Origin of the sequence: Halobacillus andaensis, from assembly GCF_014636475.1 — a bacterium.
GTDB lineage: Bacteria > Bacillota > Bacilli > Bacillales > Halobacillaceae > Halobacillus_A > Halobacillus_A andaensis.
In genome coordinates, this window is record NZ_BMEL01000004.1 from 403,701 (window position 1) to 519,043 (window position 115,343).

Here is a 115,343-nt window from a genome sequence, read left to right on the forward strand (position 1 = left end):
GTTTGAACAGAGTAACCCGCTAAATGACGCGTTTATTATAGAACCAAATGATCCAGTCGAAGCTTTAGCAATTGCTGATCAAGCTGAATCTATGGATCAAGTAGAAGAAGTAGATTTTGGTGAAGAGATTGTTCAACGGTTGTTTCAGTTTAACGAATATGCAAGATATATAGGTTTAGGCCTAATTGTAGGGTTAGTTTTTACAGCTATTTTCTTAATTTCGAACACGATTAAAATTACGATCATTGCCCGTAAGAAAGAAATTGGAATTATGAAGCTTGTAGGTGCGACAAACGCATTTATTCGCTGGCCGTTCTTTGTTGAAGGATTGTTACTTGGAGTTCTGGGGTCCATCATTCCTATCGCAGCGGTGTTAAGCGGATATTACTACTTGTACTACAACCTTCAAGATAGGATTCAATTTGATTTCATTCAATTGCTTCCGTTCTATCCGTTTGCTTTTCAACTTGCAGGATTGATTTTAGCAATTGGAGCATTCATAGGCGTTTGGGGAAGCGTGATGAGTGTTCGTAAATTCTTAAGAGTTTAACTGAATACAGGGGAGGAACTTGAATAGATGAGAAAGTTTTACACAGCACCATTTACTGCCTTACTCGTAGCCGGCACTCTGTTGACGCCTTTAACAGCGGATGCCAATTCAGAACTAGACGAAGTACGTGAAGAACTAAACGAATTAGAAGAAGAGCAAGGTAATGTCGATGAAAAGAAGAATGAAGTTTCTGATGATAAAAGCAGCACGGAAGATGACATAGCTGAAAACGAAAAAGAGCAAGAAAAAACAAAGAAGCAAATGGAAGAGCTTGATAACAAACTGAGCGAAACGCAAGAAAAGCTTCGTGTAAAAGAAAACGAAATTGCTGAAACAGAAGATGAGATTACTCAGCTGGAAGAAGATATTGCTGAGTTAAAACAAAGAATTGAAGAGCGAGAAGAACTCTTAACTGAGCGTTTACGTGCGCTGCAACAGAGCGGTGGCGATGTTCAGTACTTAGAAGTTTTGATGGGGGCTCAAAGCTTTGGTGATTTCTTAGATCGTGCTTCAGCTGTGACAACCATTATGGATCAGGATAAAGACATCATGGATACGCATATGGAAGAGAAGCAGTTATTGGAAGAGAAGCAGGTTGAATTAGAAGAAAAAATGGAAGAGCTCGAGCAGCAAAAAGCAGATCTTGAGGGCATCAAGGCAGATCTCGATGACCAGCTAGCTGAAAAAGAAAAGCTAATGGAAGAGCTTGAGTTACATGAAGAAGAGCTTCACGATCATAAGATGGAGCTGGAAGAGGAAGAAGAATTACTGCAAAGTCAAGAAGCCTCTATTCGAGAAGCAATGAAGAATGCTGAAAATGAAGAAGCGAATATTCAAGCTGAAATTGAAAGACAGAAAGAACTAGAGAAACAGCGTGAACGCGAGCTTCAAAAGCAGAGAGAAGAAGAAGCTGCTAAGAAAGAAGCAGCGGAGAAAGAAAAGCAAAGCTCCAGCAGCTCTTCAAGCAGTTCAAGTTCAAGCAGCTCAGACAGCTCAAGCAGCTCCGCTAGCAGTTCAGCAGCACCTGTACCTGAGCCAACCTCTAGCGGGAAGTTTATGCGTCCTGCAAGCGGCCCAGTAACGTCAGAAATGGGCGCACGTTGGGGAAGTACGCACTCAGGTATTGATATTGGAGGAAACGGAACTCCAATCGTTGCTGCAGCTTCAGGAGAAGTACTAAGGTCCTATTATTCTAGTACTTATGGAAACGTAGTTTATATCACTCACTATATTGATGGACAAGTGTTTACTACCGTGTATGCACACATGCAAAATCGTGAGGTAAGTTCTGGAGACTCCGTAACGAAAGGCCAGCAGTTAGGCCTTATGGGGAATACGGGACGCTCTACAGGTCCACACCTTCACTTTGAGGTTCATGAAGGCCCGTGGACAGCTGATAAGGGGAACGCTGTAAACCCTAGAAAACACGTAAACTTTTAACCTATTATTAACACGTACTTTGAGTTGATCAAAGTACGTGTTTTTTATATTAAAATGTCAGTGAATTGTAATTCAACGTGATAGTTTACCACTTCATTATTTGATATAAATAAAGTAAGTTTGTTGATCCAATAAATCCAAATGAACGTAATTGTGTAGGACTTATGAATAATGTTGAGAGCGGAAGTAGTACCGCTGTTTTAAAGAATATGTTGTTGATTTTAGGACATGCCTTAAAAAATTGTGGCATAAGTTAATAAAAAGAGTATTGCACATTTACGGTGTGGTGCTTTATTTGCTAGTATAGAATCATCTAGTAGAAATATTTTACACAGAAGGGTGAATGCGATGAATGTAAGGGCACGTTTCGTCGCGATCATAGTGGTGCTTGCTGTTCTTTTAGGAGCCGCCGGGTCGTATGTCGGAATACAATACTTCGGAACAACATCTAATGAAAATTCCGATCAAACTGCCAATGCTGATCAAGATGCGGAAAATTTTGCAGATTTATCAGAAGATGAACAAAAAGAATTTATAGAAGGATTGTCGGGTGGCGCAGACATAGAAAAAGTAGAACAAGCCTTTAGCGTTATACAAGAAAACTCCTTAATTGAAGCGGATGAAAATCAGCTCATTGAAGGCGCTATTGAAGGGATGCTTGATACGTTAGATGACCCTTATAGTACTTATATGGATAAGGAAACAATGGAAGAGTTTGACCAATCGATCGAATCCTCTTTTCAAGGAATTGGTGCAGAAGTCAGTATGGTGAATGAGAAAGTGACAGTAGTGGCACCGATTAAAGGATCGCCTGCAGAAGAAGCGGGACTTAAGCCCAATGATCAAATTCTTGAAGTTGATGGAGAAAGTGTAGAAGGTCTGGATTTATATGATGCGGTATCTAAGATTCGCGGCGAAAAAGGATCAGAGGTCGTCTTAACCATTGAACGCCCTGGTTCAAGTGACCCCTTAACTGTAGAATTAGTAAGAGACGATATTCCGCTAGAAACGGTTTATACAGATACAAAGGAAATCGATGGCAAAAAAGCAGGTGTTATTGAAATCACGTCCTTCTCTGAAAAAACGTCAACTGAATTTGAAGAAGCTTTAAAAGAGCTTGAAGGCGAAGGAATTGAAGGACTCGTGATTGATGTTCGAGGAAATCCAGGAGGACTTTTCACAGACGTCCAAGAGATTCTTGAACAGTTCATTACGGATGATCAACCTTATGTTCAAGTAGAAGATAGTCAAGGAGAAAAATCTGAATACTACTCAGAATTAAAGGAGAGGAAGGATTACCCGATCACTGTCTTACAAGACGAAGGGAGTGCTTCTGCTTCTGAAATTCTAGCAGGTGCTATGAATGAGGCTGGCGGATATGATGTCGTTGGAACGAAAAGCTTTGGAAAAGGTACTGTTCAACAAACCATACCAATGGGTGACGGCAGCACAATTAAACTCACTCTTTACAAGTGGTTAACCCCTGAAGGGAATTGGATTCATGAAGAAGGCGTTGAACCAACTGTAGAGGTTGAACAGCCGGAATATTTCTATACCAACCCCGTGGAGATCGAAGAGACATTGAAGTTCGATGATAATAAAGAGCAAGTGGAAAATGTTCAGGTTATGCTAGAAGGACTCGGTTATGAACCTGGTCGAACGGACGGTTACTTTAGTGAAGCAACAGAAGCTGCGGTTTCAAAGTTTCAGGCTGAAGAAGGCCTTAGTCAGACAGGTGAAGTTGATGAGGAAACCGGAGGGAAACTCCAGGAGCTAATCGTAGAAGAAGTTCGCAGTGGAGAAAATGATCGACAGATGGATAAAGCATTAGAAGTCTTGTTCAATTAAGCAGGAATTGAAAGACTTTTCTCGAATATAATCCGTAGTCCAGGGACTACGGATTTTTTCGAGAGAATGAAGAAGGGAAGAACGTTTGTGGAGATTTGGTTACAGGAAACGTTACAAGGGTTAGCAAGGCTCGGTATACAGCCTCTGCTCTATTGGTCACTATTATTATTATTTGTCATATCTATTCGTCGGATGAAGCAAGAAAGGAAACGTTTTGGCACTCGTGTATATGATATTTTTACAGAAGGGCGTAGCACGTGGAAAATTTCACTGGCTGCGGGATTTTTCTTAACGGTCTTTGCCATTGGAGCTGGGATTGTGCTGCCTTATTACTATCTATTACTAATAGCAGTCATAACGATTGTGTTAAGCCTGCCATTTCATTTAAAACTACTATCCCCAGTATATACGGTAGGTTTGTCCGTTCTATTGCTTTGGCTGCTGCCTCTCATTCCAACAGGTACGTTGCCAGGAGAGATAGTATCTGCTTTGACTTCTGTGTCATTATCAGCTGCAGCTATTTTGATGAGCTTGCTGTTTTTAGTGGAAGGAATTTTCCTAACGAAAACCTCCTCAAGACGAACTTTCCCAGAACGGATCGTCAGTCAACGGGGTAAAAAGATTGGGCAGCATCGAGTGAAGAAGCTAGCAGTCATTCCAATGGTGTCCCTCTTCCCAGCTGGGATGATCGAACCTTTTGCTCCTTGGTGGCCTATATTCAACGTAGGAGATGGTTCGTATGGGGTGGTCTTATTCCCAATATTGCTTGGATATGAATGGATCGCACGGGCTCAGTCTCCAAAGTTAGCTGCTATTACATTAGGAAAGCAAACAAACGGTTTGGCAATGATCTCTTTACTTTTATCTGTTGCCAGTGTCTTTGTACCCGTTCTAGCTATCGCAGCGGTGATCGTCGCTATTTTAGGAAGGTTATTTATCTATACCTTTCATAAAAGCAGAGAGAAAAGCAAACCTTACTTTACCCAAGACCAACGTGGAGTGCGTATCCTAGGTACGATTCCAGGAAGTCCTGCGGATGAGATGGATCTACTTCCGGGTGAACTGATTGTCAGGGTGAATGGTATCCCTGTTGCTTCTGTACATGAATTTTATGAAGCTCTCCAAACGAATCGAACGCTGACTAAGGTTGAAGTTAGAGATTTTAGAGGAGAAAATCGGTATGAACAAAGAGCGATGTATGAAGGCGATCATCATGAGTTAGGATTGTTATTTGTACAAGAAGTATCTTATGAATCAATGGCACAATAAAGGAAGAGGATAGCGATACTCGCTGTCCTTTATTTTTTGAAAATTTAATGAAATAATACTTTTTTTACTGAAAATGATTCTCAAATTCATTGACACAAGTAAAATTACCTTCTAAACTAAAGAGAGTTGAAACTAGACATTCTTACACATAATTGATTCGAATATATATGAAGTTGTACTTACACCAACAGGCAAATGGTTTGTTTGTAAAGGAGAGAGAGCAGATGGAGTCACTATTGGCCAACAATCTGACGTTAGGGTATGGGGATCAAGTAATTATTGACTCATTAGACATACAAATACCTAAAGGTAAAGTAACGGTATTAATTGGCGGTAATGGTTGTGGGAAGTCCACGCTGTTACGCTCACTAGCCCGCTTGCTAAAACCTAAATCCGGTGAAGTGATCCTGGACAGTGCAGACATCTCTAAAATGCGCACAAAAGATGTCGCTAAAAAAATGGCTATCCTTCCGCAAAGTCCGACAACGCCTGAAGGGCTGACGGTTTATCAGCTTGTTAAGCAAGGACGGTATCCTTATCAGAGCTGGGCGAAACGCTGGTCAGTTGAAGATGAAGAAGCGGTTACAAAAGCGTTGCATGATACAAACTTAACAGAGTTAAAAGATCGTTCGGTTGACTCTCTATCTGGTGGTCAGCGTCAGCGTGCCTGGATTGCAATGACACTTGCTCAAAATACAGATTTAATATTGTTAGATGAGCCGACGACTTACCTTGATATGACGCATCAAATTGATATCCTTGACTTGTTGTTTGATTTGAACCAAGACAATGGACGCACGGTGGTTATGGTTCTTCATGATATTAACCTTGCTTGCCGCTATGCGGATCATATCGTGGCTGTCAAAGATAAAGAGGTTTATGCCCAAGGTAAACCTGAAGAAGTCGTGACATGCGACCTGATGCAGCATGTATTCGAAATGAATTGTGACGTACGTCAAGACCCGCTGTTTGGAACACCAATGTGTATTCCACACGGTAAAGGCCGCTGCTTAATTAAGCAAGCACAAGCCGAGGCTCAAAGCCAACAACAAACACAAACAGTTAGCTGATCATAGAAAACCCCTCACTTTGTGAGGGGTTTTTCAGCTTGTAGAGAACCCTTAAAGAGTGTAAAATTCCTTGCGTTAGAGAGTGTAAAGGGTTTGAGGAAACGACTCCCTTTCCACGGGCGAATGGTGTGCCTCCTCGGGCTTTATCAGCCCTCCGGGGTCACACCTTATTCCCATTTCCCGCAGGAGTCTCGCCGTTTCCTCAAACCCTTTTTCAAAATAGATCACTGGCAAACTCATTTACTCATGCTGTGCCCTTATGAAAGCAGCGTTTGCAAAATGGCCTTCACATTACGAAGGTTACTCCTTTCTCCATACTTATATGAAGTACATCTTAGCTTTTTCGACAGTCTGGAAAGAGGCTGGGACTTAAGTAAAGCTTTGATATCACACAGCAAATAATAAAAGCTTGTGTAAGAGCAGAATATTAGCGTAGTCAAAATACGCAGAGTCCTTTGGGAACAGCACGAGCCGAAGATCCCGCAGGAAAGCGTTCTTTGCTTTTCGAGGAAGCTGAGGCCGTGCCCAAGGAAAGCGAAGTATTTTGACGGAGCTATGGTAAAATCCTTTCTTCTTCGGATTATATTATGCGTTATTTAGTTTTGTTCCAGCCTCTTTTTCATTATGCTTACTCAGGAATTTCATTCAGGTCTTTTATTATATAAGAAGGTTTCATTCCTAACTCTGGCCACTTCTGGTTTTGTCGGTTGACCCAAGCCGTGTGAAAGCCGAATTGGGTGGCGCCGGCAATATCCCAGGGGTTACTAGAGAAAAAGAGGATCTCTTCTTTTTCTGTGTTCAGTTGTCTTTGTGCGTACGCATATGCCTCAGGGTGAGGCTTGTACACTTTAGGCTCGTCTGCACTTAACAAAGAAAAAGAATGACTTAGCTGATTATTTTCAAGAAGCGGCTCAAGCATGGACTTTGTCCCGTTTGAAAAGATCGTTAGGGCATGGTGTGGATATTGGTCTTTTAAAGTACGGACTTCCTCGAATGGAGATAATTGTTCATATTGTTTCATTAATAAAGCAATGGTTTCTTCGTTTGGTTCTACATCATTCTTAGAGAGAGCATCATGTAACGCCCATCTCGTTACTTTATCAAAAGGCACATAATCTCCAATTAATTGGCGAACCATAAAATAGTGGATCTGACTGCTGCGCCATACTTCACTGATTTGGTCGCCTTTTTTGGGAAAGTGGTGGTGAATAGCTTCCGCCACAGAGTGAACATCAAATAGAGTGCCATAGGCGTCAAACACAAATGCTTTGTAATTCATCGCTTAAACCTCCTCTAGATCGTAAATTTTCCCTTTGTTCGTAAAAAATAAACCGCTCATTGATGACATCTCACGTAAAGAAGAGTAAACTAGAACATAGTTTTGTTCTTATAAGAACGATATGTTCACAAAAATTTCAGAGGCTAAAGCCTTATGATCCCTCTATTTCGTGATATGATTTGATAGAAAGATTTTTCAGTAATGATTTTAGATATAGGAAGGGTAAGACGATGAAGAAATTCTCAATTCTCACAACGGTCGTCACATTTTTGGCTCTTATCCTTGGGAATCTAGTAGTGGCTACAGATTCCGGGGATGCGTGCGGTACGACTTGGCCCGTTTGTAATGGTCAGATTATTCCTGACCTGACAGATTATCATATAATTATCGAATATTCACACCGCTTAATGGTTCCGTTATTAGCACTTTTAACATTTATTAATGCAGTGGGAGCTATTACAAAGCATAGAGAAAGAAAGGCTGTAGTGGTTCTTGCTATCTTGAGCTTAGGAATGCTTGTATTTCAATCAGCTGTAGGAGGGCTAAATGTTCTTCTTGGAACACCGCCTGGATTTACTACGCTGGATGTTACGTTCAGCCAAGTATTGCTGATTATTTTAGTGCTGCTTAGCTATAGTTTGCACGAAACGAAAATAGAGTTAAACCAGGTGAGCTGGTCAACAGTCAGTATGAGCTATCGAGCATTCGTAATCGGATTTGTTGTTTATATTGCTCAAGTGATCTTAGGGGCTTTCTTTAAGCATAGCCGAGCCAGTAATGTCTTGCTGGAGATACCGGCAGCTGAGTACTTGATCCGAAGCGGATCTATTGCGAATATGGTTTACTCGCTGCATTGGGTTGCAACGGTCGTCATCTTTGTAGCGGCGCTATGGTATGTCATCTATGCCACTAAATTTAAGTATCACAAATTTCTCGCATGGGCGTACCTCATCACGATTTTACTCAATGCGGTAGTCGGTTTCGTTATTGTTATTACAGGAAACGTCGTTCTGGCTTCCTCAATTCACATGATCATTTCTACAATGACGACGGTTATCGGAGGAATGATTCTAGGAGGCTACTGGTTTAAATTGCAGAAAAAATCAATCACAACATAAAAAGAGCAGCCTTTAGGTGTTACATTCCTAAAGGCTGCTTTTCTATTTACTGAAACAATTCACGAATTTCATCTTCACTTAAGGACGTAAGCATGGATTCACCAGGTTGGATGATTTGATCAACGAGGTCACGTTTCTTCTGCTGCAACTGAAAAATTCGTTCCTCTATCGTACCCTCTGAAATCATGCGGATCACCTGAACGACTTTTTCTTGACCAATTCGGTGAGCGCGGCCTGCCGCTTGTTCTTCAATCGCAGGATTCCACCATAAGTCGTACAGTATAACGGTGTCAGCTCCGGTTAAGTTTAAACCAGTGCCCCCAGCTTTTAAGGAGATAAAGAAGGCATCCTTCTCCCCTTTGTTGAAGCGGTCCACCATCTCAACTCGTTCTTCACTTTTTGTACCCCCGTCTAAATAGAAAGCACTCATCCCGCTAGCAGTAATTTCATCGTGGAGAATTTTTAGCATACTGGAAAACTGAGAGAAAATTAATACACGATGCCCGCCCGCTTTTAATTCGCTCGTGAGTTCTTTTAACTGCTCAAGTTTACCCGATTCTCCTTCATAGTTCTCTAAGAAGAGTTTCGGATGGCAGCAAATTTGGCGAAGGCGTGTCAATCCTGCTAAGATTTCCAGCTTCCCTCGCTGTAATCCTTTTGTAGCTATCGTTTCGTTTACTTCAGATTGAATTTTCTCTAAGTAAGCCAAATAGACTTCTTTCTGATTTCGAGTCAATTCTGAATACTGTACGGTTTCAATTTTATCAGGCAGTTCTTCGAGAACTTCTGTTTTCATTCGTCTTAATATAAAGGGTCTCGTCATGCGAGCAATCTTCTCGGGCTTCATCTGTAAAAATTTCTTTTTACTCGTGTAAAAACCAGGCATAATTGTCCGGAATAGAGACCATAGCTCATTTAGCGAATTCTCTATTGGCGTCCCGCTTAATGCAAAGCGGTGCTTAGCCTTTAACGCCCTTACAGCTTGAGATGTTTTTGTTGTCTCATTTTTAATCGCTTGTGCTTCATCTAAAAACATTGCGTGAAACTTCTTTTCTTCATATGAGGCAATATCCTGGCGCAGAAGCGGATAAGACGTAATAAATACATCGACGTTTTCCTGTAATTTCTCTCTACGCGCTATCGGATCTCCTGAGATCACTTGAACGGTGAGAGAAGGTGCGAATTTCTCCATTTCTTTCTTCCAGTTATAAACGAGTGAAGCAGGAGTTACGATGATCGCTGGATGGTCGAGCTGATTATCTTCTTTCTCATATAATAGAAAAGCGATACTTTGAACGGTTTTTCCAAGCCCCATATCATCAGCTAACACCCCGCCAAGTCCGTAAGTGGACAACGTCTTTAACCATCTAAATCCTGTCAGCTGATAGTCGCGTAAATCGGCATCTAACGCTGGTGGAGGCTCTATGTTAAAGGACTGAGGGGATTGCAGACGTTGGACAAGTTTTGTAAAACGTTCGTTCTTCTCTTCTTCCTGTAAGGATAAAGCGTCATTCACTTGTAAGCTGCGTGCTTTTGAGACTTGAAGGCTTGAATGGTCCACATCTGAAGACGCTAAATCAAGTTCATCTGCAAAATTTTGAAAACGTTCGAACGACTCGCTTGTCAGAGAAAGCAAGGCTCCGTCTGATAGTCGATAGTAACGTTTGCGTTCGATCGCCGCACGTAAAGCATTTGTTACGTCTTCTTCTGATATTCCATCAATGCCAAAACGAACATCGAGCCAGCTGCCGTCACTATTTATATCTACGGAAGGAACAAGTTCGCGGTCTTGGTCCAACATGAGTGATTTTACGGAATTTGACGTATACACTTCGGCCAGCTGATTCAGTTCAGGAAGGTGCTTGGTTAAAAAGAGGTGCAAGGCATCATCATCTTCAAGGTAGACAGTTTCACCATCAAACTTAAATTCAGCCTGTTCAATGATGTGTATGATCGCTTGTTCGGTTTTTCGGTCACGCTGAATGATGAATTGCTTTGATTCTTGATTGTCAAAAGGCTGGATGACGTGATCACCGTAAATAAACTTGACATCCATGGTTAATGCCCATTGTTCAAAATCGAGGTATACCTTAGCGTTCAGGTCTTCTTGAATAATTTTCGATTGCGCTTTTTCATCTAACGAGATTTGAGCAATGGATTCCAATTCGGGAAGTACATACGATACGATTCCTTCCATGTCGACCTGGCTGACGGTATGGTTGCCATTTGAATTGTAAGGTAAAAGAGCATGCAAGGTTTGGATGACTTCTTCCTTCTGTGGCGCTATAGGATAAAACGTACCTTCATCATGTAAAAGATGATAGTCTTTTAAATATTCATATTGCTTCAGTTGATTCATATGGAGGTGATAGCGTCCTCGTTCTTCTGAAACGTAAAAATTCAGGTTAGGAAACTCTTCTTTCATCTCTAACTGACCTTTCGATTGGCCGCGTTCGATCACTTCACAAAACTGGGTTTGTAAATCTTTCAATAAATTCGCGGTTAAAGAAGGAGGAAGCGTTAAGATCCGCTGTTCTCCAGCACTCCAATGCCGATCATAAAATAACTCTTGTTCATAGCTGTGGTAAAGGGTATCAATAATTTTTCGATCAGTTTCTTCAAACGAATGTTCAGCGGGATCATACGTGAACTTTTTCGAAATTTGATAGGGTTTTTCTTGATGAATGTGCTGAAGAAGTTCTCTTATGTCTTTAATCACGTATGCATAGCCTTCTCCCAGCTTTATCTCTATGCCAAGGCTTTTGCTCCCAAGCCATGATTGAACATGGACATAGTATTGAACGTTAAGCGTGGCTTTGTGGGAATCGTTATACCTGTTCTCTTGCCGGTCTCTAAACGTCTCAAATAACCGCATAGCAAACACACGGTCAATTTGAGTGTCCATGCTTGGAGCGGGACTGTCGTCTTTTTTCTCTTTGAGCTTAGGGGCCGATTCAATAATCGCTCGTTCTCTAATAGCACAAAGAACAGCTGCAATGTGCTTGCAGCTATAATAAGTTTCATAGGCTGGACATTCACAACGGGCTTCGAGATCTTCGTCTTCAAAAAAGAAAACGCGTACTTCATAATCATGAGTACCCGTCACGACGGCGCGCCAGGAGCGAATGGCGCTATTATGGGTGAGTCCGTAGACTTTACCTTGTTTGAAGTATTGCTCGCCTCGCGTGTAAAAGGCGTGCCCCGTTATTTTTTTTATATCACTTGGTTGTAAAAGGTATGACTGCATAGCTGGCATCCTAACTTCTCTTTTTTTTCATTATAACAGGAGAGCGGTCTATATTTCTTCCTTAATATTTGCTATTTTTCCCTGATCACAAGTAAAGCATACGATAGGGACGAATATGAGCTTTCCTTTATTGATTTTAATGCTGTCTTATGCTAACTTTCAAGTTAGAGAGTTTTTAAATTCGAGTAGCCGCTCGTTTACAGGAGCGGCTTTTGTTATGGAGTGAACATGCCGATGTAAAACGTATATCCTACCCAATATTTGAATCGACTTAATTTATGAACTGGAGGATATGACGATGACGATACAAGAAGAAATGAAAAAGCGCCGGACGTTCGCTATTATTTCCCACCCCGATGCTGGTAAAACAACAATGACAGAAAAGATGCTGCTATTTGGTAACTTGATTCGTTCGGCAGGAACGGTAAAAGGGAAAAAGTCTGGTAAGTTTGCTACTTCAGACTGGATGGAAATTGAAAAACAACGTGGAATTTCCGTAACATCCAGTGTAATGAACTTTCCTTATCAAGGGTACCAAGTGAACATTCTTGATACGCCAGGACACGAGGATTTCAGTGAAGATACTTACCGTACACTGACAGCAGTGGACAGCGTAGTCATGGTCATTGATGGGACGAAAGGCATTGAGGCGCAGACCCTGAAGTTATTTAAGGTTTGTAAAATGCGCGGTATTCCTATTTTTACATTTATAAATAAAATGGACCGCGAAGGACGCGAGCCGCTTGAGCTGATGGAAGAAATCGAATCAACCTTAAATATTGAAACCTATCCGATGACGTGGCCTGTAGGAATGGGAAAACGTTTTATGGGCGTATTCGATCGAGAAAACGATCAATTTGTTCGCTATACAGGGAACGAAGAAGAGACATATATTCCTTTTTCCGAGCTTGATCAACACCCTGATCTAACTGAAGATCCTACGTATCAGGAAGCTGAGGATGAACTAATGCTCGTTGATGAAGCTGGAGACGGCTTTGATCTTGAAAAAGTGATGAAAGGAGAACAAACTCCGGTTTTCTTCGGTAGTGCATTAGCACCGTTTGGAGTAGAGACGTTTTTTAATACGTTTATCCGCTACGCTCCTGAACCGGCCCCGCGTCGTTCAACCGAAGGCGTTGTTTCACCTGAACATGAAGAATTCTCAGGCTTTATTTTTAAGATCCAAGCCAATATGAATCCTCAGCACCGAGATCGAATTGCCTTTGTACGTATTTGTTCCGGGAAGTTTGAACGAGGCATGAATGTTACATTGTCAAGAACTGGTAAAGCGTTCAAGCTTGCTCAGTCCCAGCAATTTGTCGCTTCTTCCCGTGGTACAGTAGAAGAAGGATATGCGGGAGATATCATTGGTATTTATGACCCGAACGTGTACCGAATCGGTGATACCATTGTGACAGGCAAACAGAACTTCGAGTATGATGAACTGCCGCAATTCCCGCCTGAACTTTTCAAAAAAGTAACGGCTAAAAACGTCATGAAGTCGAAACAGTTTAAAAAAGGACTGGAGCAGCTCGTACAAGAAGGTGCGATCCAGCTGTTTAAGCATTATCACTTTGAAGACTATATTATTGGTGCCGTTGGGGAACTTCAATATGAAGTATTCGAATACCGTATGAAAAATGAATATAATGTAGAAATAGAGTTAACATCAATTGGGGAACGTATACCACGCTGGCTTCCCGAAGACCAGGTGGATGAATCGATGTTTGATGACCGAAATATGCTTGTGCTCGACCGCGAACAGAAGCCGTTAGTATTATTTAAAAATGACTTCTCTCTTCGTTGGTTCCAAGATAAGCATGAAGATGTTGAATTAATTGATCTATTTGAAGTGAACAAGTATGATCAATCGTACGAGTAATATGATATCAAGCCTAAGGATCATTCTATCCTTAGGCTTTTTTCTGCGTTAAAAAAGGTTTTATACGTGTTTTTCTACTTCGCTTGTAAAAATTAAAGCTCGGACGTAACTATTTAATTTTTGCGGGAAGCTCTTAAATATCGCTTATAAACCACTCTTTACCGCTTGTAAATCATCATGAAAAACTTTCCAACGCAAATAAACACGAATGTTTGTTCGTTTCATGTTAGAATGATAAAATATTGTGGTAAACTATTGGAGAACTAATGAAGAACGGAGGATTGTGGGATGGACAATCAATTTGAATTAGTTTCTGAATACGAACCCCAAGGCGATCAGCCTAAAGCAATAGAAGAACTCGTAAAAGGGATTGAAAATGGCCAAAAGCACCAAACACTGCTTGGTGCTACAGGTACAGGAAAAACGTTTACGATGTCGAACGTCATTGAGCGCGTCAATAAACCGACGTTGATAATAGCTCATAATAAAACATTAGCAGGACAGTTATATAGTGAATTCAAAGAATTTTTTCCTAACAATGCGGTAGAGTATTTTGTGAGCTTTTATGACTATTATCAGCCTGAAGCTTACGTACCTCAAACCGATACATTTATTGAAAAAGATTCAAATATAAATGACGAGATTGATAAACTCCGTCACTCAGCAACCACCTCTTTATTTGAAAGAAATGATGTCATCATTGTCGCTAGTGTTTCATGTATATATGGTTTAGGTTCACCGGAAGAATATAGCAGCCAAGTCTTATCTCTTCGACCTGGAATGGAAAAGGATCGGGATGAATTGCTGCGCTCCTTAGTTGACATTCAATATGCTCGTAACGACATTGATTTCCAGCGTGGTACGTTTCGCGTGCGCGGGGACTCCGTGGAAATCATTGTTGCTTCAAGAGAAGAACATGCGATTCGTGTAGAGTTTTTTGGAGATGAAATTGATCGGATTCGAGAGATTGATGTGTTAACAGGAGAAATTGTGGGAGAACGTGATCACGTAGCAATTTTCCCAGCTTCTCACTTCGTTACCCGTGAAGCAAAGCTGCAAAAAGCGATTAAAAACATTGAAAAAGAAATGCACGAGCGGGTTAAGGAATTAAAAGATGAGAACAAACTTTTAGAGGCTCAGCGGCTGGAACAGCGTACCAATTATGATTTGGAAATGATGAAGGAGATGGGCTTCTGTTCAGGAATTGAGAACTACTCCCGTCATTTAACATTTAGAGAAAAAGGGGCCACCCCTTATACATTAATGGATTACTTTCCAGATGACTCCTTAATTATGATCGATGAGTCTCACGTAACCTTACCGCAAATCCGCGGGATGTATAACGGAGACCAGGCGAGAAAACAAGTATTGGTGGATCATGGCTTCAGATTACCGTCTGCACTCGATAACCGTCCTTTGCGTTTTGAAGAATTTGAAAAGCATATCGATTTTATCACCTATGTGTCAGCTACCCCTGGTCCTTACGAGCTTGAGCACACTCCGAAAATGACGGAACAAATCATTCGTCCTACTGGTCTGCTTGATCCAGAAATAGAGATTCGCCCCATTCATGGACAAATTGATGACTTAATTGGTGAAATTAACAAACGACAAGAGCGTAATGAACGAGTGCTCGTTACGACATTGACAAAAAAAATGTCAGAAGACCTTACCGATTATTTGAAAGAGATTGGTATTAAAGTAGCGTATCTTCATTCTGAAATTAATACGATGGAACGAATTGAAATCATTCGAGATTTGCGTCTAGGAAAGTATAACGTGCTCATCGGCATTAACTTATTAAGAGAAGGCTTAGATATTCCAGAAGTTTCTCTCGTTACCATTTTAGATGCGGACAAAGAAGGGTTCCTTCGTTCTGACCGCTCCCTTATCCAGACTATAGGGCGAGCTGCTCGTAACGAAAATGGACGAGTCATCATGTATGCTGATAAAACAACAGCCTCTATGCAATATGCCATCGACGAAACGTATCGACGTCGAGAAAAGCAAATTGCGTATAATGAAGAGCATGGAATAACACCAAAAACGATTAAAAAAGAAGTGCGTGATCTTATTCAAGCCACTACCGTGGCAGAAGAAGACGAAGCCTACGGCACTGAGAAAAAGCCTTCAGAAATGACGAAGAAAGAGCGTCTTGAATTAGTCGACAATTTAGAAACGGAAATGAAACAAGCAGCGAAAGACTTAGACTTTGAACGAGCAGCAGAGTTACGTGATGTTATTCTTGAATTAAAAGCGGAAGGATGATGACCTTATGGCCAGTAAGAACATAAGTATTAAAGGCGCAAGGGCGCATAATTTAAAAAATGTCGATATTGATATTCCTAAAAATAAACTAGTCGTGATGACAGGTCTTTCTGGCTCAGGGAAATCTTCTTTAGCCTTTGATACGATTTATGCAGAAGGGCAGCGCCGTTACGTCGAATCACTAAGTGCGTATGCACGTCAATTTCTCGGTCAAATGGACAAGCCCGATGTAGATTCGATTGAAGGGTTGTCGCCAGCGATTTCAATTGATCAGAAGACGACAAGTAAAAACCCGCGCTCGACAGTGGGTACAGTCACAGAGATTTACGACTATTTGCGGCTTCTATACGCACGGGTCGGTCGACCGACTTGTCCAAATCACGGCATCGAAATCAGCTCGCAAACTGTCCAGCAAATGGTGGATCAAATTATAGAATATCCAGAGCGTACGAAAATGCAAATTCTTGCTCCTGTTGTTTCAGGACGTAAAGGGGAGCATGTGAAAGTTTTTGATCAACTTCAAAAAGAAGGATATATCCGTCTCCGAGTAGATGGGGAAATGCGAGAGATTTCCGAGGAAATAAAACTCGAGAAAAATAAGAAGCACTCGATTGAAGTTGTTGTTGACCGTATTGTTGTAAAGGATGGTGTAGAAGGACGTCTTTCTGATTCTTTGGAAACAGCTCTAAACCTGGGTTCAGGTCACGTGCTTGTGGATATTATTGATGGGGAAGAGCTCATGTTTAGTGAGCATCATGCCTGTCCGATTTGTGGTTTTTCCATAGGTGAGCTTGAACCACGTATGTTTTCATTTAACAGTCCTTATGGGGCTTGTAACCGCTGTGATGGCCTTGGTACGCAGCTTGAGGTGGATCTTGACCTTGTCATTCCAGACTGGAACTTATCTTTGAAGGAGCATGCCATTGCCGCATGGGAGCCTACAAGTTCACAGTACTATCCTCAACTTCTTCAAAGCGTAGCTAACCATTACGATATTGATATGAATAAACCGGTAAAAGATCTTCCAAAAGATCAACTGGATCGCGTGTTGTACGGGAGCGGGGACGAGAAGGTTCAATTTCGATATGAAAATGATTTTGGTAAAGTACGCGAAAATGAAATTTTCTTTGAAGGTGTCATTCCTAATATATCAAGACGCTACCGTGAAACAGGCTCTGATTATATTCGTGAACAAATGGAAAAATATATGGCTCAGAAACCTTGTCCGAAATGTAAAGGCAATCGTTTAAATGAAGAAGCATTAGCTGTGTTAGTTGGTGGAAAACATATTGGGGAATCAACGGAAGCTTCTGTAACTGAAGCGAAGGAATTTTTTGAGTCCCTTGAACTGACAGAAAAAGAACAAACGATTGCGAAAATGATTTTAAAAGAGATATGCGAGCGGTTAAGCTTCCTAGCAAACGTAGGACTTGATTATTTAACCTTATCCCGGTCGGCAGGAACGCTGTCTGGCGGGGAAGCGCAGCGAATTCGTCTAGCAACGCAGATTGGTTCAGCTCTAACTGGCGTTCTTTACGTGCTTGATGAGCCCTCGATTGGGCTTCACCAAAGAGATAATGACCGCTTAATTAACACGCTTAAAAGAATGCGTGATTTAGATAACACACTAATTGTCGTGGAACATGACGAAGATACGATGTTAGCGGCGGATTACCTTATTGATATCGGTCCCGGCGCAGGCGCGCATGGAGGAGAAATTGTTACACAAGGTACACCAAAGCAAGTCATGAGAAGCAATAAATCATTAACGGGGCAATATTTATCTGGTAAAAAGTTTATTCCTTTGCCTGCAGAGCGACGCAAAGCTGATGGACGTTATCTCACCATTAAACAAGCGGAAGAAAATAACTTGAAGAAAGTAAATGCTAAGATTCCACTTGGTTTATTTACAGCTGTTACCGGAGTGTCTGGGTCCGGAAAAAGTACGCTCATTAATGATGTTTTGTATAAATCTTTATCTATGAAGCTTCATAATGGGAAACAAAAGCCAGGTAAGCATAAAGAAATCCAAGGCATTCAGCAGTTAGAGAAGGTTATTGATATTGACCAGTCTCCGATTGGACGAACGCCTCGTTCTAATCCAGCTACGTATACAGGCGTTTTTGACGATATTAGAGATGTTTTTGCTCAAACCAATGAAGCGAAGATCCGTGGCTATAAAAAAGGTCGTTTCAGCTTTAACGTAAAAGGCGGACGATGTGAGGCTTGTCGCGGAGACGGCATCATCAAAATTGAAATGCACTTCTTGCCCGATGTTTATGTGCCGTGTGAAGTTTGTGATGGTAAACGTTACAATCGTGAAACGCTGGAAGTAAAGTATAAAGGAAAGAGCATCTCGGACGTTTTAGGCATGACGATTGAGGAAGCACTGGACTTCTTTGCGAACATTCCTAAAATTAAGAGGAAGCTGCAAACAGTAGCTGACGTAGGTCTTGAATATATTAAGCTTGGTCAGCCGGCTACCACCCTCTCTGGTGGTGAAGCGCAGCGTGTGAAGCTGGCGAGTGAGCTGCACCGCCGTTCAAACGGAAAGTCGTTTTACATTTTAGATGAACCAACGACTGGACTCCACGTAGATGATATTTCTCGATTATTAAAGGTGTTGCAGCGGCTTGTAGATAATGGCGATTCCGTTCTCATTATTGAACACAGCCTTGATGTGATTAAAGAGGCAGACCATATCATTGACTTAGGTCCTGAAGGCGGGGAAAAAGGTGGTCAAATTATTGCGACAGGAACACCAGAGGAAGTCGCTGAAGAAAAGAGTTCTTATACAGGGAAGTATTTAAAACCAATCCTTGAGCGTGATCAGAAGCGAATGAATGATAAGGTAAAGTCTAAAGAAAAAGTTTCCAGCAAGTAGATGCTTTGACGCTGTTCAGCGAATTAAGTATCGTTAAACAAGAGACGTTTAACGGGAGGAATTTTTAAGATGAAAGCAATTGAACAATCTGTCGTACAGGAATACATTAATCAGTTCGCGAATAAAGATGTTTATATTCATTTAGAAACGACTAATGGTGCATATGCCAGCCATTTTGATGAGAAAGCTTATAATGTAGGTGCATTTATTCGTAATGCACACGTGAAGTATCAACATGGAAAAATTGTAAGTACAGGTGGATCTTATCGAGTAGGTTTAAAGCTGGACCTCGGCTGGGTTTATGCAGAAGGCGTCAGTGATTTTGAAATCGACGACCTGGGGCGCTTACTCATGGCAGGCCATGACCGAGAAGGCCGTTTGATGGTAGCATTGGAAATTAGCGAGAAACCTTTCACACATGAGGCTGAAGAAGATGAAGACTAAACAAAAACACATCTTAGTCATTTTCCCACATCCTGATGATGAATCGTTCGGTGCTTCAGGGACCATTTCCAAATTTCGCAGTGAAGGAACTCCTGTGACCTATCTCTGTGGAACTCTGGGCGAAATGGGGCGAAACATGGGCAGCCCTGTATTTGCCACTCGTGAGACGCTATACACTTTCCGTCAAAAGGAGCTCCAGGAAGCCGCCAAGCAGCTGGATATCGATGTTGAACTCTTAGGTTATCGCGATAAAACGTTGGAGTTTGAACCAATAAATGAACTGGCCCAACATCTCAAAGACCGTATTGTGGCTCATGGCGCGACGACAATCATAACCCATTACCCAGGTTATGGGGTGCACCCTGATCACGATGCGCTCGGAGCAGCCGTTGTAAAGGCAGTCGAGATGATTGAACCAGGGCACAGGCCGGAAATATGGATGCATGCTATTAGCAATCAGCATGAGGAAGATTTGGGTGAGCCTGATTTCACCTTTGATGTCACCCCTTATTGGGATAAAAAAGAGGCAGCGATTCGTGCTCATTTGTCACAAGCAGATGGGATGATGAAGCTGATCGAGAGTCATGATCAATCATCAGAACAATATCAGCGATTAAAAACGGAACGATTTTACCGCTGGACGTTTCAAACGTAACTTAGGAATGAAGACACCTTGTTGACCAATGCGTATCATCGAGGTGTCTTTTTCTTATAAATCTTTTCAACATATTAGTTTTTATCTGTTTCAGGTAGGGAATAAAATAGGTAAAAGGAGCGATTCGTTTATGAGCGAAGAAAGAATGAAGATACTTAAAATGATTGAGAATGGAACGATATCTGCAGAAGAAGGAGAGAAACTTCTTAAAGCAGTTGAATATTCTAAAGATGAAGAGGGTAAAGCAGCAGGGAAGAAGTATGGGTTTAAAGACTTTGTTGGAGAAGCTTTAGAAAAAATCAAAAATGCTGACTTTGACCTTTCATTTGGGGAAGCCGTTGAATTTCAATATCATCTTGAGACGTCTGGTGAACCCTTTCATGATTTAGACATTTCTATTGCGAACGGTTCCCTGCATTTGGAGCCTTGGTCAGAGAGTTATGCTCAAGCAGAGTGTCACGTGAAAGTGTATCAGGCAGCTGATGAAAAAGAGGCTAAAGAACAATTCTTAGCAGATGGTCAGTTTGATGTCACAAATGGTATTTTACGTTTTGCGAATCCATCAAAGAAAATTAAAACGTTTGTAAAACTGTATCTGCCTCAAAAGCGTTATGAATTTGTCAAAACAAAATTATCCAATGGAACGATTACGTCCCATGACGTTCAATCTGATCACTTTCATTTGAAAACGACAAACGGTTCTTTGCGAGTGAAAAGATCCAACGGGGAATCCTGTAAGCTGGAAACGGGTAATGGCTCCGTAACGATTACAGAAAGCCAGTTCGATTTATGCGAAGCTGATACGATCAACGGATCAGTTAAGCTCGACGGTCAATTTGGCAAAGCCGATGCTTCAGCGGTTACGGGAAGTATTACTGTCAATAATGATGGCGAAGCCGCTCACACCGGTTTCTTTAAAACAACGACGGGTCAAATTAACGTCAGCTTGCCAGAGAATAAGAGTATCGACGGAAAAATCAGTACGTCAATGGGAAGTCTGCATTGTGATATAGAAAACTATAAAATTCTCAGTAATAAAAAAGAAGTGATCAGCAAAGAGCTTGTGTTTGAAGCTCGTGATCATTTTGAACAGGTGTATCATTTTGAAGCAGATACGAAAACGGGATCTGTGACGGTAAAAGATAAGACAATTTGATTTGTTGTAAAAGGAAGGGATTCTGTTGAAAAATTGGTTACTTCATATTTTGGTCAACGCAGTTGCGATTATTTTTGTAAGTTTCGTTTTTGCCTCTGTAGAAATTGATGGATTTGGCGGGGCACTCATTGCTGCCTTAATCTTATCGATTTTAAACGCCATTGTACGACCAATATTAGTGGTTTTAACATTACCGATTACATTGATCACGTTAGGGTTATTTTTACTCGTCGTTAACGCGATTACCTTAGCCATGACGGATGGGTTGTTAGGCTCAATGTTTGAAATTGATGGGTTTGGAATGACCATCTTAGCAGCGTTAGTTATTTCTTTTATTAACCTGCTGTTAAACAAAATGATTAAAGATTAAAGAAATCCTGCAGGTGCTCCATACCCTGCAGGATTTTTTCTATCCAAGATTTTATTAAAACGTGCTACAATAAGGGACAGTGAAGTTACGATTTCGAGGAGGTTTAACCATGAGCAAGGTAAGAACAGAGCATTTATTGGAACGGTTCGAGTTGGAATTAGTAGCAGGTGAAGATGGGGTGCATCGTGAAATACATATGAGCGATATTTCTCGTCCAGGAGTTGAAATGACGGGGTATTTCAAGTTTTATCCTAAAGATCGCTTGCAATTGCTTGGAAAAACAGAACTATCATATTTTAATGAGCTGACTCATGAACAAAGAAAGCATCGAGCAGAACAGTTATGTACGGATATCACACCTGGTATTGTCATTACACGGGGAATGGATATTCCTGAAGAGCTTGCTGTTGCTGCAAAAGAGGCAGCAGTTCCGCTCATGCGCTCTCCTTATAAGACAACACGCGTGATTAGTCGTTTAACAAATTTCTTAGAATCTAAATTTGCTCCTTTCACAGCGATTCATGGAGTGTTAGTAGATATTTATGGTATAGGCGTGCTCATTACTGGGCAAAGCGGCGTGGGTAAAAGTGAAACGGCGTTAGAGCTTGTGAAAAGGGGGCACCGTCTTGTTGCAGATGATAGTGTTGAAATCAGACAAGAAGATTATGATACGTTGATTGGAAATAGTCCTCCACTTATCGAACACTTACTTGAGATCCGGGGACTAGGTATTATCAATGTAATGACCTTGTTTGGCGCAGGAGCGGTGAGAAGTTACAAGCGAATTACTTTAGTGATTAACCTTGAAATATGGGATAAGACGAAACAATACGATCGATTGGGCTTAGAAGAGGAAACGATGAGAATCATGGATGCTGAAATTCCTAAGGCAACAATACCTGTACGTCCAGGGCGTAACTTAGCGGTCATTATAGAAGTAGCAGCAATGAACTTCCGATTGAAACGAATGGGCGTAAATGCTGCTGAAGAGTTTTCAGAACGGTTAACAAAAGTGATCGATGAAGATCAAACAATAGAAGAGTAAGGAGAGAGTTATTTTGGCTTGTACACCTGAATCGCTAGATCGAGTCTTAATACAGCTGGGCCCTCTATCTATCTACTGGTATGGCGTTATTATTGCCACAGGAGCATTTTTAGGCCTGCTGATTGCAACTAGAGAAACAGAGAGACTCGGTCTTAAGAAAGATTACATGGTTGATATCGTCGTGTACGCAATCCCAATCGCTATTTTGTGTGCCAGGCTTTATTATGTCATATTTGAGTGGGATCGTTATGTAGGAGAGCCATGGTGGAAAGCTTTTGCTATATGGGAAGGCGGTATTGCCATTCACGGAGCTTTAATTGGTTCATTTTTAACCGCTTATTTCTATACGAAGCTTAAAGGCCTGTCTTTTTGGATGATTGCTGATATAGCTGCGCCTAGTATTATTCTCGGTCAGGCGATAGGACGATGGGGCAACTTTATGAACCAGGAAGCTCACGGCGGCCCTGTATCTGAATCATTTTACAACAACTATATGCAGTACTTACCCAATTTTATTAACCAGCAAATGTGTATTGACGGTACGGTTTATCACCCGACCTTTTTATATGAATCTTTGTGGAACATTTTAGGGTTTATTTTGTTGCTTGTGCTGCGTCATAAATTCAATCCTCGGCGTGGAGAAGTATTCCTAAGCTATATTATTTGGTATTCGATTGGCCGTTTCTATGTAGAAGGCTTACGAACGGACAGCTTATATTTATTTGGTGAAATACGTACAGCCCAGTTCATTTCCATTTTACTCATCGTATTGGCCGTCGCGGTCATGATTTATCGCAGAAAAGTTGGGTTGGCGAATAAATATTATAACGGCAAAAAAGTTAAGTAAGGAGGGATCAAGTATGCAGTCAGTTTTTATTGAAGGACTGAAAAAGGGGATGCAATTAACTTGGACACTGGGTAAGGTCATCTTCCCAGTTACATTAATTGTAACAATCCTTCAGTTCACTCCCGTATTACCTTGGGTCATGAAACAGCTGGAGCCGGTTATGGGACTGCTTGGTCTTTCCGGTGAGGCAGCTGTTCCTTTAGTACTAGGCAACTTTTTGAACTTGTACGCCGGAATTGCTGCTATTATCTCTTTCGGTTTCACAGTAAAAGAAGTATTTATATTAGCGGTGATGCTTTCGTTTTCTCACAACCTCATTATTGAATCCACAGTTGCTAAAAAAGTTGGAGTAAGCTGGTGGCTTGTCATAGGCGTTCGCCTCGGTTTAGCCTTCATTTCCGCGGTTCTCATTAACTTAGCGTGGAGTGGTGGTCAGGAGCAGGCAAAATATGGGCTTGCTCCGGAACGACAAACCGCACCAGAAGGTTGGGCGGAAATTATATGGCAAGGCTTGCAAACCGCTGCAATGGGAATCGTCCAGCTCGCTTTAATCGTAATTCCGTTGATGGTGGCCATGCAATACCTAAGAGAAAAAGGCTGGCTTGACCGCTTCTCAGAGTGGCTGGCCCCAGCGACGCGTTTTCTCGGGATGGAGCGCAACACTTCCATGACGTTAGCTGCCGGCCTGACCATTGGCCTGGCTTATGGAGCAGGCTTAATGATTCAAGCGGTGGAAGAGGATGGAGTTTCGAAAAAGGATATGTTCCTTGCCATGATCTTCTTAGTTTCTTGTCATGCCGTGGTTGAAGATACATTAATCTTTATTCCATTAGGTATTCCGATTTGGCCATTACTTGCTATTCGGTTACTTACTGCTATTTTACTAACAGCTGCTGTCGGATTCGTTTGGAATAGAGCGCAGCGAGAGAAGAGGAGAAGTTTGAGTCATGAGTATTAAAACAATTTTATTTGACCTGGACGGCACGTTAATTGACACGAATGAACTTATTATTGCTTCCTTCACTCACACAGTGAAGCAATATGCCGACCGTCCATATTCCAGAGAAGAGATTTTAAATTTTATAGGTCCGCCTTTACGTGATAGTTTAGCAAAAGTTAATGCGGGTCAAGTGGAGGCAATGGTAACTACTTACCGGGAGCATAACGTGGCCAACCACGACCGATTTGTCACTGCCTATGATGGAGTAGTGGATACAATTAAAGAACTAAAGTCGAAAGGATACCGATTAGGTATTGTAACGACGAAAATGCGCCATACTGTACAGATGGGCCTGGAGTTAACAGGTCTTGATGGCCTATTTGAGGTGGTCGTCACTCTTGATGATGTTAAGCATGCCAAGCCTAATCCTGAGCCAGTCTTAAAGGCTATGAATCAATTAGATGGACGTCCTGAACAAACACTCATGGTTGGCGATAACACGCACGATATTGAAGGTGGTAAAAATGCAGGCACGCTGACCGCCGGAGTAGCTTGGACGATTAAAGGACGAGAAGTATTAGAAGAACTGGAGCCGGATTTTATGCTGGCTCAAATGAACGACCTGCTTGATATTGTAGGAGGGTAACTAGATGCGGCGTACAAAGCGATACCACGTTCACGGTGCAAATTCTCTCTGGCATATTTATAAAACGGTACCTTTTTTAAAAGTGGTCAAAAATTTCATCGTCATTCAATTGGCGAGGTACACTCCATTTTTACAAGTAAAAAATGAAATGTACCGTCGTTTTTTAGGTATGAGGGTGGGAGATCAAACGGCTTTTGCCCTAATGGTGATGGTGGATATTATGTTCCCTGAAAAAATTTCAGTAGGACGTAATTCTGTGATTGGCTACAACACGACCATTCTTGCTCACGAATATTTAATTCAAGAATACCGTCTAGGTAAAGTAGAGATTGGGGACGAGGTATTAATTGGTGCGAATTCTACTATTTTACCTGGAGTAAAAATAGGGGATGGCGCTGTTGTTTCTGCAGGTACGCTCGTACATAAAGATGTACCAGCCGGTTCCTTCGTTGGAGGAAACCCAATGAATTTAATTTACACAAAAGAAGAAATGGAGCAACGAATGAAGAAGGAGGGGGAAGGTAGTGAGTCTTGATCAAACGGTTCTGCCTGCCGTCAAAAATATGAAAGATTTCGAAAAGCTGCTTCAAACCTCCACAGATTATATTATTATCTTAGAAAGTCGATTAGGTCTGCTTCATAAAGTCGTACGAGCAGGACAAAAGGCTGGAAAAAAAGTATGGGTGCACGTGGATTTAATTCAAGGTTTAAAGGCGGATGACTATGGTATGGAGTTTCTTGGAAGAGTTGTAAAGCCAGATGGAGTCATATCGACGCGTTCCCATGTCATCCAGCAAGCCAAGAAGTATAAGCTTACTACAGTGCAGCGGTTGTTTTTAATAGACAGTCAAGCAGTGGAACATAACGTCGCGATTATAAAAAAAGTAATGCCTGATTACGTTGAAGTTTTGCCTGGAATTGTTCCGGGAATGATAAAAGAGATTAAGGATCAAATCGGAGTTCCAGTTATTGCAGGCGGTTTAATACGAACAGAAAAAGAAGCGAATGCTGCCATACAATCAGGAGCTTCTGCAGTCTCTACATCACGATCAGAGCTTTGGAATTTTTAAAAGTGGCAGAAAGCTAATACGAATCGTTCGTGAGAAGTGCGAAGATCCACACAAATAAAGGTAGCGTTGTGCTATTTTAACTTGTGTGTTTTTTATTGTGCAGGCTAGAAAGGGGATATTTAGACATGACAGAGTTCATGGGTGAGCTAATTGGGACAATGATTCTCATTATCCTCGGCGGCGGTGTTATTGCTGGTGCTAATTTAAAGCACACGAAAGCTGAAGGGAACTGGGTATTAATCACGATCGCCTGGGGACTGGCTGTGGCCATGGGCGTCTATGCTGTAGGAGATGTAACAGGAGCACACATTAATCCAGCTGTTACCCTTGGATTAGCAACAGTTGGAGATTTCGAATGGGCAAAGGTACCTATGTACATTGCCGCACAAATGATTGGAGCGTTCGTGGGCGCGGTAATTGTCTTTTTTCATTACCTTCCCCATTGGGCTGATACGGAGGATCCGATGGCAAAATTGTCTATTTTCTCCACTGACCCGGCCATTGATAGTCCCGTTTCAAATTTAGTAAGTGAAATCGTAGGTACCTTTGTTCTTGTCATGGGCATTTTATTTATTGGTGCTAACGAATTCACAGATGGTCTTAATCCTTTAATTGTTGGGCTGCTCATTGTTGCCATCGGTATGTCCCTTGGTTCAACTACGGGGTATGCGATAAATCCTGCCCGGGATCTGGGGCCTCGAATAGCTCATGCTATTTTACCTATTCCTGGAAAAGGGGATTCCAACTGGGGCTATTCATGGATTCCTGTGTTAGGGCCCGTGGTTGGCGGAGTGTATGGTGGATTATTTTACCAAGCTATTTTCGAAGCAGCTCCAAATCTTCCATTTTGGATCATGACGGTTATTGTCGTCGCTATTTTACTTACTTCACTGAAGGTTGAATTAAATAAAGTACAAAGTGCGTAATAAATGTAGTTGAGGAGGACTTTATTATGGAAAAATACATCTTATCGATTGATCAAGGAACAACGAGCTCTCGAGCAATTCTATTTGATCACGAAGGAGCTATTGTAGAGACAGCTCAGAAAGAATTTGAACAATACTTCCCTAAACCAGGCTGGGTAGAACATGATGCCAATGAGATTTGGACTTCAGTGTTAGGTTGTATCGCCGATGTACTTATGCGTGCTGACGTAGAAGCAGACCAAATCGAAGGAATTGGAATAACGAATCAAAGAGAAACGACCGTCGTTTGGGATCGCCACAGTGGTAAACCTATTTATAAAGCGATCGTTTGGCAATCACGCCAGACTCAATCCATTTGTAATGAGCTTCGCGAACAGGGCTATAACGATACGTTCCGAGATAAAACGGGTCTGTTACTTGATCCTTACTTTGCAGGGACTAAAGTAAAATGGATTCTTGACAATGTAGATGGGGCAAAAGAGAAAGCGGATAAAGGCGATCTCATGTTTGGAACGATCGATACATGGCTTGTTTATAAGTTAACAGGCAAAAAGGAGCATGTCACGGATTATTCTAACGCCTCCCGTACATTAATGTATAACATTTATGATTTAAAATGGGACAAGGAACTGCTTGACATTTTAGGGGTCCCTGAAAGTATGCTGCCAGAAGTGAAGCCCTCTTCTGAAGTTTATGGTCATACCGTTGATTATCATTTCTTCGGAAATCAAATTCCGATTGCAGGGATCGCAGGGGATCAGCAGGCTGCATTGTTCGGGCAGGCTTGTTTTGAAAAAGGAATGGCAAAGAACACTTATGGCACCGGAGGATTTATGCTCATGAATACCGGTGAAGAAGCGGTACGCTCTGATAACGGATTATTGACTACTCTTGCATGGGGAGTTGACGGTAAAGTTGAGTATGCGCTTGAAGGGAGTATCTTTGTGTCTGGTTCAGCGATTCAATGGCTTCGTGATGGATTGAAGATGATTGAGTCTTCCGCTGAAAGTGAAGAAATTGCTAGTCAAGTAGATACAACGGATGGCGTATATGTCGTACCCGCCTTTGTAGGATTAGGCACCCCACATTGGGACAGTGAAGCCCGAGGTGCTGTCTTCGGACTAACAAGAGGGACGAAAAAAGCTCACTTTATTCGAGCGACACTAGAATCTCTCGCTTATCAAGCAAAGGATGTTGTCGATGCTATGGTTGATGATTCAGGTTTAGAATTAAAGAAACTGCGTGTTGATGGCGGCGCGGTTAAGAACAATTTGCTTATGCAGTTCCAAAGTGATTTATTAAATACTTCAGTAGAACGTCCGAAAGTCAATGAAACGACTGCTTTAGGAGCAGCTTACCTCGCAGGCTTAGCCGTTGGTTTTTGGAAAGACCGAGAAGAGATTGCGAAACAGTGGAAATTGGGCAAAGAATTTGATCCTGATATGAAAGAAGAAGAAAGCGACAAGCTTTACAAAGGGTGGCAAAAAGCAGTAGAAGCCACAAAAGTATTCAAAAACGATTCTTAACTATAGATTTTGAAATTATGATTTGATATACTAAAGATAAGTTAATAGATTTAGGTCGGAGATGAGGAGAGACCACGATGCTTTGTAATTTACGTTGCAAAGGTGTTCGTGGTCTCTTTTTTGCGTTTAATGCTCATTCTTACACATAAACAATGATGGAATAGGGAATAAAGGTATCAGACGCCCTAAATTAAACCGATTGAACAAAAGGAGAGGTAACATGAAGACATTTTCTAACTACAACCGGAAAGACCAATTCAATAAGCTCGCCCAAGAAGACTGGGATGTGCTTGTGATCGGTGGCGGAATAACGGGCTCAGGCATTGCTCTTGATGCTGCAAGCCGTGGAATGAAAACAGCTGTCGTTGAAATGCAGGATTATGCGTCAGGTACTTCCAGTCGATCGACGAAGCTGGTCCATGGCGGATTACGATATTTAAAACAATTTGAAGTTAAAATGGTAGCTGAAGTAGGAAAAGAACGTGAAATTGTTTACGAGAATGGACCACACGTTACGACCCCTGAGTATATGATGCTGCCTTTTCACGAAGGAGGTAACTTCGGTCCATTTAGCACGAGTCTTGGACTTAGAGTCTATGATTATTTGGCAGGAGTGAAAAAGAAAGAAAGACGATCGATGCTGAGTGCAAAAGAAACGATCGATCGCGAGCCATTAGTGAAAAAAGAAGGACTGAAAGGCTCAGGAATTTACGTTGAATATAAAACAGACGACGCTCGGTTAACTTTAGAAGTAATGAAAAAAGCCGTAGAACACGGAGCAGCTTCTCTTAATTATGCGAAAGTAAAAGACTTTATTTATAATGATCTAGGAAAAGTTGAAGGAGCCATTGTAGAAGATACAGTCAGTGGTGAAACATATAAAGTTAATGCTAAGCGTGTCGTGAACGCAGGTGGTCCGTGGGTGGATGAACTTCGTGAAATCGACGGATCTAAAAAAGGTAAAACCCTGCAATTAACCAAAGGGGTTCACCTTGTTTTTGACCAGTCCGTATTTCCATTACAACAGGCGGTTTATTTTGATACTCCAGATGGACGAATGATTTTCGCGATTCCTCGTGATGGAAAAACTTACGTGGGAACTACAGATACTCCTTACGAGGAAGAAATTGCTCATCCTACAATGACTACAGCTGATCGTGATTATATTTTAGATGCGATTCACATGATGTTCCCATCTGTAGATGTGACAGCTGAAGATGTTGAATCCAGCTGGGCAGGTGTTCGTCCGCTCATCCATGAAGATGGAAAAGATCCGTCAGAGATTTCTCGTAAAGATGAAATATTCGTATCTGATTCCGGGCTCATTTCCATGGCAGGTGGTAAGCTGACCGGCTATCGTAAAATGTCCCAGACAGCTGTGGATATTGTTCGTGATCAATTGGCTGAAGAGTATGGAATTCGTTATTCAGATTCGGAAACGAAGCACATGCCAATTTCCGGTGGAGAAGTAAATGGTTCTGAAGGCTTCAAAACCTTTAAGGAAGAACGAGTGAAAATTGGAGAATCCTTAGGTTTAACGAATAAAAAAGCGACAGAGCTGGTCGATCTTTATGGGAAGAACGTCGATACTTTTTATCAATTATTTAAAGATCACAAGACGGAAGCTGCAGCATCACTTATTGATCGTGTCGTGTTTGCTCAGCTTAAAATGGGATTAGAATATGAAAATGTGTATAAGCCTGTAGACTTCTTTGTTCGTCGTACAGCCGCTCTTTTCTTCAATATTTCTTACGTGCATGAACACAAACAACCAGTCATTGACTATATGGCTAAAGAATTAAATTGGACAGACTCACAAAAATCAGCGTACACCGAGGAATTGGATGAACTATTGAATGAAGCTGTGGAACCAGTAAAAGTTTAAATAATATGATCTTAAGCGAACTCCTTATTGAGGGGTTCGCTTTTTTACGATACACTAAAAATATCCATAATTTGTTAAGGTGGTTTGAAGATGGTTAGTGTACAGGAACTAATTAGAAGAGATGGTGTGAGACAGGTGATCACAGGAAGCATATTAATATCTGTGATGCTGTTCTTTGTCGGCTCCTTATTCTATATTGGATTTGAAGGTCTTCTATTTAATTCGATTTATAGTATTGCTTTTGGATTAGCAGGTATTGCCGTTTTTAGGAGTGGATGGGAAGATTTAATCCTGGCAAATCGTTCACTTGGCTTTATAAGAGATGAGAATGAAGCTGCTTTTGAAATCTTTCCCGAGCGTATGTATATTGGTCACAAAGCTGCCTCTATATTCCATGCGTGTTTATACGATATGGATGGAGAAGTATATACACAAATTAAACAACACCGCCACTTTGACATGAAAATGTGCCGACCGTTTATTTCTTTTTTTTCTGGTGGTTCACTATTCCCTGCTTCCTATATTCTGAAAGGTGAAGACGGAATGGCCGCCTATAAAATTGTTAAAAAAGGAGGTTTTACGTGGAGAGGCTATGTTCAGCGTCCGGACGGTCCTTACTTAGCGTATACAACCCATGATAAACCTAAAGGTACCGGACGCAGCGTCTTTCAATACATCGAGGGTAATAAAAAACGTTGGAAAGCAGAAGGAGACGCATTTATCGGTCATTTTGAAATTAAAGATGATCACGATCACTTGTGGGCAATTATTAAGCGCGATGCGATTCCAACGGAAGCAGCTGAGCGTTTTGATCACATGCCAGGCTATCTCGTAGATTGGAAAAAGCGTAAAGATGTACCTCACTCATTAATAGCTTTTCTCTTTTTACTGCAAACCAATACTAGTGTTTAGCGACTATGGCTCTTTGGCCATAGTTTTTTTGTGAAAATTGACTTGACCATTACGTTAACGTTAATGGTACGATTTAATTGTTAGAAAATTGAAATAAAAAGGGCGCTCGAAATGGAGAATGATTCAATTTTGCAGCAGGCGTAGGAGGGATTAGATGAACTTTTACAAACAAGACGAAGATTTACAAGCTATTTTACGTGAGCAGTTAGACAGCCCGATGTTTACGTGGGCAGATAAACAGCTTCAAGAATTTGGCAGGATGTGTGGGGAAGAAATTGATCAGCGCGCTGTTCATACGGATCGCGAGGGGCAGCCAAGGCTCATTAAATACAATAAAATGGGAGAAGATATTTCAGAAGTTTGGGTGAATGAAGGCTATCGAAAAACGGTAGAAGAAACGTATCGAGAAGGAATAGTGGGTTATGTGCATAAGACGATTCCCGAATTAAATAGAAAAGGGAATTACCTTTACTCATTTGCTCAAGGTTATCTGCTTTCTCAAGTTGAACCTGGTTTTTACTGTCCAGTTACTTTAACAATGGCTACGGCTTATTTAATTGATCATTACGCAAACGAAGAAATTAAAGAGTCATATCTTCCTCACGTCACAGCTACTGGTGATGTAGAGCTTCATGAGGGCGCCACTTTTTTAACGGAACGGCAGGGGGGATCAGATGTAGGAGCGAACGAAGTAAAGGCTATAGAAGAAAATGGTGCCTATCGTATCTACGGAGAAAAATATTTTGCGAGTAACGCAGGCATGTGCGGCGTGGCAATGGTTCTAGCTCGAATAGAAGGCGCACAGCCAGGTACAAAAGGATTGAGTTTATTTTTAGTGCCTTGGCGTACGGAAGATGGCGAATTAAACAGGGTATCTATTAGAAGATTAAAAGATAAGTTAGGTGTAAGAGCTGTGCCGTCAGCAGAAGTTGAGTTTGAAGGAGCAATGGCTTTTTTAATTGGAGAAGCTGAACGAGGTTTTTATTATATGATGGAAGCCTTGAATCTCTCCAGGGTTTGTAATGCAGTGGCTTCTATCGGAATTATGCGTCGAGCTTATACGGAAACAAAGTCTTATGCACTTGAGCGTGAGGCCTTTGGTCATTCTCTTATTCATTATCCTATGGTTCAAGATACATTAGTTCGCATGCGAGTCAAACAGGAAGTAGAGACGAGTGCCGTATTTAAAATGATCGAAACCTTTGATCGAGTGGCGCGTACGCCTGTAGAAGTAAGTAAGAAAGACCAAGTGTTATCTCGCCTTCTCATTGCAATTTTAAAGAAAGAAACAGCTGATCAATCGATTCATTTTGCCCATGAATCGATTGAAATGCATGGCGGCAATGGGTTTATAGAAGACTTTGTGACCCCAAGGCTATTACGCGACGCTCAAGTGTTAACCGTTTGGGAAGGTACCTCCAACATTTTAGGACTTGAAGTCATTCGTCTGCTTACAAAATATAATGGCCATACGCTGTTCTGGGAGCAGCTCGAAAGTGACCTAGAAAAAATAAATATTTTACCTGAAGAGAAGCAGATCGTGCAAAAATCATTAGATGACACGAAAGCATTTATAGACAAAGTGCTTACTCTTTCACATGAGAAGCAAACTTACTACAGTAAAACAATAGCTAAAAAGCTTGCTGATCTTTATGAAGGGGTGCATGCCTTAGCTAGAGCTTCTGAAAACGAACGAAAAAGAAAAGTAGCGGAAGTTTTTGTTGCCATTACGTTTTCTAATGAAACGAGAATAGATGACCCTGCCACATTAAAATATGTAGAAGATGTGTTAGGTATTTCACTGCCTGAATCTGCAAAAAGCTGATGTGAGTTTTCACATCAGCTTTTCTTATGAAAAAGGATCCGAGAGTTTTTGTTATTATAAATAGGGAAGAATAGTTTTATAACGTTTGACGGTGTAACTTCAACATGTTAGCATATTAGCAGACTAAAGGATTTCGGATGGAAGGGACGGATTTTACCATGGCAAAACGGCTTATGTTTGAAAAACCACTAGGAATGCGCGACACGCTTCCTTTTTTTTATAACCAAAAATCAAAAGCTCGAGAACAACTAAAAAACTCGATCTTATCTTATGGATATTCTTTTATGGATACACCTTTTCTGGAATATCATGAAACCGTTGGAAAAGTAAGTGCTACAAAAGAACAACGCTTGTTTAAATTGCTAGACCAGCAGGGGCACACGCTTGTTCTTCGCCCTGATATGACCGCACCGATTGCCAGGGTTGCAGCTTCCCAGCTGAAGGACGCAGAATATCCTTTACGCTTAGCCTATGATGGGCCAGTCTTTCGAGCTCAGCAAGCTGAAGGAGGAAAGCCGGCTCAGTTTGAACAAGTAGGTACTGAGTTAATAGGTGATCATTCTTCTTATGGCGATGCAGAAGTGATTGCTCTTCTCGTTGACTCTTTAAAACAAACAGGACTAGACGATTTTGTCATTACAATCGGCCACATCGGTTACGTAAAAGCATTCTTTAAAGATTTGCTTGGGGAAGATGAAGAAACAAAAGAGCAGCTTCTTGAATATTTATATCGAAAAAATTATGTAGGGTTTCGTGAAGAAGTGAAACAGCTGTCACTTAATGAGGAGAAACGAAAAGCTTTACTTTCTTTACTAGACCTTCGCGGCGGAGAAGAGGTATTTACAGCCAGTAAATCCTTGGCGCGTAACCAAGTATGTATGCAGGCTGTGAATGAATTGAAACAGCTTTATAAACTCCTTAGTAATTATGGGGTAGAGAAATACATCCGTTTTGATTTAAACCTCATCAGTCACATGAATTACTACACTGGGATTTTATTTGAAGGCTACGCGCCTAATCTTGGAGCACTATTATGTAACGGCGGAAGATATGATAAATTGCTCCCATCCTTCCAGTTGAACGCTTCAGCTACTGGGTTTGCGATTCATTTAGAACGGCTGGTTGAGGCACTGAGTGACCTTTCAAACGGGGAAAATCGAATGGGAATTATTGTCGACGAAGAAACACATGCACAGGGGATAAGACGAGCAAGTGAACTGAGACAGCAGGGCTACCACGTTCTATTGCAGCATGTTGACCAAATTCCTGATATTAAAGCATTTAAAAATCAGTTAAAAGAATTTGAAGATTTCACTACTAAAGGGGGAGAAGGTAATGAGTAAACCTCTAATAATTGCTATGCCTAAAGGACGCATTTATGAAGAAGCTGCTGAATTGATGCAGCAGGCAGGTTACAACCTATCCGCCGACGCAGAGGAATCCAGAAAGCTTATTCTAGAATTTCCAGAGCAGAACATTCAGGTGATGATGGCAAAGCCTATGGATGTGGTTACTTATGTAGAATATGGAGCGGCGGATATTGGAATTGCAGGGAAAGACGTCCTTTTAGAACAAGATCGTGACGTGTATGAAGTCCTTGATTTAAAAATTAGTCCTTGTTACGTAGCGGTGGCAGGATTACCAAACCAGCCACTTAGCCGGATTGCACCTAAGATTGCAACAAAATACCCTAAGATCGCTTCTGATTATTTTCGTGAACAGGGAGAACAAATTGAGATTATTCCCTTAAATGGATCGATTGAACTTGCTCCAATTATCGGACTAACCGATCGAATTGTCGATATTGTCTCTACTGGAAGAACCTTAAAAGAAAACGGACTCGTAGAATATGAAAAGATAACGGACATCACTTCAAGACTTATTGTTAATCCAGTGAGTTACCGTCTTAAAGGTAATGAAATTGACGAGATGGTTGATGGACTTAGTAAAGCTGTGGAGGCAGAAAGCGTATGAAAATCATTCAAAGAAATGAGGTCACCTCTTTAAAACGCAGCGTTGATCAAGGTACTGAGGAACAACGTGAATCAGTTAAAAAAATAATTCAAGAAGTGCGGACTGAGGGAAACACAGCAGTCAAAAGATTCACTGAATTATTTGATGGTGTTTCGCTTGATCAATGGCAGGTTACAGAGGATGAGATTGACGAAGCTTATGAATCCGTAGACGGAGAATTTGTGAAAATATTGAGCGAGGCCGCTGCAAATATCCGGAAATTTCATGAAAAACAGCAATCCAATTCATGGTTTCACACTTCTGAAGACGGCTCAATCTTAGGGCAGAAAATTACCCCTGTAGATGCCGCTGGGATCTACGTACCCGGGGGTACGGCAGCTTATCCTTCCTCTGTATTCATGAATGTTATTCCTGCTCAGGTTGCTGGAGTGGAACGTATTGTAATGGTTACTCCTCCTGGAAAAGACGGAAAAGTGCCGGCTGGTGTTTTAGTTTCTGCAAAACTACTAGGTGTTACAGAAATTTATAAAGTGGGAGGCGCACAGGCCATTGCTGCTCTTGCTTATGGAACAGAATCTCTAACAGCTGTAGATAAAATTACTGGACCAGGTAATGTATTTGTGGCACTGGCTAAACGTGAAGTTTTTGGTGATGTAGATATTGATATGATTGCAGGGCCAAGCGAAATTGCGGTCTTAGCCGATGATACAGCGCGAGGAGAAGAAGTAGCAGCTGATTTACTATCGCAAGCAGAACACGATGCTCGTTCTTCAAGCGTGCTTGTTACAACTAGCGAAAAGCTGGCCAAAGATGTCCAACAGGCCGTCCACAATCAGATGGAAACTTTGCCCCGCTATGAAATCGTTAAGGCCAGCATTGAAGATTATGGTGCAATCGTTATATGCGATAATAAGAAAGAAGCTATTTCTACGATTAATGAAATTGCAGCTGAGCACTTAGAAATTGTAACAGAGAACCCGTTTGAAGATATGGCTAAAGTAAAGCATGCAGGAGCGATCTTTCTAGGACCTTACAGCAGTGAACCAGTAGGAGATTACTTTGCAGGCCCTAACCATGTATTGCCGACAAGCGGAACCGCTCGCTTTTCAAGTCCTTTATCGGTGGATGACTTTGTAAAAAAATCAAGTGTCATCTCTTACAGTGGGCAAGCCCTGAGGGAACACGGTGATAAAATAGCACAGTTTGCAAGACTTGAAGGATTAGAAGCACATGCGAGAGCTATTGAAACTCGGAAAGGAAGATGGGAATGACAAATACCCGTAAGGCGAACATAAGTAGAAAAACGCGAGAAACCGATATAGAACTTGAGTTTTCTATCGATGGTGAAGGAAAAGCAAACCTTGATGTGCAAGTTCCTTTTGTGTCTCATATGCTTGAACTTTTCACAAAGCATGGTCTGTTTGATTTAACAGTTAACGGCAAAGGAGATGTCGAAGTAGATGACCACCACCTCACAGAAGATATCGGCATAGTGCTTGGACAAGCATTAAGAGAAGCATTAGGTGATAAATACGGAATCAAACGCTACGGTTCAATGACTTTGCCAATGGATGAAACTCTTGTTACAGTAGCCGTTGATTTAAGTGATCGTCCACATTTGGAATGGCGGGCTGAGCTTCCTAAAGGTCGAGTAGGTACATTTGATACGGAAAACGTCCATGAATTCTTCTGGAAGCTGGCAGTTGAAGCTCGTATGAACTTACATATTGTGCTTCATCATGGTCATAATACCCACCATATTATTGAAGCTATGTTTAAAGCTTTTGCAAGAGCATTAGATGAAGCGACTCAAGTAGATCCACGAATCAAAGGAGTCCCTAGTACGAAAGGAAGTTTATAAATGATTGGTATCATTGACTATGGAATGGGGAATTTGTTCAGTGTCTCAAAAGCATTGGAGCGGATGGATGTACCATATACCATCGGAGAACGCCCTGAGGAAATCCTGGACTGCGATGGATATATTTTGCCGGGAGTCGGTGCCTTTCCTGATGCAATGAAGGCTCTAAAAGAACATGGATTTATCGACTTTATCAAACAAAAAGTAGAAAACCAAGTTCCGATTTATGGAATCTGTTTAGGCATGCAACTGTTATTTGAACAAAGTGAAGAAGGCGGTTTAACAGATGGGCTCGGTTTATTTCCCGGGAAAATAGTTAGGTTTCCAGGTGAAGATGAAACGGGACAAACTTATAAAGTGCCACACATGGGCTGGAATCAACTGCAGCTGCATGAAAAGAGCCACCCCCTGATGCAGAATGTCGGGGAAGAGTATGTTTATTTTGTACACTCTTATGTAGTAGATACTCATTCGGAAGATATCTTGTTTGCCACCGCAGACTATCATAAAACAGTACCTGCTATTGTTGGTAAGAACAATCTAGTGGCGAGCCAGTTTCACCCTGAGAAAAGCGGACGTGCAGGCATTCAGTTATTAGAAAATTTTTGCAAGAGAATGGTTAAACAGTGAGGAGCATGCAGAATGAGCTTTACAATCTTCCCAGCAATTGATATGAGAAATGGACAATGTGTGAGATTGGAACAAGGAGACTTTAGTAAGGAAACCATATACGGGGATGATCCGTTTGAAGTAGCTAAAGGGTTTGCTGATGCCGGTGCTTCATGGATCCATATGGTGGACTTAGATGGAGCAAAAGAAGGTTCTAAGCAAAATGCCGAACATGTTGTAAAAGTGGCAAAAGAACTCAATGTAAAAGTACAAATCGGCGGTGGTATTCGTTCAGAAGCAGACGTTGAGTATTATTTAAGCCGCGGGATCGATCGCGTCATCATAGGTTCATTAGCTATTCGTGACTTACCTTTGACGAAAGAGCTTCTTAACAAATACAAAGAGCAAATTGTTATTGGTTTAGATGCAAGAGACGGGTTTGTAGCAACTGAAGGCTGGTTAGAGCGTTCAGAAACTACAGCAGTGGATCTTGGTAAGGAACTGGCTGAAGCCGGAGCCCGAACTTTTATTTATACAGATATTGCAAAAGATGGAATGCTTCAAGGCCCGAATGTGGAGGAAATCGTTAGACTCGGAACAGAAACAGGGGTCGATGTCATTGCTTCTGGTGGAATCAAAGGAATTGAAGACTTACAGGAACTTAGAAAATACCAAGCGCAAAACGTCATTGGTTCTATTGTTGGGAAAGCCCTATATACGAATCGAATTCAGCTAACAGAAGCACTGCAAGAGGAGGAAGGATAATGCTGTCAAAACGGATTATACCTTGTCTTGATGTGAAAGAAGGGCGCGTAGTTAAAGGCATACAGTTTGTAGATATCCGAGATGCTGGTGATCCTGTAGAATTAGCAAAGGTGTATGATGAACAAGGAGCCGATGAGCTTGTTTTTCTAGATATCTCTGCTACTCATGAAGGAAAAAAAACAATGATCGATGTCGTTCGTTCTGTTGCTTCAGAGTTAGCTATTCCTTTTACAGTTGGAGGCGGTATTCGCACTCTTGAAGATATGAAAGAAACCCTGCGTAACGGAGCGGATAAAGTATCTTTGAATTCAGCGGCTGTCCAGAGGCCAGAACTGATTAAAGAAGGCGCAGATTATTTCGGTGCCCAATGTATTGTTGTCGCAATTGATGCCCGCTACGATGAGGATGCGGGGACGTGGCGAGTATATACTCACGGCGGACGTACACCAACCGACCGTCTCGTGACTGACTGGGCGCAGGAAGCTGTGCGCTTAGGTGCAGGTGAGATATTATTAACTTCAATGAATCAAGATGGTGAAAAAACAGGTTTTGATTTACCTCTTCTTCAAGCGGTACAAGAAGTGGTTACCGTCCCAGTCATTGCTTCTGGAGGAGCGGGTTCAGCAGAACATTTCACTGAAGTGTTCCAGGAAGTAGACGCAGATGCTGCTTTAGCCGCTTCTATTTTCCATTATAAAGAGACATCGATTGAGAACGTTAAGGACCACTTGCGTTCGAAAGGGGTTATTGTACGATGAATATAGATGAAATTAAATTTGATGAAAAAGGGTTAGTCCCTGCGATTGTCCAGGATGCTCAATCAAGAGCTGTACTAACCCTGGCTTATATGAATAAAGAGTCTTTACAAATGACACTTGATAAAAGAGAAACGGTCTTCTATAGTCGGTCCCGCCAGGAGCTTTGGCACAAAGGTGCTACTTCGGGAAACACTCAAAAAGTAGAGAGCCTTCACTACGATTGTGATCAAGATGCGATTTTAGTACAAGTGACCCCTGCAGGTCCCGCTTGTCATAAAGGCGATTACAGCTGCTTTGGCGAATCCGTTGTCAACGAGAAAACATCTCCAAAAGCAGAGCCTTATGCAATACTAGACCAGCTTCGTGACGTATTGGCTGAACGTAAAGCCACTCTTCCTGAAGGCTCCTACACTTCCCAGCTCTTTCAAGAAGGCGTCGATCGCATCGCTAAAAAAATTGGAGAAGAAGCAGGCGAAGTCATTATCGCTGCTAAAAACAATGATCCAGACGAATTATCCATGGAGTCTGCGGACTTATTATTCCATTTACTTCTTCTGCTGACTGACCGAGGCGTGAGTCTGGAACAAGTTTTAGATGTGTTGGAAAAGCGCCACAACTAAGGAACTTAAGAAATTAGTAAAATCTCCTATTTCAAGATCACTTTCTGTGTTATACTGCATAATTAGTGAGTACGGATATGGAAGTAGGAGGACAGTCATGACGACATCACCGAATCCAACCATTACAGAAAAGCAGTCTAACATTATACCGTTTTTACCCACGGGTAATTTCTATTTTTCATATGGCATTCAAGCCTTTAAAAAAAGAAGGTTTGATTCGGCTGTTAAATGGTTAAAAAAAGCAATTGAATTATCACCTGATGAACCGCTCTATCCTTGCCAGCTTTCGGTTGTTTATACGGAAGTTGGCTCTTATCATGCCGCCAACCAAGTTTTAAGTGATGTGGTGGCGAACTTTGGCGAGGAGTACGTCGATTGTTATTATCTGATGGCTAATAACTATGCACACCTCGGTTTGTTAAGTGATGCTAAAAAATACGCAGAAAAGTATATGGCAAGAGCAAAAGAGGGGGATTTTGAAGAAGCCGCTTCTCAGTTAATTGAAATGCTTGATTCATTAGAAGAGGACGAAGCTGAAAATGACTATGCATTTGAAGATGAAGATGAATTGATCCTTTACCAAGAAACGGCTTTTTATCACCTTGAACATGAGGAATGGGAGGAAGCATTACCTGTTTTACATGAAATGATGCAGCTTTTTCCTGAGTTTACGTTAGCGAAGCATCAATATGCATATGCTCTTTTCAATAGTGGAAATGAAGAGGAAGCGATTGATTTAGAAAGGAAATGGCTTGAAACGGATGATAAGGACATTCATTCTCACGTCAATTTAGCGACTTTTTATTTGCAGAATGACCAGCGTGAAGCCGCTTTTCAACATATTGAGCCGCTTCGTAATGTATTTCCCATGCATGAACATCAGAAGTTAGCTGTAGCTGAAACTTTAACAAGAGCGGGTTATTACGAAGAAGCCGTCGAACGTTTTCGTGGATTGAAAAATAAAATAGTCGTAGGCAGGAGAGGCTATTATAAATGGTTCAGTATCGCTTCTTATCAAACTGGAAAGCCCTCGCGAGCGTTACAGCTGTGGGAGAAGGGCTGTAAACAATTTCCCCATCTTAGCGAAGAAGGCGGACCGTGGATTCATCAGTAAGCACATTAATGGACGATGTTTCGACAATTTATTATGATAAGGAAAGAATAAAGGTAGAGTGAAGTGAGGAGTTGATCATCATGACAGAAGATCGTATTTTTGATGTCATTATTGCAGGAGCCGGCCCAGCAGGGATGACAGCTGCTGTTTATACGTCACGCGCGAACCTGGACACCCTGATGATTGAGCGAGGGGTGCCTGGCGGACAAATGGCTAACACAGAAGATGTAGAGAACTACCCAGGATTTGAAAGTATTCTTGGGCCTGATCTTTCTAATAAAATGTTTGAGCATGCCAAGAAATTTGGTGCTGAGTATGCTTATGGAGATATTAAGGAAATCGTGGATGGGAAAGAATACAAAACAGTAAAAGCTGGGTCAAAAGAATATAAAGCCCGCAGTGTGATTATTACCACTGGTGCTCAATATAAAGAATTAGGTGTCCAAGGTGAAAAAGAATTGGGCGGCCGCGGCGTTTCTTATTGCGCAGTTTGTGACGGAGCTTTCTTCCGCGATAAAGAACTAGTTGTTGTAGGTGGAGGAGACTCTGCTGTTGAAGAAGGCGTCTATTTAACACGCTTTGCAAGTAAAGTTACAATTGTTCACCGCCGTGATGAGCTTCGTGCTCAAAAAATCCTTCAAGATCGAGCGTTTGATAATGATAAAATTAACTTCATTTGGAATACAGAAGTGAAGACGATTAATGAAGAAAACGGCAAAGTTGGCAGTGTTACTCTGCACAACAACAAAACAAATGAAGAATATGACTTTAAAACAAATGGCACGTTCATCTATATTGGAATGAACCCGCTGAGCGGACCATTTGAATCATTGGGAATTAACAATGAGCAAGGTTATATCGAAACGGATGAACGCATGGAAACAAAAGTGCCTGGTGTTTTCGCAGCTGGCGATATCCGCGAAAAAGAACTGCGTCAAATCGTTACAGCAACAGGAGATGGCAGTATTGCTGCACAATCAGCCCAACACTATATTGAAAACCTGTTGGAAGAGTTAAAAGTTGTTAACTAAAAAGTAACTGCTTCTTAACGATTCTGTAACACAAACGAAACATTTCTGGGTTACACTTAAAGTGATTAATTGACCCCCTTTTAATAGATAGATCTCTATTAGGCACAGGTGTTTATCACCTGTGCACTTTTTTTGTGCCCAGATATCATGGCGCATAACATTGTGGCGAATCACGTATTCATTGTATAATAGATAAAGATGTCCTCGAGAGAGATTAATGAGGTGAGTAGATCGTGCAACGTGTTGCGAATTGTATTTTACGAGTAAATAATCAAGTATTAATGCTTAAAAAACCAAGACGAGGATGGTATGTGGTTCCTGGCGGGAAGATGGAAGCCGGGGAAAACATTAAAGACTCCGTGATCCGTGAGTTTAAAGAAGAAACAGGACTAGATATTGTTGATCCTGAATTAAAGGGTTCTTTTACATTTATTATGAAAGAGGACAATGAAACCGTCCAAGAATGGATGATGTTTACTTTTCAAACCACTTCTTTTCAAGGTGAGCTCCTTGAGTTCAGCGAGGAAGGAGAATTAGAGTGGGTGGATGTGAACGAGGTTCTAGATAAGCCGATGGCTGAAGGAGATCGTCACATTTTTAAACATATCTTAAATAGTGAAGATCAAATATACGGAACTTTTGTATATACCACCGATTTTAAATTAATTGATCAAGATATGGATCCTTCTCGACCTAAGTAACCAGGGGGCGAAAAATATGTTGGAAAAAGAGCAAAGCACTCAGTTAGTGATTATTACAGGTATGTCAGGTGCGGGAAAGACAGTAGCCATTCAAAGCTTTGAGGATTTAGGGTACTTTTGTGTAGATAATTTACCACCGGCTTTGCTGCCGAAATTTCTAGAGTTGATGAAAGATTCGACGAATGACATTCGTAATGTAGCTCTAGTAATGGATTTACGTGGCAGGGAATTTTTTGATGCTTTATTTGAATCACTTGATCAAGTCAGTAAAGAAGACTGGCTGGAAGCTCATGTTTTGTTTTTAGATGCTGAAGATCAAGCCCTAGTATCTCGTTATAAAGAAACGAGAAGGTCCCACCCTCTAGCGCAGGAAGGACTGCCGCTTGAAGGTATTCGCCAAGAGCGTAAATTATTAGATGAGCTTCGAGGGCGTGCTCAGACCATTATCCATACGACCAGCTTAAAACCTAGGGAATTAAGAGATCGAATTTTAGATCAATATAAAGCAAAAGAACAACAAGTATTCTCCGTACAAATGGTCTCATTTGGTTTTAAATATGGTGTTCCGATCGATGCTGATTTAGTGTTTGATGTCCGCTTTCTTCCTAACCCACACTATGTTGAACAAATGCGGCCATTGACAGGTTTGAATTCTGAAGTTTCTTCTTATGTACTGAAATGGTCTGATACGCAAAAGTTTCTGGAAAAGCTAACGGATCTATTACAATTCATGCTTCCTCAATACCGGAGAGAAGGTAAAAGTCAATTGGTTATTGCTATTGGGTGCACGGGCGGTCAACACCGCTCTGTTACGTTAGCTGAACATCTTTCTAATTATTTCTCAAAAGATTTCACAACTCATGTAACCCATCGAGATATAGATAAAAGAAAGGGTCTGTAATTCATGAATCGTTCAACGAAGCCACGAGTGGTCGTGATTGGCGGGGGAACGGGGATGCCGGTATTGTTACGAGGACTTAAATATTTTCCTATTGACCTTTCAGCCATTGTTACTGTTGCTGACGATGGTGGAAGCTCTGGAAGACTTCGTAATGAACTTGCTATACCTGCACCAGGGGATATTCGAAACGTTCTTGCTGCTTTATCAGATGCAGAGCCTATGCTTCTGGATTTGTTTCAACATCGCTTTGCAAATGGAAATGGCCTATCTGGGCATTCTATGGGTAACCTGCTGCTGGCAGCTATGACTTCCATGACAGGGGATTTTTATAATGGAATAAAAGAAATATCTAAAGTTCTAAATGTCCGTGGTAATATTTATCCTACAGCCAATCATTCGATGAATCTGCACGCTGAAATGGAAGATGGCACGATCGTTTCAGGGGAATCAAACATTCCTAAGCAAAATAAAAAAATTAAACGGGTATTTGTCAGCCCATTGCCAATCCAGCCTTTGCCTGAAGCCACTATGGCGATTAAAGAAGCTGATTTAGTTGTTATTGCACCGGGAAGCTTATACACAAGTATTATGCCGAATATTATAGTTCCTGAAATTAGAGAAGCATTACAGAAAACAAAAGCAAAGGTGACGTATGTTTGTAATGTGATGACACAACAAGGAGAAACATCGGGGTATTCAGCTGGTGATCATGTGCAGGCGCTGCACGATCATGTGGGTAAAGGAACGATTAACTCCATTATTGTTCATAATCAACCGATTGCTCCTGCTGTAAAGAAAATTTACGCTGAAGAAAATGCAGAACCCGTCATCTATGATATCGATCGTGTGAAGAAGATGGGAATTGAGATTATAGAAGAAGACATTTTAGATCGTAATAAGTCTACGATTCGTCATGATACGAATAAGTTGGCTCATTTACTGTATTCTATGATTTAAAAAAGGTTGGGGGTGAACAGTGATGTCATTTGCTTCAGAGATAAAAAAAGAGTTAACAAATGTAGAGGCGGATGAATGCTGTAATGAATCCGAACTTGCCGCGCTAGTGCGCATGAACGGAACTTTCTCACTATCTAATCAAAGCTATCTATTGGATGTCCAAACGGAAAATGCTGCAATAGCCAGAAGAATTTATACGTTAATTAAAAAGCTTTATCCGTATCCTGTGGAATTGCTTGTTCGAAAAAAAATGAGGCTTAAGAAGAATAATGTGTACATTGTTAGGATGAAAGATAATGCTGAGAAAGTTTTAAATGATCTAGAAATTTTAAAAGGTCCCCTTTCTATAAATCCTAATATTCCGAAGAAGTATTTAAAAACTACCTGTTGTAAAAGAGCTTACTTAAGAGGAGCTTTTCTTGCGGGTGGATCGGTTAATAATCCGGAAACTTCCTCTTATCATTTAGAGATCTATTCCTCAGATCAAGAGCATAATGAAGCGTTGTGCGAGCTGATGAACAGTTTCGGGCTCCATGCGCGTACACTTGAACGGAAAAAAGGGTTTATCACTTATTTGAAAGAAGCTGAAAAAATCACAGAGCTTATTAGTAATATAGGAGCCCATCAAGCCCTGTTTAAATTCGAAGATGTACGAATCGTTAGAGATATGAGAAATTCAGTGAACCGGCTGGTAAATTGCGAAACTGCAAATTTAAATAAAACAATTGGCGCTGCTTTTAGGCAAGTAGAAAATATAAAATTCATTAAAAGCACGGTCGGTTTAGAGGCGTTACCTGATAAATTACAGGAAATTGCCCGTTTACGTTATGACCATCAAGAAGTATCACTCAAAGAATTAGGTGAACTTGTCTCTGGATCCCCCATCAGCAAATCGGGAATTAACCATCGTTTAAGAAAAATTGATGAATTTGCTGATAAAGTTCGACGGGGAGAGATACAAGAAAGTAGTCAAAAGTAATGTCAAAAGCATTGATTCGTGCTATAATGATTTCAATAAAGAACGCACTCTAAAGAGTAGCGTTCTTTATTTCAAATTTATGAATGCGCTTTCTACACTTACTTGCATGTTAGGAAGGAGAAATGATAAATGAAGGAAAAAAATATTACAATTGATTTAACCACAGGACTTCAAGCAAGGCCAGCAGCTCAATTTGTTCAACTCGCAAACCGCTACACTTCAGACGTATTTATTGAAAAAGACAATAAAAGAATTAACGCGAAAAGCATTATGGGGTTAATGAGTCTAGCTGTAGGGCAAGGCGAAGAGATAAAGTTAATTGTGGATGGTTCAGATGAGGAAGTAGTCCTCAAAGAGTTAACAGAATTCGTTAAGCAGTCGTAAGGTTATTTATGTGAAAAAATGAACAGATTAAATAAGGGAACGTTCTCATATACTTAGAAGAACTTCTTCTCAAAAAAACCCCACTGCTTTTAGGCAGCGGGGTTTAAAATTCTCATTATTTTTCGTTTGTTTTTTCCATTACTTTATCAATTAAACCATACTCTACAGCTTCATGGGCAGACATGAAATTGTCACGATCTGTGTCACGTTCAATAACTTCAATTGGCTGACCCGTTCTTTCAGATAGAATTTGGTTCAGTTTTTCACGCATTTTAATAATACGTTTAGCATGAATTTCAATATCAGATGCTTGACCTTGAGTACCGCCTAGAGGCTGGTGAATCATGACTTCACTGTTTGGCAGTGCGTAACGTTTTCCTTTTGTACCTGCGTTTAATAAGAAAGCTCCCATGGAAGCGGCCATTCCTGTGCAGATCGTGGACACATCTGGCTTAATGAATTGCATTGTATCATAAATCGCCATTCCAGATGTTATGGAACCACCTGGTGAGTTAATGTAAAGAGAGATATCTTTGTCTGGATCATCAGCGGCTAAGAAAAGTAGTTGCGCGACAACAGAGTTTGAGATATTGTCGTCAATTGGACTACCTAACATAATAATACGGTCTTTGAGTAGGCGTGAATAGATATCGTAAGCACGCTCTCCTCTGTTCGTTTGTTCAATAACTGTAGGGACTAAATTCATTCTAATTCCTCCTTATTATCATACATTTATGATGGAATGTAATTTTATAATACAGTTAAGGTCAGAAAAGGTCAAACAAAACCCTTTGACATATTTCTTATACCATCTTTCCCTAATTTACCATGGATAAACGTATGAATCTTAGTATGAATAAAAAGAAGTTTAGGCTGTGCGTCTTGCTTTTCTCCCCATTCGTAAGTATAATAGATTTTGCACTTTTTGTTTTGCGCCCGTAGCTCAGTTGGATAGAGCGGTAGATTCCGGTTCTACGTCAGTCGGAGGTTCGAATCCTCTCGGGCGCGCTTAATATAAATGAAATTAGACGCTGGGACAAAACTGAATAAAGGCATAATATAATCCGAACGATTTTATTGAAATCAGTTCGGATTTTTTATGTGCCAAGAAAGGAGTTTACCATCTCTCCGTCAAACCACTTCGATTTCAGTGGGCACGCCTCAGCTTCCTCTTGCGCACCAGGTACCAGGTACCCTTATGCTCCCTCGCTGCAATAGTGTTGCTCCACGGTATTTTGACTGCGCTATTGATCTGAGCTTAAACGATTCAGTTTTTATCGTTCGTTTTTTGACATCAAGGCTTTACTTATGTCCCAGTCTGTTTTTTATTATACTTGTATAATAATATAGGTTTTTCAATCTACGTGATGTACAATTCTTATACACATATATTTGTTTGTTCAATATAATAGTACGGGTTTATTATTTTACCATTCTATGTTACTCTAGAGGGTGTAATAGGAACTGCTGATCGCTTTTAATTAAAAAGGAGTTTTTATGACAAACATTCTTCGATTTAAAATTATGTCGACTGAAAGAGTTTCTGATGATCGTAGAGTACATGTCTTTGATATGATGAATCAACGTAATTTATCTTTCAATTTCGATTCCATGAAACGATCACCTGAAAGACTTGACAGCGAAGAAGAACTATCTCAATTCTTGAATACAAAAAAGTATAAAATTGAACATGGCTTTTATGATAAAAAAGGACACGTCTCTTAACGTGTCCTTATTTTTGTATACATGCTACACTAGAAGCAAATGGTATATATGAGGGGTTTGTATGAATAGAATAATTTTTTATGGCAAACAAAACTGCTGTTTGTGTGATGAAGTGAGAAGTCTAATCGAAATTTTAAAAAGTAATTATGAAATTGATGTTAAAGAAGTCGATATAGAGGGTAATAGAAAACTGGAGCAAAAATATTTGGTGGAAATCCCTGTGCTGGATATAAATGGTGAAGAACTTGAGTACCGTCAAATAGACCTCTCTACAATAAGAGAGCGTTTACATTGATCTTGCGCCATTTTATAACTTGCGCAGGCAATTTCACACTGTTAATATAATAGGTGAATAGAATATTTTTTTGCTCCTAGTGGGACAGAATATGACTGCCTGGGACGCATTTACCCCGGTCTATGTATTTCGCATTTTAAAGGAGCTATTACGATGAGAGCTTTAATTGATCTACAGAAAAGATTATTCCCTGATGTTCTTGAAATCATGCAGCGTCGTTACCAATTGCTTCACTACATACAGCTCATGCAGCCAGTGGGAAGAAGAACATTATCAGAAAACATCGAACTCGCTGAGCGAACGGTTCGTAGTGAAGTGGATTACCTTAATAAGCTGGGAGCTATAGAGATAACTTCTAGAGGAATGCATTTGACCTATGAGGGTCAAAGTATCCTTGAGCAGCTTTCTGAGTTTATTAAAGACGTGACGGGCATAAAGGTTTTAGAAAACCGTTTAAGGGAAAAGTTAAATTTAGATTATGTCGTAGTAGTTCCAGGGGATAGCGATGAGCTGGATTGGGTAAAACATGAAATGGGAAAAGCTTGTGTGACATTTCTTCAAAGTAAATTAAAGCCGAATAACACTGTAGCGATAACGGGTGGAACTACAATGGCAGCTGTGGCGGAAAAAATGACGCCGCTTAACGATGCTGAACATTGTATGTTTGTCCCTGCAAGAGGCGGTTTAGGTGAACGCGTTGAAAATCAAGCGAACACCATTTGTGCTGAAATGGCAAAAAAAGCGAAAGGTGATTATCGTCTTTTATACGTTCCAGACCCTTTAAGTGAGAGTTCCTACCAGACTATAATTGAAGAACCTTCGATTAAAGAAATTCTCAATATGATTCGAAATGCTGACATTGTCATCCATGGTGTTGGTGATGCAGTGACAATGGCAGAACGTAGGAAAACCTCGAAAGGTGAAATGGAAAAAATTCAAGAAAATCATGCAGTAGGCGAGGCGTTTGGCTACTATTTTAATCAACAAGGTGAAATTGTTCATAAAGTGCGAACAGTTGGATTACAGCTTGAAGATTTGAAATATGCAAAAAATATTATCGCCGTGGCTGGTGGTCACACGAAAGCTCAAGCTATTGAATCCTATTTCAAACCAGGACAGAGCAATGTGTTAATCACAGATGAAGGAGCCGCTCAAGAGCTTTTAAGGGATTCGTCCCTTTAAGATAAATTTTTTATTAAATTCAAGGAGGAATTTTGAATGACTGTAAAAGTAGGAATTAACGGTTTCGGCCGTATTGGACGTAATGTTTTCCGCGCATCTTTAAACAACGAAGAGGTAGAAGTAGTAGCTGTTAACGATTTAACAGATGCGAATATGCTGGCTCACTTGCTACAGTATGACACTGTACACGGTAAACTTGATCAAGAAGTTACTGTTAACGGGGACAACCTAGTAGTAGGCGGTAAAGAAATTAAAGTTATTTCTGAAAAAGATCCAGCGCAGCTTGGCTGGGGAGACCTTGGCGTAGAAGTTGTTATCGAATCTACTGGCCGTTTCACACAAGGTGAAGACGCTAGAAAACACCTTGAAGCAGGAGCTAAGAAAGTTGTAATCTCTGCACCAGCTAAAGGTGAAGACTTCACAGTTGTTATGGGTGTTAACGAAAAAGATTACAACAAAGATGAGCATGATGTTATTTCAAACGCTTCTTGTACGACAAACTGTCTAGCACCATACGCTAAAGTTCTTAATGACAAATTTGGTCTTAAGCGCGGTATGATGACTACAGTTCACTCTTACACGAACGATCAGCAAATTCTTGATCTTCCACACAAAGACTACCGTCGTGCTCGTGCGGCTGCTGAAAACATCATTCCAACGACTACAGGTGCTGCGCAGGCAGTAGCAAAAGTTCTTCCTGAATTAGAAGGCCGCCTTACTGGTATGGCAATGCGTGTGCCAACTAAAAACGTATCTATCGTTGACTTAGTAGCTGAACTTGATCAAGACGTTACAGCTGAACAAGTAAACGAAGCTCTTAAAGCTGAAGCTGAAGGTGAACTTAAAGGAATCCTTGGATACAGCGACGAAGCTCTAGTTTCTTCTGACTATAACGGAAGCACTTACTCTTCTGTCATCGATGGACAGTCTACTCTAACTCTTGAAAATAACATGGTTAAAGTCGTTTCTTGGTACGACAATGAGTTTGGTTATTCTAACCGTTGTGTAGATCTAGCTGCATTCCTTAAAAAGCAAGGCCTATAATATAAACACCGTTTATTGGTCATACTAGATAAATCTTTGGTAAAGGAGGGGGTCTCATGTCCTCCTCCTTTACCCATGTTTAAATCAAATTCCTTGTTCATGCGTTTCCATAAACGCTGTTTGTGGAAATGTACATAATGGATAAGGAAAGCAGTTGATTAAAAGAGGAGGTTGTCATTTATGAATAAACAAACCATTCGTGATGTAGAAGTACAAGGTAAAACTGTATTTTGCCGCGTGGATTTTAACGTTCCTATGAGTGGAGGAGAAGTCACAGATGATACTAGAATTAAAGCGGCTCTCCCTACTATTGAGTATTTAACTGGAAATGGCGCTAAAGTCATTCTTTCAAGTCACCTCGGACGACCTAAAGGTGAAGTAGTTGAGGAATTAAGACTTGACCCAGTAGCTAAGCGTTTAAGCGAGCATGTGGGTAAAACAGTTACGAAGACAGATGAGGTTTATGGTGACGAAGTAAACAAAGCCATCTCTGAAATGGAAGACGGAGACATTCTCCTTATAGAGAACGTTCGTTTCCATCCTGGTGAAGAGAAAAACGATGCAGATTTAGCTAAAGCTTTTGCTGATATGGCTGATCTCTACGTAAATGACGCCTTTGGAGCTGCTCACCGTGCACATGCATCTACAGCGGGTGTTGCAGAATATATCCCTGCTGTTGCTGGATTTCTTCTGGAGAAAGAAATCAATGTACTAGGAAAAGCCCTTTCTAATCCTGAACGTCCTTTTACAGCGATTATTGGTGGAGCTAAGGTAAAAGATAAAATTGGCGTAATTGACAATTTGATTGATAAAGTAGATCACTTAATTATCGGTGGAGGACTGGCTTATACATTTGTTAAGGCTCAAGGTCTTGAGATCGGTAAGTCCTTACTAGAAGAGGACAAGATTGATTTAGCTAAAGAATATATGAAAAAAGCAGAAGAAAAAGGTGTCGACTTTGTCATGCCTGAAGACGTAATCGTAGCAGATGATTTTTCTGACTCAGCGAATACGAAAGAAGTAGCCATTGACAGTATTCCGGCCGAATGGGAAGCCCTGGATATTGGTCCGAAAACGCGTGAAAAGTACGCGAAGATCATTAATGATTCCAAGCTAGTGATCTGGAACGGCCCAATGGGAGTGTTCGAGTTAGAAACATTTGCTAACGGAACGAAGGACGTAGCTCAAGCACTTTCTGAAACGCAAGGTTATACTGTAATTGGAGGCGGAGACTCAGCTGCTGCTGTAGAGAAATTTGGCTATGCAGATGCTATGGATCACGTATCCACAGGGGGCGGAGCTTCGCTAGAGTTCATGGAAGGAAAAGAACTTCCAGGCTTGGCGTTACTCAACGATAAATAATAAGGAGAGGTGATGAAATCATGCGTAAACAAGTTATTGCAGGAAACTGGAAAATGAACAAAACGCACACAGAAGCGGAAGATTTTATTCAAACGGCAAAAAACGAGGTTCCATCTTCCGATCAGGTTGAATCTGTAGTTTGTGCTCCATTTCCTTTCTTACAAAAGCTAGTTGAAGAAACAAAAGGAACTTCTCTTGAAATCGGTGCTCAAAACATGCACTTCGAAGAAAGTGGAGCTTTTACTGGAGAAGTGAGTCCAGTGATGCTGAATGAACTAGGTGTTAAGTATGTTGTACTAGGACACTCTGAGCGTCGTGAAATCTTCAAAGAAACAGATGAAGAAGTAAACAAAAAAGTTCATGCTGCTTTCAAGCATGATTTAACTCCTATTGTTTGTGTTGGTGAATCTTTAGCACAGCGTGAAGCAAATCAAACGATGGATCATGTAGAAAATCAAGTAAAACAAGCTTTTGAAGGTTTAACAGATGAACAAGCTTCTAAAGTAATCGTTGCTTACGAACCTATTTGGGCTATTGGCACAGGACGTACAGCAACGTCTGAGCAAGCTAATGAAGTGTGCACGCACATCCGCCGTGTGCTCATCGATTTCTATGGTTCTGAAGTAGCAGATGAAGTACGTATTCAGTATGGCGGTAGTGTTAAACCAGCTAACGTCGATGAACTTCTTTCACAATCTGATATTGATGGAGCGTTAGTAGGCGGAGCGAGCCTTGAAGCTGATTCTTTCTTAAAATTAGTGGAGGCAGGTAAGCATGAGTAAGCAGAACTTAGCCGCTTTAATCATACTTGACGGTTATGCTCTTCGGAACGAAGAGATGGGAAATGCCGTTAAGCAGGCTAATACGCCTAACTTTGATCGATTTTGGAACGAGTATCCTCATTCCCAGCTAGAAGCATGTGGAGAAGCCGTTGGTTTACCTGAAGGACAAATGGGTAACTCTGAAGTAGGTCATTTAAACATTGGGGCGGGTCGAGTGGTTTACCAGAGCTTAACTCGAATTAACCTGTCGATTCGCGAAGAAGAGTTTGCTAAGAATGAAGAACTGGTTAAAGCAGTCCAACATGCTAAAGACAACAATAAAGCCTTTCACATTTTTGGCCTGCTTTCTGATGGAGGCATCCATAGCCATATTAATCATATGTATGCCCTTATTCAGTTGGCAAAAGATTATGGAGTAGATAAGGTTTATGTACATGGCTTTTTAGATGGCCGTGACGTAGACCAGCAATCAGCTAAAAAGTATATTAAAGAAGCCCAAGATAAAATGAGTGAGATCGGGATTGGGGAATTTGCTACCATCGGAGGTCGTTATTTTGCGATGGACCGAGACAATCGCTGGGATCGTGTGAAGAAATCGTACGATGCGATTGCTTATGGCAAAGGCCCTGCTTATACGAATCCACTACAAGCCATTGATGAATCTTACGAAAAAGGAATTTACGATGAATTTGTAGAACCCTTTGTCGTTACTGATAAGAATGGTGAACCGGTTGGTAACATGGAAGATGAAGATGCCATTGTGTTTTACAATTTCCGGCCTGACCGTGCGATTCAACTATCTCGCTCATTCGCTAATGATGATTTTGAAGATTTTGACCGTGGAGAAGAAGCACCAAAAAATCTTTATTTTGTTGGCATGACTCAATATAGTGATGCTGTAAACAGCAAAGTAGCATTTGCACCAAATGATCTAAAAAACACAATTGGTGAAGTTCTATCTAATAATGGATTGAAACAGCTTCGTATTGCTGAAACTGAAAAATATCCACACGTTACATTCTTCATGAGTGGTGGTCGTGAAGAGGAATTCGATGGGGAAGAGCGCATCCTTATCGATTCTCCTAAAGTAGCCACTTATGATCTGCAGCCAGAGATGAGTGCATATGAAGTAACAGATGCTTTGTTAGAAGAACTTGATGCTGACAAGCACAATGCTATCATTTTAAACTTTGCAAACCCGGATATGGTAGGCCATTCAGGAATGCTTGAACCTACGATCAAAGCGATTGAAACCGTTGATGAGTGCTTAGGTAAGATTGTCGATAAGATCCATGAAAAAGGTGGACAGACCATCATTACTGCAGATCACGGAAATTCTGATGAGGTGACGACCTCAGAAGGGAATCCTATGACGGCTCACACGACCAATCCAGTACCGGTCATCATAACAAAAGACGGCATTGAATTACGTGAAGGTGGAATTTTAGGAGATCTTTCTCCTACCCTGTTACAGCTATTAGAAGTTGAACAACCTAAAGAAATGACAGGAAAATCATTAATTAAATAAAGGAGAGAAAAACTATGCCATATATTACTGACGTTTACGCACGCGAAGTATTAGACTCTCGTGGTAACCCAACAGTTGAAGTTGAAGTTTATACAGAATCAGGAGCCTTTGGTAGTGCCCTTGTACCAAGTGGTGCTTCTACAGGTGAATATGAAGCTGTAGAATTACGTGACGGTGACAAAGATCGCTACCTTGGTAAAGGTGTTCAAAAAGCGGTTGATAACGTAAATGAAAAAATTGCTCCCAACCTTTTAGGAATGGATGTTACTCAACAAGTCATTATTGACCAAATGATGATTGAGCTTGATGGTACAGAAAATAAAGGCGAACTAGGAGCTAACGCTATTCTGGGTGTCTCTATGGCCGTAGCACATGCTGCAGCTGATGTACTAGATCTACCACTTTACAAATACCTTGGAGGATTCACAGCATCTACACTGCCAACTCCAATGATGAACATCTTAAACGGAGGAGAGCATGCTGATAATAACGTAGACATTCAAGAGTTTATGATTATGCCAGTTGGCGCTCCTACCTTTAAAGAAGCCGTTCGCATGGGTGCAGAAATTTTCCATGCCTTGAAAAAAGTTCTTAAATCTAAAGGCTACAACACAGGTGTTGGTGACGAAGGTGGATTTGCACCAAACCTTGGTTCAAATGAAGAAGCTCTATCTACTATTATTGAAGCAATTGAAGAAGCTGGATACAAGCCAGATGAAGAAGTTAGACTTGCTATGGACGTAGCCTCTTCTGAAATCTATGAGGATGGCAAGTATAACCTTAAAGGTGAAGGTGTCGTTCGTACTTCTGAAGAAATGGTGGATTGGTACGAAGAACTTGTGAACAAGTATCCAATCGTTTCTATTGAAGATGGCTTAGACGAAAATGACTGGGAAGGTACAAAGCTTCTTACTGACCGCATTGGCGATCGCGTGCAGCTTGTTGGTGATGATTTATTCGTAACTAACACTAAGAAGTTAAGCCGTGCGATTAAAGAGGGAGTGGGTAACTCCATCTTGATTAAAGTGAACCAAATCGGTAGCTTGACTGAAACCTTTGAAGCAATTGAAATGGCTAAACGTGCTGGGTATACGGCAGTTATCTCTCACCGCTCTGGCGAAACTGAAGATGCAACGATTGCCGATATCGCTGTAGCTACAAACGCAGGTCAAATTAAAACTGGTGCTCCATCACGTACAGACCGTGTGGCGAAGTATAACCAGCTTCTGCGTATTGAAGACCAGCTGCTTGGAACAGCAAACTATGCTGGAAATCAAGCGTTCTACAACCTTAATAAGTAATCACGATTTTAAGTCTCTCTCGTACATTCGAGGGAGGCTTTTTTTTGTGTTTTCATGTATGATGAGAAGTAGAAGACTTGTAGGAGAATGACAACATGAAGAAAGTGATACAACTTATTTTAGTGAGTATTGTTATTTATATAGGGTATACAGGATACTCCATTTGGACTTATGGAGAAGATAACTTAGATGCTGAAGCAGACGCGGCTATTGTATTAGGAGCTGCTCAGTGGAATGGCTCGCCTAGTCCAGTATTTGAGGGGCGGCTAAAACAAGGTATTGAGCTTTATAAAAAAGAACAGGTGGAGTATTTGATTGTCACTGGAGGAGCTGGAAATGGTTCAAGTACTTCTGAAGGGGAAGTAGGCAAAAACTATGCAGTTGAACAAGGTGTTCCTGAGGAAGACATCATCGTAGAAGACAAGTCCCTAGTGACTGAAGAAAATTTAAAAAATACGGAAGTCATCATACAAAAACAAAACATCCATTCTGTAATATTAGTTAGCGACACTTATCATTTAAAAAGAGCGGTAGGTTTAGCTGAAGACATAGGTATGGTGGTAGAAGGTGTGGCCACTAGGTATTCGGCTTACCAATCTTTAGAAACAAAACTTCCTTTTTTCTTTGAAGAATGGATGTATTATGTAGCTCACCAATTTATTCAACTTTTCAATGATTAATAGAGGTGTCTTATTTGGAGCTTTATGAAGCAATAACAGCCAGAAGGTCAATTCACGATTTTCAACCAAGTATCATAGCAGAGGAAGAATTAAAAGAGATTTTTCAATTAGCGAGCTGGGCACCGAACCATCGAATGAAACAGCCATGGATGGTGAAAATGTTTCAACAAGAAGGTGCGATTGACTTTGCTGAACAAGTTATTAATAGTTATAAAAGAAGCGGTTTTACCGAAGGTTATTCTAAAGAGAAAGCTTTTAAAATGATGGAGGGGATCAAAAATTTTCTAGTGGAGATTCCTCATCATGCCCTGATATATATGGAGAGGGATCAAGATGTTCACAGATATGAAGAAGACTTTGCTGCGGTATGTGCATATATTCAAAATGTTCAATTAGCAGCTTGGGGAAAAGGGATTGGAGTTTTATGGACATCTAGTCCTTATATCCATGATGAGACGTTTATGGACAGTATAGGACTGGATAAGAAGAAGCATAAAATAATAGGCGTATTACAGATGGGGTATCCTTCTGCAATACCTAGAGCTAAAACTAGAAACCCCGTACCGGTTGAAATTCAAAAAGATCATTTTATGAAAAGAAGCTGAGCCCTTTAATGGTGTTCAGCTTCTTTTGATTTGTTTTCTTCATTTTTATTTGCATCGTCAGGGTGGGGATCAATAGTATGTTTGTAATCATAACCTTTTGATATGGCTGCCCAAAAAGCGCCCGCTATTCCTAGTACAATAGCGATACATACAATCATTACAATGGTGAAAGTCATGCCATTCCTTCTTTCTCGGATGATTTTAAAAGAGAAGGAGGGAATGTCCCTCCTTCTCTTTATATCGTTAGTGTATCACCTTACGCTAACTTTTATTTAAGACTGGTTTGTTTTCTCTTTTACAAATTGAACCACTTCTTCTGATGTACCCATGGAAAGGATTTCATCTTTAAAAGAAGCCAGTTCTTTCTTAGAAAGATCTTTAATCTGTGTACGAGCCGGTAGGATAGATGTCGCACTCATACTAAACTCATCTAAGCCGAGACCTAACAAAATAGGAATTGCAATTTCGTCTCCTGCCATTTCTCCACACATTCCAGCCCACTTACCTTCTGCATGAGCTGCTTCAATGACGTTGTTAACTAAGTTAAGAATCGCTGGGTTATATGGCTGGTACAAATAAGAAACTTGTTCGTTCATACGGTCAGCTGCCATCGTATATTGAATAAGGTCATTTGTACCGATACTAAAGAAGTCAACTTCTTTAGCAAATTGACGAGCAATAACGGCAGTAGCCGGAATTTCAACCATCATTCCTATTTCAAAGGATTCAGCTACGTCTTGTCCTTCCTCAATAAGCTTCTGCTTCTCTTCTTCAAGAATAGCTTTAGCTTCACGGAATTCTTCTAACGTGGCAATCATTGGGAACATGATTTTTAAGTTGCCATGCACACTTGCACGGAGAAGAGCTCGAAGCTGAACACGGAAAATATCATCACGTTCAAGGCATAAACGAATGGCTCGATAGCCTAAGAACGGGTTCATCTCTTTTGGCAAGTCTAAGTAATCTAATTCCTTGTCTCCGCCAATGTCTAAAGTACGTACGACCACAGGCTTGTCTCCCATTTGCTTTAAAACAGAAGAATAAGCGTCGTACTGTTCTTCTTCGGTTGGGAGCTGATTTTTACCCATATAAAGGAACTCTGTACGATAAAGTCCTACGCCTTCGCCTCCATTGTTTAATACACCTTCAACATCTTCAGGAGTACCAATGTTGGCAGCAAGTTCCACGTGTTCGCCTTCAGATGTCACTGTAGCTTCATCTTTCAGCTTAGCCCACTCTTGTTTTTTCTTTTCAAATTCTTGTTGTTTCTGTTCATACTTTGTAATTTCATCGGAAGAAGGGTTAATGATGACGTCACCATCGATTCCGTCTACGATAATCATGACATCTTTATCTGCTTGACTTGTCACTTCTTTTGTACCAACAACAGCTGGAATTTCTAAGGAGCGAGCCATAATAGCAGAGTGGGAGGTACGTCCACCGATGTCGGTCGTAAATCCTTTAACATACTGCTTGTTAAGTTGTGCAGTATCAGAAGGAGTTAAATCGTCTGCCACGATAACGACTTCCTCGTTGATGAGAGCAGGATCTGGGAAAGTAACATTAAGCAAGTGAGCCATTACGCGTTTCGTTACATCCTGAATATCAGCCGCACGCTCACGCATGTACTCATTGTCCATCCCTTTAAACATATCGATAAACATATTTGCAGTCTCGTCTAACGCAGCCTCTGCGTTTACGTTATCTGTTTTTATTTTGTCTTCAATTGGTTTAATAAGCTCTGGATCACTTAAGACGAGTAAGTGAGCAGAGAAAATTTCTGCGTGCTCATCACCTAAAGAGGCCTTTGTATGCTCTTTGATTTTTTCTAATTCTTGTTTAGAAATTTCAAGAGCATCATGCAATCTTTTAACTTCTTGTTCCGGCTGTTCTACGTCTGTCTTGCTGTAAGAAAGGTCTGGCGCTTCCAGACGATAGACTTTTGCAATCGCAATACCGCTGGAAGCTGCAATCCCTTGAAGTTGTGTCATGCTGTTATTCCCCCAACCCTTCGTTCTTTAAAGTTGTAGCAAGATGATCTAGAGCTTCTTGTTCGTCGCTTCCTTCAGCTGTGATTTTAACTTCAGCTCCTGAAGGAATTCCAAGACTCATAATCCCCATAATGGATTTTAAGTTTACGGCCTTCTCTTTGTAATGAAGGTTAATATCTGACTCATACTTTCCTGCGTTTTGTACAAGTACAGTTGCTGGACGAGCGTGTACGCCGTCTGATGAAGTAATATTGAATGTTTTTTCTACCATTTTAATTCCTCCTCAAAATAAGTCTCTTATAAAAGATTACCCTAACTCTATTATTTTAAGCTTTTCTTAGGTCTTTTTTCAAGGTTCCTACAATAATTGCTGCAACGACCGAACCAATTAAGATGGCTAAAATATATAGAGCGGCTTGAACGAATCCACCTTCAACAAGTCCGATGACAACAATACCGCCGTGAGGAGCAGTTAATCCAATGCTGAATAACATCGTAAGAGCCCCTGTTAATGCTGAACCAATCACCATAGAAGGAATAACTCTCGCAGGGTCAGCGGCAGCGAAAGGAATGGCTCCTTCAGTGATAAAGAATGCACCGAGCGCATATGCTGTTTTTCCTGACTCACGTTCTTGTTTCGTAAATTTATTTTTGAAAACTGTAGAAGCAAAAGCCATAGCTAAAGGTGGTACCATACCGCCAGCCATAGCAGCAGCAATAATGGAATAGTTTCCTGCATCAAGTGTCGCTAGACCGAACGTATAAGCAGCTTTGTTAATAGGGCCGCCCATATCAACAGCCATCATTCCTCCGATTATGATGCCGAGAAGGGCAACGTTAGCCCCGCTTAAACCTTCTAACCAGCTCAATAGTCCTGTGTAAATGCTCGTCAATGGCGGGTTAATGAGCAGCATAATCATTCCGGTACTGAAAATGGCCAGTACTGGATAAAACAATACGGTTTTTAAACCATCTAGAACGGCAGGTAATCCTTCTAATGCTTTCTTGATAGCTAACGTCAAATAACCTGCTAAGAAACCTGCAATTAAACCTCCTAGAAACCCTGATCCGCCATCAGCACCTTCAACGCCCGATGTGGTTGCGATTAAACCGCCTACCATACCAGGTGCAAATCCAGGACGATCCGCGATACTTGAAGCTATGAAACCAGCTAAAACTGGGACAAGTAAGAAGAAGGCGTTACCTCCGCCAATGATGCTTAACATTTCCGCAAAGCGATTATACTGATCACTATCAGGGTCAGCGGCATTTATTCCAAAGAAGAAGGAGAAAGCAATTAGAATTCCTCCACCTACAACGAATGGGAGCATGTTGGATACACCATTCATTAAGTGTTTGTAAATACCAGTTCGCTGTTTCCCTTCTCCAGACGATTCAGAGCGGCCACCTTCGTGATGATAAATTGGCGCATCCTGATTCATGGCTTTTGTAATTAATTCTTTAGGTTCATGAATGGCTTTAGCCACGGGAACTTCAATTACAGGTTTCCCATCAAAATCACTCATATCAACGTGAGTATCAGCAGCCACAATAATAGCACTGGCTTCCTTAATATCTTCAGGTTTTAGCTTATTTTTCACGCCGCTGGAACCATTGGTTTGAACTTTGATGTCTACGCCCATTTCTTTTGCCGTTTCTTTTAATTTGTCAGCGGCCATATACGTATGGGCAATCCCTGTTGGGCAGGCTGTTACTGCAAGCACTTTTCCAGCTGAGTTCGTTGATTCTTCCGCTTCCTCATCATTTTCTTCCGCTTCCTTAGCATTAATCGCTTCAATGACGTCATCTTCGGTTTTGGCTGTTTCCAGCTTCTCGCGGAAGTTCTTATCCATTAGAAATGAAGACAGGCTTGACAGCGTCTCTAAGTGCGCTTGATTGGCACCTTCTGATGCAGCAATCATAAAAAATAAATTTGTCGGCTGGCCATCCAGTGATTCATAATCTAAACCTTCTTTAGAACGGCCAAACGCAATTGCCGGCTCTTTAACTGCAGCAGTTTTTGCGTGAGGAATAGCAATTCCTTCTCCAATACCGGTCGTACTTTGCTGTTCACGTTCTTCAATTGCCTTTTTATAACCATCGCGGTCATTTAATTTACCTGCTTGATCAAGCTTTCCAATTAATTCATCAATTGCTTCCGGCTTTGATGAAGCCGTCATATTTAACAAAATTGTATCTTTCGTTAACAAATCTGTGATTTTCATTATTGACCCTCCTTTATTCTAATAGGGGCTATCTCGATTTGGCCTTTTAAACGATCGGCGTCTTCTTTTTGACATAAATCATCTTGAAATGCTGTAGCACTTCCGGTGGCTACTCCGCTTCTAAACGCTTCTTCAATGGAGGAGCCGCTGCTGATAGCAGCTATAAAACCTGAAACAACAGAGTCGCCTGCGCCTACTGAATTTTTCACTTCTCCTTTAGGGACTTTCGCAAACCATTTTTCTTCTTTACTAACATAAACAGCTCCTTTTCCACCCATCGATACGACAACATGTTTCGTTCCTTGATCGACTAACTTACTCGCATAATAAGCCGCCTGTTCTTTCGTTTCAATTACGGTGTCGAATAATTCACCTAATTCGTGATCGTTAGGTTTTAAAAAGAAAATCGGCTTACCGATTAACTGACGTAATGCATCGCCAGAAGTATCAGCGATAAAAGGAACCTGCTGCGAAGCACAAATGTCAGCGACTTGAGAATAGAAGTCTTTTGGTAAGGAAGAAGGTACACTACCAGCCAAGATTAATAAATCCTCTGAATGCAAAGAACGTATTTGATCAAAAAGTTGATCCTTCTGTTCCACTGTAATAGCTGGTCCTGGACCGTTAATTTCTGATTCTTGATTGCCTTTTAGCTTTACATTAATTCTTGTATAATCATTCGTCTCCACAAAGTTATGGTATATGTTTTCACGATCTAAAAAATCTGTAATAAACTGGCCGGTAAACTGACCAATAAACCCTAAGGCTGTTGTAGAAACACCAAGCCTCTCCATCACTCGGGAAACATTGATACCTTTTCCGCCTGGATAGTACATCGCCTTATGCGCACGATTTAGTTCTCCAAGATGAAAATCTTCGACATGCATAATGTAGTCAATTGAGGGATTAAGTGTACAAGTGTAAATCATGATGACACAACCTTTATATTTGTTTTATCTTTTATTTCGTTGAGTAATGGACCTTCATAATTAGTAATAATGTTAGCCTCTGAAATAGAAGCAATATGACAAAAAGTGACTTCGTTAAATTTAGAGTCATCAACGAGCATATGCCGCTTCTGAGAAAGAGAAAGTGTTGCTCTCTTTATAGCAGCTTCTTCAGGATCAGGTGTTGTATATCCATCTTCTAAACTTACTCCATTGGCCCCCATAAAACATTGATCGAAGCGATACTGACTTAAATTTTGAAGAGCACTGGCTCCTACTACAGCTCGAGTTCTTTCTTTTACAAAACCGCCAAGTACATACGTAGAAATACGATGGTTAGTGAGCGCGTCTAAATGATGAAAACCATTGGTGACGACTGTGATCTTTTTTTCTGCGAGAAATGGGATCATTTCGTAAGTCGTTGTTCCTGCATCTAAAAAAATAGATTCACCATCTTGAACGAGCTGAGCTGCTGCTTTAGCAATTAACGTTTTCTCGGGCTGGTGTTTAGATATTTTCTCACCCATGCTTGGTTCCTCACTAGCGGGTCTTCTAAGGGACGCTCCTCCATGAACTCTGCGCAGCTCGCCGAGTTGTTCTAATTGATCCAAATCTCTTCGAATTGTAGACTCGGAGGCTCCTGTCTGATCTACCAATTCTTTTAATTTAACGGTATGTTTTTGATGAAGCAGTGCCAAAATGAATTGATGACGTTCAGGTGTTAGCAACCAATTGCCCCCTTTCATTTGATTCGTTAGTTCTATTCTAAAGTAAGCCCTTTCAAAAATCAATCAAAAACAACCAAAATCATTCATAAACTTTCGTGGGTATTTTCAAAATCGTTCAGATTAGCTGCTGTTTATAATGTTGTTGCCCGGCGTTTAGATTTGTGCTACATTTAAAATAGTTTATTGTGCGTCTTTGGGAGGTGTTGGCACATCATGGAAACACTTGCAATTAGTTTATTAGCTATTGATACGATCGTCTTAATTGTTCTTGTGCTGCTACAATCTGGTAAAAGTGCAGGTTTATCTGGCGCAATTTCAGGTGGTGCTGAGCAATTATTTGGAAAACAAAAAGCTCGAGGAATTGATGCCGTATTACACAAGGCAACAATCGTAACCGGAGTGTTGTTTTTCGTTCTTGCATTTTTATCTGCTTATATTTTGGGATAATCTTATATGTGTGATTAAGCCGTGCTCATTTAAGCACGGCTTTTTATTATTTGTGATAGAACTGTTATTATTTGATGTTGTGATGGTACCAGGTGCCGGGAGCACGGTACCTGGTACCGAAAAGCCACAGTAATTATAGTGAGTATTATTAGAACTACTGCTGATACTAAAGATAGAGAAATAAGGAGAATGATTGTCATGAAAATTAAACAACCTGAGCCATTTACTTTTGAAGGCGGAGATAGAGCTGTATTATTATTGCACGGTTTTACTGGACACTCAGCTGATGTACGCATGCTCGGCCGCTTTCTACAAAAGAAAGGCTATACATCACATGCCCCTATCTATCGCGGGCACGGGAAAGAGCCGGAAGCCCTGGCAGAAGCCACTCCTGAGCAGTGGTGGAGTGATGTGCTGGATGCTCTTAACTATTTGCGTGATCAAGGTTATGAAGAAATTGCAGTTGCAGGATTATCTTTGGGTGGAGTTCTTGGGTTAAAACTTGCATATTCTGAACAAATTAAGGGTATTGTGACGATGTGTAGTCCTATGTTTTTCGATAACGAGGAACAGCTCACTCAAGGTTTTCGTTATAAGGCGAAACAATATAAGCAGCTAGAAGGAAAAGATGAAGACACGATCAATCAAGAAGTAAAAGAACTTATGGATGACTCAAAAGATATGTTCAAACAGTTGGGTAACTTTATAAAGAGTGTACATGATGAAGTCGATCAAATATATACGCCGACTTTCGTTGTCCAAGCTGAGCAAGATGAAATGATTAACAAAGAAAGCGCAAACTACATTTATGAGAATGTAGAAACTGATCAAAAAGATATTAAATGGTACAAAAACTCTGGCCACGTGATCACGATGGATAAAGAAAAAGAACAGCTTCATGAAGATGTCCTCGAATTTCTGGAGTCCCTGGATTGGTCTTAAACGGTTAGAGTCTTGTTCCTTATGATAAGGAGGAAAGGTAATGAACACAGAATTAAAACAGAAAATATTGCAGTACTTTAATGGAACAGCCTCAAAGCCTCTTTCTGTACAAGAATTAGAAGAGGTATTGGAACTAAAAGACTCTCAAGAATTTACAGTATTAATGAAAGCATTAAATGAGTTAGAAGAAGAGGGCGAGCTTGTCCGTACTAGAAAGAACAGGTTTGGATTACCCGAAAAAATGAATCTTATTCGCGGGAAAATACAAATGCACGCGAAAGGGTTTGCTTTTCTAATTCCAGATGACGATGCGAAAGACGATGTTTACTTGCATCATTCCGACCTTCATTCTGCAATGAACAATGATAAAGTTCTAGTGCGCATTGAAAAAAGAGATGAGGAAGGGAATCGTCCTGAAGGGGCGGTTATCCGTATTTTAGAGAGAGCGACGTCCCGAGTAGTCGGAACTTATGAATCCAGTCGTAATTTTGGTTTTGTGGTTGCTGATGATAAGCGTATTCCTCACGATATTTTTATTCCTAAGGCCCAAGCGAATGGTGCAGTGGATGGTCATAAAGTAATTGTGGAAATTACGAAGTTTCCAGAAGAGCGCATGAGTGCCGAAGGGGAAATTGTAGAGATATTAGGGCACAAAAATGATCCTGGTATTGATATTATTTCAATTATTCACAAACATGGGATTAAAACAGAATTTCCTGATGAGGTTTTAGAACAAGCCGGTCAGACTCCTGATCAAATTTCTGAGGACGAAATAAAAAACCGTCGTGACTTACGGGATGAAATGATCGTAACGATTGACGGAGCAGACGCAAAAGACTTAGATGACGCGGTCATGGTGAAACAATTGGATAACGGCAACTACAAGCTTGGCGTTCATATTGCGGATGTGACGTACTATGTAGAAGAAGGGTCTCCAATCGATAAAGAAGCAAGGGAGCGGGCAACGAGTGTTTATTTAGTCGACCGAGTGATTCCGATGATTCCCCATCGCCTATCAAATGGAATTTGTTCCCTGAATCCGCAAGTTGATCGTTTAACACTGTCTTGCGAAATGGAAATTAATGCAAGTGGTGAGGTAGTCGGGCATGAAATTTTCCAAAGTGTGATAAAGACAAATGAACGTATGACGTACAAAGATGTGAATAGTATCTTAGAGGATCAAGATGAGGAACTAATTGAGAAATATAAAGACCTTGTTCCGATGTTTAAAGAAATGGAAAACTTAGCTGCTACGCTTCGTAAGAAACGTTTTGGCCGAGGGGCTATTGACTTTGACTTCAAAGAAGCGGGCGTAATTGTTGATGAGGAAGGAAAAGCAGTTGACGTAAAATTAAGAGAACGCTCCGTCGCTGAACGCCTCATTGAAGAATTTATGCTGGCAGCCAATGAAACTGTAGCTGAACACTTCCATTGGATGGATGTCCCATTTATTCACCGTATTCACGAAGATCCAGATGAATCAAAACTTCAAAACTTCTTTGAATTTGTAGCGAACCTTGGTTATACCGTTAAAGGTTCAGCCGAAAATGTTCATCCACAGGCTCTTCAAAAAGTATTAGAATCTGTAAAAGATACTCATGAAGAAATGATTATATCTAAGCTCATGCTTCGTTCTATGCAGCAAGCTAAATATGATCCACAAAGCCTTGGACACTTTGGATTATCGACTGAATTTTATACGCACTTTACTTCACCGATCAGACGATACCCTGACTTGATCGTTCACCGTTTGATACGTACGTATTTAGTAAATAAAGATGTGGATTATAAAACTCGTAAGCACTGGAAGGATCAGCTTCCAGATATCGCGAAGCATTCCTCAGAAATGGAACGAGCAGCGGTAGATGCTGAACGAGAAACGGATGATCTGAAAAAAGCCGAATATATGCAAGATAAAATTGGCGAAGAGTACGATGGTGTCATCAGCTCGGTGACCAGCTTTGGATTATTTGTTGAATTGCCGAATACGGTTGAAGGCTTAGTCCATGTCAGCACCTTAACCGACGACTATTACAATTTCCAGGAAAAACAATTTGCAATGATAGGCGAACGTACCGGAAATATGTATCGTATTGGAGATGAAATTACAGTACGCGTAGCCAATGTGAATCTGGATGAACGAGTCGTCGATTTTGAAATTGTAGGGATGAAACCTCGTAAACAACGAGAACGTCCAGCTCGACCGAAACAAATCGACGCTAAAGGACCAGATGATAAAAAGAAGAAAAAGAAGAAAAAGCAAAAAGGAAACAAGCCTTTTTATCGCAACAAAGGGATGCCTAAGAAAGGCAAGAAGAAGAAAAAATAAAAAAACGCGCTGAATAAAGTTCAGCGCGTTTCAGCTTGTAGAGAAACCTGTTTTCTACAAGCTTTTTTCTTGACGCCAGGAGTGAAGGACCCCTCCCTTTACGCGGACAAGCGCCCGAGCTTCCTCGCAAAACTCACGCTCGGTGATCTCGGCTCACTCGTTCTTCCACAGGAGTGGAAGGGTCCAGGCTCCTTGGAAGTTCCTTAAGCCAGAAAAGGACTCTCGATAGACTTTTTCATATCTTCAAAGGCAATTGTCATCAGTGCCTGTTCCTTTTCTCCACACCTTTATGGAGGAACCATGGGATACCAAGCTTTCTCGACAGCCTGAAACGTGCTGAAAAAATTTCAGCGCGTTTCCTTATGCCCAAATCCCATACAAGATCCACGGATTTTGCACCTCATAAGGAGTTAAATCTGGAATCTTGTGAAACCCCAGCTCAGAAAAATCAATCCAGCAGCCTACATTTTGCGTGTTTTCATTCCAATGGTGAAGAATGGTCTCAAAGAAACCAGGCTGTTCATAATGATCATTCCAAAAATATTTAACATGAGAATAATCATATTTCTTTCGATCATTTTTAATTAATACAAACCGAGAGCGTGCTGGGTTTATATATAATTTAGCATCAGATAAATACTCATCAGTGAAAAAGGCGGCATCGTAAGGAAAGGGATAATAGCATTCATAAGGAAATACCCCTAATTGATTATTTTTCAAATGTAAAAGAACTTGTCGTTTTTCTTCAGTGTTATAAATTTCATTCCATCGCGGTCCAGATTTATAATTGGCTAAAGAAGAAGGATCTATTAGGGTTAAGTAATAAGAAATAATACCAGGCTCCAGACCTGATTTTTCAAGTAGCCTCCTGGCAGAATGATTGGTCACATGGGTATTAGCACCAATCCATTTCACCCCTTTGTAGTCCTTAATGTGGTTGATTACTGGCTTTAGAAGCTCGGTTGCATAACCTTGACCACGATAGCGTACATCGCTTCGCAGTCGCCCGATCACCGCAAAGCGGTCTTGCCCAAATAAACTATAGCCAGCTAATGAGATTAACTGCTCGTTTAGAAATAACCCGAACAATTCTTGTGTAGGTGACTCAATTAACCGACCAAAAATACGAATGACATAATCATCATCAATGCCTGTTTCCATCATCTTTAAAGCGGGTAAATCATCCATGGTTAATTGTCGAACTTGAAGAAGCTGCTGATCCAATTGATCAAACTCCTTTACTATGTATTCTCAAAAATATATTCTCACAATACTCGTTATAATTCTATTCATTTGATTTTCTTCAAAATTGGATTACACACGCATTTTTGGTACAATTAATGAAGTTAAATTAGGAGGAAATCGCTATGCCAAGAGGTCAAGGAAAAACCATTGCACAAAATAAAAAAGCTAACCATGATTATTTTATAGAAGAAACCTTTGAGGCTGGACTTGTATTACAAGGTACAGAAATAAAAGCCATTCGTGCAGGAAGAGTTAACTTAAAAGAGAGTTTCGCCCGTATTAATAAAGGGGAAGTCTTCATTCATAACATGCATATCTCTCATTACGAACAAGGGAATATTTATAACCATGAACCTACACGAAGCCGTAAACTTCTCCTGCATCGTAAACAAATCAATCAGCTGATTGGCGCGACCCAGCAAAAAGGATATGCGCTAGTGCCGTTAAAACTGTACATTAAAAATGGTGTGGCCAAGCTGTTAATTGGTTTAGGTCGAGGGAAGAAAAAATATGACAAGCGAGAAGACTTAAAGCAGAAGCAAGTGAAACGTGAAATCGACCGTGCGATTAAAGATAGCTTTAAGTAGTATGGGGTTGAATTTATTTGTATTTGTGATATAATAATTGATGTCGCAAAAGTGATATCAAAGTGAGCTTGATGCTACCTTTTTAATCCTAACGGGGACGTTACGGATTCGACGGGGATAGGTCGAGCTCGGGTTGCAAGTCGAGGCGACGACTCGTACAACGTCATTTGCCTAAAATAACTGGCGAATCTAACGATAACCTAGCTGTAGCTGCGTAAGTAGTCTATAGCTGATCCTTCCTGGCATCGCTCGTGTGCCAGATCGAAGGGTCTCAAACTGAAGCGAGCTACGCGTTCTTCCACCACCTGAGGAAGGGCGAAGAGACTAATCAGGTTAGCTCCTCGGAAGCCTGTTGATAGGCTGAAGAGTGAGTGAAATATAATATATCAACTAAGCTTGTAGAAGCCCGAGTGCCGATATCTCCGGACGTGGGTTCGACTCCCACCGTCTCCACCAATACATAATTGGTGGTTTTTTTATGCTTGAAATCACATAGTACAGCTTATCAGATCATTAAGAACTTCCATTCAACTAATAAAAAGAAGGATCGAAGGTGCTTTTTATCGCCTTGGTAAAAGCAGTTCGTCCGTTAACAATTCTCGTGGTTACACATAAAATTTCTCACGTTAAGCCTGTAAAACTTCATAGTTCGCCTGTAAACAATAATCCGCCGCTTAAATAAAGCGAGCGGATTTTTTAATGGTCGATGGAGAGAATAAAAACGACAAACAAAGAAAGGAGGATCAAATCTAAAAATGGATACTAACAAAAATAGATGGTTGATTGCTTTATCTGCAGTAGCCATGCACTTATCCATAGGATCGATTTATGCCTACAGTGTGTATAAAAATCCAATGTCTGAAGAGCTGGGGTGGAGCGGTACAGATGTAGCCCTTTCGTTTACGATTGCTATCTTCTTTCTCGGTCTAACTGCAGCATTTATGGGGAAATTTGTAGAAAATCAAGGTCCGAGAAAAGCAGGATTAATTGCAGCCGCTTTATTTAGCGGAGGGATGCTGCTTACTGGGTTAATGGTACAACTCGGATGGCTGTATGGTTTTTATATTACGTATGGAGTGATTGGCGGAATTGGCTTAGGTATTGGCTATATTGCTCCTGTATCTACTTTAGTGAAGTGGTTCCCAGACCGACGAGGACTTGCTACGGGTATGGCTGTTTTCGGCTTTGGAGCAGGGTCACTAATCGCAGGACCCACAGCTGAATTTTTAAATAATGCGCTTGGGCTTCATTGGTCTTTTTATATTTTAGGAGCCTGTTACCTTGTACTTATGCTTCTTGGTTCTTCATACATTACCACGCCGCCTGAGGGGTGGAAGCCAAAAGGATATGAAGAAGATAATGAAAAGAATAAGAACAAAGGCGACCTTGATCAAATGACGCGTAATGAAGCGGTCAAGACAGCTCGTTTCTGGATGCTGTGGTGGATGATGTTTATCAACATTTCAGCAGGGATTATGCTCATTTCCGTGGCCTCTCCAATGGGGCAAGAAAAAGCAGGTATGTCAGAGGCGGCCGCAGCTACAATGGTTGGCGTTATGGGTCTATTCAATGGCGGTGGACGTTTAATTTGGGCCGCATTATCTGACTATATTTCTCGAGCCTATACGTATATTATTTTCTTTACCGTTCAGGTCGTTTTATTTTTCTCCCTGCAATTCGTTACAAGCGACATTGTGTTCCAAGTGTTCATGTACATCATTGTCTCTATTTATGGAGGTGGATTCTCGAATCTTCCTGCTTTTATAGGCGACTTATTTGGTACAAAACAGCTGAGCGCCATACATGGGTACCTGCTTACTTCATGGGCAGCTGCCGGAGTGGTCGGCCCAATGGTCGTTTCTTATATCAGAGAAACCACAAATAGTTACGAAGCAACGTTTTTAATTTTTGGTGTATTAATTGCTACAGCTCTTCTCACGGCGATTGCTATGAAAATCCTCATTGTTCGTTATCGTAAAAAACAAGCGGAGCCGGAGTTAAGTCCTGCTTAGGCAATTGTATAGATCTACCAAATAAGGCCACACTTATGGTAAAGAATTTCATTAGGCAGGTGAACGAAATGGCAGAAAATAAGATAACGATTAATGGACAATCGTATTCATTCAAAGATGGAGAAACGATATTAGAAACCGTTAGGAATTTAGAAGTTTATGTACCTGGAATTTGTTCAACTCAGCCAGATCTTGGAATCGGTGTGATTCAAACTTGTGATACATGTTACGTAGAAGTGAACGGAGAAATGAAACGTGCGTGTTCCACAAAGTCAGAGCCCGGGATGACGGTAGTCACTCAATCGGAAATAGTAAAAGAAGCCCAGCATGAAGCCATGTCCCGAATACTGGAAAATCATGAGCTGTATTGTACGGTTTGTGATAATAATAATGGCAATTGCGAAGTGCATAACGCGGCAGAGTATTTAGAGATTGAGCATCAGGAGTATGATTTCCGGCCAAAGCCTTATCCTCAGGATAATTCTCATCCTTTCTACCGGTATGAACCGGATCAATGTATTCTTTGTGGTATGTGCGTAGAGGCCTGTCAAGACTTACAAGTAAGTGAGGTTTTAACAATAGATTGGGAGCGGAAAATTCCTAGAGTCATTTGGGATAACGATGTTCCGATCGATGAATCCTCTTGTGTGTCTTGCGGGCACTGTGTTTCGGTGTGCCCTTGTAACGCATTAATGGAAAAATCAATGATTGGAGAAGCGGGGTATATGACGGGCATCCCTAATGATGTTCTCGAGCCTATGATTAACCTGACGAAAGAAGTAGAACCTGGATACCGTGAGATTCTGACGATTTCAAATATAGAGGCTACGATGCGAGAAGATCGGATCAAACGAACGAAAACGGTTTGTACGTACTGCGGGGTAGGATGCAGCTTTGAAGTATGGACGAAAGGCCGACATATTTTAAAGGTACAGCCAGATGAAAAAGCTCCAGCGAATGGGATTTCTACCTGTGTAAAAGGTAAATTCGGCTGGGATTTTGTGAATAGTGAGGATCGTTTGACAACTCCATTAATACGTAAAGGTGAGAAATTTGTAGAAGCGTCGTGGGATGAAGCATTATCCTTAATGGCTTCAAAAATGACGGAGATCAAATGGAATTATGGGAATGACTCTATCGGGTTTATTGCTTCCTCCAAATGCTCTAATGAAGAAAATTACTTGTTTCAAAAATTAGCACGAAGCGTATTTGGCACGAACAATATTGATAACTGCTCTCGCTATTGTCAGACGCCGGCCTCTACAGGATTAATGAGAACAGTAGGCATCGGAGGGGACTCAGGCACGATTGAGGACATAGAGAACGCTGAATTAATTTTAGTTGTCGGGGCAAATCCGGCAGAATCTCATCCTGTCTTAGCGACGCGAGTAAAGCGGGCAAATAAATTGTTTAATCAAAAATTGCTCGTATTCGATTTAAGAGAAAATGAATTGGCGCAGAGAGCTGACTTGTATGTGAGTCCGAAACCTGGTACTGATCTAGTTTGGTTAAATGCGATTGCAAAATATATCATCGATCAAAATTGGCATGATGCCGATTTTATAGAGCAGCGAGTGAATCACTTTTCAGAGTTTGTGGATTCATTAGCTAAGTATACGTTGGACTATGCGGAAGAAAAGACGGGCTTAAGTAAAGAGTTATTAATTAAAGTGGCTACGCTGATTCATGAAGCGAAGAGTATGTGCGCGTTATGGGCGATGGGAGTAACACAGCACATTGGTGGGACGGATACAAGTACAGCAATTTCAAATTTACTTCTCGTGACAGGAAACTATGGCAAACCTGGTACAGGCGGATATCCTTTACGTGGTCACAACAATGTCCAGGGGGCGAGTGATTTTGGCACGATGCCAGACTGGCTGCCGGGCTATGAGGCGGTTGAAGATGATGAAATCCGCTCTAAATATGAAAAAGCGTGGGGCACAAAACTTCCAAAAGAGCCTGGTTACAATAACCATGAAGTTGTAGAGGCTATCCAAGAAGGAAAAGTAAAAGCTATGTATTTATTTGGAGAAGAAATGGGTCTCGTTGATTCAAATATTAATTACGTTCATACAGCTTTTGAAAAGTTGGACTTCTTTGTAGTTCAAGATGTCTTCTTCTCAAAAACAGCACAGTTTGCTGATGTTGTCCTGCCGGCTGCTCCAAGCTTAGAGAAGGATGGTACGTTTACCAATACAGAAAGAAGAATTCAGCGATTTTATAAAGTCTTCGAGCCGCTTGGACAGTCTAAACCAGATTGGGAAATTTTTCAGGAATTCGCTAATAAACTCGGAGCGAATTGGAGGTACGAGCACCCCGGAGAAATAATGGAAGAAGCAGCCACCTTGTCTCCTGTTTTTGCCGGGGTTGATTATAGCCGGTTAGAAGGCTGGGAAAGCCAGTTATGGCCAGTTCAAAAAGACGGAACTGATACCCCGCTTCTTTATGAAAAAGAATTTGCATTTGAGGATGGAAAGGCAAAATTGGTACCGGTTGAATGGTCACCTCCTTATCATCCAGGAGAAGAGTATGATCTGCATTTAAATAACGGACGAATTCTAGAGCATTTCCATGAAGGAAACATGACATATCGGTCCGAAGGAATTACTCATAAAGTTCCCGAACCTTGGCTTGAAGTTTCCCCGCAGCTTGCTGAGAAGCGTGGAATAAAAACAGGAGCTCTAGTACGGTTGAAATCTCCATATGGAGAAGCTGAAGTACGCGTCTGGGTAACTGATCAAGTCAAAGGAAATGAGTTGTACTTTCCTATGCATACGATGGTCGAAAAAAGTGCTGTTAACCAGTTAACGAGCAGCTACCATGACAAAGTGACCCATACGCCAAACTATAAAGAGATGCATGTGAAGATGGAGGTTATCGAGCCGAAAGGCCCTAGCCCAATTCCAGAAATAAATCACCGCTTTGGAAATCCGCAGCCGCAGCTTGGTGTCGGTGTTGAGAAGAAATGGGAACGACCTGATTTTACCACCATTTCTGAATTTATTAAGAGAAAGGGGTTTGACCATGGCGAAAGCAATCAAGCAAATTGATCGAACAATCCCTACTGCGAAAGAAAAACAGACAGAGGAATTGAATGAGCTTCTTTCATCCATTGCCAAGCATAAAGAAACCCTTACGCTTCTATTAGACATAGTAGAAGAACTTCATAAAGTTGGTCTTCTTGATATGCTTCAAGGCATGCTGAAGACAAGACACAAGTTAGGGCTGTTGGCAATGGAAGAGCTTGATAAACCGGTTGTTCATGATTTAGTGAAAAGCGGCATTGGGGCTTTCAATTTTTTAACTAAAGTGGATCCTGAACAGATAAGCAGAATATTAAACGGAATGAGTGAAGGTCTTAAGCACTCTTCTGAGCAATTGGAGAATGACAAAACACTAGGGCTATGGGGCATGATGAAAGCAACGAAAGACCCTGAAGTGAATCAATCCCTTACTACATTCATCCACTTTTTAGAAGGAATGGGGAGAGGATTGAAAACCAAGTAGTAAAAGAGGTGAAAAAAGTGAAAGAAATGACCTTGAAAGTAAAAGGGATCACTAGCTCCTCTGATAAAGATATAATATCTAAGAACTTAGCTTCTGTTTGGGGAGTAAGAAGCACAGAGGTGAATGCTCCACTAGGGGAAGTTATCGTCTCCTATAATGAAAATGCCGCTTCACGTGTAGATATAGAACAAGCTATTAAAGATGGCGGTTTTACTTTAATTTGATTAAAAATAGAAAGGGAACGTCCGGGGAGGGGACGTTCTTTTTTGTCGAGAAATCTATCTATTAACTAATTAGTATAGACATCCCCCCTTTTTTTGCGTAACAAGGCTTTAAGCCATACACCTTAATCCGTTATGCATATTGTATTTAAGAGACGTCTCCTAAAAAAAGATAGAGGGGGGAAATCAATGTTTTTAAATAATCTAGCTGCTCTAGTTATTTTAGTGCTGCTTTTGCTCGCTCTAGTGGTAGCTATTCTTTTAGGTTCCGATGACCAAAGACAAATTATTATTGATGCCATTAATGCGATGCTTGGAACGATTATGTAGTAGGTAACAACTTTTTTCAAAGAGCCCTCAATAGTGCTGTTTAAAGGATTATTGGGGGCCTATTTTAAATTTTTAATATAAAGGGAGAGAATTAGTATGGGCAAGAAAAATAAAAATGTCGATAATTTACAATTAGATAGTATTATGGAAATGGCGTCAACTCTTATGGATAATCTACAAAATTCAAAAGGCGCGGAGGCAGTAAATCAAGAGGAGCTGCTCGATTCTGAAGCTGTGCAAAAAGTGGAAAAGACATTAGGGAATCTATTGGATAATAATTCCGAAAAAAATGTTCGAAATAAGTTTTCTGGGGAATTACTTAGTGAAATGAATAAATTCAATCAACAAGTTCAAGATTTAAAGAAACAAATGAGTGAAGTTCGAGCTCAATATACGAAAGTCACTAAGCTTTTAAAAAAGAAATAAATTTCCTGCCTAAGAAAAGCATAAATAGTCGCAATTTATGCTTTTCTTAATATATATTCTTAGGTTATTTTCCTCGTAAACTATCGAAAAACCAGACTTTTAGTTGACAGCGCTTACATAATAGGTTAAATTAATGACAACAAGTTAACTATGTGATGGAGATTAGGAGACTCACACGAGATTTAGTACTGCATATCTGCAGCGTACTTTAATTTTGTGTGGGTCTTTTTTCTATACCTACACATCGTTAACAGTTAAAAAGGAGGAAAAAAGCATGTCGGAGTTTGCAGCTGAAGTAATTGGTACCATGATCCTCATCATATTTGGAGGGGGAGTGGTTGGCGGTGTGGTGCTGAAGGACTCTAAAGCTGAAGGTGCTGGCTGGGTTGTAATCACTATCGGGTGGGGACTTGCCGTAACGATGGCTGTGTATGCAGTTGGTAATTTCTCGGGTGCTCACATTAACCCTGCCGTAACATTAGGATTTGCAGCTGTTGGTGAATTTGAGTGGGCTAAAGTTCCTCTTTACATTACAGCTCAAATGATAGGGGCCTTTATCGGCGGAGCCATCGTATTTTTTAATTACTTAGCTCATTGGGATAAAACGACTGATCCAGGATTGAAACTGGCGGTGTTTTCGACGGATCCTGCTGTTCGAAGTCCTTTTTCAAACTTAGTTAGTGAGATGGTAGGCACGTTTGTTTTACTTATGGGGCTGTTATTTATTGGAGCAAATGAATTTACTGATGGATTGAACCCTTTAATTGTGGGGGCGCTCATCGTAGCTATTGGTATGTCACTTGGTGGTGCCACGGGTTATGCCATTAACCCTGCTCGTGACTTAGGACCTCGTATTGCTCATGCCTTGCTTCCTATACCAGGAAAGGGAGGGTCTGATTGGGGTTATGCTTGGATTCCGATCGTTGGACCTATTCTTGGAGGTATATACGGAGCAGTCTTTTATCGAGCTTTGTTTATTGGTGAATATACGGTGCTATTTTGGGTGTTAAGTGTTCTTATGGCAGTTATTTTGGTTGGAGCGGCTTCATCTGAATTGAAAAAAGGCGAAACAAAAGCAGATCAAATCGAAGAAAAAGTAGTGTAATTATAATAATGGAGGCGATTAAACATGAGTGAAAAATTTATTCTATCATTAGACCAAGGGACGACAAGTTCAAGAGCCATTTTATTTAACGAAGCGGGAGAGATTGTAGAAACAGGCCAAAAAGAGTTTGAACAATTCTTCCCTAAGCCAGGCTGGGTAGAGCATGATGCTAATGAAATTTGGACTTCTGTACTTGCTTGTATAGCAGACGTTTTAAGAAAAGCAGATGTAGATCCTCAACAAATTGCCGGTATTGGTATTACAAATCAGCGAGAAACTGCTGTAGTGTGGGACAAAAACACAGGCAAACCAGTCTATAAAGCGATTGTTTGGCAGTCACGTCAAACGGAGGATATATGTAAAGAATTGCGGGCTCAAGGCCATAATGATCTATTTAATGCAAAAACAGGATTACTTCTTGATCCTTATTTTTCAGGGACAAAGGTAAAATGGATTTTAGATCATGTAGATGGTGCTCGTGAGAAAGCTGATAATGGAGACTTGTTATTTGGAACCATCGATACATGGATTGTTTATAAGTTATCAGGCGGCAAGGCTCATATCACGGATTATTCAAACGCCTCCCGAACTCTTATGTTTAACATTTATGACCTGAAATGGGATGAGGAATTGCTAGATATCTTAACGGTTCCTAAGAGCATGCTTCCGGAAGTGAAGCAGTCTTCTGAAGTTTATGCGAATACCGTTGACTATCATTTCTTCGGTCATGAAGTTCCGATTGCTGGAATTGCAGGTGACCAACAGGCCGCATTATTTGGACAAGCCTGTTTTGAAAAAGGCATGGCTAAAAACACGTATGGAACGGGCTGCTTTATGTTAATGAACACTGGGGAAGAGGGGGTTAAATCCGAACATGGATTATTAACGACCCTTGCCTGGGGAGTTGGCGGCAAAGTTGAATATGCTTTAGAAGGAAGTATTTTTGTGGCGGGTTCTGCCATTCAATGGCTGCGTGACGGATTAAAGCTCATCGAAAGTGCCCCTGAGAGTGAACAGCATGCACGTAAAGTCGAGTCCACGGATGGTGTATATTTAGTTCCTGCCTTTGTGGGATTAGGAACGCCTTATTGGGATAGTGACGCACGAGGGGCTATGTTTGGGTTAACTCGAGGGACTTCGAAAGATCATGTCATCCGTGCTACACTAGAGTCTCTAGCTTACCAAACGAAGGATGTACTTGATGCAATGATTGCAGATTCTAAAATTGATTTAAAAACCTTACGCGTAGATGGTGGAGCTGTGAAAAACAATTTTCTCATGCAATTCCAAAGCGATATTTTAGGTGTACCTGTTGAACGTCCAGTAGTACAAGAAACAACCGCATTAGGAGCAGCTTATTTAGCTGGACTAGCTGTGGGGTACTGGAAAGATAAAAATGAGATTGCTAAGCAATGGAATAATGAAAAAACATTTACAAATGAGATGGGAGAAGAAGAGCAGGAGAAACTTTATAATGGCTGGAAGAAAGCAGTAGCCGCCACACGCGAGTTTAAATAATAAAAAGGGAGCCTTCTTTGGCTCCCTTTTTTAGTATGTTTACATTCTTAAGTTTTTCAATATTTCTAAAAGCTCCATTCCGTCGGTCAGAAAATTTGAATTGCTAATGATTTCATTTACATCACTGATTTCTACATTCATTAATACAAGGATAACGATCAAGAATAATAAAAAGTTATCTCCTTCAACATCGGTTGATGTCGTATTATTTTTTAGTTTCTCTTCTAATTCCTTTACTTGGGCTTCTAATTCGTAAATACGCTGGTACGTTTCATAAGCGGACATAGGAGAACCCCCTTTTCCTTTTTCTCTATCTTATGAAGAGGGCTTGCTTAAAGAGAGGGTATGTGTCTTGAGTTTTTAATTAAACAAACGGACCATTCACTTTGAATGGTCCGTTTGTTTAATCTTCGCCTATTATTCGAACTTCTCTCTCTAGATCTACTCCAAATTTCTCTTTTACGGTCTTTTGCACATGTTCAATAAGGGAAATGTAGTCTGTAGTCGTTGCATTATTTTTATTAACTATAAATCCAGCATGTTTTGTAGAGACTTCGGCTCCTCCGATATTTGTTCCTTGTAATTGACTGTCTTGAATAAGCTTGCCAGCGAAATATCCCGGCGGCCTTTTAAATACACTGCCACAAGAAGGATACTCTAAGGGCTGTTTCGATTCTCTTTTATACGTTAGATCATCCATAACTTCCTTAATATCCTCGTATTTGCCAGGTTTAAGACTAAACGTTGCTTCAATTACAATATCTTTATTTTTCTCGATGTTACTTGTGCGGTAGTCCAGGTCTAAGTCAGAGGCTAAGCGTTTAACCAAATCCCCATTTCGATCGATAACATAAGCGTAATCAAGAACATCTTTTATCTCTCCACCGTAGGCTCCTGCGTTCATATAGAGTGCACCGCCGACCGTACCTGGAATTCCGCAAGCGAATTCTAATCCTGATAAGTTTTCTTTAAGCGCATGGCGAGAAGCATCAATAATTCGAGCACCACATTGAGCAACGATCGTGTTTCCATCGGTTGAGATGTCATCAAGGTTCTTAAGACTAATAACAATCCCGCGAATGCCTCCATCTTTAATAATTAAGTTGGATCCGTTACCTAAAAGCATGAACGGGATGTTTTCCTCATTAGAAAACTTTACGACATTTTGAATCTCTTGATAGTTAGTAGGGGTGATGAAAAAATCTGCTTTTCCACCTAGCTTCGTATATAAGTGTTTTTTAAGTAACTCATCAACCTTGACGTTTTCTTTCTTTACAAGTTCTAATAGTTTATTATAAATTTGCTGCTGTTTATCCATACATATCAGTCCTATTAAATAGTTATTCTCCCTTATGAAGTTTATAACAAAATCAGCTTAATTCAAAGCATTTTAACAAAAATGTATTATAGTAAACGGCAATTGGAACGCTACAGTAAAACATAGAGGCGATTCCCTCAACTTTCATATAGTATATGGATATTATGTAAAAAGTTACACACCTTAAGTATATGTATGCGCTTTATTTCAAAGAAAGTTTCTTATATTCAGAAAATTGATTGCGAACTGAAGCCTAAATCTGTATCATCATTGTAAGTAGCTTTAATTTAACTCTACATGCGTTTATATAAGGAAGGATGAACAGAATGGACGAGAAAAAAGATTTGCGAATCAGAAGTAAAGTCATCAGTGAAGGAGTTAATCGTGTTCCAAACCGTTCCATGCTTCGTGCGGTAGGCTTTAAAGACGAAGATTTCAAAAAGCCTATGATCGGAATTGCAAGTACATGGAGTGAAGTCACACCGTGTAACGTACATATTGATGATTTAGCGAAGGAAGCAAAATCAGGTGCTTCAAACAATGGCGGTGCACCAATGATATTTAATACAATTACGGTATCTGATGGTATCGCAATGGGACATGAAGGTATGCATTACTCTTTACCAAGCCGTGAAATTATTGCGGATTCCATAGAGACCGTATCAAATGCTGAACGTCTTGATGGAGTAGTAGCGATTGGTGGATGTGATAAGACCACACCTGGATGTCTAATGGCCATAGGACGTATGAACATTCCATCGGTATATGTTTATGGCGGTACGATTCAACCTGGAAAATTAAACGGAAAAGACATCGATATTGTTTCTTCTTTTGAAGCAGTAGGGCAATACCATGAAGGAAATATAAATGATGAAGAACTGCATCAGGTGGAATGTCACGCTTGTCCAGGGGCAGGCGCTTGTGGCGGAATGTACACTGCCAATACGATGGCGTCCGCTGTGGAAGCATTAGGAATGAGTATTCCAGGATCATCTTCTACTCCTGCTGTAAATGATTACAAAGAGCAAGAATGTAAGCAAGCAGGAGAAATGGTGATCGAACTTCTTGAAAAAGGAATTTATCCACGGGACATCATGACGAAACAAGCATTTGAAAATGCCATCACTGTCGTTATGGCATTAGGCGGTTCTACGAATGCGTTTTTACACTTAACAGCTATGGCTCATTCTGCTGGGGTGGATTTATCACTTGATGATTTTGAACGTGTACGTCAAAACGTTCCGCATTTAGCTGATATGAAGCCAAGTGGAAAATACGTGATGCAAGACCTTTATGAAGTAGGTGGTGTACCAGCTGTTATGAAGGTGTTGCTTGATGAAGGTCTTCTACATGGAGACTGTCTTACTGTAACTGGTAAAACATTGGCAGAAAATCTGGCTGAAGCTGATCCATTGAAAGAAGGTCAACAAGTCATTGTACCTTTTGATGAGCCCATCAAACCAAATGGTCCACTTGTCCTATTAAAAGGAAACCTTGCCCCTGAAGGTGCAGTTGCTAAGATGTCTGGTCAAAAAGCCAGCCGCTTTGAAGGACCGGCCCGTGTATTTGATAGTGAAGCGGAAGCCACAACAGCGATTGTTGATAACAAAGTAAAAGAAGGCGACGTAGTCGTAATTCGCAATGTGGGACCAAAAGGCGGACCGGGGATGCCGGAAATGCTGTCCATTACAGCAATGATTGTAGGTAAAGGCCTTGGTGGTAAAGTGGCTCTTCTTACAGACGGTCGTTTCTCTGGCGGTTCACATGGTTTTGTCATTGGCCACGTAGCTCCTGAAGCAGTTGTAGGGGGACCTATCGGATTACTGCAAGAAGGAGATACCATTACCATTGATAGTGAGACGCAGCAAATTAATTTTGACGTAACAGAGGATGAATTAGAACAAAGACGGCAAGATTGGGTTCGTCCAGAACCGAAGTATAAAACGGGTATGCTGGCAAAGTATGCGCGTCTAGTTTCTTCCTCCGCTAAAGGTGCAGTTACTGACCTGGATTTAGATTAAAAAAAGCCCTCAGGGGCTTTTTTTTATTGAACGAAAATAGTGATAAAGACCCCGGGAAGGTAAGAGTCTTAAATCAACCAACCTTATTCAGAAAAGAGGCGCTATGTCTAGCGTCTCTTTTTTTGTTGCAAAAAAACAATAGGTAAGATTTGTAAATAGAAAGAGCAGAATGTTCCTAATTATTGTTTGGCAGTGAAATTTTATGAAAAACAGAGTGATGCATAAGTATCATTGACAATGAAAATCATTATCAATTAATCTGTAAGAGCAATACGATTGATAATGATTTTCATTTAGGAGGATTTTTATGTCTATAGATGCAGCAACGAACAATGATTCATTACTGAACACGCAATCAAAGCGAGAATCTAACGCAAGGTCTTATCCTCGCAGAATTCCAATTGCCATTGATAGAGCAGAAGGAATCAATGTGACAGATATGAATGGCAACACATACTACGATTGTTTAGCAGGAGCAGGAACACTTGCTCTTGGTCACAATCATCCAGTAGTTGTTGAAGCGATGAAAAGAGTATTAGACGAACAAACCCCTTTGCATACGTTGGATATTACGACTCCTACAAAAGAACACTTTGTGAGTGAGTTGTTTTCAAATTTACCAGAACGCTTTGCTTCTAAAGCGAAAGTGCAATTTTGTGGTCCTACTGGTGGAGATGCAATAGAAGCAGCATTGAAATTAGTAAAAACTGCGACAGGGAAAAGAAGTATATTGACTTTCCATGGTGGTTATCACGGATCTACCCATGCAACGATGTCTATAAGCGGGACGAGAGGACCAAAAGAAAAGGTTAACAGCCTCATGCCGGATGCTTACTTTATGCCTTATCCATATAAATATCGCTGTCCATTCGGGTTAAGAGGAGAACAAACCCATCAAATAAGCAGTCAGTTTATCGAAAATATGCTGGATGATCCTGAAAGTGGAATTTTACCCCCTGCTGCAATGATTCTCGAAATTGTTCAAGGGGAAGGTGGATCCATCCCTGCTGACATCGAATGGGTGAAAGAAATGAGAAGAATTACAAAAGAGCGGGGTATTCCTCTAATAATTGATGAGATTCAAACAGGCATAGGAAGAACAGGAAAATTCTTTGCATTCGAGCACGCAGACATTGTGCCTGATGTCATTGTTTTATCGAAAGCAATAGGAGGCAGCCTGCCGTTATCAGTGGTGGTTTATGATGAGTCCCTTGATCAGTGGGAGCCAGGAGCGCATATAGGAACATTCAGAGGGAATCAACTGGCTATGGCAGCAGGAACAGCCACTATGAAATATATAAAGGAACATAATCTAACTCTTCACGCTGCAGAAATGGGAGAACGGTTAATGCGTTCACTTTCAAAAGTACAAGAGTATACACCAGAAATAGGTGAGGTTAGAGGACGCGGGTTAATGATAGGTGTAGAAATGGTTCAGCCTGATTTAAACCGTTCAAAAAATGGGAGTCACCCCGCTAACCCAAAACTGGCGGGTAAAATTCAAGCAGAATGTCTAAAGCGCGGACTGATTGTTGAAGTAGGGGGCAGACATGGTTGTGTCATACGGATCCTTCCCCCACTCATCATAACGAAAGAACAAATTGATGAAGTAACAAGCATTTTAAAGAATTCCATTAAAAAAGCGAAACTAGCGGAGGTGAGTGAATGAGACGATTTGAGGTGAATGATGATCCAGAGGCTTACAAGCAGTCGTTTGATCATTTATTTCTTCATAGTGGCCAAGAAGGTATTAAAGCATTTGAAGAAATGATGGAGAGTCTTACTAACGAATTAATAGATTTTCATATGCAGCAAACTCAGCCTTACAGCGGTAAGTCACCTGCTGAAATAGAAAGAGAATTGAAAAGGTTAAAGCCCGTAAGTGAACAGGGAGAGTCGTTTTCCCTTTATTTAAAAGAGTTAGAGGAGACTGTATTAAGTAACAGTCTTCACGTAACTCACACAAATGCAATCGGGCATTTACACTGTCCGCCGCTGCTTCCGACATTAGCGGCAGAGCTTATTATTGCAATGTTTAACCAATCGATGGACTCATGGGATCAAAGCCCGTCGGCAAGTTTTGTAGAAGAAAAGATGATTCAGTGGCTCACTCAACAATTTAATTTAAAAGCTGGATCAAGCGGCACTTTTTCAAGTGGAGGCACCCAATCGAATTATATCGGTCTTCTATTAGCTAGAGATTCTTATTGTGAAAAGAAATTCAACCATAACGTTCAGAAAAAAGGGCTGCCTCCGCAATCGAATAAGCTTAAGATCTTATGCTCAAAAGAGGCTCATTTTACCGTTATAAAGTCAGCTTCCCAATTAGGGCTCGGCGAAGAGGCTGTAGTTAAAGTTGAAACAGATGAAGATCATAGGTTATCTCTTCAGGATTTAGAAGAAAAATTTAATCAGCTGCGGCAAAATGGTGAGTTTCCTTTTGCCTTAGTAGCTACTTGCGGCACAACAGATTTTGGGAGCATTGATCCGTTAGAAGATCTAGCTGTTTTTTCAAAAGAAAACGAACTATGGTATCACGTCGATGCTGCTTTTGGCGGAGCTCTCATTTTAAGTGACTCACATTGCGACAAACTAACCGGAATTGAAAGGGCTGACTCCATAGCCGTAGATTTTCACAAATTATTTTATCAGCCTATTAGCTGCGGCGCGTTTTTGCTAAAGGATGAAAACAACTTTAAATACCTTAATCATCATGCTGATTATTTAAATCCTAAAGAAGATAAGGAAGAAGGAATCCCTCATTTAGTAAATAAAACAATAGCTACTTCTAGAAGATTTGATGCGTTAAAGCTCTGGACTTCTTTAAGGGTCGTAGGAACAAAAAAGTTTCAGGAAATGATTGATCACACGTTTGTCATTGCCAAGCAATCAGCGGATCTTATTGACGAAATGGAAGATATCGAAGGAGCCAACCGATATCCAGAGCTGAATACGGTGCTTTTTCGATTTAATTCTAAAGAAGGTCCGATCAAAGAATTAGATGAGATTAATAAGCAGATTCAGCAGCGCCTGTTATATAAGGGAACTGCTTTCGTAGCTAAAACTAAGGTGAATAAGGAAGTCTATTTAAAATTAACGATCCTAAACCCAAGAACGAGTTTGTCTGACGTAACGGGTATCTTACAAGAGATCCGCCGATTAGGGACGGAAGAGATTGAGTACAGGAGGGTAACCATATGAAAAATTACAAAGTACTGGCTGAAGAAGCGACGATGCAAAGCTTTTTTAATTGTTACTTAAGAGAAACAAACAATTTTCAGTTAACGAATCAAAGTGTTTCTAATGAAGAAGGCTTAATACTCGAAACTGAACTGCCAGGTCAAAAAGTAACGATTGCTGCTCCTGTGAAGTATTGGTCACAAACAGGAAGGCATAGGTTTGATTTTCCGCTTTTCTTAAAAAATCACCAATCTACGGTAAAGCTTGATTACATTACTTTGGTTTCTACGATTTTGAAGGAATTATCACTGGAGAATGGGAGAGAAGGTGCAGAGGATGAACTTATGCTGCGTGTCATTTTAAGCTGCCAAAAAATTCGTGATTACTTAGGGAGACGTGAGTCTGATGCAGACCATCTCTTAGAAGCGGATTTTGAGTACATTGATGCTGAACAATCCTTGCTGCTCGGTCACCTCATGCACCCGACACCGAAAAGCAGGCAAGGTCTAACTGAAAGAGAAGACCATTTATATTCTCCAGAATATAAAGGCGAATTCCAGCTTCACTATTTTAAAGCGAAGAATGAAGTCATTGTACAAGATTCTTCGTTAGAACGGTCAGCATCACAGGAAGTAATCAATCAATTAATGGCAGAGCCTGCAGTAGATAACGATTGGCTGCGGAAAACTCTGGAACATGGCTATTCTCTTCTTCCGGTTCATCCGCTGCAAGCAAAAGATATGCTGGAAAATAAGGAAGTTAAAGAGCTAATGGAAAAAGGCGACTTGTTTTACTTGGGACCTATAGGTTCGCCTTATAAAGCAACTTCATCTTTTAGAACGGTATACAATAAGCATTCAGATTATATGTTTAAATTTTCGCTCCCGATAAAGATCACCAACTCACTAAGAGGGAACCTTCAAAAAGAACTCGACAGAGGCGTAGAAATTTCACGGTTACTCAACACAGAATTTGGAGAAATCGTGAGTAGGAATTTCCCGAGCTTTCATATAATCGAAGATCCTGCTTATATCAAATTAAACGTCAAAAATTCAAAAGCAGCCTATGATGCTGTGTTACGGCAAAACCCTTATAAAGATAAGAACTCGAACGATGTTTCCTTGATTGCCGGCCTTTGTCAGGATCACGTGTACGAACGAAGCTCAAGGTTGTTCTCTATCATTACTCACCTCAGCCAACAGGAAGGACGCAGCACGGATGAGGTAAGTAAAGATTGGTTTGAGAAGTACTTATCTCTATCCTTCAAGCCAATACTTTGGTTATTTGAGAATTATGGATTAGCACTCGAAGCTCATCAGCAAAACTCTTTAGTAAAACTTTCAAAGGGTTATCCAGAAGCTTTTTATTATCGTGACAACCAAGGCTATTACTTTAGTGAAGATAAAGCTTATAAGCTTAAGCAACATTTGTCTGCTCTAAATAAATCCAGTGACACGATTTGCACAAGCGATGTAGCAGTAGAAAGGCTGATATATTACTTTTTCTTCAACCATATTTTTGGATTGATCAACAGTTTTGGCAGCAACGGTTTAGTAAGCGAAGAAGTATTACTTGATGTACTGAGGAAAAGTTTACAACAGCACAATGAGTCGAACCCTCTCATTCATAGTCTCTTACACGAGGACAAGCTGCCGTGTAAAGCTAACTTATTAACTCGATTTCATGATATGGATGAATTACAAGGATCCTTAGAAACGCAATCAGTCTATACGCTAGTAAGTAATCCAATAGTCAGCAGGGTTGGTTCCTATGAAGCATAATGTTATGGACAGAGAATTAAAAAGTGAAATTGCGTTTAGAGATTTTGATATGGAAAAAGATTTTTCTCGAATCTATAAATGGATGCATCAGCCTTATGTCATTCCATTTTGGCAGTTAAACCTATCAAAGGAAAATTTGAAGAGTCACATGAGTGAAGCTAGAATTGATCCCCACCAATCTCTCTATATAGGATCGATTAATGGTGATCCAATGAGTTACTGGGAAGCTTATTGGGTGCAGGGTGATGTTGTGGAAAAATATTATGAAGCAGATCCTTTTGACCAAGGGATTCACTTGTTAATAGGAGAAGCAGATTACTTAGGAAGAGGGTTGGCTTTACCGCTGCTTCGCGCTATGGTTGATTTCCAATTTAAGTGGAAGCAAACGAAAAAAGTAATTGCAGAACCTGATCATAGAAATGAAAAAATGATTCATGTATTTGAAAAATGTGGCTTTAAGAAAATTAAAAAAATAGAGCTGCCTGATAAGACAGCTTTACTTATGTTCTGTGAGCGAGAAGAATTCGAAAAGAGGTGGAAAAATGACGCAACACATTTATGATGTTATTGGTGTGGGTTTAGGACCATTTAACCTCGGGCTGGCCGCATTAACGGAAGAAACAGATGAAATTGATGGCATCTTTTTCGAAAAACAGCAGGAATTTAATTGGCATCCAGGGATGATGATACAAGGCACTACACTGCAAGTCCCTTTCTTTGCTGATCTCGTTAGCTTGGCTGACGTGAAAAGTGATTATAGCTTTCTCAACTATTTACAACAGAACGGCCGTATGTACCACTTTTATTTTTTAGAGAAATTTCATATTTCAAGAAAGGAATACAATGACTATTGCCGCTGGGTTTCTGAACGGTTAAGCAGTTGTCAATTTGGCTTTGAAGTTACGCAAGTACGCCCAATAGAAAGTCAAGGGACACAAATTTACGAAGTCGTAGTCCGCCATCTTTCCAATCTTAGAGAAGATATTTATTATGCAAAAAATATTGCCATGGGAATAGGGTCAGTTCCATCAATCCCTGACCACTTAAAGGGACTTGGTGATTCAGTCTTCCATTCTTCAGAATATATGTATAAAAAAGAAATAGTGGAGCGGGCAGAGTCAATTACAGTCGTTGGTTCAGGTCAGAGTGCGGCTGAAATCGTACTTGATTTAATAAATCAGCGAGGCACATCAGCGGATATCCATTGGTACACTCGATCTCACGGATTCTTTCCAATGGAATACTCCAAGCTAGGTCTAGAGCATTTTTCACCGGACTATACGAACTTTTTTTATAAACTTCCTCAAGAAAAAAAAGATGAGCTGCTAAGGAAACAAGACTTGCTGTATAAAGGAATTAGTGCTGAAACCATTGGGGAAATTTATGATGCTCTTTACGAAGGTACTGTTGGTGAAGCAGTAATGAATGTTCATCTTCAAGCTATGTCCGAAATTAAGACGATTGAAGCAGCGGAGGAGACATGGAAAATAAGCGGACAACAGCTCGTTAGCACGGACAAGTTTGAACGTGAAAGTGATATTGTCATTCTAGGGACTGGATATGAACAGGCTGTTCCACACTTTCTTTCACCACTAAGCCATGAGATCTATTGGGATGAACAGGGAAGATATGAGGTGGATGAAAACTATGCTTTGAAGTGCGATCTGCATCCTTCTATTTATGTGCAAAATGGAGAAATGCACACCCATGGGGTAGGAGCACCAGATCTTGGGCTAGGGGCTTACCGGAATAGTGTAATTATAAACAGCATAGCAGGCAAAGAGCTTTACCCTATGCAGCAAGATTATGTTTTTCAAACTTTTGGTGTAGAAAAAACGAATAGAAAGAAGGGTACTCATGTTATACGCTGAACAAATTAAATCTGTACTTGACCATAATGATTGGCTAAAAGTGAACCAAAAGCTACTAGCCAAAATGATAGCAGAATACATGTATGAGGATATGATCCAGCCTCAACTGAAGAAAGACGGGGAATGGGCAGTTTATCAATTAACCATTCATCAAGAAAAGCATTATACTTTTCAGGCAAAGGCTCGATACTTTAATAGCTATCAAGTCGAGGAAAACTCCATCGAGATTGTAGAAGGAGATGAACATCGAAAAGCATCAAGTGCAATAGAGTTTTTATTAGATATTCAACCTCTAATTGGGATGTCTGCAGAAACAGCGGGTCATTTAGTTAAGGAACTTAATCACACGTTATTAGCAGATGCTCATTTACAAAAAGAAGCATCGACCCCTTCTGATCAATTAATTAAGGAAGACTATTCACAAATTGAAGGTGAAATGTCTGGTCATCCATGGATAACGTATAATAAGGGGCGGATCGGTTTTGGGTACGATGATTATTTGAATTATGCTCCAGAACGGCGGAAGCCGGTTCAGCTGCTTTGGATTGCGGTGTATAAAAAGCGGGCATCCTTTCAATCTGTACAGGGATTTTCCTACAACCATTTAATAAAGAATGAGCTTAGTGAGAATGAAAGGGAAAGACTCTATTCTCAATTAGAACACTATGGAGCTTCAAAAGAGGATTACTACATTATGCCGATTCACGAGTGGCAATGGAAAAATGTTATTATACAACAGTTTTCTGAGGACTTGGCTCATCAATTGATTATTCCTTTGGATAAAGGAGAAGATCATTATCTGCCTCAGCAATCCATTAGGACATTTGTTAATCAGGACCATCCTTTAAAAAAACACGTGAAAGTACCAATGGGGATATTAAATACGCTCGTCTATAGAGGACTGCCGGCTGAACGTACCTTAATAGCTCCTCAGATAACTGAGTTTATTAAGGGGATCTATGAAGAAGATTCATTTTTGAAAGAGGATTGTCGTGTTATTCTTCCGGGAGAGGTCGCAAGTATAAATGTTTCCCACAAATATTATGAACAACTGAAAAAAGCTCCTTATCAATATCTTGAGATGCTCGGTGTGATATGGAGAGAGAGCATTTATAGTTATCTTGAGGAGGGCGAACAAGCGATCACTTTAGCGGCATTGTTGCATGAAGATCGAGACGGCAAGCCCTATGTTCAAAGTTTAATTGAATCATCTGGCTTATCTCCGGAAAAATGGATAGAAAAGTTATTCGAAGTTCTGATGGAGCCACTGTTACATTTCATCTATCAATATGGAACCGTGTTTTCCCCACATGGACAGAATACGATTATTGTTTTAAAAGATCACCAGCCTCACCGTCTTGCTGTAAAGGACTTTGTTGATGATGTAAACATTAGCGATCAGCCTTTTCATGAACTAAAAGGGTTACCTCATGAAATAAAAGAAGTACTGCGCAGTGAGCCGCCTGAAGGTTTAACACAGTTTATTTTTACAGGTTTATTTATTTGCCATTTACGCTATTTAGCAAGTATTTTAGATAGCCGTCAGTTAATGAATGAGGGAGATGTATGGAAATGTCTCGCTGCATCGATTTATAATTATCAAGGAAAATTCCCGCAACTCAAAAAGCGCTTCGAGATTTTCGATTTCTTCAAAGAGGAGTTTACAAAGCTGTGTTTAAATCGAAATCGAATGGTGGATTATGGATATGGTGATGGAGACGATCGTCCTCATGCTTCTGAATATGGGAAAGTAACCAATGCTCTTTCCCTGTGGAAAAGGTGAAGTCCTTGCTCTGGCAAGGGCTTTACTTTTCCTGTGATAAAATATAAGAATTAAGGGAGGGATCAACATGAGAATAGGATTGATTAGACATGGAAGCACAGCTTGGAATAAGGCAGGAAGAGCACAAGGACATTCAGATATTCCATTAGATGATCAAGGACATGCCGACGCTCTAGCATTAGGGGAAAAGTTACGCGAAGATAAATGGTCATGTGTATACAGCAGCGATTTAACAAGAGCTCACGAAACCGCTCAAAAGATCATCGATGGTGGATTAACGGGAGAATTAATAACCGACCGGCGATTACGCGAGGTGGGAGGCGGACTAATAGAAGGAACGACGGAAGAAGAACGTATTGCTAAATGGGGAGAGGAATGGCGGCAGTTAGAACTAGGTATAGAGAAAAGGGAAACGGCTCTTGAGCGTGCCTTGGACTTTCTGGAAGAAGTGACCAACAAACACAAGAATAAAAGTATACTAATAGTCAGCCACGGATCTATTCTAAAACACTTAATTGGTGAACTGCTAGGTGAACGAATTGAACGATCTCTAGAAAATACGTCGTTAACCATTTTAGAACTAAATGACGGCGCCTGGCAAAAGAAAGTGATAAATGATATGAGTCACTTACATAATTAAACGTTAGGTTTAAAAGAGGATGCCATCAATAAAATAGATCGAATCTATAGAACCCGCCCTTAACGGCGGGCTTTTTTATTAAAAATTCAAAAAATTATAAATTAGGGGTTGCAAAATTTAATTTGTCAGCGTACACTGTTTTATAACAGTTAGTAATAAATTATTTCTGTTATATAAAAAGGAGGAGTTATTAATGAAAACAAATCAAACAAGAAGAAACGTTGGAGTACCTTGTCCCCAGTGTGGAAGTGAAGTAGAAGGTGGTAATTACACGTATTTGATGGAATGTAACCACTGTCTCTCTAAAAAAGATGAATAATTTTTTGTTGTGACTGTTATATAACATCATTTGTATATGTTTTATTAATATATAACAACAGGCGGTTTTTGAATGAGAACAGAAAGATCTGGTATCACATTATTAGGGGAAATGAAGGAACTTTTCAGTGAAATTTTAACTGAAGATGCTCTAAATTTTCTAGAGCATCTTCATCGTAAATTTGAACTAGAAAGAAATTAATTGCTGCAAAAAAGAGAAGAAGTAGAAACTTACTTGAATCAAGGAGTAAGAAGAAACGTTCATGCTATAGGCGAAATGGAAGCACAAATCCCCGTTAATGGTGACTCGGCTAAAAATGAATGAGCTTTTGAAAAAGTAACCACCGATAAATACCGGGCGGTTAATGATGGTCTTGACGGGACATGGGTCGCCCACCCGGGCAATGTTGTTAACGCGTTGGAGGTATTTAATCAAGGGATGCCTAACGCTAATCAAATTGAAAAGAAACAGCTTAAAGCTTATCCATACATTTAAGGAGGAATAAAAATGAAAAATGAAAGAATTGAAGCGCTGCGTCAAGAATGGGAAAACAAGGAACGGTGGGAAGGGGTTACCCGCCCTTATGAGCCGGAAGACGTGATTCGTCTAAGAGGGTCAATTGATATTCAATATACTTTGGCTGAACTTGGGTCAGAAAAACTATGGAACCTTCTACATAAGGAGGATTATGTACATGCATTAGGCGCACTGACGGGAAACCAGGCGATGCAGCAAGTAAAAGCCGGACTTAAAGCAATTTATTTAAGTGGATGGCAAGTAGCAGCTGATGCTAACCTTTCCGGTCATATGTACCCCGATCAAAGCTTATACCCGGCTAATAGTGTTCCCCAAGTGGTAAAACGAATCAATCAAGCATTACAGAGAGCTGATCAAATTCACCATATGGAGGGGAATGAGGAAATCGATTGGTTTGCGCCAATTGTTGCTGATGCAGAAGCTGGGTTTGGGGGCCAGCTGAACGTTTTTGAATTAATGAAAGGTATGATTGAAGCAGGGGCTGCAGCTGTCCACTTTGAAGATCAGCTATCTTCGGAGAAAAAATGTGGTCACTTGGGAGGAAAAGTGCTTCTTCCAACTCAAACAGCAGTAGGTAACTTAATCTCAGCCCGCTTTGCAGCTGATACGATGGGCGTACCTACAATTATTATTGCTCGTACAGACGCGAATGCCGCTAACTTAATTACGAGCGACGTAGACCCTGTTGATCATGAGTTTATAACTGGCGAAAGAACAGCCGAAGGTTTCTATAAAACAAATGCGGGCATTGATCAAGCCATTGCTCGAGGTCTAGCATATGCTCCATATGCCGATCTCATTTGGTGTGAAACCTCTGAACCAAATATTGAAGAGGCTCAAAAATTTGCAGACGCGATTCATGCAGAATTTCCCGGAAAATTGCTGGCATACAATTGTTCACCTTCATTCAACTGGAAGAGTAAGCTAGATGATCAAACAATCGCAGAGTTCCAGCAACGGCTATCTGAAATGGGATATAAGTTCCAGTTTGTTACTCTAGCAGGATTCCATTCGTTGAATCATGGCATGTTTGAACTTGCAAGACAATATAAAGACCGAGGAATGGAAGCTTACTCTGAACTGCAGCAAAATGAATTTGCTAGTGAGCAGTACGGCTATACTGCTACAAGACACCAACGTGAAGTTGGTACAGGATATTTTGATGAGGTAGCCCAAGTTGTATCAGGGGGAACATCTTCCACTACGGCTCTAAAAGGGTCAACTGAAACAGATCAATTTAAAAGTGAAACAATAAAATCATGAAAGGAATGACTCGTCATACGTGGCGGGTCATTTTCTGTGTTGACACCTTTCCATTATTGAACCATAAACTATACTACTGAATTTATTTAATGGGAGCAGGGGTGTTGTGATGACCATTATGACAGGTGCGGAGTACTTAGAGAGGATTAACAAGCTGGGTTCAGAAGTTTGGATAGCAGGAGAAAAAGTGACAGGAGACATTTCTGAGCACCCTGCTTTTAAAGGAGTAATGAAAAGTCAAGCTGAGTTATATGATATGCAGCATAAAAAAAGTTTTATAGAACGCCTGACTTTTGCTGATGATAAAAATAACCAAAAAGTCGGGATCTCATATTTAATCCCAAAAACAAGAGCTGATCTAGAAAAAAGGCGGAACATGATACAGACGTGGGCTCGCTACACGGCCGGTTTAATGGGAAGAAGTCCTGATTATATGAACACAGCACTTGCTGCATTTGCCAGTTCAGTCCATCTATTAAGAAATCAGCCGAATTGTTTCCCGGAACATCTTACAAAGTTTTACGAATACGCCATTTCAAATGATCTTTCTTTTACCCACACGTTTATTAACCCTCAAAACAATCGGTCTCTCATGAGCTTTGCAGACGAAGATACGACAAATGCTCGTGTAGTAAAGCGAATAGAAGAGGGGCTTGTTATAAAAGGAGCAAAGCTATTAGCTACTCAGGGCGGAATTACGGATGAAATCATTGTTTTTTCTGCACCAGGTATTCAGGATCAGTCGCACGCGTTTGCTTTTTCGATACCAAGTAATACAGAGGGCGTGAAATTTGTTTGTCGAAAGTCATTAATAGCCGATCATTCACGATATAATTCCCCACTTAGTTCACGGTTTGAAGAAATGGATACAGTCGTTATTTTTGATAATGTGCTGGTACCTTGGGATCGTGTGTTTTTTTATGACAACATTAAAATCGCTAATGAATTTTACAAGAATGGAAATTTTGTCCCGTTTGCCCTTCATCAGATTGTATCGAGACAGGTCATTAAGACAGAGTTTATATTGGGTGTAGCTAAATTGATCGTAGACACTATTAATATTAATGAATACCAACACGTTCAAAGCAAAGTCTCAGAGATCATTATAGGGCTAGAAAGTGGGAAAGCATTACTATTAGCGTCAGAGCTTCAAGCTGAAAAAGATGACCGAGGGATAATGATTCCAAATCGAACACCTTTATATGTCGCAGTGAACCAGTTTCAAGAAACCTATCCTAGGTTCATAGAAATTGTCCAACTGTTAGGAGCGAGTGGAATGATTAACCTGCCCGATGAAAAACAGTTTGCCTCACCTATAGGAGACGTTTTAGATCATTATTTACAGGGGTTTGAAATTAAAGGGAAAGAAAGAGTACAGCTTTTTCAACTGGCATTTGACCTCTGCATGAGCAGTTTCGGGTCTCGACAAACGTTATATGAACGTTTTTTCTTCGGGGATCCTGTACGGCTTTCGCAAATGATTTATCAAACCTATGATATGGAGCCATCTATTTCTTTTGTAAAAGAAATGCTAAATAAAAAGCTGACTTAACAAAGTCAGCTTTTTTAAATTTTTTTATTGTGATGTTTTGCCTCTTGCTCTAACTGAGAATCGGGCTGCTGGTTAGCCACATCTTCTGAAAGTCCTTGACGATTAACAGTTTTTGGATTTTTGCTTTTATTGGCGTTGCTTTTCTTACTCATACGTGCACCTCCTGATCGTAGTATGGAGTTTTAGTAGTGTAAATTATGCAAACAAGTTCAGTACTTTTATATTACCATTCATTAGAAAGAGGTTTTCAATCGTTTAAAAAACTGAGAAAATTACTGGCGGCCTATGGCGATCGAGATCATTGAATCTGTATACTCAAATCCTTCAACTAGGGTCTCTCCTTATAAATCACAATGTACGTATTTTTTACCTTCTTGCCCATGTTTATTCAGCCGTAATTTGCAAATAAATAATATAAAGAGGAGGTTATATAATATGGAAAAAGAAGAGAGAAAATCGATTGGCGATCGTAAGTATGAAGCTTCTGACTATCAGCGCGATGATGAAATATCTAAAGGGTTGGCCACGACTCATGAACAAGTTTCAGACACTTTAACGGAAGGCACTTATGACGCTAAGGTTGATCAATTGGACAAGGATGGTCACTTAGTAACTCATAAAGGAAAAGAAATAAATAAACGTAAATAATAAAAACCCCGCTGCTTATTGAGCAACGGGGTTTCTGTTTTCTTTGTAATGAGTAAGAAGCTGGTCTACATCTTTTAATTGTTCTGTATAATGAGTGAAATCCTCTTTAGCGTGAAGGTCTAATGAGCGATTGATCTTATACTCAATATAATTTTTTTGTAAGACTAAGTCGTCATATGTTGTTACATAGCCAGAGAGATAATATTCTTCTAATTTGTCTGATGCCATATGGAACGTATTTGTGCTACTGGCCAAAGGAATGTACCAACCGACTGGATCTAAATAATGAGGCGATCCGTTTAACATAATCGTGTCGTATTTTTTAAATGTAAGTGTTTGTTTTAATTTAGAGTAGGCTGCATGTTGTATATGATCAAATGGTTGCGTAACGATAAGGGGCTGAGTCATAAAAATTTTCACCTCTTTAGCAGGATTTATCTCATTTTAATTGATAATGATTATCAGTGTCAAGAGGTTTGAGAACGAGTCGGTTTATAGAAATGTACTAAACTATGCATAAGCAGCGGTAGAAGGGAGACATTCTATTGACAAAACCTGAAGTTTTAATTGTAGAGGATGAAGAAAGAATTGCGCGGGTTTTACAGCTTCACGTTAAATTTCTTCTCGTCGTTTTTCCCTTCTGAAGTGATGGAAGTGAATGCACCGTTTTGTACCTTTAATAGCAACATCTTTGATCTCTTCCTCACTTAATGATTCTTCTTTATTTTCCTTAATGGAGGAAACCTGTTCTAAGTGGATGACAACGGCAGTCTGTCTATTGAAGGAGATAGGAAGTTCATAAATACGAATGGGGTCATAAAAGTCCTGCTAATAATAGTGATGATGGTTTATTATCCTCTCTTTGACGTAACTTTGAGGATAGTTTTCACCTCTTCTTCAAATGATAATGAAGAAGAAGGAGGAAGAATGAATGACTAAAAGAAGAAAAGGTCCAAAACAAAAAGATCAACCCAATTTACCTCAGAGTCCTAAACAAGGTTATGGAGAGAAATTAGATGGATCACATCAAGTAAAGCAAGATAATCATAGCCGTCAAAATCAACATTCCTCACATGACTTATAGAAAGACAAAACCGTCAGCGTCCCACGTTGGCGGTTTTATCTTTCTCATCAACTTGAACGTGATGATGGTCATTACGAAATTGAGTTTGAAGACGGAGATATTGAATATGAAGTGAAAGTTCATGAAAAAAATTGGAAAAACTATTGAATTTGAGAAAGACGAAGACGATGATTAAAGAGGGCTGCCTCTGTGCAGTCTTTTTTTACTTTAAATATTAGTTAATGGTAGGAAAATTTTGATATAATAAAAATAAACACGAACTCTATAGAGGGGATGACCATGAAAACAAAGAGCATTGCTGAACTGACTCAGGGTGTTTGGCTTGTGGATCAAAAAGTGAAAGAATTTCCTGAAGAGTTTTCATTAATCGGGCAGGGCAGAAGTGCAGCAGTCTTTAAACTGGAGGGTGCACGCACATTAGCAGTGAAGGTGTTTTATCCAGCTTATAAAGAACTTGCACATAAAGAAGCGGATATATATTCTAAGCTAGAAAATCATGTGTATTACCCTGAGCTCATTGAAGTGGGGGAAGGGTACTTAGTTCTTGAGTACTTAAATGGAATTACTTTTTATGACTGTCTTGTGAACGGAGTGCCGATTACACCAAGTATGGTGGCGATGGTCGATGAGGCTTTAAATTATGCACGAGAGTGTGGATTGAATCCCTCTGATACTCATTTGAAAAATATTATTTTAACCAAAGATCATAAAATAAAAGTGATTGATGTTGTTCGATTTACCCAGTCCGAAGAATGCCCGCATTGGTCGGATTTGAAAAAAGCGTATTATAGTTATTATTTAAAGCGTTACTTTCCTAAACGCTTTGCTCCTTTATTTATTGAATTAATTATACGCCTATATCGAAAACGTTTGTTACCTATTTAAACCTATTCCTACGTTTTACCATTTCTCATCCTGGGAATCGGTAAGAAAAGGAAAGGTGGGAAATCAGATGTCACAATATCGTCTAAGTAATGTGGAAGTAGGGAAAAATTATACGGCGAAGGAACTCGATAGTTTTGTGAGTACAACGGATGTCGTATTGCTCGCTAATAATGAATCTCAACTTTTTACAGACCCAGAACGTGAATATAAAGTAACCGATGTATTTGAAGGGTTCTTTGAGCACTCTTCTGACAATGGTGAGAAATACTTTCGTGAAAAGAAAGCATTCGTCGTTGAAAAAGTTTAATCTTTAAAAAAACTGTCGAGAAAGTTCTCGACAGTTTTTTTATCTTTTTATCTCGGACCCCTATAAAATGTAAGACGTGTACTCTTTAACCGCTGTGCACCCCAAAAAACAAAAGCATTAAAAAACAGTGACCCGCCATGGGAAAGGGACAAAGAACAGGTTCGTTTGTACCAGCTTTCCATTGAAGGTAAGTGGATTTATCGAATTAGAAAAAAACGTTGTGCGTAGCTTCGGAGGTTCTAAAGAACTGCATGGCTGCATTATTGTCGTTTGCGCGGGAAAACGGGCGATCCGAGACCCCGGAGCGCGGGTTTTCGCCCGAACGTCCATTCAAAAACTCCCGGAGATAACGGGAGTTTTTTTGTTTTAATACCTTAATTTCATTAAAATCTCCTTAATCTCTTCGTCTTCCATCAAGGTCTTTTCATATTTTTTCGTGATTTCAGTTAAAGCTACATCGTGCTGGAAGAATTCAGTGAAAAATTTTACAAGCGGCTTGGACTTTGTCGTAATACCTTGCCAAAGCTCTTGTTCCACCCCTGCAAAAATGATTTCCTCCTCATCGATGATGACAAGCTGATATTGTTCTAATGCTTCATGACCTTCGTCTGGGTATAGAATATGAATATGTTTTAAATCTGTATGGATGGAACCTACGGATAACATTTCTACCTTAATTCCATTTTTACTTTTAAGTTCCAGTATAGGAATAAGAGACTGTATATCTTCATTCCAGCCCGATAAAAAAATGGAACGAGTGGCTTGCTGGACTTTTTGATGTAACAGCGAGTGGATACTTTGTTTATTTTGTAGGGACCATACTTGTTCATCCGAAGGCGGAAGGGTGTATTTTCTTTCTTTTAATTCGTTAATGTGAGTTTCAAACTCTAAGGTCAATTTTTCGATCGTCGTATCTAAAGGAAGCGCATTATAGAATTTCTTTTTTTGCTGATGTGAAGTGAGAAGCAATCCTTTTTCTACGAGTCTGCTCAACACTTCATACACTTTAGACTTTGGAACGCCTGAATACTTTACAATTGTAGTGGCATCCAATGGCTCTTGACTCCCTGTCAACGCCTCAAAAACCTGACTTTCATATTGGGTAAACCCAAATTTTTGCAACATGTTGTCTTCTTCCTTCCCTCAGCTGATAACTCTAGAATACAATGAGAATTTCCTAACGTAAAATGGTTGTTTTTCTTTTGTTATAAGGTTACCATTGTAGTGGTAACTTTTAAAAGGGAGAAAAGATAAATGAATAAAAAAGTTTATATGTTAGCGATTGTTTCGTTTGTAGTAGGGACAGTCGAGTTAATCATTGGAGGAACACTTGATTTAATAGCAGGGGATTTAAACGTTTCATTGGGGCAGGCAGGTCTTCTTATTACAATCTTCTCACTTGTGTTTGCGATAGCCTCACCTATTTTATTAACCGTGACGGCTAAATACGAAAGAAAAAAATTGACGCTTGTATCTTTGTTTGTGTTTTTCTTAGGAAATTTATTAGCTTTTTGGAGTCCAACGTATTTCGTCATTTTATTAGCAAGGATCATATCTGCAGCCAGTGGTTCGTTATTAGTTGTTTTGGGAATCACCATAGCGTCTTCAATTGTAAAAAAAGAGTTTCAAGCACGTGCTATTGGAATCATTTACATGGGGATTAGCGGGTCACTAGTATTAGGAGTGCCGATCGGATTAACGTTAAGCAATGCTTTTGGATGGCGATCACCATTTTTGCTCGTTGCTATCTTAACTCTTGCTTCTATGGTAGTAGTAGCTTTCTCATTAGAAAAAATTGAGCCCAAACCAGCATTACCTATTAAAGAGCAGATTCGTACATTGAAAGACAGCAAAATATTTTCTGCCCAACTTACTTCCTTTCTATTCCTAACTGGCCATTTAACACTTTATGCGTATTTAACACCTTTTCTAAAAACGATGTTAGGTTTAAATGGTACCTGGGTAAGTATTGTTTATTTTATATTTGGTGTAGCCGCAGTGCTAGGTGGTGGTATCGGAGGTCTTATATCTGATAGATGGGGATCGGAACGCAGTATTATAGCCATAATTGGCTCTTTTGCTATTGCGATATTCCTTATCCCATTTGTAACATTTTCCTTTCCCCTATTCTTAATTATTATGGTTGTTTGGAGTATGTTAAGTTGGGCGATAACTCCTGCTCAGCAAAGTTATCTGATCACATCAGCACCAGAAACGTCTGATATTCAACAAAGTCTAAATAATTCTGCACTTCATTTTGGTATTGCCATGGGATCTACAGTAGGGGCCGTCGTCATTGAACAAGCCTCTGTTATCCACAATGCTTCCGTAGGCGGATTGTTTGTGTTAGTTGCGTTAATTACCGCCTTTTTCTCTATTACAAGAAACCGCACGATTACAGCATCAGAAAGCTCAGTTTAAGTTCAAGATCACACCTCTTTACCCAATTATTGGAAGGGTGTGGTCTTATTCATTAAATTTTATGAAAGGGGTTGCAATTGTTAGAAAATTGGTTTAATGTTGTTTACAAGTTGATCCGAAACGTTTTGGAGGCGTGCTATGACTACAATCAAACATATAGCCAAACAGGCTGGAGTATCAGTTACAACAGTCTCTCGCGCTTTAAATGGCTATTCAGACGTGAATGCAAAAACACGTAAGAAGATAGAAGATGTAGCGAAAGAGTTAAATTACAGCCCGAACTCTCTAGCTAGAAGCTTAGTTAAAAATCAATCCGAAACGATCGGTTTGCTCGTATCTGGTTTTACGAAAGAAAGTGTGAAAGATGGATTTACAGTAGAAGTCATGTCAGGCATTAATAATTTTGTTGCTGAAACAAAATATGACTTAGTGTTATTTAACACAGATTCTTCGAAGCAGCGAAAGAAGACCTATACTCAGCTTTGTAAAGAGAGGCGGGTAGATGGGGTTATACTTCAAGGGATAAAAACCGACGACCCATATTTGGAAGAAGTAATGGAATCAGATATTCCATGTGTTTTTATTGATATTCCTGTAAGTTCTGACCATGTAGGTTATGTATCGACGGATAACAAAGAAGGAGCAAGAGTGGCGGTTAATCATTTAATCGAACTCGGTCATCGTAAAATAGCCATGGTTAATGGACATGAACAAGCTTTTGTAAGTAAAGAAAGATTAGAGGGATATAAGCTAGCCCTACAACAAAATAACATTCAATTTATAGCTGAGTATGTAAAGAACGGTTCGTTCATAGAAGAAGAAGCCTATAAGCAAACGTTAGCTTTGCTAAAAGAACAACCAGATATCACAAGTATATTTTGTGCAAGTGATTTAATGGCTATAGGGTCCATAGAAGCTGCTAAAGAATTGAATTATAAGATTCCTGAAGATTTATCCATTATTGGCTATGATGATATTCCATTATCAAGCTACATTTCACCAGCCTTAACTACAGTTTCGCAAAATAAATACGATTTAGGCTATAATGCTGCTCGGATGCTTACGAATATGCTTAAGCATCACCAGCCGCCTGAAAGATGCATTTTAGAAACTGAACTTAAAATCAGGCAATCAACATCTATTCGCTTATAAAATTTTTTTAACCAAACCCGAAACGTTTCGGGTGAATTTTAAAATACTTTCCGAAACGTTTTGGTTCATACATGGAGGAGGGGTTTTATGAATTATAGAGCAATTAAAGAAAATAATATGTTCTTACTAACTAATCCAAGTGGGAACATATTCTCCGAGGACGCTTATGGTTTAGGTCTTTACATAAAAGATACGAGATTTTTAAGCCATTTTGAAACTTTCATAAATGGAGAATCACCGATTTTATTGGATTCTGATGGATCTAGTAATTATGTTTCTCGTATGACGTTAACCAACCCCCATCAAGAAGAAAACGGGGAAATTAAACTTTGGAGAGAATCCTTAGAGGTGGCTAGAGAACAATTCATTGTAGAGAACGTTCTCTATGAAAAGATTTCTTTTAAGAATTACAGTCCACAATCCATCGAATTTACTTTCAGTGTAAAAGCGCAAGCAGATTTTAAAGATATGTTTTTAATTCGTGGATTTCAATCAGGCAATATTGGACGTCTTACTGAAACTCTTTCTGATCATGATCAGCTATCCTTTCACTACGAAGGAGCAGATGACCTAGATCGTTCAACCACTTTAAGCTGGAATCAACAAGGGAAAGCCGACAAAGATGATCGGACTCTGATACATTTCCCTTTCAGCCTTAAGCCTCAAGAAGAGAAAGAACTTATACTAAACGTTTCTGCAGCTATTAAAGATCAATTTGCAGGCGTTCCTTTAAATTATGAAGAGGCACTGGAAAAGCTTGAATCCTCACATGAACAGTGGAACGCTGAGCTGCCGTCGGTATCTTCAGATTCTGAAGTTCTTAATGGATCAGTAAAGCAAGGGTTAAATGACTTAAGAGTATTACTGACGAACTTAGGTCATGGTCCTTTTCCAGTTGCGGGTTTGCCTTGGTTCGGCGTTCCGTTTGGAAGAGACAGCTTAATTGCTGCGTGGCAAATGCTTCCTTTCTATCCTGAAGCAGCGAAAGGCACCTTGTTTACAATGGCTTCTCTGCAAGGAACGAAAGAAAACGAGTGGAGAGATGAACAGCCAGGGAAAATTATGCATGAAATTCGCTACGGAGAACTGGCAAACACAAATCAGGTTCCATTCACTCCTTACTATGGAACGATCGATGCGACGCCGTTGTTTCTTGTACTATTAAGCGAGTATGTGAAATGGACAGGAGATCTTAAAACATTTGAATTGCTACAAGATAACGTAGACCAGGCGCTCGAGTGGATTAACAAATATGGAGATCGTGATCAGGATGGATTTGTAGAGTATTTCCAAGAATCTGCAAAGGGGATTGCAAATCAAGGGTGGAAAGATTCAGCGGATTCAGTAGTCCACCGCTCGGGTAAATATGCCGAAGCTCCGATAGCATTATCAGAAGTGCAAGGGTATGTCTATCATGCAAAAACAGGGCTTGCAGATGTTTACGAAGCTGTCCGTCAAGGCGAAAAAGCCACCCTTCTCAGACAAGAAGCAGAAAAGTTAAGCGACCTTTATGAAAACGCTTTCTGGTTAGAGGAAGAAAGATTTTACGCAATAGCTTTAGATAAAGAGAAAAAACAAGTCGGTTCAATTACTTCAAATCCTGGTCACACACTAATTTCAGGTATTGCTTCAGAAAACAGAAGTCGTGCTGTAGCGGAAAAGCTGGTTTCTCCTTCTATGTTCTCAGGTTACGGCATACGTACGATGGCCACTTCTGAAAAAGCTTATAATCCAATGAGTTACCACGATGGCAGTGTATGGCCGCATGATAACAGTCTTGCTCTTTTAGGCATGAGTAAACGGGGTTATACAAAAGAGTTGAAAACTACAGTGGAAGGATTGTTGCAAGCAGCTTCTGAATTTGACTACTATCGACTTCCTGAATTGTTTTGCGGTTATGAGAAGGAAAAAGGAAGACTTATTCGTTACCCAGTAGCTTGCTCTCCTCAGGCATGGGCAGCTGGAACTTCATTAACATTTATCCAGTCACTCTTAGGGCTATTTCCAAATGTTTTAACAGAAAAAATTATACTTAACCCAACTCTTTTAGATGATATGAATCACTTAGAAGTTGAGAAATTGCCAGTAGGAAGAGGATATTTAAGTCTTAAACTGAAAAGAGAAGATGGTTTTATTCGAGTAAACGTATTAGAAAATACTACAGGTTTAAAAGTGGTTTCCTCACAACCTGTAGAATCTAAATAAATTGAAGGAGGAGAAAGTTATGAAAACAAAATCGTGGATGATTTTAAGTTCTCTATTAACATTATTACTGATCGCAGCAGGTTGTTCAGGAAACGATGGAACTTCTGGTGACGGAGGAAGCGAAACCGAAGATGGTAAAACAGAAATTTCTTTAGCAGGATGGTCTTCTTCCCCTGAAGAAGAGAAACTTTTAAAACAGCAGCTCGAAGATTTTGAAGAAGAGAATCCGGATATTACAGTGAAACATGAAGTGATTGCCGATCAGTATATGGATGTCCTTAAAACTCGTTTAGTAGGTGGGGAAGGACCTGACGTATTCTACTTAGATGCTGTTGAAGCACCTGCTCTTATTGAAACGGGCGTTCTCGAACCTCTTAATAGTTACGTAGACGAAGATTTTGATGCAGGTGATTTTGAAGAAAATTTAATCGATCCTTTTAAAGATGAGGAAGGTGAAGTGTATGGTTTTCCGAAAGGATACTCTACTTTAGGCTTGTTCTATAACAAAGAAATGCTTGATGAAGCAGGCGTAGATGTTCCGACCAACTGGGAGGAGCTAGAAGAAGCTGCCAAAGAATTGACGACAGAGGATACGGTTGGTCTAGGGATTTCTCCAGAAATGGCACGCAACCAATTTATTGGGGAGTCTGGAGAAGGAGACATGGTTGTAGATGGTAAAGCAGCATTTGGAAGTGAGGAAGTAGTCAATGCATTACAACCGATTGTTGATTTGCGAAACGAACATGAAGCAGCAGCTGCTCCATCAGAGATGGGTGCGGAATCCACAGGAGAAATGTTTGGTCAAGGGCGTGCTGCTATGGTTATGGAGGGGAATTGGAACGTTCCATACTTAAACGAAACCTTCCCAGATATGGAGTATGGTGTTTCAGAAATTCCTACTTTCAATGATTCACAAGGTACCATGGCGTTTACAGTATCTTACGTAATGAACCAAGCTTCAGAAAAGAAAGAAGCTTCCTGGAAACTAATCTCTTACTTAACTGGTCAAGAAGGAATGAAAACGTGGACAGAAACAGGGCTGGAACTGCCTGCCAGGGCATCAGTTGCAGAAGAACTAGGATATGAAGACGATGAAATTCGAGGTCCTTTAGTAGCTGGCGCTGAGTATGCTACAGCTTGGTCAGACGGGCCGAATTTACCAACTATTTATAATAACTTTGATAACGAATTCTTGTCTGCTTTCCTTGGGGAAAAATCACTTGAAGAAGCATTAGAAACTGGTGAAGACGTGGCAAATAGTGAAATAGGTGAATAAAAACATCAATAGCGATTATGCACCACCCATGATCGCTATTGAAAAATTCGAATAAAAGGGAGGGCCTCATATGGAACGGGCTGAGGCAGGAAGTTATTCAAAAGTGAAAAGCAAAAAGAAAAGAAATTATACTCGGTTGTTAAGGAGTATCATTCAAGGTTACGGTTTTATGCTGCCAACGATCCTGGTGTTGTTAGTGTTTATATTAGGACCTGTTCTTTATGCGGTTTTCCTTTCATTCTTTGATGTAACTCTATTAGGCGGTACTGTGCTCGATTATACAGGTGTTGATAACTACTTAAGAATTATGGAGGATTCACGGGCAAAAAGAGCGCTGGTGAATACCGCTTTGTATGTGGGAATTGTAGTTCCAGCTCAGACTTTCTTAGCGTTATTTCTAGCATCAACACTAAATGCCGGCTTAAAAGGTGAGAAGATCTTTAGAATCATTTATTTTCTGCCAACATTAACATCTTCTGCAGTTCTTACACTTATTTTTATGTGGATGTACAACCAGAATGGACTAATTAATAACCTACTAGACAAAGTGAATTTGCCTACATACAACTGGATAGGAGACCCGAATATTGCTTTGTATTCCATAATGATTATGAATATTTGGGCTACAGCTCCATTATTTATGGTCATATATTTGGCGGCATTGCAAGGGGTGCCGAAGAATTTGTATGAAGCAGCCGAACTTGACGGTGCAAACGTCATTCAACGTTTCTGGCATATTACAGTGCCTCAGCTTCGTCCTATTACTTCTTTTGTTGTCATTATGGGATTAATCGGAACCTTTCAATTGTTTGACCAGTCGTACATTTTCTCAGGAGGGTCTGGTGGACCTTCAAATTCCACACTAACTGTTGTGCTTTTAATTTATCAATATGCCTTTAAATCGTTGGGAACGATGGGGTATGCGACGGCAATTGCATTTATCCTGGCGTTAATTATCTTGATTGCGAGTATTTTACAGAGAGTTTTATCGAAGGAAGAACAATTCAATTAATGGAGGGGATCAATAATGCAAAAGAAAAAGTCGTGGGCTAAGAAACTGTTGTATGTTGTTTTGATCACCTATGCATTAATTACGTTAGTTCCCTTCGTGTGGGCATTATCGTCGTCTTTTAAAACTTTTGCGGAAATTTCAAGCGGAGTTATGAACTTTATTCCAAAAGAGTTTACGTTCGAAAACTATAAGCAGATTTTTATTGAAGAAGATTTATTTTTTCGCTGGTTATTAAACTCTGTTGCTATTGCAGGGGGTGGAACAGCTCTGAATTTGTTATTTAATTCCATGGCTGGGTATGCTTTAGCTAGAATTAGTTTCCCTGGAAAACGGATGTGGTTCATGCTTATTCTAGCTGTCATTATGATTCCTGTTCAAGTAACGATGATTCCTAACTACTTAATTCTTAAAGAGCTAGGATGGCTTAATAGTTATCAAGGTATGATCGTACCGGCAATGATTAATGCAACCTTTATCTTTATGATGAGACAATTCTTTATTAATTTCCCTAAAGAGTTAGAGGAAGCGGCTTCACTAGATGGGTTAGGAAGGTTCGGTATGTTCCTTAAAGTCGTACTTCCTTTAGCAAAACCTGCTTTGGCAGCCCAAGCGATTTTCGTGTTCATGGGCTTTTGGAATGATTTTATGAGACCTCTTATTATTATGACGGATGCTGAAATGTATACGCTGACAGTCGGCCTTAATTCATTTAAAGGTCAATATGTTACCTATTGGAACTATATTATGGCGGCCTCTATGGTATTTACGCTTCCCGTGCTCGTTATTTATATGTTCTTTAACAAGTTCTTCATGAAGGGACTTTCCTTCACGGCAGATAAGTAAAAGCACTCCTTTGTGATAAAATGAATGAAGAGTACATTCATTAGGAGGGCTGATATGTTCAAAAAGATGGCGACAGATGCTTTAGGGTTAAGTGACATAGGCAGTGTAATCTCCCCGGAGGACTATGACAAAGTAGACGCTGATGATTATGTCATGCATGAAGATGGAGAGAAAATATATTTTTTAATTAAATCGAAGGCCGATGAATATTGCTTTACGAATAAAGCGCTGATTCATGTAGATGGAACAAGTGCTACAAGTAAAAAGCGTACGCTTAGACGTTACCCATATTACACCCATACGTTTTCAAATATTGAACTGGAAACAGCAGGCACGATAGATTTAGATGTCGAAATTAAGTTCAACCTTGGGAATGAGGAATTCGATATTGATGTGCATAAGAAGTTTATTGAAGAGGTGAAGGATTTGTACAAATCTCTGTTAAAAATTTCAGAGACTACAGAAGAGAATAAAACCTTTACTGACTATGCACATCAAAGCCTAAACACTGCGTCGGCTACGTTACAAAATAGTCGAACGCATGAAACACGCTTATCACATGAATTTAGAGATATCAATGAAACCACCTTTAATTGGCTTTTAGAAACTAAAAACCAATATCATATTAAAGACTTTGGCCATGTATTTGAGCTTTTTATCAAAAATTAATAGGAAGCATCCCTTTTCTAAGGAAGTTATGGCTGGCTGTAGAAAAAACTTGAATGATGTTGATTTGGTAGCCCATGCTTCCTCTATTATAGAGGCCCGGAAACTCTTATAGTCCAGTTGGATAAGCCTCGTACGTCATTTTAACTAGTGGCTTTCTATCGTAAGGAATATTTATCCTCATTTAAAAAAGAAAAAAGCATGCAGAGAAAAGCCTTTCTCTACATGCTGGCATCACTTCTTAAGGAAGTGATGCTTTTTTATTCAGAAAGTTTTATGCCTGCTACAGCAGCGATAATGATAGAAATACAAAGGATTCGCCGCCAATCTTTTGATTCATTATAAAAAATCATTCCTAGTATAGCTCCGCCTGCAGCTCCAAGTCCTGTCCATACAGCATAGGCGGTCCCCATAGGGAGACTGTCCATGGCAACAGATAAGCAAATAAAACTTAATAAAAAAGAAGCAACTAAACCTAGTAAAGAAGAAACGTTTTTATGATATTGATAAACATTAATCATTAGTACTCCACTCATCTCAAATAACCCGGCTGCAATTAAGAAAATCCAACTCATAATGTAGACTCCTCAGCTTGTTTAGGAGGATCTATAATTTTTAATGCGATAATTCCACTTACTAATAAGGCGATAAATAATAACTTTATTATATTGATTTCTTCGTTAAATAACACAATTTCAGCGACTACTGTGCCCGTTGCACCTAAACCTGTAAACACAGCATAGGCTGTACCGACAGGGAGGAGTCGCCCAGAAGCAATAAGCAAATAAAAACTAATGAAAATAGCCAGACAAGTGAGTATCCATTCTATAACGGTAGAAGCGTGTTTTAAACCGATCACCCAGCCTACTTCAAATCCTGCAGCAATTACTAATTTTCTCCACTCCTTAGCGACCATTAATGTCTCTCCCTTCGTAATAAAAAAAGGAGATATCTTTTTTATAAGATATCTCCCGGGCTTTTGTCCCTCCGTGTCACAGTGTATCCTGTGCGCTTTCTCTTGGACCAGTCCAATTACTTGATTCATTGCGGAACCCTAGAAAACATTTGGATGAAATTAGTATCAGTATAGAATAAGAATACTTTAATGGCAAACCCTAAAAATAACAAATGTAAAAGGAGGGTGAAAAATGGGAAGAGATGAACACAAAAATTCAAATGCTAGAAAGAAACAGAAACTATCTCAAACACCTAACCATGAAAAACATGATGGAGTGGATGTAGAGTTTTCTCAAGATATGGCCGATCACGAAGATATGGAAGCGATGAGAAGAAGTGAAGCAGCCGATCGTCGTGCAAACCATGAATCAAAGAGAAAACACTAATTAGCTATTTGCACTCACACTTCAGGCTTTAAAAGCTATGAAGCTGAGTGCTTTTTTAAGATTATCCTGTTTTATTTTTTTGTACAGTTTAAATTGTTTCAACTTTCGACATTTTATGATATACTTCGTAACTGTATTGAAAAATTCGTGTAATGTTTTGAAAAATAGGAGGAGGAATTATTATGAAAAGTTTACGTAAATGGCTTCCGGCTGTATTACTTGGTTCTTCATTAGTATTAGCAGCATGCGGGGGCGACTCAGAGTCTGATTCTGGAGATGAAGGTGGAGAAGAATCTTCAGGAGATAAAGAAGTAAGCATTGGTATGAATAACTGGGCAGAAAACATTGCTGTCTCTAACATGTGGAAGATTGTACTTGAAGAAGAAGGATACGATGTTGAACTTGAGCAAGTAGAAAAAGGAGTATTATATGAAGCACTTGCAGCAGGTGACTTAGATATTGGTATGGAAATCTGGCTGCCAAATACTGACGCTTCTTTTTACGAACAATATGAAGAAGATATCGACTGGCGTGAAACTTGGTATGAAGGAACTGAGCTTGGCCTTGTCGTTCCGTCTTATATGGAAGATGTTAATTCCATTGAAGATTTAAACGACAACGTTGATGAGCTTGACGGTCAAATAGTTGGTATCGATTCCGGTGCAAGTATTATGTCTTTAACAGATGATGCTATTGAAGAATATGACCTTGATTATTCTCTAGCAGCATCCTCTGAAGGTTCTATGATGACTGAACTTACAAATGCAATTGAAAATGAAGAGCCGATCGTTGTTACTCATTGGACTCCACACTGGGCATTCTCTGAAATGGATCTTAAATTCTTAGAAGACCCTGAAAACGTATATGGGGATTCTGAGGATATCTCTTACGCTGCTCGTTTAGACCTAGAAGAAGACAACCCTGAACTTGTTGAGTGGTTTGATAACTTTATGTTAGATGACCAGCAACTAGGTGAACTAATGGCATCTATTAACGAAGCGGACTCCGAAGAAGAGGGCGCTCAAGCGTGGATCGATGAAAACCAAGATGTTATTGATGAGTGGATGGAGTAAATTTAGTTAATAAGCACCCTGCTATATATAGCAGGGTGCTTATTTTGTTTGTGCCTCTGTAGCTTATAAAAGAGAAGACCTGATTTTATGTACCATAGATTCACTTAGAGGGGTCGCCTATTTAATGAAAGAATTTAATATTTTGCAAAAGAAGATAAAATTAAAATACTCAAAAGTTAAGAAAGGAAAAGGTAAGGAGAAAAATTTAAAAAATAATCAAGTTTAACAAGGCTTCTTACAGGAAACATACTAACTAGAACGCAGATAACGAAGAAAAAGGAGTCGATTTAGTTTATGGATTTAAATAAAGAAATTAAGAAACTAGAAAACATACACTTAGAAAAGCCCCAGCAAGTTTTTACAATGTATTTAAATACTGATCCTTCTGATCCTGATCAACAGGGTGGAGAATGGAAAATTCATTTGAAAAATGGATTGAATAATTTTGAATCCTATTTGAAAGAAGACGGAGATTCTGATGAAAAGAGAAACTTCTGGGCTGTCAAAGAGAAAGTTCAAAACTTTATTGAAGAAAATGAACAGCAGTTTGCTAAAAGTGCTGTAGTCATCGCTACAGGTGATGATACAGTTTGGTTTGCTGAACGTTTTCAAATGCCAGTAGAGAGCGAATTTTATTGGGAATCAGAGCCAGTGTTAGATCAATTAAAACAAATGAGAGAAAAATTTCCTAAAACAGGAATTATCTTGACTCAAAAAAATCAAATTAAGTGTATTGATGCGAATCTAGGTATGGTAAATGATACTCAACTATTTGAACTAGATTTAGATACTGAAGATTGGCGCCAGCATCAAGGACCTCACCGAGCAAATGCTTCTATGGGGAGCGGTGGAGCTAAAAATTCGAAACAAGATCAATTCGAAGAACGGTTTGAGGCTAATCGCTACCGTTGGTATAAGAGTGTAGCTCCAAAGCTTGATAAGCTAGCCAAAGAATACGACTGGGAACGTATTTATATGGTAGGAGATAAAGAAGAATTGAAAGATTTAGATGATAATATGAATAAGCCAGTGAATGAATTTGTAAATAAGAACTTGTTAGACCATGAAGAATCGAAGGTCGTAAATGAAGTTATTACTCAATAGGGAAATTATATTGAAATAATAAAAAGAGCTGAACTTAGGTTCAGCTCTTTTTTTGTCTAAAAATGAATGATTTTGTCTAAGGTCCAAGCGTAACAGTTATACATAAGTGTTAACAATATGATAAAATAGTATTCAATGAAAATAAGAGAAGAGGAGCTTTCAAGTATGTACGTTGTCGATTCAACCGTAGTTGTCCCCAATCATAAAGCGGATGAATTAATTTCCATTTATCAAAATCGCTCCCGTCTAGTCGATGAAGCTGAAGGTTTCTTAACGTTTCAATTACTGCAAAACGAACGAAAACCTGGGGAGTTAACCGTTCACATGGAATGGAAAGATAAACAGTCTTATTTAAATTGGGCACGTAGCGAACAATTTAAAAAAATCCATGAGCTTGAAAAGAACTATCCAGACCAGGAATTACAGGGCATTGTACCTCAAGTGAAAAAATATGAGGTAGTCGCTCAATGAATAATCGTGAAAAAGATCAACTAGTCGGTCGAGTTGTTGAAGAAATTTACAAGGCTCACCCTACATTATGGGATCGTTTTGGACAAAATGGACGTGACCGAACGGAAGAAGATAATTATCATCATATTGATCATTTATATGCATCTTATGAAATGAAAAGTGCCGAATTCTTCTTAGATTATACGTCGTGGTTGGAAAATGTTCTAACTTCTCGAGGAGTGGGTACCGAATTAATTATTGATAATTACGAAAGGTTAATTCGCCATTTAGTAGTGATGGACTGGGAAGATGAACGAGAAAAAGATTCATTTATAAATCATTTGAAGCTTGCGTTGGAAAATTTGCGTGAGTGATTGCAATAAGAGGTGAGACTTTGAAACAACATCATGAAACATTAGCCCACTATTTTCTGGATGGTGACGAAGATCAGGCGCTGATATTTATAGAACAATTGTTAGTTGAGCACCCGAGACTTTATTTATATGAGGACATCATTACACCAGCGATGTATCATGTAGGAGAACTATGGGAAAGAAACGAAATTTCTGTGGCGGATGAACACCTTGCTACAGCTATTTGTGATTTTGTATTATCTAAGATAGAAGCTGAAGCATTAAATATTCGTGGAGATCGACAAAAGAGTTTTAAAGCTTTGCTCTTCGGTGTGGAAGAGGAACAGCATTATATAGGCTTGAAAATGGTAGCTGATACTTTTAAAGAGCAAGGGTGGCGAGTTCGATATCTAGGCCCTAATTTAGGGGGGGAACATTCTCTGACTCAGATTCACCGTTATAAGCCGCATGTAATAGGCTTATCAGCTGCTCTTTCTTATCGTTTACCTGCGTTAAAGAAATTAGTCAATGAATTTCGCAGGTTAGAGTGGAAACCTTTAATTATGATTGGCGGAAGAATGGCCAAGAAATTTGAGCTAGAGGAATTAGAGTCTGATCAAGTGGTGATTATGAAAGACTTAAACCACTTGAATCAATGGTTTAAAGAAGGAAGGGCAGGCGTCGTGAATGAAACAAGCTGAACGTTCCTTCCCGTTACCTTATTTTAAAATTAATAAAAACTTCATTGTGCAATCTTTTTCGAAGGAAGCGAGTATACTGTGTGGCACCCCGGAGAACCTTCTTGATATTGTTGATGAAGAAAGTGTAGATAAAGTGAAAAAGTGGGTGTCTCCAGACCTTCATAATTCTGCACTAGAGATTCATTTAAAGCCTTTAAATGGGGAAGTAGAACCATTAACTGCTGATATGTATGTTACTTGGAATAACGACTTGTATGCAGAAGTCATTGTCATGGTTAAAGATGAGAAGTTGACTAAAGTAACAAATACGTTACATCAACTAAGATCAAGATTGAATGAAACCAATTTTGAATTACTTGAAGAAAAAGAAAAGCTGGAAGAAGCCATCGAACAGAACAATAAGCTTTCGGCTCCTTTTATAGAACTAACGAACGATACAGCACTGATTCCTTTATTTGGAGATTTAACCTCTGAGAAAATGCAAACGGTAGAAGATTACTTGCTCCAATCTTCGCAAAAAGAGGATATCGATCGACTGTTATTTGACTTTACAGCGGTTGGCGAGATGAACAGGGAGGGTGTCCATGTACTGGCAAACATGATGACCTCTCTCTTTTATATGGGTACTGAGATCATCGTTATTGGAGTTAAACCTAAGCAAGCAAAACAGCTTTACGAGCTTGATGTGCCTCTCGAAGTCAAATTTCTTCACTCATTGCAGCAAGCGATTTCTAAATATTGTTTATAAAAAGTGACTCGATCCTCGGGTCGCTTTTTTTGTCATAAGCAAAAGACTTTCATATAATACCATACAGGGGTATAGTATTAAGTAACAATAACGTTGAGGGGTGTAACGATATGGTGGATCAATTACCAGAAAACAGTGGGAAGAAACCAGTAAAAAAGAGGTCGGAAGATGAAAAAACTCAAGTGATCAATCGGTTAAAACGAATAGAAGGTCAGGTTAGAGGAATACAAAGTATGGTTGAGGACGATCGTTATTGTGTAGATATTCTTGTACAGATTTCGGCCATTGATTCGGCTTTGCAAAAAGTAGGGTATTCACTCATGGAAAGACACGCGAAGCACTGCGTAAGTGATGCTGTACGTTCGGGAAATGGTGAAGAGGCGATGGATGAATTAATTAAAGTAATGAAACAATTTAGTAAATAAGGGGTGATATAGATGGAAAAGCAAATTTCTCTTCCTATTGAGGGAATGACATGTTCAGCTTGCTCCTCACGAATTGAAAAAGTCTTAAACAAAATGAATGGAGTCACGGCTCAGGTTAATTTAGCTATTGAAAGAGCTGAAGTGAAGTATGATGATCAACAAGTAAGTTCAAATGAGGTAGTCAATGAAATTGAAAGGCTAGGATATAATGTGGCTGAAGCAAAAGAAGAGTTTAACGTATCAGGAATGACGTGTGCCGCGTGTTCTTCTCGTATCGAGAAGGTCCTTCAAAAAACTCCTGGTGTAAAATCAGCCTCAGTCAACTTAGCGAATGAAACGGCTAACGTTTCTTTTACTGAAGGCATGGTTACTACCGACTCTATTATTAAAAAGGTTAACCAGCTTGGTTACGAAGCAAAGGTTAGGGAAAATGAAGAACTTTCGAATCAACGAAAAGAAGATGAATTAGTTCGCAAAAAGAAATATTTAGTGGCTTCAACGCTTCTTTCCTTTCCGCTTCTTTTAACCATGCTAGATCACTTATTAGGTATCTCGTTACCTATGATATTTATGAACCCCTGGTTCCAATTTGCATTAGCTACTCCCGTGCAATTTGTAATTGGTTGGCAGTTTTACCGCGGGGCTTACCATACGCTTAAGAACAAAAGCGCGAATATGGATGTATTAATAGCTTTAGGCACAAGCGCAGCCTATTTTTACAGCTTAAGCGAAGCTATTCGGTTCAGTGCGGGGGCCTCCGGGGAAGTACATTTGTATTTTGAAACAAGTGCCATTTTAATTACTTTAGTGTTACTAGGAAAGTATTTTGAAACTAGAGCTAAAGGAAGAACAACACAAGCTTTATCCGCCTTGCTTAATTTACAGGCCAAAGAAGCAACTGTCTTACGAAATGGAGAGGAAATAACGATACCTCTAAAAGAAGTAGAGGTAGAGGATATCGTTATCGTAAAGCCAGGTGAAAAAATTCCAGTAGACGGTGTCGTCGTTAGTGGAGAAACTCATGTTGATGAATCTATGATTACCGGTGAATCCATGCCTGTATCTAAACAAATGGGCGAAGAAGTAATAGGAGCCACCTTGAATAAAAATGGTTCTATACAAATGAAGGCTACGAAAGTAGGGAAGGATACAGCTTTAGCCTCTATTGTAAAGGTTGTAGAGGAGGCTCAAGGATCTAAAGCACCCATACAACGGATGGCTGATGTCATTTCAGGTTATTTTGTACCCATTGTTGTAGCCATTGCCATGCTTACTTTTGTAGTGTGGATTAGTTTTATTGATCCTGGTTCAATGGCTTCAGCGCTTGTGGCTTCTATAGCAGTATTAGTAATTGCTTGTCCATGTGCTCTAGGGTTAGCAACCCCCACTTCAATTATGGTAGGAACAGGTAAAGGGGCAGAAATGGGTATTTTATTTAAAGGTGGAGTATACTTGGAGAAAGCACAAAGTGTGAATACCGTGGTATTTGATAAAACAGGCACAATAACAAATGGTAAACCTGAAGTCACTGACTTTACGGCCGATGGAGAGACATTGGATTTAGTTGTAAGTGCCGAAAAACGATCAGAACATCCGCTCGCTGAAGCAATCACTAAATATGGTCAACTGAAGCAAGCGATCATTTATGATGTAAGTGAATTTACAGCTATAACAGGTCAGGGTTTAAAAGCAGATGTCGATCAAAAATCAATATTAATTGGAAATAGGAAGTTATTTAATGAGCAAAGTGTGGAATACACCCAATATGAAAGCCAAATGACTGATTTAGAGAATGAAGGAAAAACGGTAATGCTTATAGGTGTAAACGGCGAAGTAAAAGGGTTACTAGCTGTTATGGACACCATTAAGGAGTCTGCCAAGCATGCTTTAAATCAACTTAAAGAGCAAGGGAATCAGTTAATATTACTCACAGGCGATAACCGGCGAGCAGCACATCACATTGCCGCTCAAGCTGGAATAGATAAGGTGATTGCTGAAGTGCTGCCTGAACAAAAAGCGGAAGAAATTGAAAACCTTCGTAAAGAAGGTTATGTGGTAGCCATGGTTGGAGACGGAATAAATGATGCTCCTGCTTTAGCTATTAGTGACTTAGGAATAGCAATTGGCACAGGTACAGATGTAGCTATTGAAGCTGCAGATTTAACTATACTAGGTGGAGATTTAGAACTTATTCCTAAAGCCTTTGAACTTAGCAGGAAAACGATGAAGAACATTCGTCAAAACTTGTTTTGGGCACTTGCTTATAATACAGCCGGTATTCCTGTAGCAGCTTTAGGATTGCTGGCTCCGTGGATTGCAGGGGCAGCGATGGCTTTCAGTTCAGTTAGTGTAGTTTCTAATTCATTAAGGTTGAAAAAACTAAAATTGTAATAGAAAGGTGATGTTTTGAATGCAATTGACACTAGAAGTAAACGGTATGAGTTGTGGGCACTGCGAGAAATCAGTAAAAGATGCTTTAAACACTTTAGAAGGTGTACATGGAGTGAATGTAGATCTTACAAGTGGAAAAGTGGATGTTACTTTTGATGAAGCTTATGTTACTAAAAGTATGATGAAAGAAGCTATTGAAGCCCAAGGTTATGAACCTGTGGGTTAAGAAGAAAGAAAAGGCCCAATTCGAACGTTCGAATTGGGCCTTTAATCTTATTGAACAGCGTAAGGAAGCTGATTTTTATAACCAGAAAACTGTTGATAAGAATTCTGAACCTTTGTTTGTTCTGCTTGTTCAAGAGCATACCATCCGTTTTTAAACATGAGATTGTAAAGGTTTCGCTGACAATCTTGTGTTTCTTTAAATATCGTAGCTAGGTCTTGATACAAAGTCTGATTACTCGCTTCATTAAGTGCGATATTGTAGGCGCCTGTCATGTATTTTTCAGTGGTTAATAAATCATTGACGAAATCTCGCTCGTTCATCTGAGGCGTTTTAGGAATTTGGGTTTCTGGATTTTGAATTTTATTTTGCTGATTTTGCTGCATAACGAACACTCCTTAATTCATTTTTTGTGGGCTTGTATTTAAATGCTCTAAAATTTTGTTGTAATGACGCTGATGCATTTGACCTGCGTCTTCTAATGCTTGTTGCAATTCAGGGGTCTGACACTGTTCAGCAAAGAAGTGAGCTTTTTTACAAGCGTTCAAGTTCCAAGAAAGCATATCAGTAATGTAAAGCTGATCCTTAGTACTAACGATTTCAGGCACTTGTTCCATTGGTTGAGATCCCTGCACATTAGGGTTTACGTTCTGCTGTTGCATATATTCGTCCTCCTTTTTTAAAATCACTTTTAATATGCCCGAATATCTGTCGAATATGATAGAAATTACAGGGTGGGAAAAGGTTAATTCATGCGAAATTGTACCCAATTTTGTAAACTGGTGATAAAATATAAATATGTTATCGTTTACAATACAAAATATTTTTATAATTTCAGTGCCAAAGGTATAGAGAATTTAATATTTTCTTGGGGGTAGGGGTTTGATGGAACAAATTTTAAGGAACTTCTTCTTATTTTTATCTAAAAATAAATTTTTTACGAAA

Annotated in this window: 116 protein-coding genes, 1 tRNA gene, 1 other RNA gene, 1 pseudogene and 1 riboswitch (2 of these 120 cut by a window edge); of the genes and pseudogenes, 100 read left to right on the top strand and 19 right to left on the bottom strand. The window is 40.0% G+C overall.

Annotated features, from left to right (window positions below):
* The 5 genes from ftsX to IEV27_RS16700 form a co-directional block, all read left to right on the top strand.
* Nucleotides 1-550, top strand: the 3' portion of a protein-coding gene (ftsX, locus tag IEV27_RS16680) for a permease-like cell division protein FtsX (RefSeq protein WP_188378632.1). 344 nt of this gene lie to the left of the window's left edge; only the last 550 of its 894 coding nucleotides appear in the window; the start codon falls outside the window, past its left edge; it ends in the stop codon at nt 548-550.
* A gap of 27 nt (nt 551-577) precedes the next feature.
* Nucleotides 578-1,990 (top strand): murein hydrolase activator EnvC family protein, encoded by a 1,413-nt coding sequence (locus IEV27_RS16685; protein ID WP_188378633.1) that lies wholly within the window; start codon nt 578-580, stop codon nt 1,988-1,990.
* 348 nt (nt 1,991-2,338) lie between these two features.
* Nucleotides 2,339-3,838 (top strand): S41 family peptidase, encoded by a 1,500-nt coding sequence (locus IEV27_RS16690; RefSeq protein ID WP_188378634.1) that lies wholly within the window; start codon nt 2,339-2,341, stop codon nt 3,836-3,838.
* Between the two features lie 87 nt (nt 3,839-3,925).
* Nucleotides 3,926-5,107 carry a PDZ domain-containing protein gene (locus IEV27_RS16695; protein WP_188378635.1) on the top strand — a complete coding sequence of 394 codons (1,182 nt, stop codon included), beginning with the start codon at nt 3,926-3,928 and terminating at the stop codon, nt 5,105-5,107.
* Nucleotides 5,108-5,331: 224 nt separating this feature from the next.
* Nucleotides 5,332-6,177 (top strand): ABC transporter ATP-binding protein, encoded by an 846-nt coding sequence (locus IEV27_RS16700; protein WP_188378636.1) that lies wholly within the window; start codon nt 5,332-5,334, stop codon nt 6,175-6,177.
* Nucleotides 6,178-6,805: 628 nt separating this feature from the next.
* Here the strand turns inward: IEV27_RS16700 and IEV27_RS16705 are convergent.
* On the bottom strand, nt 6,806-7,456 hold the full coding sequence (locus tag IEV27_RS16705) for a haloacid dehalogenase type II (protein ID WP_188378637.1): 651 nt from the start codon (nt 7,454-7,456) through the stop codon (nt 6,806-6,808).
* 230 nt (nt 7,457-7,686) lie between these two features.
* Between IEV27_RS16705 and IEV27_RS16710 the strand changes: the two genes are divergently transcribed.
* The gene (locus IEV27_RS16710; RefSeq protein ID WP_188378638.1) at nt 7,687-8,574 is read left to right on the top strand and encodes a COX15/CtaA family protein; all 888 of its coding nucleotides are present in this window, start codon (nt 7,687-7,689) and stop codon (nt 8,572-8,574) included.
* A 46-nt stretch (nt 8,575-8,620) separates the two neighbouring features.
* Here the strand turns inward: IEV27_RS16710 and IEV27_RS16715 are convergent, their stop codons facing one another.
* Nucleotides 8,621-11,821, bottom strand: coding sequence for a DEAD/DEAH box helicase (locus tag IEV27_RS16715; RefSeq protein WP_188378639.1), 3,201 nt, complete (start codon nt 11,819-11,821; stop codon nt 8,621-8,623).
* A 298-nt stretch (nt 11,822-12,119) separates the two neighbouring features.
* Here IEV27_RS16715 and IEV27_RS16720 point away from each other — a divergent pair, with 298 nt between their 5' ends.
* The 33 genes from IEV27_RS16720 to IEV27_RS16880 all read left to right on the top strand — a co-directional run bounded on the left by IEV27_RS16720 (nt 12,120) and on the right by IEV27_RS16880 (nt 45,756).
* Nucleotides 12,120-13,703, top strand: a complete 1,584-nt coding sequence (locus IEV27_RS16720; RefSeq protein WP_188378640.1) for a peptide chain release factor 3 — start codon at nt 12,120-12,122, stop codon at nt 13,701-13,703.
* Nucleotides 13,704-13,991: 288 nt separating this feature from the next.
* Nucleotides 13,992-15,971 carry an excinuclease ABC subunit UvrB gene (uvrB, locus tag IEV27_RS16725; RefSeq protein ID WP_188378641.1) on the top strand — a complete coding sequence of 660 codons (1,980 nt, stop codon included), beginning with the start codon at nt 13,992-13,994 and terminating at the stop codon, nt 15,969-15,971.
* Nucleotides 15,972-15,978: 7 nt separating this feature from the next.
* Nucleotides 15,979-18,855, top strand: coding sequence for an excinuclease ABC subunit UvrA (gene uvrA, locus IEV27_RS16730; protein WP_188378642.1), 2,877 nt, complete (start codon nt 15,979-15,981; stop codon nt 18,853-18,855).
* A 69-nt stretch (nt 18,856-18,924) separates the two neighbouring features.
* Nucleotides 18,925-19,299, top strand: coding sequence for a YojF family protein (locus tag IEV27_RS16735; protein ID WP_188378643.1), 375 nt, complete (start codon nt 18,925-18,927; stop codon nt 19,297-19,299).
* Nucleotides 19,289-19,954 carry a bacillithiol biosynthesis deacetylase BshB2 gene (gene bshB2, locus IEV27_RS16740; protein ID WP_188378644.1) on the top strand — a complete coding sequence of 222 codons (666 nt, stop codon included), beginning with the start codon at nt 19,289-19,291 and terminating at the stop codon, nt 19,952-19,954. Before IEV27_RS16735 ends, bshB2 begins: the two co-directional genes overlap by 11 nt.
* 130 nt (nt 19,955-20,084) lie before the next feature.
* Nucleotides 20,085-21,110, top strand: coding sequence for a DUF4097 family beta strand repeat-containing protein (locus IEV27_RS16745; protein WP_188378645.1), 1,026 nt, complete (start codon nt 20,085-20,087; stop codon nt 21,108-21,110).
* Between the two features lie 25 nt (nt 21,111-21,135).
* A complete protein-coding gene (locus IEV27_RS16750; RefSeq protein WP_188378646.1) occupies nt 21,136-21,480 on the top strand; it encodes a phage holin family protein in 345 nt (114 codons plus the stop codon).
* 109 nt (nt 21,481-21,589) lie between these two features.
* On the top strand, nt 21,590-22,525 hold the full coding sequence (gene hprK, locus IEV27_RS16755) for an HPr(Ser) kinase/phosphatase (RefSeq protein WP_188378647.1): 936 nt from the start codon (nt 21,590-21,592) through the stop codon (nt 22,523-22,525).
* 13 nt (nt 22,526-22,538) lie between these two features.
* A complete protein-coding gene (gene lgt / locus IEV27_RS16760) occupies nt 22,539-23,372 on the top strand; it encodes a prolipoprotein diacylglyceryl transferase (RefSeq protein WP_188378648.1) in 834 nt (277 codons plus the stop codon).
* A 13-nt stretch (nt 23,373-23,385) separates the two neighbouring features.
* The gene (locus IEV27_RS16765; protein ID WP_188378649.1) at nt 23,386-24,330 is read left to right on the top strand and encodes a nucleoside recognition domain-containing protein; all 945 of its coding nucleotides are present in this window, start codon (nt 23,386-23,388) and stop codon (nt 24,328-24,330) included.
* Entirely contained in the window at nt 24,320-24,958 is a 639-nt protein-coding gene (gene ppaX / locus IEV27_RS16770; RefSeq protein WP_188378650.1) for a pyrophosphatase PpaX, read from the top strand. Before IEV27_RS16765 ends, ppaX begins: the two co-directional genes overlap by 11 nt.
* Nucleotides 24,959-24,962: 4 nt before the next feature.
* On the top strand, nt 24,963-25,493 hold the full coding sequence (locus tag IEV27_RS16775; RefSeq protein WP_188378651.1) for an acyltransferase: 531 nt from the start codon (nt 24,963-24,965) through the stop codon (nt 25,491-25,493).
* A complete protein-coding gene (locus IEV27_RS16780; RefSeq protein WP_188378652.1) occupies nt 25,483-26,028 on the top strand; it encodes a glycerol-3-phosphate responsive antiterminator in 546 nt (181 codons plus the stop codon). Before IEV27_RS16775 ends, IEV27_RS16780 begins: the two co-directional genes overlap by 11 nt.
* Before the next feature lie 125 nt (nt 26,029-26,153).
* Entirely contained in the window at nt 26,154-26,954 is an 801-nt protein-coding gene (locus IEV27_RS16785) for an MIP/aquaporin family protein (protein WP_188378653.1), read from the top strand.
* Between the two features lie 26 nt (nt 26,955-26,980).
* On the top strand, nt 26,981-28,480 hold the full coding sequence (glpK, locus tag IEV27_RS16790; protein ID WP_188378654.1) for a glycerol kinase GlpK: 1,500 nt from the start codon (nt 26,981-26,983) through the stop codon (nt 28,478-28,480).
* A gap of 220 nt (nt 28,481-28,700) precedes the next feature.
* The gene (locus tag IEV27_RS16795) at nt 28,701-30,365 is read left to right on the top strand and encodes a glycerol-3-phosphate dehydrogenase/oxidase (protein ID WP_188378655.1); all 1,665 of its coding nucleotides are present in this window, start codon (nt 28,701-28,703) and stop codon (nt 30,363-30,365) included.
* 90 nt (nt 30,366-30,455) lie between these two features.
* Nucleotides 30,456-31,277: a hypothetical protein gene (locus IEV27_RS16800; protein ID WP_188378656.1), complete on the top strand. Its 822-nt coding sequence runs from the start codon at nt 30,456-30,458 to the stop codon at nt 31,275-31,277.
* Between the two features lie 154 nt (nt 31,278-31,431).
* Nucleotides 31,432-33,102, top strand: a complete 1,671-nt coding sequence (locus IEV27_RS16805; RefSeq protein WP_188378657.1) for an acyl-CoA dehydrogenase family protein — start codon at nt 31,432-31,434, stop codon at nt 33,100-33,102.
* Nucleotides 33,103-33,260: 158 nt separating this feature from the next.
* Complete coding sequence (locus IEV27_RS16810; protein WP_188378658.1) at nt 33,261-34,445, top strand: ATP phosphoribosyltransferase regulatory subunit; 1,185 nt, start codon at nt 33,261-33,263, stop codon at nt 34,443-34,445.
* Complete coding sequence (gene hisG / locus IEV27_RS16815; RefSeq protein WP_188378659.1) at nt 34,438-35,076, top strand: ATP phosphoribosyltransferase; 639 nt, start codon at nt 34,438-34,440, stop codon at nt 35,074-35,076. Before IEV27_RS16810 ends, hisG begins: the two co-directional genes overlap by 8 nt.
* On the top strand, nt 35,073-36,347 hold the full coding sequence (gene hisD / locus IEV27_RS16820) for a histidinol dehydrogenase (protein WP_188378660.1): 1,275 nt from the start codon (nt 35,073-35,075) through the stop codon (nt 36,345-36,347). The genes hisG and hisD overlap by 4 nt, the downstream gene beginning before the upstream one ends.
* Complete coding sequence (gene hisB, locus IEV27_RS16825; RefSeq protein WP_188378661.1) at nt 36,344-36,937, top strand: imidazoleglycerol-phosphate dehydratase HisB; 594 nt, start codon at nt 36,344-36,346, stop codon at nt 36,935-36,937. Before hisD ends, hisB begins: the two co-directional genes overlap by 4 nt.
* Nucleotides 36,938-37,567, top strand: a complete 630-nt coding sequence (gene hisH, locus IEV27_RS16830) for an imidazole glycerol phosphate synthase subunit HisH (RefSeq protein ID WP_188378662.1) — start codon at nt 36,938-36,940, stop codon at nt 37,565-37,567.
* Nucleotides 37,568-37,579: 12 nt separating this feature from the next.
* Nucleotides 37,580-38,311 (top strand): 1-(5-phosphoribosyl)-5-[(5-phosphoribosylamino)methylideneamino]imidazole-4-carboxamide isomerase, encoded by a 732-nt coding sequence (hisA, locus tag IEV27_RS16835; RefSeq protein WP_188378663.1) that lies wholly within the window; start codon nt 37,580-37,582, stop codon nt 38,309-38,311.
* Entirely contained in the window at nt 38,311-39,069 is a 759-nt protein-coding gene (hisF, locus tag IEV27_RS16840) for an imidazole glycerol phosphate synthase subunit HisF (protein ID WP_188378664.1), read from the top strand. The genes hisA and hisF overlap by 1 nt, the downstream gene beginning before the upstream one ends.
* Nucleotides 39,066-39,689: a bifunctional phosphoribosyl-AMP cyclohydrolase/phosphoribosyl-ATP diphosphatase HisIE gene (hisIE, locus tag IEV27_RS16845; RefSeq protein ID WP_188378665.1), complete on the top strand. Its 624-nt coding sequence runs from the start codon at nt 39,066-39,068 to the stop codon at nt 39,687-39,689. Before hisF ends, hisIE begins: the two co-directional genes overlap by 4 nt.
* Nucleotides 39,690-39,786: 97 nt before the next feature.
* Nucleotides 39,787-40,803, top strand: a complete 1,017-nt coding sequence (locus tag IEV27_RS16850; RefSeq protein WP_188378666.1) for a tetratricopeptide repeat protein — start codon at nt 39,787-39,789, stop codon at nt 40,801-40,803.
* A gap of 80 nt (nt 40,804-40,883) precedes the next feature.
* The gene (trxB, locus tag IEV27_RS16855; RefSeq protein WP_188378667.1) at nt 40,884-41,834 is read left to right on the top strand and encodes a thioredoxin-disulfide reductase; all 951 of its coding nucleotides are present in this window, start codon (nt 40,884-40,886) and stop codon (nt 41,832-41,834) included.
* Nucleotides 41,835-42,067: 233 nt separating this feature from the next.
* Nucleotides 42,068-42,535, top strand: a complete 468-nt coding sequence (locus IEV27_RS16860) for an 8-oxo-dGTP diphosphatase (protein ID WP_188378668.1) — start codon at nt 42,068-42,070, stop codon at nt 42,533-42,535.
* Between the two features lie 16 nt (nt 42,536-42,551).
* Entirely contained in the window at nt 42,552-43,436 is an 885-nt protein-coding gene (rapZ, locus tag IEV27_RS16865; protein WP_188378669.1) for an RNase adapter RapZ, read from the top strand.
* 3 nt (nt 43,437-43,439) lie between these two features.
* Entirely contained in the window at nt 43,440-44,393 is a 954-nt protein-coding gene (mgfK, locus tag IEV27_RS16870; protein WP_188378670.1) for a gluconeogenesis morphogenetic factor MgfK, read from the top strand.
* Between the two features lie 22 nt (nt 44,394-44,415).
* On the top strand, nt 44,416-45,372 hold the full coding sequence (whiA, locus tag IEV27_RS16875; protein ID WP_188378671.1) for a DNA-binding protein WhiA: 957 nt from the start codon (nt 44,416-44,418) through the stop codon (nt 45,370-45,372).
* A 129-nt stretch (nt 45,373-45,501) separates the two neighbouring features.
* Entirely contained in the window at nt 45,502-45,756 is a 255-nt protein-coding gene (locus IEV27_RS16880) for an HPr family phosphocarrier protein (RefSeq protein WP_188378672.1), read from the top strand.
* Nucleotides 45,757-45,871: 115 nt separating this feature from the next.
* Here the strand turns inward: IEV27_RS16880 and clpP are convergent, their stop codons facing one another.
* The gene (clpP, locus tag IEV27_RS16885; RefSeq protein WP_188378673.1) at nt 45,872-46,462 is read right to left on the bottom strand and encodes an ATP-dependent Clp endopeptidase proteolytic subunit ClpP; all 591 of its coding nucleotides are present in this window, start codon (nt 46,460-46,462) and stop codon (nt 45,872-45,874) included.
* A gap of 226 nt (nt 46,463-46,688) precedes the next feature.
* On the opposite strand from clpP, the gene IEV27_RS16890 reads away from it, so the two are divergent.
* From IEV27_RS16890 to IEV27_RS16940, 11 genes are all read left to right on the top strand, one after another.
* Nucleotides 46,689-46,764: transfer RNA gene (locus IEV27_RS16890), tRNA-Arg, on the top strand.
* Nucleotides 46,765-47,253: 489 nt separating this feature from the next.
* Nucleotides 47,254-47,481: a hypothetical protein gene (locus tag IEV27_RS16895; protein WP_188378674.1), complete on the top strand. Its 228-nt coding sequence runs from the start codon at nt 47,254-47,256 to the stop codon at nt 47,479-47,481.
* Between the two features lie 61 nt (nt 47,482-47,542).
* Nucleotides 47,543-47,776, top strand: a complete 234-nt coding sequence (locus IEV27_RS16900) for a glutaredoxin family protein (RefSeq protein ID WP_188378675.1) — start codon at nt 47,543-47,545, stop codon at nt 47,774-47,776.
* A gap of 153 nt (nt 47,777-47,929) precedes the next feature.
* Complete coding sequence (locus IEV27_RS16905) at nt 47,930-48,958, top strand: sugar-binding transcriptional regulator (RefSeq protein ID WP_188378676.1); 1,029 nt, start codon at nt 47,930-47,932, stop codon at nt 48,956-48,958.
* Between the two features lie 36 nt (nt 48,959-48,994).
* Nucleotides 48,995-50,002, top strand: coding sequence for a type I glyceraldehyde-3-phosphate dehydrogenase (gene gap / locus IEV27_RS16910; RefSeq protein WP_188378677.1), 1,008 nt, complete (start codon nt 48,995-48,997; stop codon nt 50,000-50,002).
* Between the two features lie 180 nt (nt 50,003-50,182).
* Nucleotides 50,183-51,364: a phosphoglycerate kinase gene (locus IEV27_RS16915; RefSeq protein WP_188378678.1), complete on the top strand. Its 1,182-nt coding sequence runs from the start codon at nt 50,183-50,185 to the stop codon at nt 51,362-51,364.
* 20 nt (nt 51,365-51,384) lie between these two features.
* Nucleotides 51,385-52,146 (top strand): triose-phosphate isomerase, encoded by a 762-nt coding sequence (gene tpiA / locus IEV27_RS16920; protein WP_188378679.1) that lies wholly within the window; start codon nt 51,385-51,387, stop codon nt 52,144-52,146.
* Complete coding sequence (gpmI, locus tag IEV27_RS16925; protein WP_188378680.1) at nt 52,139-53,674, top strand: 2,3-bisphosphoglycerate-independent phosphoglycerate mutase; 1,536 nt, start codon at nt 52,139-52,141, stop codon at nt 53,672-53,674. The genes tpiA and gpmI overlap by 8 nt, the downstream gene beginning before the upstream one ends.
* Before the next feature lie 14 nt (nt 53,675-53,688).
* Nucleotides 53,689-54,975, top strand: coding sequence for a phosphopyruvate hydratase (eno, locus tag IEV27_RS16930; protein ID WP_188378681.1), 1,287 nt, complete (start codon nt 53,689-53,691; stop codon nt 54,973-54,975).
* Between the two features lie 95 nt (nt 54,976-55,070).
* Nucleotides 55,071-55,655: a YdcF family protein gene (locus IEV27_RS16935; RefSeq protein WP_188378682.1), complete on the top strand. Its 585-nt coding sequence runs from the start codon at nt 55,071-55,073 to the stop codon at nt 55,653-55,655.
* Between the two features lie 14 nt (nt 55,656-55,669).
* Nucleotides 55,670-56,260: a nitroreductase family protein gene (locus IEV27_RS16940; protein WP_188378683.1), complete on the top strand. Its 591-nt coding sequence runs from the start codon at nt 55,670-55,672 to the stop codon at nt 56,258-56,260.
* A 5-nt stretch (nt 56,261-56,265) separates the two neighbouring features.
* Here the strand turns inward: IEV27_RS16940 and ytzI are convergent, their stop codons facing one another.
* The 6 genes from ytzI to IEV27_RS16970 form a co-directional block, all read right to left on the bottom strand.
* Entirely contained in the window at nt 56,266-56,436 is a 171-nt protein-coding gene (gene ytzI, locus IEV27_RS16945) for a YtzI protein (RefSeq protein ID WP_188378684.1), read from the bottom strand.
* A gap of 96 nt (nt 56,437-56,532) precedes the next feature.
* Nucleotides 56,533-58,251 carry a phosphoenolpyruvate--protein phosphotransferase gene (gene ptsP / locus IEV27_RS16950; protein WP_188378685.1) on the bottom strand — a complete coding sequence of 573 codons (1,719 nt, stop codon included), beginning with the start codon at nt 58,249-58,251 and terminating at the stop codon, nt 56,533-56,535.
* Nucleotides 58,252-58,255: 4 nt separating this feature from the next.
* The gene (locus tag IEV27_RS16955) at nt 58,256-58,522 is read right to left on the bottom strand and encodes a phosphocarrier protein HPr (RefSeq protein WP_188378686.1); all 267 of its coding nucleotides are present in this window, start codon (nt 58,520-58,522) and stop codon (nt 58,256-58,258) included.
* 55 nt (nt 58,523-58,577) lie between these two features.
* Complete coding sequence (locus IEV27_RS16960; protein ID WP_188378687.1) at nt 58,578-60,476, bottom strand: PTS fructose transporter subunit IIABC; 1,899 nt, start codon at nt 60,474-60,476, stop codon at nt 58,578-58,580.
* Entirely contained in the window at nt 60,476-61,405 is a 930-nt protein-coding gene (gene pfkB / locus IEV27_RS16965; RefSeq protein ID WP_188378688.1) for a 1-phosphofructokinase, read from the bottom strand. Before pfkB ends, IEV27_RS16960 begins: the two co-directional genes overlap by 1 nt.
* Nucleotides 61,402-62,151 carry a DeoR/GlpR family DNA-binding transcription regulator gene (locus IEV27_RS16970; protein ID WP_281063592.1) on the bottom strand — a complete coding sequence of 250 codons (750 nt, stop codon included), beginning with the start codon at nt 62,149-62,151 and terminating at the stop codon, nt 61,402-61,404. The genes pfkB and IEV27_RS16970 overlap by 4 nt, the downstream gene beginning before the upstream one ends.
* Nucleotides 62,152-62,364: 213 nt before the next feature.
* On the opposite strand from IEV27_RS16970, the gene secG reads away from it, so the two are divergent.
* The 3 genes from secG (at nt 62,365) to rnr (ending at nt 65,869) form a co-directional block, all read left to right on the top strand.
* A complete protein-coding gene (secG, locus tag IEV27_RS16975; protein ID WP_188378689.1) occupies nt 62,365-62,598 on the top strand; it encodes a preprotein translocase subunit SecG in 234 nt (77 codons plus the stop codon).
* 198 nt (nt 62,599-62,796) lie between these two features.
* Complete coding sequence (locus IEV27_RS16980; protein WP_188378690.1) at nt 62,797-63,540, top strand: alpha/beta hydrolase; 744 nt, start codon at nt 62,797-62,799, stop codon at nt 63,538-63,540.
* 40 nt (nt 63,541-63,580) lie between these two features.
* Nucleotides 63,581-65,869 (top strand): ribonuclease R, encoded by a 2,289-nt coding sequence (rnr, locus tag IEV27_RS16985; RefSeq protein ID WP_188378691.1) that lies wholly within the window; start codon nt 63,581-63,583, stop codon nt 65,867-65,869.
* A gap of 360 nt (nt 65,870-66,229) precedes the next feature.
* Here rnr and IEV27_RS16990 read toward each other — a convergent pair whose 3' ends face one another.
* Complete coding sequence (locus IEV27_RS16990; protein ID WP_229735401.1) at nt 66,230-67,093, bottom strand: GNAT family N-acetyltransferase; 864 nt, start codon at nt 67,091-67,093, stop codon at nt 66,230-66,232.
* Nucleotides 67,094-67,236: 143 nt separating this feature from the next.
* Between IEV27_RS16990 and smpB the strand changes: the two genes are divergently transcribed.
* The 10 genes from smpB (at nt 67,237) to glpK (IEV27_RS17040) (ending at nt 76,823) form a co-directional block, all read left to right on the top strand.
* Nucleotides 67,237-67,701: an SsrA-binding protein SmpB gene (smpB, locus tag IEV27_RS16995; RefSeq protein WP_188378692.1), complete on the top strand. Its 465-nt coding sequence runs from the start codon at nt 67,237-67,239 to the stop codon at nt 67,699-67,701.
* Between the two features lie 93 nt (nt 67,702-67,794).
* Nucleotides 67,795-68,157: a transfer-messenger RNA gene (gene ssrA / locus IEV27_RS17000) on the top strand.
* A gap of 299 nt (nt 68,158-68,456) precedes the next feature.
* Entirely contained in the window at nt 68,457-69,713 is a 1,257-nt protein-coding gene (locus tag IEV27_RS17005; protein WP_188378693.1) for an L-lactate MFS transporter, read from the top strand.
* Between the two features lie 68 nt (nt 69,714-69,781).
* On the top strand, nt 69,782-72,766 hold the full coding sequence (fdhF, locus tag IEV27_RS17010; RefSeq protein ID WP_188378694.1) for a formate dehydrogenase subunit alpha: 2,985 nt from the start codon (nt 69,782-69,784) through the stop codon (nt 72,764-72,766).
* Nucleotides 72,741-73,223 (top strand): helical membrane plugin domain-containing protein, encoded by a 483-nt coding sequence (locus IEV27_RS17015; protein ID WP_188378695.1) that lies wholly within the window; start codon nt 72,741-72,743, stop codon nt 73,221-73,223. Before fdhF ends, IEV27_RS17015 begins: the two co-directional genes overlap by 26 nt.
* Nucleotides 73,224-73,240: 17 nt before the next feature.
* The gene (locus tag IEV27_RS17020) at nt 73,241-73,447 is read left to right on the top strand and encodes a heavy-metal-associated domain-containing protein (RefSeq protein WP_188378696.1); all 207 of its coding nucleotides are present in this window, start codon (nt 73,241-73,243) and stop codon (nt 73,445-73,447) included.
* Nucleotides 73,448-73,633: 186 nt separating this feature from the next.
* Nucleotides 73,634-73,774 (top strand): hypothetical protein, encoded by a 141-nt coding sequence (locus tag IEV27_RS17025; protein ID WP_188378697.1) that lies wholly within the window; start codon nt 73,634-73,636, stop codon nt 73,772-73,774.
* A 96-nt stretch (nt 73,775-73,870) separates the two neighbouring features.
* Complete coding sequence (locus tag IEV27_RS17030) at nt 73,871-74,200, top strand: hypothetical protein (RefSeq protein ID WP_188378698.1); 330 nt, start codon at nt 73,871-73,873, stop codon at nt 74,198-74,200.
* Between the two features lie 274 nt (nt 74,201-74,474).
* The gene (locus tag IEV27_RS17035) at nt 74,475-75,305 is read left to right on the top strand and encodes an MIP/aquaporin family protein (protein WP_188378699.1); all 831 of its coding nucleotides are present in this window, start codon (nt 74,475-74,477) and stop codon (nt 75,303-75,305) included.
* A gap of 24 nt (nt 75,306-75,329) precedes the next feature.
* Nucleotides 75,330-76,823, top strand: a complete 1,494-nt coding sequence (glpK, locus tag IEV27_RS17040; RefSeq protein ID WP_188378700.1) for a glycerol kinase GlpK — start codon at nt 75,330-75,332, stop codon at nt 76,821-76,823.
* 39 nt (nt 76,824-76,862) lie between these two features.
* Here the strand turns inward: glpK (IEV27_RS17040) and IEV27_RS17045 are convergent, their stop codons facing one another.
* The gene (locus IEV27_RS17045; protein WP_188378701.1) at nt 76,863-77,108 is read right to left on the bottom strand and encodes a hypothetical protein; all 246 of its coding nucleotides are present in this window, start codon (nt 77,106-77,108) and stop codon (nt 76,863-76,865) included.
* Between the two features lie 118 nt (nt 77,109-77,226).
* Nucleotides 77,227-78,141, bottom strand: a complete 915-nt coding sequence (gene murB / locus IEV27_RS17050) for a UDP-N-acetylmuramate dehydrogenase (protein ID WP_188378702.1) — start codon at nt 78,139-78,141, stop codon at nt 77,227-77,229.
* A gap of 326 nt (nt 78,142-78,467) precedes the next feature.
* Between murB and ilvD the strand changes: the two genes are divergently transcribed.
* The 14 genes and pseudogenes from ilvD to hpaB all read left to right on the top strand — a co-directional run bounded on the left by ilvD (nt 78,468) and on the right by hpaB (nt 93,088).
* Entirely contained in the window at nt 78,468-80,162 is a 1,695-nt protein-coding gene (ilvD, locus tag IEV27_RS17055; RefSeq protein ID WP_188378703.1) for a dihydroxy-acid dehydratase, read from the top strand.
* Between the two features lie 307 nt (nt 80,163-80,469).
* Nucleotides 80,470-81,831: an aspartate aminotransferase family protein gene (locus IEV27_RS17060; RefSeq protein ID WP_188378704.1), complete on the top strand. Its 1,362-nt coding sequence runs from the start codon at nt 80,470-80,472 to the stop codon at nt 81,829-81,831.
* Nucleotides 81,828-83,363 carry a pyridoxal phosphate-dependent decarboxylase family protein gene (locus IEV27_RS17065; protein WP_188378705.1) on the top strand — a complete coding sequence of 512 codons (1,536 nt, stop codon included), beginning with the start codon at nt 81,828-81,830 and terminating at the stop codon, nt 83,361-83,363. Before IEV27_RS17060 ends, IEV27_RS17065 begins: the two co-directional genes overlap by 4 nt.
* Nucleotides 83,360-85,123 (top strand): IucA/IucC family protein, encoded by a 1,764-nt coding sequence (locus IEV27_RS17070; RefSeq protein ID WP_188378706.1) that lies wholly within the window; start codon nt 83,360-83,362, stop codon nt 85,121-85,123. The genes IEV27_RS17065 and IEV27_RS17070 overlap by 4 nt, the downstream gene beginning before the upstream one ends.
* Nucleotides 85,113-85,685 (top strand): GNAT family N-acetyltransferase, encoded by a 573-nt coding sequence (locus tag IEV27_RS17075; RefSeq protein ID WP_229735402.1) that lies wholly within the window; start codon nt 85,113-85,115, stop codon nt 85,683-85,685. The genes IEV27_RS17070 and IEV27_RS17075 overlap by 11 nt, the downstream gene beginning before the upstream one ends.
* Entirely contained in the window at nt 85,666-86,994 is a 1,329-nt protein-coding gene (locus IEV27_RS17080; protein WP_188378707.1) for a lysine N(6)-hydroxylase/L-ornithine N(5)-oxygenase family protein, read from the top strand. The genes IEV27_RS17075 and IEV27_RS17080 overlap by 20 nt, the downstream gene beginning before the upstream one ends.
* Nucleotides 86,981-88,777 carry an IucA/IucC family protein gene (locus IEV27_RS17085; RefSeq protein ID WP_188378708.1) on the top strand — a complete coding sequence of 599 codons (1,797 nt, stop codon included), beginning with the start codon at nt 86,981-86,983 and terminating at the stop codon, nt 88,775-88,777. Before IEV27_RS17080 ends, IEV27_RS17085 begins: the two co-directional genes overlap by 14 nt.
* 67 nt (nt 88,778-88,844) lie before the next feature.
* Nucleotides 88,845-89,417 (top strand): histidine phosphatase family protein, encoded by a 573-nt coding sequence (locus tag IEV27_RS17090; protein WP_188378709.1) that lies wholly within the window; start codon nt 88,845-88,847, stop codon nt 89,415-89,417.
* Between the two features lie 193 nt (nt 89,418-89,610).
* Nucleotides 89,611-89,736, top strand: coding sequence for a YhfH family protein (locus tag IEV27_RS17095; protein WP_188378710.1), 126 nt, complete (start codon nt 89,611-89,613; stop codon nt 89,734-89,736).
* A 72-nt stretch (nt 89,737-89,808) separates the two neighbouring features.
* The gene (locus tag IEV27_RS20000; protein WP_268235665.1) at nt 89,809-89,937 is read left to right on the top strand and encodes a hypothetical protein; all 129 of its coding nucleotides are present in this window, start codon (nt 89,809-89,811) and stop codon (nt 89,935-89,937) included.
* Nucleotides 89,938-90,060: a hypothetical protein gene (locus IEV27_RS20005; RefSeq protein ID WP_268235666.1), complete on the top strand. Its 123-nt coding sequence runs from the start codon at nt 89,938-89,940 to the stop codon at nt 90,058-90,060. It abuts the gene before it with no gap.
* A gap of 12 nt (nt 90,061-90,072) precedes the next feature.
* A pseudogene (locus IEV27_RS19910) lies at nt 90,073-90,231 on the top strand (hypothetical protein); the annotation flags it as partial.
* A gap of 12 nt (nt 90,232-90,243) precedes the next feature.
* The gene (aceA, locus tag IEV27_RS17105; RefSeq protein ID WP_188378711.1) at nt 90,244-91,536 is read left to right on the top strand and encodes an isocitrate lyase; all 1,293 of its coding nucleotides are present in this window, start codon (nt 90,244-90,246) and stop codon (nt 91,534-91,536) included.
* 109 nt (nt 91,537-91,645) lie between these two features.
* Complete coding sequence (gene hpaB, locus IEV27_RS17110; RefSeq protein ID WP_188378712.1) at nt 91,646-93,088, top strand: 4-hydroxyphenylacetate 3-monooxygenase, oxygenase component; 1,443 nt, start codon at nt 91,646-91,648, stop codon at nt 93,086-93,088.
* Nucleotides 93,089-93,102: 14 nt separating this feature from the next.
* On the opposite strand, the gene IEV27_RS17115 is transcribed toward hpaB, so the two are convergent.
* Entirely contained in the window at nt 93,103-93,240 is a 138-nt protein-coding gene (locus IEV27_RS17115; RefSeq protein ID WP_188378713.1) for a hypothetical protein, read from the bottom strand.
* Nucleotides 93,241-93,523: 283 nt separating this feature from the next.
* On the opposite strand from IEV27_RS17115, the gene IEV27_RS17120 reads away from it, so the two are divergent.
* The gene (locus IEV27_RS17120) at nt 93,524-93,736 is read left to right on the top strand and encodes a YozQ family protein (protein ID WP_188378714.1); all 213 of its coding nucleotides are present in this window, start codon (nt 93,524-93,526) and stop codon (nt 93,734-93,736) included.
* Between the two features lie 15 nt (nt 93,737-93,751).
* Here IEV27_RS17120 and IEV27_RS17125 read toward each other — a convergent pair whose 3' ends face one another.
* The gene (locus IEV27_RS17125) at nt 93,752-94,144 is read right to left on the bottom strand and encodes a hypothetical protein (RefSeq protein ID WP_188378715.1); all 393 of its coding nucleotides are present in this window, start codon (nt 94,142-94,144) and stop codon (nt 93,752-93,754) included.
* Nucleotides 94,145-94,489: 345 nt separating this feature from the next.
* Between IEV27_RS17125 and IEV27_RS19915 the strand changes: the two genes are divergently transcribed.
* The 4 genes from IEV27_RS19915 (at nt 94,490) to IEV27_RS17140 (ending at nt 96,012) form a co-directional block, all read left to right on the top strand.
* Complete coding sequence (locus IEV27_RS19915; RefSeq protein ID WP_229735403.1) at nt 94,490-94,675, top strand: hypothetical protein; 186 nt, start codon at nt 94,490-94,492, stop codon at nt 94,673-94,675.
* Nucleotides 94,668-94,820, top strand: a complete 153-nt coding sequence (locus IEV27_RS17130; protein ID WP_188378716.1) for a small acid-soluble spore protein P — start codon at nt 94,668-94,670, stop codon at nt 94,818-94,820. The genes IEV27_RS19915 and IEV27_RS17130 overlap by 8 nt, the downstream gene beginning before the upstream one ends.
* Nucleotides 94,821-95,099: 279 nt before the next feature.
* Nucleotides 95,100-95,705, top strand: a complete 606-nt coding sequence (locus tag IEV27_RS17135; protein ID WP_229735404.1) for a serine/threonine protein kinase — start codon at nt 95,100-95,102, stop codon at nt 95,703-95,705.
* 67 nt (nt 95,706-95,772) lie between these two features.
* On the top strand, nt 95,773-96,012 hold the full coding sequence (locus IEV27_RS17140) for a hypothetical protein (RefSeq protein ID WP_188378717.1): 240 nt from the start codon (nt 95,773-95,775) through the stop codon (nt 96,010-96,012).
* Between the two features lie 366 nt (nt 96,013-96,378).
* On the opposite strand, the gene IEV27_RS17145 is transcribed toward IEV27_RS17140, so the two are convergent.
* The gene (locus IEV27_RS17145; RefSeq protein WP_188378718.1) at nt 96,379-97,137 is read right to left on the bottom strand and encodes a TrmB family transcriptional regulator; all 759 of its coding nucleotides are present in this window, start codon (nt 97,135-97,137) and stop codon (nt 96,379-96,381) included.
* 129 nt (nt 97,138-97,266) lie between these two features.
* On the opposite strand from IEV27_RS17145, the gene IEV27_RS17150 reads away from it, so the two are divergent.
* The 7 genes from IEV27_RS17150 to IEV27_RS17180 all read left to right on the top strand — a co-directional run bounded on the left by IEV27_RS17150 (nt 97,267) and on the right by IEV27_RS17180 (nt 105,590).
* Nucleotides 97,267-98,433, top strand: coding sequence for an MFS transporter (locus IEV27_RS17150; RefSeq protein WP_188378719.1), 1,167 nt, complete (start codon nt 97,267-97,269; stop codon nt 98,431-98,433).
* 138 nt (nt 98,434-98,571) lie between these two features.
* Entirely contained in the window at nt 98,572-99,585 is a 1,014-nt protein-coding gene (locus IEV27_RS17155; RefSeq protein WP_188378720.1) for a LacI family DNA-binding transcriptional regulator, read from the top strand.
* Nucleotides 99,586-99,672: 87 nt separating this feature from the next.
* Nucleotides 99,673-101,790 (top strand): amylo-alpha-1,6-glucosidase, encoded by a 2,118-nt coding sequence (locus IEV27_RS17160; protein ID WP_188378721.1) that lies wholly within the window; start codon nt 99,673-99,675, stop codon nt 101,788-101,790.
* Between the two features lie 19 nt (nt 101,791-101,809).
* Nucleotides 101,810-103,066, top strand: coding sequence for an ABC transporter substrate-binding protein (locus tag IEV27_RS17165; RefSeq protein WP_188378722.1), 1,257 nt, complete (start codon nt 101,810-101,812; stop codon nt 103,064-103,066).
* A 169-nt stretch (nt 103,067-103,235) separates the two neighbouring features.
* Nucleotides 103,236-104,078: a carbohydrate ABC transporter permease gene (locus IEV27_RS17170; RefSeq protein ID WP_229735413.1), complete on the top strand. Its 843-nt coding sequence runs from the start codon at nt 103,236-103,238 to the stop codon at nt 104,076-104,078.
* 15 nt (nt 104,079-104,093) lie between these two features.
* On the top strand, nt 104,094-104,921 hold the full coding sequence (locus IEV27_RS17175; RefSeq protein WP_188378724.1) for a carbohydrate ABC transporter permease: 828 nt from the start codon (nt 104,094-104,096) through the stop codon (nt 104,919-104,921).
* A 54-nt stretch (nt 104,922-104,975) separates the two neighbouring features.
* Complete coding sequence (locus tag IEV27_RS17180) at nt 104,976-105,590, top strand: PH domain-containing protein (RefSeq protein ID WP_188378725.1); 615 nt, start codon at nt 104,976-104,978, stop codon at nt 105,588-105,590.
* 257 nt (nt 105,591-105,847) lie between these two features.
* Here the strand turns inward: IEV27_RS17180 and IEV27_RS17185 are convergent, their stop codons facing one another.
* Nucleotides 105,848-106,162, bottom strand: a complete 315-nt coding sequence (locus IEV27_RS17185; RefSeq protein ID WP_188378726.1) for a DMT family transporter — start codon at nt 106,160-106,162, stop codon at nt 105,848-105,850.
* The gene (locus IEV27_RS17190; protein ID WP_188378727.1) at nt 106,159-106,503 is read right to left on the bottom strand and encodes a DMT family transporter; all 345 of its coding nucleotides are present in this window, start codon (nt 106,501-106,503) and stop codon (nt 106,159-106,161) included. Before IEV27_RS17190 ends, IEV27_RS17185 begins: the two co-directional genes overlap by 4 nt.
* Before the next feature lie 50 nt (nt 106,504-106,553).
* Nucleotides 106,554-106,656, bottom strand: a riboswitch (guanidine-I (ykkC/yxkD leader).
* Between the two features lie 79 nt (nt 106,657-106,735).
* Between IEV27_RS17190 and IEV27_RS17195 the strand changes: the two genes are divergently transcribed.
* The 10 genes from IEV27_RS17195 (at nt 106,736) to copZ (ending at nt 114,401) form a co-directional block, all read left to right on the top strand.
* Nucleotides 106,736-106,930: a YfhD family protein gene (locus IEV27_RS17195; protein WP_188378728.1), complete on the top strand. Its 195-nt coding sequence runs from the start codon at nt 106,736-106,738 to the stop codon at nt 106,928-106,930.
* 182 nt (nt 106,931-107,112) lie between these two features.
* Nucleotides 107,113-108,003: a glycine betaine ABC transporter substrate-binding protein gene (locus tag IEV27_RS17200; RefSeq protein ID WP_188378729.1), complete on the top strand. Its 891-nt coding sequence runs from the start codon at nt 107,113-107,115 to the stop codon at nt 108,001-108,003.
* Between the two features lie 294 nt (nt 108,004-108,297).
* Nucleotides 108,298-109,107, top strand: coding sequence for a VLRF1 family aeRF1-type release factor (locus IEV27_RS17205; protein WP_188378730.1), 810 nt, complete (start codon nt 108,298-108,300; stop codon nt 109,105-109,107).
* A gap of 165 nt (nt 109,108-109,272) precedes the next feature.
* Nucleotides 109,273-109,578: an antibiotic biosynthesis monooxygenase family protein gene (locus tag IEV27_RS17210; protein ID WP_188378731.1), complete on the top strand. Its 306-nt coding sequence runs from the start codon at nt 109,273-109,275 to the stop codon at nt 109,576-109,578.
* A complete protein-coding gene (locus IEV27_RS17215) occupies nt 109,575-109,931 on the top strand; it encodes a hypothetical protein (protein ID WP_188378732.1) in 357 nt (118 codons plus the stop codon). Before IEV27_RS17210 ends, IEV27_RS17215 begins: the two co-directional genes overlap by 4 nt.
* A 20-nt stretch (nt 109,932-109,951) precedes the next feature.
* Nucleotides 109,952-110,611, top strand: a complete 660-nt coding sequence (locus tag IEV27_RS17220) for a cobalamin B12-binding domain-containing protein (protein ID WP_188378733.1) — start codon at nt 109,952-109,954, stop codon at nt 110,609-110,611.
* Nucleotides 110,598-111,359 carry an STAS domain-containing protein gene (locus IEV27_RS17225; RefSeq protein ID WP_188378734.1) on the top strand — a complete coding sequence of 254 codons (762 nt, stop codon included), beginning with the start codon at nt 110,598-110,600 and terminating at the stop codon, nt 111,357-111,359. The genes IEV27_RS17220 and IEV27_RS17225 overlap by 14 nt, the downstream gene beginning before the upstream one ends.
* A gap of 110 nt (nt 111,360-111,469) precedes the next feature.
* Nucleotides 111,470-111,784, top strand: coding sequence for a metal-sensing transcriptional repressor (locus IEV27_RS17230; protein ID WP_188378735.1), 315 nt, complete (start codon nt 111,470-111,472; stop codon nt 111,782-111,784).
* Nucleotides 111,785-111,796: 12 nt separating this feature from the next.
* Nucleotides 111,797-114,175, top strand: coding sequence for a heavy metal translocating P-type ATPase (locus IEV27_RS17235; protein WP_188378736.1), 2,379 nt, complete (start codon nt 111,797-111,799; stop codon nt 114,173-114,175).
* A 19-nt stretch (nt 114,176-114,194) separates the two neighbouring features.
* Nucleotides 114,195-114,401: a copper chaperone CopZ gene (copZ, locus tag IEV27_RS17240; RefSeq protein ID WP_188378737.1), complete on the top strand. Its 207-nt coding sequence runs from the start codon at nt 114,195-114,197 to the stop codon at nt 114,399-114,401.
* Between the two features lie 47 nt (nt 114,402-114,448).
* Here the strand turns inward: copZ and IEV27_RS17245 are convergent, their stop codons facing one another.
* A complete protein-coding gene (locus IEV27_RS17245; protein WP_188378738.1) occupies nt 114,449-114,784 on the bottom strand; it encodes a spore coat protein in 336 nt (111 codons plus the stop codon).
* Between the two features lie 12 nt (nt 114,785-114,796).
* Nucleotides 114,797-115,060 carry a hypothetical protein gene (locus tag IEV27_RS17250; RefSeq protein ID WP_188378739.1) on the bottom strand — a complete coding sequence of 88 codons (264 nt, stop codon included), beginning with the start codon at nt 115,058-115,060 and terminating at the stop codon, nt 114,797-114,799.
* Nucleotides 115,061-115,283: 223 nt separating this feature from the next.
* Here IEV27_RS17250 and IEV27_RS17255 point away from each other — a divergent pair, with 223 nt between their 5' ends.
* Nucleotides 115,284-115,343: the beginning of a proline dehydrogenase family protein gene (locus IEV27_RS17255; protein WP_188378859.1), read on the top strand. It continues 858 nt past the right edge of the window; 60 of the gene's 918 nt are visible here — the first part of the coding sequence; its start codon is at nt 115,284-115,286; its stop codon lies beyond the right edge, outside the window.

What these genes read in the sequence shown, in the direction of transcription:
- ilvD (WP_188378703.1), top strand. Translation starts at nt 78,468, where the DNA reads ATGGACGAGAAAAAAGATTTGCGAATCAGAAGTAAAGTCATCAGTGAA.
- IEV27_RS16960 (WP_188378687.1), bottom strand. Translation starts at nt 60,476, where the DNA reads ATGAAAATCACAGATTTGTTAACGAAAGATACAATTTTGTTAAATATG.
- IEV27_RS17015 (WP_188378695.1), top strand. Translation starts at nt 72,741, where the DNA reads ATGGCGAAAGCAATCAAGCAAATTGATCGAACAATCCCTACTGCGAAA.
- IEV27_RS16720 (WP_188378640.1), top strand. Translation starts at nt 12,120, where the DNA reads ATGACGATACAAGAAGAAATGAAAAAGCGCCGGACGTTCGCTATTATT.
- IEV27_RS16785 (WP_188378653.1), top strand. Translation starts at nt 26,154, where the DNA reads ATGACAGAGTTCATGGGTGAGCTAATTGGGACAATGATTCTCATTATC.
- IEV27_RS17130 (WP_188378716.1), top strand. Translation starts at nt 94,668, where the DNA reads ATGACTAAAAGAAGAAAAGGTCCAAAACAAAAAGATCAACCCAATTTA.
- glpK (WP_188378700.1), top strand. Translation starts at nt 75,330, where the DNA reads ATGAGTGAAAAATTTATTCTATCATTAGACCAAGGGACGACAAGTTCA.
- mgfK (WP_188378670.1), top strand. Translation starts at nt 43,440, where the DNA reads ATGAATCGTTCAACGAAGCCACGAGTGGTCGTGATTGGCGGGGGAACG.
- IEV27_RS17090 (WP_188378709.1), top strand. Translation starts at nt 88,845, where the DNA reads ATGAGAATAGGATTGATTAGACATGGAAGCACAGCTTGGAATAAGGCA.
- ptsP (WP_188378685.1), bottom strand. Translation starts at nt 58,251, where the DNA reads ATGACACAACTTCAAGGGATTGCAGCTTCCAGCGGTATTGCGATTGCA.
- IEV27_RS17175 (WP_188378724.1), top strand. Translation starts at nt 104,094, where the DNA reads ATGCAAAAGAAAAAGTCGTGGGCTAAGAAACTGTTGTATGTTGTTTTG.
- bshB2 (WP_188378644.1), top strand. Translation starts at nt 19,289, where the DNA reads ATGAAGACTAAACAAAAACACATCTTAGTCATTTTCCCACATCCTGAT.
- clpP (WP_188378673.1), bottom strand. Translation starts at nt 46,462, where the DNA reads ATGAATTTAGTCCCTACAGTTATTGAACAAACGAACAGAGGAGAGCGT.
- hisB (WP_188378661.1), top strand. Translation starts at nt 36,344, where the DNA reads ATGACAAATACCCGTAAGGCGAACATAAGTAGAAAAACGCGAGAAACC.
- hisD (WP_188378660.1), top strand. Translation starts at nt 35,073, where the DNA reads ATGAAAATCATTCAAAGAAATGAGGTCACCTCTTTAAAACGCAGCGTT.
- IEV27_RS17190 (WP_188378727.1), bottom strand. Translation starts at nt 106,503, where the DNA reads ATGGTCGCTAAGGAGTGGAGAAAATTAGTAATTGCTGCAGGATTTGAA.
- IEV27_RS16685 (WP_188378633.1), top strand. Translation starts at nt 578, where the DNA reads ATGAGAAAGTTTTACACAGCACCATTTACTGCCTTACTCGTAGCCGGC.
- IEV27_RS17205 (WP_188378730.1), top strand. Translation starts at nt 108,298, where the DNA reads ATGGATTTAAATAAAGAAATTAAGAAACTAGAAAACATACACTTAGAA.
- ytzI (WP_188378684.1), bottom strand. Translation starts at nt 56,436, where the DNA reads ATGACTTTCACCATTGTAATGATTGTATGTATCGCTATTGTACTAGGA.
- IEV27_RS17185 (WP_188378726.1), bottom strand. Translation starts at nt 106,162, where the DNA reads ATGAGTTGGATTTTCTTAATTGCAGCCGGGTTATTTGAGATGAGTGGA.
- IEV27_RS16705 (WP_188378637.1), bottom strand. Translation starts at nt 7,456, where the DNA reads ATGAATTACAAAGCATTTGTGTTTGACGCCTATGGCACTCTATTTGAT.
- aceA (WP_188378711.1), top strand. Translation starts at nt 90,244, where the DNA reads ATGAAAAATGAAAGAATTGAAGCGCTGCGTCAAGAATGGGAAAACAAG.
- IEV27_RS16735 (WP_188378643.1), top strand. Translation starts at nt 18,925, where the DNA reads ATGAAAGCAATTGAACAATCTGTCGTACAGGAATACATTAATCAGTTC.
- IEV27_RS20000 (WP_268235665.1), top strand. Translation starts at nt 89,809, where the DNA reads ATGAGAACAGAAAGATCTGGTATCACATTATTAGGGGAAATGAAGGAA.
- uvrB (WP_188378641.1), top strand. Translation starts at nt 13,992, where the DNA reads ATGGACAATCAATTTGAATTAGTTTCTGAATACGAACCCCAAGGCGAT.
- IEV27_RS16905 (WP_188378676.1), top strand. Translation starts at nt 47,930, where the DNA reads ATGAGAGCTTTAATTGATCTACAGAAAAGATTATTCCCTGATGTTCTT.
- copZ (WP_188378737.1), top strand. Translation starts at nt 114,195, where the DNA reads ATGCAATTGACACTAGAAGTAAACGGTATGAGTTGTGGGCACTGCGAG.
- IEV27_RS16715 (WP_188378639.1), bottom strand. Translation starts at nt 11,821, where the DNA reads ATGCAGTCATACCTTTTACAACCAAGTGATATAAAAAAAATAACGGGG.
- IEV27_RS17045 (WP_188378701.1), bottom strand. Translation starts at nt 77,108, where the DNA reads ATGTCCGCTTATGAAACGTACCAGCGTATTTACGAATTAGAAGCCCAA.
- IEV27_RS17060 (WP_188378704.1), top strand. Translation starts at nt 80,470, where the DNA reads ATGTCTATAGATGCAGCAACGAACAATGATTCATTACTGAACACGCAA.
- IEV27_RS16745 (WP_188378645.1), top strand. Translation starts at nt 20,085, where the DNA reads ATGAGCGAAGAAAGAATGAAGATACTTAAAATGATTGAGAATGGAACG.
- IEV27_RS16775 (WP_188378651.1), top strand. Translation starts at nt 24,963, where the DNA reads ATGCGGCGTACAAAGCGATACCACGTTCACGGTGCAAATTCTCTCTGG.
- IEV27_RS17145 (WP_188378718.1), bottom strand. Translation starts at nt 97,137, where the DNA reads ATGTTGCAAAAATTTGGGTTTACCCAATATGAAAGTCAGGTTTTTGAG.
- smpB (WP_188378692.1), top strand. Translation starts at nt 67,237, where the DNA reads ATGCCAAGAGGTCAAGGAAAAACCATTGCACAAAATAAAAAAGCTAAC.
- IEV27_RS17195 (WP_188378728.1), top strand. Translation starts at nt 106,736, where the DNA reads ATGGGAAGAGATGAACACAAAAATTCAAATGCTAGAAAGAAACAGAAA.
- hisIE (WP_188378665.1), top strand. Translation starts at nt 39,066, where the DNA reads ATGAATATAGATGAAATTAAATTTGATGAAAAAGGGTTAGTCCCTGCG.
- IEV27_RS16700 (WP_188378636.1), top strand. Translation starts at nt 5,332, where the DNA reads ATGGAGTCACTATTGGCCAACAATCTGACGTTAGGGTATGGGGATCAA.
- IEV27_RS17210 (WP_188378731.1), top strand. Translation starts at nt 109,273, where the DNA reads ATGTACGTTGTCGATTCAACCGTAGTTGTCCCCAATCATAAAGCGGAT.
- IEV27_RS17095 (WP_188378710.1), top strand. Translation starts at nt 89,611, where the DNA reads ATGAAAACAAATCAAACAAGAAGAAACGTTGGAGTACCTTGTCCCCAG.
- IEV27_RS16980 (WP_188378690.1), top strand. Translation starts at nt 62,797, where the DNA reads ATGAAAATTAAACAACCTGAGCCATTTACTTTTGAAGGCGGAGATAGA.
- IEV27_RS17215 (WP_188378732.1), top strand. Translation starts at nt 109,575, where the DNA reads ATGAATAATCGTGAAAAAGATCAACTAGTCGGTCGAGTTGTTGAAGAA.
- secG (WP_188378689.1), top strand. Translation starts at nt 62,365, where the DNA reads ATGGAAACACTTGCAATTAGTTTATTAGCTATTGATACGATCGTCTTA.
- IEV27_RS17245 (WP_188378738.1), bottom strand. Translation starts at nt 114,784, where the DNA reads ATGCAGCAAAATCAGCAAAATAAAATTCAAAATCCAGAAACCCAAATT.
- hisH (WP_188378662.1), top strand. Translation starts at nt 36,938, where the DNA reads ATGATTGGTATCATTGACTATGGAATGGGGAATTTGTTCAGTGTCTCA.
- IEV27_RS17150 (WP_188378719.1), top strand. Translation starts at nt 97,267, where the DNA reads ATGAATAAAAAAGTTTATATGTTAGCGATTGTTTCGTTTGTAGTAGGG.
- IEV27_RS17085 (WP_188378708.1), top strand. Translation starts at nt 86,981, where the DNA reads ATGTTATACGCTGAACAAATTAAATCTGTACTTGACCATAATGATTGG.
- IEV27_RS17120 (WP_188378714.1), top strand. Translation starts at nt 93,524, where the DNA reads ATGGAAAAAGAAGAGAGAAAATCGATTGGCGATCGTAAGTATGAAGCT.
- IEV27_RS16800 (WP_188378656.1), top strand. Translation starts at nt 30,456, where the DNA reads ATGGTTAGTGTACAGGAACTAATTAGAAGAGATGGTGTGAGACAGGTG.
- gpmI (WP_188378680.1), top strand. Translation starts at nt 52,139, where the DNA reads ATGAGTAAGCAGAACTTAGCCGCTTTAATCATACTTGACGGTTATGCT.
- IEV27_RS17080 (WP_188378707.1), top strand. Translation starts at nt 85,666, where the DNA reads ATGACGCAACACATTTATGATGTTATTGGTGTGGGTTTAGGACCATTT.
- tpiA (WP_188378679.1), top strand. Translation starts at nt 51,385, where the DNA reads ATGCGTAAACAAGTTATTGCAGGAAACTGGAAAATGAACAAAACGCAC.
- murB (WP_188378702.1), bottom strand. Translation starts at nt 78,141, where the DNA reads ATGGATAAACAGCAGCAAATTTATAATAAACTATTAGAACTTGTAAAG.
- whiA (WP_188378671.1), top strand. Translation starts at nt 44,416, where the DNA reads ATGTCATTTGCTTCAGAGATAAAAAAAGAGTTAACAAATGTAGAGGCG.
- IEV27_RS16795 (WP_188378655.1), top strand. Translation starts at nt 28,701, where the DNA reads ATGAAGACATTTTCTAACTACAACCGGAAAGACCAATTCAATAAGCTC.
- fdhF (WP_188378694.1), top strand. Translation starts at nt 69,782, where the DNA reads ATGGCAGAAAATAAGATAACGATTAATGGACAATCGTATTCATTCAAA.
- IEV27_RS16935 (WP_188378682.1), top strand. Translation starts at nt 55,071, where the DNA reads ATGAAGAAAGTGATACAACTTATTTTAGTGAGTATTGTTATTTATATA.
- IEV27_RS16895 (WP_188378674.1), top strand. Translation starts at nt 47,254, where the DNA reads ATGACAAACATTCTTCGATTTAAAATTATGTCGACTGAAAGAGTTTCT.
- glpK (WP_188378654.1), top strand. Translation starts at nt 26,981, where the DNA reads ATGGAAAAATACATCTTATCGATTGATCAAGGAACAACGAGCTCTCGA.
- IEV27_RS17170 (WP_229735413.1), top strand. Translation starts at nt 103,236, where the DNA reads ATGCTGCCAACGATCCTGGTGTTGTTAGTGTTTATATTAGGACCTGTT.
- IEV27_RS16955 (WP_188378686.1), bottom strand. Translation starts at nt 58,522, where the DNA reads ATGGTAGAAAAAACATTCAATATTACTTCATCAGACGGCGTACACGCT.
- IEV27_RS16805 (WP_188378657.1), top strand. Translation starts at nt 31,432, where the DNA reads ATGAACTTTTACAAACAAGACGAAGATTTACAAGCTATTTTACGTGAG.
- IEV27_RS17250 (WP_188378739.1), bottom strand. Translation starts at nt 115,060, where the DNA reads ATGCAACAGCAGAACGTAAACCCTAATGTGCAGGGATCTCAACCAATG.
- IEV27_RS17165 (WP_188378722.1), top strand. Translation starts at nt 101,810, where the DNA reads ATGAAAACAAAATCGTGGATGATTTTAAGTTCTCTATTAACATTATTA.
- hprK (WP_188378647.1), top strand. Translation starts at nt 21,590, where the DNA reads ATGAGCAAGGTAAGAACAGAGCATTTATTGGAACGGTTCGAGTTGGAA.
- IEV27_RS17135 (WP_229735404.1), top strand. Translation starts at nt 95,100, where the DNA reads ATGAAAACAAAGAGCATTGCTGAACTGACTCAGGGTGTTTGGCTTGTG.
- trxB (WP_188378667.1), top strand. Translation starts at nt 40,884, where the DNA reads ATGACAGAAGATCGTATTTTTGATGTCATTATTGCAGGAGCCGGCCCA.
- IEV27_RS16810 (WP_188378658.1), top strand. Translation starts at nt 33,261, where the DNA reads ATGGCAAAACGGCTTATGTTTGAAAAACCACTAGGAATGCGCGACACG.
- IEV27_RS16880 (WP_188378672.1), top strand. Translation starts at nt 45,502, where the DNA reads ATGAAGGAAAAAAATATTACAATTGATTTAACCACAGGACTTCAAGCA.
- IEV27_RS16900 (WP_188378675.1), top strand. Translation starts at nt 47,543, where the DNA reads ATGAATAGAATAATTTTTTATGGCAAACAAAACTGCTGTTTGTGTGAT.
- hisG (WP_188378659.1), top strand. Translation starts at nt 34,438, where the DNA reads ATGAGTAAACCTCTAATAATTGCTATGCCTAAAGGACGCATTTATGAA.
- IEV27_RS17065 (WP_188378705.1), top strand. Translation starts at nt 81,828, where the DNA reads ATGAGACGATTTGAGGTGAATGATGATCCAGAGGCTTACAAGCAGTCG.
- IEV27_RS17115 (WP_188378713.1), bottom strand. Translation starts at nt 93,240, where the DNA reads ATGAGTAAGAAAAGCAACGCCAATAAAAGCAAAAATCCAAAAACTGTT.
- rnr (WP_188378691.1), top strand. Translation starts at nt 63,581, where the DNA reads ATGAACACAGAATTAAAACAGAAAATATTGCAGTACTTTAATGGAACA.
- rapZ (WP_188378669.1), top strand. Translation starts at nt 42,552, where the DNA reads ATGTTGGAAAAAGAGCAAAGCACTCAGTTAGTGATTATTACAGGTATG.
- hisF (WP_188378664.1), top strand. Translation starts at nt 38,311, where the DNA reads ATGCTGTCAAAACGGATTATACCTTGTCTTGATGTGAAAGAAGGGCGC.
- IEV27_RS17140 (WP_188378717.1), top strand. Translation starts at nt 95,773, where the DNA reads ATGTCACAATATCGTCTAAGTAATGTGGAAGTAGGGAAAAATTATACG.
- IEV27_RS17005 (WP_188378693.1), top strand. Translation starts at nt 68,457, where the DNA reads ATGGATACTAACAAAAATAGATGGTTGATTGCTTTATCTGCAGTAGCC.
- IEV27_RS17235 (WP_188378736.1), top strand. Translation starts at nt 111,797, where the DNA reads ATGGAAAAGCAAATTTCTCTTCCTATTGAGGGAATGACATGTTCAGCT.
- gap (WP_188378677.1), top strand. Translation starts at nt 48,995, where the DNA reads ATGACTGTAAAAGTAGGAATTAACGGTTTCGGCCGTATTGGACGTAAT.
- IEV27_RS16710 (WP_188378638.1), top strand. Translation starts at nt 7,687, where the DNA reads ATGAAGAAATTCTCAATTCTCACAACGGTCGTCACATTTTTGGCTCTT.
- IEV27_RS17075 (WP_229735402.1), top strand. Translation starts at nt 85,113, where the DNA reads ATGAAGCATAATGTTATGGACAGAGAATTAAAAAGTGAAATTGCGTTT.
- hpaB (WP_188378712.1), top strand. Translation starts at nt 91,646, where the DNA reads ATGACCATTATGACAGGTGCGGAGTACTTAGAGAGGATTAACAAGCTG.
- IEV27_RS17030 (WP_188378698.1), top strand. Translation starts at nt 73,871, where the DNA reads ATGGGCAAGAAAAATAAAAATGTCGATAATTTACAATTAGATAGTATT.
- IEV27_RS17200 (WP_188378729.1), top strand. Translation starts at nt 107,113, where the DNA reads ATGAAAAGTTTACGTAAATGGCTTCCGGCTGTATTACTTGGTTCTTCA.
- pfkB (WP_188378688.1), bottom strand. Translation starts at nt 61,405, where the DNA reads ATGATTTACACTTGTACACTTAATCCCTCAATTGACTACATTATGCAT.
- IEV27_RS17225 (WP_188378734.1), top strand. Translation starts at nt 110,598, where the DNA reads ATGAAACAAGCTGAACGTTCCTTCCCGTTACCTTATTTTAAAATTAAT.
- IEV27_RS17160 (WP_188378721.1), top strand. Translation starts at nt 99,673, where the DNA reads ATGAATTATAGAGCAATTAAAGAAAATAATATGTTCTTACTAACTAAT.
- IEV27_RS17070 (WP_188378706.1), top strand. Translation starts at nt 83,360, where the DNA reads ATGAAAAATTACAAAGTACTGGCTGAAGAAGCGACGATGCAAAGCTTT.
- IEV27_RS17025 (WP_188378697.1), top strand. Translation starts at nt 73,634, where the DNA reads ATGTTTTTAAATAATCTAGCTGCTCTAGTTATTTTAGTGCTGCTTTTG.
- ppaX (WP_188378650.1), top strand. Translation starts at nt 24,320, where the DNA reads ATGAGTATTAAAACAATTTTATTTGACCTGGACGGCACGTTAATTGAC.
- IEV27_RS17155 (WP_188378720.1), top strand. Translation starts at nt 98,572, where the DNA reads ATGACTACAATCAAACATATAGCCAAACAGGCTGGAGTATCAGTTACA.
- IEV27_RS17180 (WP_188378725.1), top strand. Translation starts at nt 104,976, where the DNA reads ATGTTCAAAAAGATGGCGACAGATGCTTTAGGGTTAAGTGACATAGGC.
- IEV27_RS16850 (WP_188378666.1), top strand. Translation starts at nt 39,787, where the DNA reads ATGACGACATCACCGAATCCAACCATTACAGAAAAGCAGTCTAACATT.
- IEV27_RS16915 (WP_188378678.1), top strand. Translation starts at nt 50,183, where the DNA reads ATGAATAAACAAACCATTCGTGATGTAGAAGTACAAGGTAAAACTGTA.
- IEV27_RS17125 (WP_188378715.1), bottom strand. Translation starts at nt 94,144, where the DNA reads ATGACTCAGCCCCTTATCGTTACGCAACCATTTGATCATATACAACAT.
- uvrA (WP_188378642.1), top strand. Translation starts at nt 15,979, where the DNA reads ATGGCCAGTAAGAACATAAGTATTAAAGGCGCAAGGGCGCATAATTTA.
- hisA (WP_188378663.1), top strand. Translation starts at nt 37,580, where the DNA reads ATGAGCTTTACAATCTTCCCAGCAATTGATATGAGAAATGGACAATGT.
- IEV27_RS16765 (WP_188378649.1), top strand. Translation starts at nt 23,386, where the DNA reads ATGCAGTCAGTTTTTATTGAAGGACTGAAAAAGGGGATGCAATTAACT.
- IEV27_RS17035 (WP_188378699.1), top strand. Translation starts at nt 74,475, where the DNA reads ATGTCGGAGTTTGCAGCTGAAGTAATTGGTACCATGATCCTCATCATA.
- IEV27_RS16690 (WP_188378634.1), top strand. Translation starts at nt 2,339, where the DNA reads ATGAATGTAAGGGCACGTTTCGTCGCGATCATAGTGGTGCTTGCTGTT.
- IEV27_RS17230 (WP_188378735.1), top strand. Translation starts at nt 111,470, where the DNA reads ATGGTGGATCAATTACCAGAAAACAGTGGGAAGAAACCAGTAAAAAAG.
- eno (WP_188378681.1), top strand. Translation starts at nt 53,689, where the DNA reads ATGCCATATATTACTGACGTTTACGCACGCGAAGTATTAGACTCTCGT.